Here is an 84,458-nt window from a genome sequence, read left to right on the forward strand (position 1 = left end):
GGCATCAGCGCCTGCCTGCTGGGCGAAAACGTGCGTTTCAACGGCGGGCATAAGCAATCCCTCCTGTGCACCCAGACCCTGGCCGACTACTTCGACTACGTGCCGCTGTGCCCCGAAGTCGCCATCGGCCTGGGCATTCCCCGTGAAACCATTCGCCTGGTCGGCGACCCGGCCAACCCCCAGGCGGTCGGCACCGTGCACCGCGAACTCAACGTGACCCAGCCGCTGGATGAATACGGCCAGCAGATGGCGGCCGAGCACACCGACCTGTGCGGCTACATCTTTATGCAGAAGTCGCCCTCCTGTGGCCTGGAGCGGGTCAAGGTGTACCGTGAGAACGGCGCACCGGTGGATGGCGGCGGGCGCGGTATCTACGCCCAGGCGTTCTGCGCGCGCCACCCCAACCTGCCGGTGGAAGAGGACGGTCGCCTGAATGATCCGGTATTGCGTGAAAACTTCCTCACCCGCGTATTCGTCTACGCCAGCTGGCAACAATTGCTCGCCGAAGGCCTGACGCGTCACCGCCTGCTGGCCTTCCATTCGCGCTACAAATACTTGTTGATGGCCCACAGCCCGGCGCATTACAAAAGCCTCGGCCACCTGCTGGGCAGCATGACCAAGGACACCCACCTGGACGAATTGGCCAGTTGCTACTTCAGCGAACTGATGACCGGCCTGACCAAGTGCGCTACCCGTGGCACCCACACCAATGTGCTGCAACACATCAGCGGCTACCTCAAGCAGGCGATCAGCGCCGATGACAAACAGGAAATGCAAACCGTCATCAGCCAGTACCGCCAAGGCATCGTGCCGCTGGTGGTGCCGCTCACGCTGCTCAAGCATCACTTTCGTCAACACCCGGACCGCTACATTGCGCAGCAGGCCTACCTGCAACCGCACCCGGAAAACCTCAGCCTGCGCAATGCGATCTAGACCATGACAGTTGCCCTGCAAGACGAACCCGGCGAAGACATCGCCCAAGCCCTGCAAAATGGCTGGCTGCCGATCCGCGAGGTGGCGCGCCAGACCGGCGTCAATGCCGTGACCCTGCGCGCATGGGAGCGCCGTTACGGCCTGATCGTGCCCCAGCGCACGCCCAAGGGGCATCGCTTGTTCAGCGCCGACCACGTGCAACGCATCCATGCCATCCTCACCTGGCTCAATCGCGGCGTGCCGGTCAGCCAGGTAAAAGGCTTGATCGACTCCGCCCAAGCCTCCCCCGAACCGATGGAAAACGAATGGCACACCTTGCGCCAAACCTTACTGACGGCCATCGCTGAGCTGGCCGAACGTCGGGTCGACGATGCCTTCAACCAAGCCATGGCGCTCTATCCGCCACGCACCTTGTGCGAGCAATTGATGCTGCCACTGCTCAGCGAACTCGAACAGAAGTGGCAGGGTCAGTTCGGCGCACAGATGGAGCGGGTATTTTTCCTGTCCTGGTTGCGCAGCAAGTTCGGCGCGCGCATTTACCACAACAACCGGCAACTCCACGGCGCCCCGCTGCTGCTGGTCAACCACTCCGACTTGCTCCTGGAGCCGCACCTGTGGCTCAGCGCCTGGCTGGCCAGCAGCGCCGACTGCCCGGTAGAGGTGTTCGATTGGCCGCTGCCCCCCGGCGAATTGGCGCTGGCGGTGGAACACCTGCAACCGCGCGCCGTATTGCTGTATTCCAGCAAGGCGCTGCAGGTCGCGGCACTCACGAAACTGCTGGCGGGCATTGGTTGCCCGATATTGATTGCCGGACCGGCGGTCTGCATCCACCACGCCGAGTTGGCCGTACTAACCCGTGACATCCCCGAGTTGTTCGTCGCCGAAGACCCGTTGGCGGCCCACCAGATATTGATCCAGCGTGGAATCGTCTAAATGCACTTGATCTGGCTGCGCACCGACCTGCGCCTTCACGACAACACCGCCCTGACTGCCGCCAGCCAGCGAGGCCCGGTCGCGGCCATTTACCTGATCACCCCGCAACAATGGCTGGCCCACGATGATGCGCCGTGCAAGGTGGATTTCTGGCTGCGCAACCTGCAAGCGTTAGAGCAAGCGCTCGCAGACGTGAACATCCCGCTGCTGATCCGCCACGCCGACACCTGGGAGCAGGCGCCAGGCGTATTGAGCCAGCTATGCCGGGAGCTCAAGGTCGAGTCGGTGCACGTCAACGAGGAATACGGTATCCACGAGAGCCGTCGCGACAGCGCCGTGGCCCGGGCCCTGGAAGCAGACGGCGTGACCTTCCACAGCTACCTCGACCAGCTGTTCTTCCAGCCGGGCAGTGTGTTGACCAAGTCCGGCACCTACTTTCAAGTGTTCAGCCAGTTCCGCAAGGTCTGCTACACCCGTCTGCACAGCGCCTTGCCGCCTTTGGTGGCAAGCCCCAAGGCCCAGGCCGTGCTGGACCTGCAAAGCGATGCCATCCCCACCCGCGTTGAAGGTTTCGCGCCCCCCAGTGAAAGCTTGCGCGCCCTCTGGCCGGCCGGTGAAAACGAAGCACGCCGGCGCCTCGACGCCTTCGCCGATGAGCAGATCAGTTACTACAAGGACGAGCGCGACTTTCCCGCCAAGCCCGGCACCAGCCAGTTGTCCGCCTACCTTGCCGCCGGGGTCGTGTCGCCGCGCCAGTGTCTGCACGCCGCGCTGCAGTCCAATCAGGGCGAGTTCGAAAGCGGCGACATCGGCACGATCACGTGGATCAACGAACTGCTGTGGCGCGAATTCTACAAACACATCCTCGTGGGCTACCCGCGCGTCTCCCGTCACCGTGCGTTCCGCCCCGAAACCGAGGCGGTGGCCTGGCGCGACGCCCCCGAGGACCTGGCCGCCTGGCAACAGGCGCGCACCGGCTTGCCGATCATCGATGCGGCCATGCGCCAACTGCTGGAAACCGGCTGGATGCACAACCGCCTGCGCATGGTGGTGGCGATGTTCCTGACCAAGAACCTGCTGATCGACTGGCGCGAAGGCGAGCGCTTCTTCATGCGAAACCTGATCGACGGCGACCTGGCGGCCAACAATGGCGGCTGGCAGTGGAGTTCCTCGACGGGTACCGACTCGGCTCCGTATTTCCGGATTTTCAGCCCGCTGAGCCAGTCGGAAAAATTCGACAGCGAAGGGTTGTTCATCAAGCACTGGCTGCCGGAACTGGCCGCGCTGAATAAAAAAGAAGTGCACAACCCCGAAGCGGCCGGCGGGCTGTTCGGTGTGGCCGACTACCCGCGCGCCATCGTCGACCTGAAGAAATCCCGCGAGCGCGCCCTCGCCGCCTTTCGCAGCCTGCCTTCGCGTCAGGAGATAGCCGAGCATGAGTGACTTCCTGCGCCATTTCGGCCACACCTTTGCCACGCTGAACAAGCACAACCTGCACCTGCTCGACAGCCTGTACAGCGACGACATCGTGTTTGCCGACCCGCTGCATGAAGTCCACGGCCTGCCCGAGCTGCATCGCTACTTCGCGCAGCTGTACAGCAACGTCAACCAGTTGGACTTTGATTTCCACGGCTTCGACCAAACGGCCGAAGGCGAAGGCTACCTGCGCTGGACCATGAACTTTCGTCACCCGCGCCTGGACGGCGGCGAGCTGATCAGTGTGCAAGGTTGTTCCCACCTGATGTGGCGCGACAAGGTTTACCGACACCGCGATTATTTCGATGCCGGCGCTCTGCTTTATGAACACCTGCCGGTCCTCGGCGGCGTCATCAGTTGGCTGAAAAGGAGAATGGGATGAGCCTGACACCGCCCCGTCGTTATTGGTTGACCGGCGCCAGCAGTGGCATCGGTGCCGCGCTCGCCGTGGAGTTGCTCAACAGCGGCGCCCATGTGGCGCTCAGCTCGCGCACCAAGGGCCCGCTGGAGGCGCTCGCCCAGCGTTATCCGGGGCAAGTGCTGGTGGTGGCCGGCGACTTGACCAACAGCCAGACCGTACGCGAAATCGGTAAACGGATCAGCGAAGTCTGGGGCTCGCTGGATACGGTGATTCTCAACGCCGGCACCTGTGAATATGTCGACGCCCGGCAGTTCGATGCGTCGATCATCGAACACGTGGTGCGCACCAACCTGCTGGCCAGCAGTTATTGCATCGAAGCGGCACTGCCGTTGTTGCGTGCCGGGCGTACGCCGCACCTGGTGGGCGTGGCCAGCGCCGTGACCTACCTGCCCATGCCCCGCGCTGAAGCCTATGGCGCCTCCAAGGCGGGGCTGCGCTATTTGTTCGAGTCCCTGCGCATCGGCCTGTCGCCGGAGAATATCGACGTTACGGTGATCAGTCCGGGGTTTGTCGACACGCCACTGACCGAACGCAATGATTTCCCCATGCCCCTGAGCTGGCCCGCCGACAAGGCCGCCAGGCATATCTTCGCCAAGCTGGAAAAGCGCCCCCTGGAGATCGCCTTTCCGGCCTTGTTCATCGCTACCCTGTGGCCGTTGTCGAAGCTGCCTAACCGCGCACAGCTGATCATCGGCAAACGCATGTTGCGCAGCCCACCGCCGCACAAGGACGACCTGTGAAGATCGCCATTATCGGCAGCGGCATCGCCGGGCTGACCAGCGCCTACCTGCTCAGCCGTCGTCACGACATCACGCTGTTCGAAGCCGGTGACTGCCTTGGCGGGCATACCCATACCGCCAACGTGACGGTCGACGGCAAAAGCTATGCGGTGGACACCGGTTTCATCGTGTTCAACGACTGGACCTACCCGAACTTTATCCGCCTGCTGGGGCAGATCGGGGTCACGTTCAAACCCACCGAAATGAGTTTTTCGGTGTGCGATGAAAGTACCGGATTCGAATACAACGGCAATAACCTCAACAGCCTGTTTGCCCAGCGCCGCAATATTTTGTCGCCGGGGTTCTGGGGCATGCTGCGCGATATTCTGCGCTTCAACCGCCAGGCGCCGCTGGATCTGCAAGAGCAGCGCATCAACGCCGACATGACCCTTGGCGAGTATCTCGAAGCCGGCGGCTACGGCCCGCGGTTTATCCGCCACTACATCGTGCCGATGGGCGCGGCGATCTGGTCGATGTCCCTGGCCGATATGCTCAAGTTCCCGCTGCAGTTCTTCGTGCGTTTCTTCAAGAACCACGGCCTGCTGTCGGTGAGCAACCGTCCGCAATGGTGCGTGATCGAAGGAGGCTCCAGCCGCTATATAGAGCCCTTGACCCGCAGCTTTCGCGAACAGGTACGCCTCAATTGTCCTGTGCATAAGGTGCAACGCACCCACGACGGCGTGGTTATCCACAGCCCGCTCGGCAGCGAGACATTCGACCGCGTGGTGTTCGCCTGCCACAGCGACCAGGCCCTGGCATTGCTCGCCGACCCGAGCGAGGCCGAACGACAGATCCTCGGCGCCCTGCCCTATGCCGACAACGACGTGGTGCTGCACACCGACACACGACTGCTGCCCGACCGCAAGCTGGCCTGGGCCAGTTGGAATTACCGGCTGGGCGGCAATCAACAGCAGCAGGCCGCCGTCACCTATGACATGAACATCCTGCAAGGCATCAACAGCGCCACCACCTTTTGCGTGAGCCTCAACCAGACATCGGTGATCAACCCGCTGAAGATCCTGGCGCGCTACACCTACGCCCATCCGCAATACAGCCTGGCGGCAGTGGCCGCACAGGCGCGCTGGGAAGAATTGCACGGCGCGCGCAACACGTTCTACTGCGGCGCCTATTGGGCCAATGGTTTCCATGAGGACGGCGTGGTCAGCGCCCTGCGCGTGGCCCAGGCGTTTGGGGAAACCCTGTGAACAGCGCCCTGTACAGCGGCTGGATCGCCCATCGCCGGTTTGCGCCCAAGGCCCATGCCTTTCGCTACCGCATCGGCCTGCTGTACCTGGACCTCAGCGAACAGGACGCCGTGCTCGGGCTCTCGCCCCTGGCAGGCAGCAGCCGCCTGGCGCCCTTCGGCTTTCGCCAGCAGGACTACCTGCGCGCGTTCACTCGCCACGGCATGTCCTTGAGCGATGCGGTGCGCCATGAAGTCGGCAAGGCCCTGGGACGCACGCCACAGGGTGCTATCTGCCTGCTGACCCAGGCCCGCAGCTGGGGCCTGGCGTTCAATCCGGTGAGCTTCTTCTATTGCTTCGAAGCCGACGGGCAACTGGCGGCGATCCTGTGCGAAGTCACCAACACCCCGTGGCGCGAGCGTTATCACTACGTATTGCCGGCCCAGGCGCTGGGCGCCGATGAACACCAGCACTTCGCCGTGGCCAAGGCGTTCCATGTGTCGCCGTTCCTGCCGCGCGACCTGGAATACCGCATGAGCTTCAGCCCGCCCGGCGCCAGGCTCGGCGTGCACATGGCCGATTGGCAGGGCGCGGATAAAGTCTTCGACGCCACCTTGAGCCTGCAAAAAGAAGCCCTGAACCGCGCCAGCCTGCATCGCTATCTATGGCGCTTTCCGTGGATGACCGCCAAGACCTGCCTGGCGATTTACTGGCAGGCCATGCGCCTGTTGCTCAAACGCACACCGATTTTTTCCCACCGGGCCGCCGATGGCGCCTCCAGCACCGCCGTCGGGTATACCAAGGATCGCCGCCATGAAATCCCCTAGCTTATCGGTCAAGACCCATCGCCTGAACGTCAATGGCATGACCGCTGCGCTGCTGCGCAAGGGCGTGTTGCGCCAACTCGGCCAATTGCGCCACGGCCAATTGGTGATCGTCGAGGACGGCGAGCGACACGTGTTCGGCGCACGGGAGGCGCACCTGCTGGGGGAAATCCAGATCCTCGACTCGGCGGTGTGGGGCCTGGTGGCCGCCAACGGTTCGATCGGCGCCGGCGAAGCGTTTATCCACGGCTACTGGAGCAGCCCGGACCTGACCGCCGTGGTGCGTGTGATGGTCAGCAACCTGGAGGTGCTCGATGCCATGGAGGGCGGCCTGGCTCGCCTGGCGCGGCCGTTCACCCAGGGCCTGCACTGGCTCAACCGCAACACACGCAAGGGCTCGCGAAAGAACATCGAAGCCCATTACGACCTGGGCAACGACCTGTTCCAGGAGTTTCTCGACCCGACCATGATGTATTCGGCGGCGCAATTTCTCAGCGCCGACGACACCCTGGAACAGGCGCAACTGAACAAGCTGGAACGCATCTGCCAGAAACTGTCGCTCAAGCCTACCGACCATCTGCTGGAAATCGGCACCGGGTGGGGCAGCATGGCGCTGTATGCGGCGCAGCATTACGGTTGCAAGGTCACCACCACGACCCTGTCCAGGGAACAGTTCGCCTACACCGCGCAGCGCATCGAAGCGGCGGGCCTGCAAGAGCAGGTGACATTGTTGCTGCAGGACTACCGTGACCTGACCGGTAAGTACGACAAGCTGGTGTCCATCGAAATGATCGAAGCGGTGGGCCATCGCTTCCTGCCCACGTATTTCAAACAGTGCGCGCACTTGCTCAAGCCCGACGGCCTGATGCTGCTGCAAGCCATCACCATCCGCGAACAACGTTATGAGCAGGCCAGGAACAGCGTCGACTTTATCCAGCGCTACATCTTTCCCGGCGGCGCCCTGCCCAGCGTGCAGAACATGCTGCAGATCGTCTGCCGCGACACCGACATGAACCTGCTGCACATGGAGGATTTCGGGCTGCACTACGCGCGCACCCTGCGCCTGTGGCATGACAACTTTCGCCGCGCCCATGGGCGCCTGGCGGAGCTTGGCTATGACGAGTACTTCCTGCGTTTGTGGGAGTTCTACCTGTGCTACTGCGAAGGCGGCTTCATGGAGCGTACGATCGGCACCGCGCAGTTGCTGCTGGCCAAGCCCGCAGCCATCAACCCGCCGTTGCTCGGGCGCTTTAATGCTTAAATCCCTGGCCAACGCCGCGCTGTTTCAATGCGGCTGGTTTGCCTGTGTGCTCGGCGGCGACAGCCCGTGGTTGCTGGCAGGGTTGGCGGTACTGCTCATCCATCTGCTGTGGATCAGCTCATTGACCGATGAAGGCGCGCTGATCATCGGCGTGACACTCGCCGGCACGTTGCTCGACACGCTGTTGCGCACCCTCGGGGTTTTCCACTTCAGCGAGCCGGGGCCGCTGATTCCCTTCTGGCTGATGTTGCTGTGGGCCTTGCTGGGCACCACCTTGCGCCATTGCCTGGCCTGGAGCGCCCGCCCCTGGTGGCGCGCCGCGCTGTTGGGCGCAGTGGGCGGACCGCTGTCGTATTACGCCGGCAGCCAACTGGCCGGCGTGCAGTTCGGCTATGGCCTGGGGCCGACAATGGCCGGGCTGGCGGTACTCTGGGCCGTGGTTTTCCCGCTGCTGGCAGCCGCAGCCACAAGCGGCGAACTTCCAACAACGCTTAAAAGATGAAGCCGGTCGGCTTCTGCTTGCAGCTTGCCGCTTAAAGCTTGAAGCTGCCGGCCTATGACCAACATCCCTCACACCCAAATCACTGAACCCGCCGTCACCTGCTCGACGTGCGCAGCCTGCTGCTGCCAGCTGGAAGTGATGCTGATCACCGACACCGGCGTGCCGCCGCGCTATATCGACACCGATGACTGGGGCGGCGAAGTGATGCTGCGCCTGGATGATGGCTGGTGTGCGGCGTTGGACCGGGACACGATGATGTGCACGATCTATGAGCTTCGGCCGTTGATATGCAGGGAATTCGAGATGGGGGCACCGGAGTGCCTTGAAGAGCGTGCAGGCATTGCCACGGTGTATCGCTGATACTCAAATGAGTACAGTAGCTGGCTGGCCAGCTCCAGATCCAAATGTGGGAGGGGGCTTGCCCCCGATAGCGGCAGGTCAGTCAAATTATAGGTGACTGACACAACGCCATCGGGGGCCAGCCCCCTCCCACATTGGTTTTGCAGTGTGCTTTTACAACGGCATGGTGTAGTGCAGCGCGTAGCTCTCTACCCCATCGTTATTGCTGCTGATACCGGCGTTGGAATAGTGCGTGGCACGAATGCCCACTTCATGCCCGCCGGCAAACCGCAGGCCGAAACCCAGGCGGTCTTCGAACTGGAAGGACTGGCCGATGTTGTTGTCTTCCAGTTGGGTGCGCGAGAACAACGCCACCCCGATCCCGGCCTCGATGTAAGGTTTGACCGATTCCCCGGCAAACTCATACACAAACACCGGCGAGAACGACAGGCTGCTGGCGCCTGCGCGGTCATCACCTTCCCAATACGTATAAGCGCCGCTCCAGTAGCCTGTCAGGCGACCGACATTGCTCTGCATCCAGCTTTTGTCCCAATCGGAGGTCAGGCCCAGACGGTACGTCAGCGTTGAATCGCTGGTGCTGCCCAGGCCGAACTCCAGGCCGGCGGCCTGGGTGGTAATAGAGTGTCCCACCATCACAGCCGCAATAGCAGCCATACAGAACAAGCGCTTCATAGAAACTACCTTTGCGAACGAAGTTATTGATTATTTACAGGCCATCTCGCAATAGAAGCCAGCGTAGAGCCAGAAGTTCAGCGAGATTTCACGAAATTTTCACGAGGCGAAGCTTCGCACAACTCCAGGATATTTCCAAAGTGTCGGTAGGATATTTCTGAGGTGACTGACATCACCGCTGGTCCAGAACTGCGCAGGGCGAGGTGCACAGCCGGCCAGCAAGTCCCGCTCACCCAGTAGACGCTTGAGCTGGCGCGCGACGGCGGCGCCGGTGTCGATCAGGATGATGCTTGCGGGCAGCATCTGCGCCAGCAGTGGCTTGAGGAAGGGATAGTGGGTGCAGCCGAGGATGATGGTGTCGCAACCGGCGCTGAGCAGCGGTTCGACGTAGCCCTGCAGTAACTGGCGCAGGGCCGGGCTGTTCAGGTCGCCGGTTTCAATCAGCTCCACCAGGCCCGGACAGGGTTGGGTAATCACCCGCACGTCAGTGGCGAAGCGGTCGAGCAAGGCGGCGAACTTGGCGCTTTGCAGGGTGCCGGTGGTGGCCAGCACGCCGACCACGCCACTGCGCGTCGCGGCAGCCGCCGGTTTTACCGCAGGCTCCATGCCGACCAACGGCCAATCGGGGTAGTCCTGGCGCAAATCGGCAACGGCGGCAACCGTCGCAGTGTTACAGGCAATCACGAACGCCTTGGCGCCGTGCCCGCGAAAAAACTCGGCGACCCGCCGCGAACGCTCGCGGATGAAGGCCGGGGTTTTCTCGCCATAGGGGATATGCCCGCAATCGGCCACGTACAACAGTGACTCATGGGGCAATAACTGTTGGATTTCGTCCAGTACCGACAGGCCGCCGACCCCGGAATCGAACACACCGACGGGCGCGTCCTTAAGCATGGTGCGTCCCGCACACGCTGCAAGCCGGGTCGCGTTTGACACGCAACTCACGAAACCGCGTGGTCAGCGCATCGATCAGCAACAAGCGCCCTACCAGCGGCTCACCAAAGCCGGCCAGCAGCTTCAAGGCTTCCAACGCTTGCAGGCTGCCGACCAGCCCCACCAGCGGGCCGACGACGCCGGCTTCGCTGCAGGTCAGTTCGGTGTCGCTGCCGTGCCCGTACAAGCAGTGGTAGCAGGGGCTTTCGGGGCGCCGTGGGTCGAAGACCGACAACTGCCCTTCAAGGCGAATCGCCGCGCCACTGACCAACGGTTTGCCGGCAATAACACAGGCAGCGTTGACCGCTTCGCGGGTGGAAAAATTGTCGCTGCAATCGAGTACCACATCCACCGCTGCAACGGCCGCGGTCAATGAGTCGGCATCCAGCGCGGCGCGATGGGCGACCAGTGTGACTTCGGGGTTGATGGCGCTCAGCCGACGCAGAGCCGAATCGACCTTGGTCTGCCCGACGCTGTCGGTGTCATGGATGATCTGGCGTTGCAGGTTGGTCAGGTCGACCGTGTCGAAATCCGCCAGATGCAGCTCGCCGACCCCGGCGGCGGCCAGGTACAGCGCGACCGGCGCACCCAGCCCTCCCAGGCCGACGATCAACGCGCGGCTGTTTTTCAGGCGCAACTGGCCGTCGATGTCGACCTGCTGCAACAGAATCTGCCGACTGTAGCGCAACAGCTCGTGGTCGCTCAGCACGGGCGGCGTCCCAGGGTGATGCGTTCATGGCCGCCGAGGTCGATACGGCTGTGCACCTGTTCAAAGCCTTCACTGAGCAACAGGTCACGCACGGCAGCGGCCTGGTCGTAGCCATGCTCCAGCAACAGACGGCCGCCGGCATTCAAGTGGGACGGGGCCTGCTGGATGATCAGGCGCAGGTCGTCCAGCCCATCATGGCCGGCCACCAGCGCGCTGGCCGGCTCGAAGCGCACGTCGCCTGCGGCCAGGTGCGGGTCGTTGGCGGCGATATACGGCGGGTTGCTGATGATCAGGTCATAGGTATGGCCTTGCAGCGCATCGAACCAATGGCTGTTGAGCACCACCGCATTATTGAGGTGCAGCCGCTGGCGGTTGCGCTCGGCCAGGGCCACGGCCTCCAGCACGCGGTCGACCGCCGTGACCTGCCACATTGCACGCTCACTGGCCAGGGCCAGGGCGATGGCACCGCTGCCGGTGCCCAAGTCCAGGACCTTGGCGGGCAGGGCCGGCAATAATTCCAGGGCGGTTTCCACCAGCAGCTCGGTGTCCGGACGCGGGATCAGCGTGTGGGGCGCGACCTCCAGGTCCAGCTTCCAGAAGCCTTGCTGGCCGAGGATATAGGCCACCGGCTCACCGCCGCGACGGCGTTGCAGATAGTCGGCAAACGTCAGGGCGTGCTCGCTGCTGACGATCTTTTCCGGCCAGGTGTGCAAATAGCTGCGGGACTTGCCCAGGGCAGCGGCCAGCAACAGCTCGGCATCCAGGCGCGCGGAGGGCGAGTCGGGCAGGTCGGCGGCGCGCAACAGGCTGGCAATGATGGTCATTTATTCACCTATCGCCGCCAATTGATCGGCCTGGTATTCGGCGAGCAGCGGCTCGATCACCGCATCCACGCCACCGGCCAGGATTTCATCCAGGGAATACAGGGTGAGGTTGACCCGATGGTCGGTGACCCGACCCTGGGCAAAGTTGTAGGTGCGGATGCGTTCGGAGCGATCGCCCGAGCCCACCAGCAGCTTGCGCTCGCTGGCAATCGCGTTGGCGGCGGCGCTGGTCTGCTGGTCATTCAACTTGGCCGACAGCCAGGACATCGCCCGCGCACGGTTCTTGTGCTGGGAACGTTCCTCCTGGCACTCCACCACGATGCCCGACGGCAAGTGGGTGATCCGAATCGCCGAGTCGGTCTTGTTGACGTGCTGGCCGCCCGCGCCCGACGAGCGGTAGGTGTCGACGCGCAAGTCCGCCGGGTTGATCTCGATCGCTTCCTGCTCGTCCGGCTCGGGCAACACCGCCACAGTACAGGCCGACGTGTGGATGCGGCCTTGGGACTCCGTTGCCGGGACGCGCTGCACACGGTGCGCGCCGGACTCGAACTTGAGCTTGCCGTAGACGTTATCGCCTTCAACCCGCGCGATGACTTCTTTATAGCCGCCGTGCTCACCTTCGTTCTCGGACAGGATTTCCACACGCCAGCCGCGACGCTCGGCGTAACGCGAGTACATGCGAAACAGGTCGCCGGAGAAAATCGCCGCCTCGTCGCCGCCGGTGCCGGCGCGGATTTCGAGGTACACGTTGCGTCCATCGTTAGGGTCTTTGGGCAGCAACATCCGTTGCAGGTCGCCTTCCAGTTCGGCGAGTTTTTCCTTGGCCTCGCGCACTTCTTCCACGGCCATTTCGCGCATGTCCGGGTCGTTGTCCTTGAGCAGCGCCTGGGCGCCCTCGAGGTCGGCCTGCACCTTCAGCAGGTCTTTGTAGGTGGTCACGACCGGTTCAACTTCGGCGTATTCCTTGGAATAGGCGCGGAATTTGCTTTGATCGGAGATGACCTCGCCATCGCCGAGCAAGGCGGTCAGTTCTTCGAAACGGTCCTGGAGCACATCCAGTTTATTGAGCAGTGACGCTTTCATTGCGGTTTTTTATCCGAAGAGCTATCTGACGCGCCCTCACCGAGGGCAAAGAGTTCCTGGGCCATGGCCAGCGCATCGAGGCGGCCTTCGGCGGTAAGCTTTTTCAACTGTACGCTGGGCGCGTGGAGCAGCTTGTTGGTCAGGCCACGGGCCAGCTGCATCAGCACCTCCTCGGCGCTGCTGCCATTGGCCAACAGCCGCTGGGCCTTGATCAGTTCCTCATCGCGCAGGCGTTCGCCCTGCTGACGATACGCCTTGAGCACATCCACCGCCGCCAGCTCGCGCAGGCGCACCATGAAATCATCAGCGCCGATGCTGACCATTTCCTCGGCGGCCTGGGCAGCACCCTGGCGACTCTTGAGGTTTTCGGCGACCACTTCGTGCAAATCATCGACGCTATAGAGGTAAACGTCGTCCAACTCGCCGACTTCAGGCTCGATATCCCGGGGAACGGCAATATCCACCATAAAGATCGGCTTGTGCTTGCGCAGCTTCAACGCGCTCTCGACCGCGCCTTTGCCCAGGATCGGCAACTGACTGGCGGTGGAACTGATGACGATGTCGCTGCGCACCAGTTCGGCCGGGATGTCCGACAGCAACACGGCATGGGCGCCGAACTGCTCGGCGAGGATGCTCGCGCGCTCAAGCGTGCGGTTGGCCACCACAATACGCTTCACGCCCAGCTCATGCAGGTGGCGGGCGACCAGGGTAATGGTTTCGCCGGCACCGATCAGCAGCGCCTGGCTGCGCTGCAAGTCGCTGAAAATCTGCTTGGCCAGGCTGACGGCGGCAAACGCCACGGACACCGGGTTCTCGCCGATGGCCGTGTCGGTGCGCACTTGCTTGGCGGAATTGAAGGTGGCCTGGAACAGACGCCCCAGCAGCGGGCCGACGGTGCCGGCCTCGCGGGCCACGGCATAGGCTGACTTCATCTGGCCCAGAATCTGCGGCTCACCCAACACCAGTGAGTCGAGACCGGCCGCCACGCGCATCATGTGACGAACGGCCGCATCCTCTTCATGCACATAAGCGCTGGCGCGCAGGTCGTCGAGGTCCAAATGGTGATAATCGGCCAGCCAGCGCAGCACGACATCCGCCGAGAGATGCTCCTGCTCTATATAAAGCTCGCTGCGATTGCAGGTCGAAAGGATCGCAGCTTCGCGACTGTCGGTGAGCCGGCAGAGCTGCTGCAAGGCCTCAACCAACTGCTCCGGCGTAAACGCCACGCGCTCGCGCACGTCTACTGAGGCAGTCTTGTGGTTAATACCGAGTGCGAGGAAGGCCATTCAATATCGCTGATGATGTCGGGAAGCCGACAATTGTCCTACTTCGAAAGATCCAGAACAACCACCGTCGTCTATTGTCCCTATACCTTATGCCTATCAATGCCACTTTGTAGGAGCGAGCTTGCTCGCGAAAATCGTCAACGATAACGCGGGAAGCCTGGAGCTCAGCGGCGCTCTCAGGTTTTTCGCGAGCAAGCTCGCTCCTACAAAGGAAAGGCAAAAGGCAGCAATAGTCGTATTCCGAGTGCCCCGGTTATGTTTGGCCGAAGGCTTGTGTCATGATGATCCGACCGCAGGTTAGTCGTCCTCTTCCTATATGAATAGATCTTCCGCGTTGCTCCTTGCTTTTGTCTTCCTCAGCGGCTGCCAGGCCATGGCACCCGTGCCGCCGGACGCTGCACAGCCGGTGGAAGACAGCACCCCCGTCCCTGAAAAGCCCAAGGTTTATTCCTCGTTCAGCGAAGAAACGGTCTACAGCCTGCTGACCGCAGAACTGGCCGGCCAGCGTAATCGCTTCGATATTGCGCTGGACAACTACGTCACCCAGGCCATCAATACTCAGGACCCCGGTATCTCGGAGCGCGCGTTTCGCATCGCCGAGTACCTGGGGGCCGACCAGGCCGCGCTGGACGCCTCGTTGATCTGGGCGAAAAACGCCCCGGACGACTTGGAGGCTCAACGTGCAGCCGCCGTGCAGTTGGCACGCGCCGGGCGCTATGACGACTCCATGGTCTACATGGAAAAAGTCTTGCAGGGCAAGGGCGACACGCATTTCGACTTCCTGGCGCTGTCGGCTGCCGATACCGACCCGGACACGCGCAATGGCCTGATGAAGAGTTTCGACCGCCTGCTGCAAAAGCATCCGAAGAACAGCCAGCTGATTTTCGGCAAAGCGCTGTTGCTGCAACAGGACGATGAAGCCGACGCCGCCCTCAAGCTGCTGGAGCAGAACCCGCCGGAAGACGGTGAAATCGCACCGATCCTGCTGCGCGCACGCCTGCTGCAGAACCTCAACCGCGGCAAGGAAGCGATTCCGCTGCTGGAAAAAAGTATCAAGAAGTATCCGGACGACAAGCGCCTGCGCCTGACTTATGCGCGGATGCTGGTAGAGCAGGACCGCATGGAAGACGCCAAAGTGCAGTTCGCCAACCTGGTCCAGCAGTACCCGGACGACGACGAACTGCGCTACTCCCTCGCACTGGTGTGCCTGGAAGCCAAGGCCTGGGACGAGGCCAAGGGCTACTTGGAGGAGCTGGTCGCACGCGAAAGCCATGTCGATTCGGCGCACCTGAACCTGGGCCGCATCGCTGAAGAGCGCAACGACCCGCAAGCGGCTCTGCTTGAGTACGCCCAGGTCGGCCCGGGCAATGACTACCTGCCGGCCCAGTTGCGCCAGGCCGATATCCTGATCAGCAACGGCCGTACGGACGAAGCGGAGAAACGCCTGGCTGCCGCCCGCGATGCCGAACCGGACTACGCGATCCAGCTGTACCTGATCCAGGCCGAAACCTTGTCGGCCAACAAACAGGGCGAACGCGCCTGGAAATTGCTGCAACAGGCGTTGCTGCAATACCCCGACGACCTGAACCTGCTCTACACCCGCGCCATGCAGGCGGAAAAACGCAATGACCTGGCGCAGATGGAAAAAGACCTGCGCCTGATCATCAAGCGCGACCCGGACAACGCCATGGCCCTCAACGCCCTGGGGTACACCTTGTCCGACCGCACCACGCGCTACGCCGAAGCCAAGGTGCTGATCGAACAGGCCCACAAGCTCAACCCGGAAGACCCGGCCGTGCTCGACAGCCTGGGCTGGGTCAATTATCGCCTGGGCAACCTCGACGAGGCCGAGCGCTTGCTGCGCCAGGCCCTGGAGCGCTTCCCCGACCATGAAGTCGCCGCTCACCTGGGCGAAGTGTTGTGGGCCAACGGCAAGCAACGCGAAGCGCGACAGATCTGGGCAAAATTCCTCAAGGAACAACCCGAAAGCCCTATCCTGCGCAGCACCATCAAGCGCCTGACCGGATCCGAGACCCTATAAGCTTATGTTTTTGCGCCACGTTATCGTTTTCAGTTTCATCGCCCTGCTCGCCGGTTGCGCGGGTTTTGGTTCCCGCGAATCCGTTGAAGGCCAGGGCAACCCGGCACAATGGCAACAGCACAAGGACCAGCTCAGCAGCATCGACGGCTGGCAGATCGAAGGCAAGGTCGGGGTGCGCGCGCCAAAGGATTCCGGCAGCGGCACCTTGTTCTGGCTGCAGCGCCAGGATTACTACGATATTCGCCTCTCCGGCCCGCTGGGTCGCGGTGCGGCCCGCTTGACCGGGCGCCCCGGGCAAGTGAGCCTTGAAGTGGCCAACCAGGGCCGCTACGAAGCGACCTCCCCGGAAGAACTGCTGGAGCAGCAGATCGGCTGGAAACTGCCGGTCTCGCACCTGGTGTGGTGGGTGCGCGGACTCCCGGCGCCGGACAGCAAAAGCCGCTTGAGCCTCAATGGCGACAGTCGCCTGGCCTCCCTGGAACAGGATGGCTGGCAGGTCGAGTACCTGAGCTACGTGCAACAGAACGGTTACTGGCTGCCCGAGCGCATCAAACTGCACGGCACCGACCTTGACGTCACGCTGGTGATCAAGGACTGGCAACCGCGCAAGCTGGGGCAATAACGTGACAGTCGCAAAACTCACGCTGCCCTCCCCCGCCAAACTCAATCTGATGCTGCACATCCTTGGTCGCCGTGAAGACGGCTACCACGAGTTGCAGACGCTGTTTCAATTTCTCGACTACGGCGATGAACTGACGTTCGCCGTGCGTGACGATGGCGTGATCAAGCTGCACACCGAATTTGCAGGCGTGCCCCACGACAGCAACCTGATCGTGAAAGCGGCGAAAAATCTTCAGCAGCAATCGGGCTGCTCACTCGGCATTGATATCTGGATCGATAAAATCCTGCCCATGGGCGGCGGCATCGGCGGCGGCAGCTCAAATGCCGCCACGACATTGCTCGGGCTCAACCACGTGTGGCAGCTGGGCTGGGACCAGGATCGCCTGGCCGCGCTGGGCCTGACGCTCGGTGCCGACGTCCCGGTTTTCGTGCGTGGGCATGCCGCATTTGCCGAGGGTGTGGGGGAGAAACTGACCCCTGTAGACCCCGAAGAGCCGTGGTATCTCGTGCTTGTGCCGCAAGTATCTGTAAGTACAGCAGAAATTTTTTCAGATCCGTTGTTGACACGTAACTCTTCTCCCATTAAAGTGCGCCCCGTTCCCAAGGGAAACAGTCGAAATGACTGCTTACCGGTTGTAGCAAGGCGTTATCCAGAGGTACGTAACGCTTTGAATTTGTTAGGTAAATTTACCGAAGCAAAATTAACCGGAACTGGAAGTTGTGTGTTTGGGGGCTTCCCAAGCAAAGCTGAAGCTGATAAAGTCTCGGCCCTTCTTACAGAGACCCTTACAGGGTTTGTAGCAAAGGGAAGCAACGTTTCGATGTTGCATCGCAAGCTGCAAAATCTGCTCTAAAAGGAATCGAGTGTTAGGCACTCGTTGCAACAGATACAGGGGCGTCGCCAAGCGGTAAGGCAGCAGGTTTTGATCCTGCCATGCGTTGGTTCGAATCCAGCCGCCCCTGCCATTTTCTAATACTCATCCAGGTTACCCTCAGCCTCTAGGTACTGCGCGTGTCCAAGATGATGGTCTTTACGGGGAATGCCAACCCCGATCTGGCTCGACGTGTCGTACGTCAGCTGCATATCCCTCTCGGTGACATCTCTGTCGGTAAATTCTCCGACGGCGAAATTACAGCCGAGATCAATGAAAATGTCCGCGGTAAAGACGTCTTCATTATCCAGCCGACCTGCGCTCCGACCAACGATAACCTGATGGAACTCGTCGTGATGGCTGATGCCTTCCGCCGCTCCTCAGCGACTCGAATCACAGCTGTAATCCCTTACTTTGGTTATGCCCGTCAGGATCGCCGTCCGCGTTCCGCACGTGTGGCCATCAGCGCGAAAGTCGTTGCTGACATGCTGACCGTGGTAGGTATCGACCGTGTGCTCACGGTTGACCTGCACGCTGACCAGATCCAGGGATTCTTCGATATTCCAGTAGATAACATCTACGGCTCCCCCGTTCTGGTGGATGACATCGAAGACCAGCGCTTTGAAAACCTGATGATCGTGTCCCCGGACATTGGTGGCGTCGTGCGTGCACGAGCAGTTGCCAAATCCCTGGGCGTGGACCTCGGTATCATCGACAAACGCCGTGAGAAAGCCAATCACTCTGAAGTGATGCATATCATCGGTGATGTCGAAGGGCGTACCTGTATTCTGGTTGATGACATGGTCGACACCGCCGGCACCCTGTGCCACGCGGCGAAAGCCTTGAAAGAGCACGGTGCCGCAAAAGTCTTCGCCTACTGCACACACCCTGTGCTGTCGGGCCGAGCGATCGAAAACATCGAGAACTCCATGCTGGACGAACTGGTGGTGACTAACACCATCCCGTTGTCCGCTGCAGCTCAAGCCTGTTCGCGTATCCGTCAACTGGATATCGCACCGGTAGTTGCCGAAGCGGTTCGCCGCATCAGTAACGAAGAATCGATCAGCGCGATGTTCCGCTAAGGGTCAGACCTGCGGACCATCCACTGACGAAAAGCGCCCCGCCCCAGCATTCCGCTGGGGCGGGGCTTTTTTGCCCATATCGAGTTCGGCGCTGGTCGCAAACGCCCCTCGATGATGGCTATTTTGGAGATACAACATGAACGATTTTACTCTGAACGCCCAAGCGCGTACTGACCTGGGGAAAGGTGCGAGCCGCCGCCTGCGTCACGCCGCCAACATCCCAGCCGTTGTCTACGGTGGTAACAAGCCTGCTGAATCCGTGACCATTCTGGCCAAGGAAATCGCCAAGCTGTTCGAAAACGAAGCGGCCTACAGCCACGTTATCGAACTGAACGTCGATGGCGCCAAGCAGAACGTGATCGTTAAAGCGATGCAGCGTCACCCTTCCAAGCAGTTCATCATGCACGCTGACTTCGTTCGCGTTGTAGCTGGCCAGAAACTGACCGCTATCGTGCCTGTGCACTTTGTGGGTGAAGAAGCTCCGGTCAAGAAAGGCGGTGTTGTTTCCCACACCACCACCGAGATCGAAGTCAGCTGCCTGCCGAAAGATCTGCCTGAGTTCATCGAAGTCGACCTGTCGAACGCTGAAATCGGCACCATCATTCACCTCTCCGACCTCAAGGCGCCTAAAGGCGTTGAGTTCGTTGCACTGGCTCACAACGACGACAAGGCTGTTGCCAACGTCCACGCGCCACGTGTTGTAGCTGAAGATGAAGCTGAAGAACCCGCTGCAGAGTAATACGCTCTGTAACGAAGGAGCTTGAGGAAACATCGCGGACCGAAACGTAGCGAGAAAGCGGGCGATAACGCGGCGTTTACTCTTGAGTAAATGATGTAATGTTGTCCACTTTCGCCGCACGCTGGTCTGGCGATGTTATCCACAACTCCAAAGGAAGGGCCCCTGTCGTGACTGCCATTAAACTGATCGTTGGCCTGGGAAATCCAGGCGCCGAATACGAACAGACCCGGCATAACGCGGGGGCCCTTTTTGTTGAGCGTATCGCCCACGCCCAAGGCATCAATCTTGTGGCCGATCGCAAATATTTTGGCCTGACCGGGCGCTTTTCGCACCAGGGTCAGGATGTTCGTCTGCTGATTCCCACCACGTACATGAACCGCAGCGGCCAGGCCGTCGCGGCACTTGCGGGATTTTTCCGGATCAAGCCTGAGGAAATCCTGGTGGCCCATGACGAACTGGACCTGCCACCCGGCGTTGCCAAGCTCAAGTTGGGCGGCGGGCATGGCGGGCACAATGGTCTGCGCGACATCATCGCGCAGCTGGGTAATCAGAATAATTTCTACCGTCTGCGGCTCGGCATCGGCCACCCAGGCGTTGCCAGTATGGTTTCAAATTTCGTCCTGGGTCGTGCGCCACGCGCCGAACAGGAAAAACTCGATGCCAGCATCGATTTTGCCCTCGGCGTGCTGCCGGATATCTTCGCCGGTGAATGGAACCGTGCGATGAAAAACCTGCACAGCCAGAAGGCCTGACTTTTACCGAGGGGAAACACCATGGGATTCAATTGCGGCATCGTCGGCCTGCCCAACGTCGGCAAATCCACCCTGTTCAACGCCCTGACCAAGTCCGGTATTGCGGCGGAAAACTTTCCCTTCTGCACCATCGAGCCCAACAGCGGTATCGTGCCGATGCCGGACCCACGCCTGGACGCGCTGGCAGCGATCGTCAACCCAAAGCGCATCCTGCCGACCACCATGGAATTCGTCGACATCGCCGGCCTGGTCGCCGGCGCGTCTAAAGGTGAAGGCCTGGGCAACAAGTTTTTGGCCAACATTCGCGAAACCGATGCCATCGCCCATGTGGTCCGCTGCTTTGAAGACGAGAACGTGATTCACGTTTCCAACAGCGTCGACCCGAAACGCGACATCGAAATCATCGACCTGGAACTGATCTTCGCCGACCTCGACAGCTGCGAGAAGCAACTGCAGAAAGTTGCGCGCAACGCCAAGGGCGGCGACAAGGATGCAGTGGTTCAGAAAGGCCTGCTGGAACAGCTGATCGCTCACTTCACCGAAGGCAAGCCTGCGCGCAGCCTGATGAAGAGCATGGGCACCGACGAGAAGGCCGTGATCAAGGGTTTCCACCTGCTGACCACCAAACCTGTGATGTACATCGCCAACGTCGCTGAAGACGGCTTCGAGAACAACCCGCTGCTCGACGTGGTCAAGGCCATCGCCGACGAAGAAGGTGCCATCGTGGTCCCGGTGTGCAACAAGATCGAAGCGGAAATCGCCGAACTCGATGACGGCGAAGAAAAGGACATGTTCCTTGAGGCCCTGGGCCTGGAAGAGCCTGGCCTGAACCGCGTGATCCGTGCCGGCTACGAGATGCTCAATCTGCAGACCTACTTCACTGCCGGTGTTGAAGAAGTCCGCGCCTGGACCGTCAAGGTCGGTGCCACGGCGCCACAGGCCGCCGGCGTGATTCACACCGACTTTGAGAAAGGCTTTATCCGTGCTGAAGTGATCGCTTACAACGACTTCATCCAGTACAAGGGCGAAGCAGGCGCCAAGGAAGCGGGTAAGTGGCGCTTGGAAGGCAAGGAATACATCGTTAAAGATGGCGATGTGATGCATTTCCGCTTCAACGTGTAAAGGTTACCTGCGGTTTATACCGCACCTACAGCCGATGCATTGCATCGGCTTTTTTGTGGGCGACTGAATTTCGCTAACGATAAGATTAAAAATTCCATGAATGAGAAATTTGCTCATAAATTTTAAAAATCCAATTGAAACTATCCGATCACAAATCTTAGTGCAAAAACGCTTCTTTAAAATAATTCCCTGCAACGTTAAGCCTCGCCCTACACTTAAAGCGGCCAAACTCGCCCAGTAAGACTTGAACTTTTTTTTATTACCTGCAACGTAGATCCCGCGCGCTATTCAACGTCCTAACTAGCTCATGACACTCCAAAAAAATCCTGTTTAACTGAGTTCATATGGAAAGAGCCCTCATTCTGCGGCCACCGCGTTGGAGAAAATCAATATGTCGACGCTCAATCAGAATAGTCTTATAGCAGACATCAACTTCTCTGATTACCCGAGCATCGAAACGACTGTAAGCAACACAGCCGCTCTCGATATAGATATTCTGCTGCTGGGAGAAACAGGGACTGGTAAAGATACGCTGGCGCAACATATTCATCACTTGTCCCATCGTAAGGGGAACTTCATTGCCGTTAACTGCGCCGCCATTCCGGAAAGCCTTGCCGAAAGCCAGTTGTTCGGCGTAAACAGCGGCGCTTATACGGGGGCCATGCAATCCCGGGCTGGATTCGTTGAAGCGGCCCATCTGGGCACCTTGTATCTCGATGAAATCGACAGCATGCCGCTGACGCTGCAAGCCAAGCTGTTACGCGTGTTGGAATCTCGTGGAGTCGAGCGTTTGGGCTCGACCCGGTTCATCCCAGTGGATATGCGCGTCATAGCATCTGCCCAACGCGCCCTGCATGAGATGGTCGAGCAAGGCACCTTTAGGCGCGACCTCTACTTTCGCTTGAATGTCGTCAGCATCCACCTCCCGTCCTTACGGGATCGGCGAGAGAGAATCATCCCTATGTTCCTCGACATGATTGAGCAAGAAGCTGATCACTTCAAACTCGTCTACCCTCCCTCTCCCAGCAGCCACTTGTTACAACAGTTGCTGTGTCACCCCTGGAACGGCAATGTCCGCGAGCTGCGATCTACGGCGAAGCGTTTTGTATTGGGCCTGCCGCCACTCTCAACGAACGTGACCAGCCGGCAGACAATAGAAATGAGCCTGAAAGCCCGCCTGCACCAGATGGAGAAGTCGCTGATCGAGCAGTCCCTTCGTCAAAACAGCCATTGTGTCGACAGTGTGGCGACAGAGTTGGGGGTGGCGAAAAGAACGCTCTATCACCGGATGAAACATTTGGGTGTATCGCTGAGCTGAGAGCACCCGTCGTGCGCCCGGTATAAAAAAGTTACATATTAAAAATCCACCGCTAAATGTGCATGGAACGTATAAATTTTTTGAACCACATAAATTATGGAACGGCTTTGGCGGGGTTCCGGACTACCCAGGCATCGCCGAGTTCAGTGAAACTAACGTTATGTACGGAGAAAAATATGACTTCCCCAATTAACCCCTATGGTTCCTCCTCGTTCGGCGGCTACGGCGGCGGACTATCTGACGCGGACGCACAAGCGGCCTTTAAGCAAATTGACGCTAAAAAGCGGAGGGATGGCATAGAAACCGCGATGGAAAAAGCAGAAGCGGAAAAGACCAACGGTAAAAAAGGCGTCACCGATACTATCCGACTGTCATAAAGTAATGCCTATACACTGTCCCGGCGCGCAGCATCGGGACAGTCACTTCAAACGCAATAACGTCATTGCCAACGACGAATAAGTTTACTCATAGCTTGGAGTAAGGGGAGTTGTATGATCGTAGAAAGCATACGCGACAAGGGTCTCGGTACACTTCAAACGACGCATGACACGCCCGACTTAAGCTCGGATGTAGATTTTTTTAACTCAATGATGCTCCCCTCACCAGTGGCGAGTACTCCCAGCCCTGCACATTCACAGAACCTGTTATCCGAGGCAACAGACACGCTGAACTCCTTGACCCATCGCATGAGCAGGAGCCTGCGCGCATTGGCTAGCAAAGATAAATCTATAGAGGCTCGAAAATACCCGCACCAACTTTCCAATGCAGTGCTGCTTCAGCATATGTTGACGAAGTGCGTTGGTAAAACCGCTCAGAGCATCGATAAAATCAGTAACCTCCAGTAGGTAAACATGAATCGCACGTTGCTTACTGTCTTAACACTGTCTTTCGCACTTCTACTGAGCGCCTGCAGCGACCGTGTCGAGCTTCACCGCCAATTAACGGAACAAGAGGCCAATGAAGTTATAGCGGAGCTGGCCGACAAACATATTCGTGCCACGAAGGTTCCCGCAAAAGATGGCGTTATCGTGGTCGTCAATGTCACCGATATTGCGCGCGCCGTACGAACGCTGGAGGCCGTGGGGCTCCCTCGAACAGCACGCGCTACGTTGGGCGACACCTTTCGTAAAGAAGGCGTGATCTCCACGCCGCTGGAAGAAAGAGCACGCTATATCTATGCCTTGTCCCAAGAACTGGAAACCACTTTATCGAACATTGATGGCGTTATCGTGGCCCGAGTACATGTAGTTCTACCCGAACGCGTTGCTCCAGGAGAACCTGTGCAACCCGCCTCCGCGTCGGTGTTCATCAAACATGATCCGCGGCTCGACCCCGACAACATCAGGGCACGTGTTCGCAGGATGGTTGCCAGTAGCATTCCGGGTATGGCCACGGCGGTCGATAACCCGCAAAAAATAACAGTTGTGTTCGTACCTGCGACAGCCTACCTGGAGCAACAACGTTTGGTTTACTTCGGGCCGTTTCTGGTTCCGGGGGATGACCTGGGTTTTTGGCAAACCAGTGTGACTGTCTCGTTGCTCGCTCTGGTATTCATAGTGTCGGCAGGCATGTTCTGGCAGAGGCGAAAGCAACGTATGACGCCGGCTCGTACACATGGGCCATCCCTTGACGCGTCTGTTCACTCAAGCAATGAGTAATCTCGCATGGACCCAGTGGTGGGCGGCCCCTTGGTTATATGCACATGACGACTGGAAAAGCACAGATATATATACAACGCTTGTAGAACTTCATCGCAGCGGGCTGGTAGTCACAGGCACGCATTACGGTGTCGCTCCCTGCCTGCCCCCCATGCCCGACCCAGCCTTACTTCAACTCGTAATTGCTCCAGCAGCCCAGCTGGACCTGGGGCTGGCACTGGTTGATGGGATCTGCCGTCCTGCCAGTGCAACGGCGTTGGATGAGCACCATCTCCTGTGGTGTAAAAGCCTGTCCAAGGCTCTGCCCCTGGATATCATGCAGGCTGATAATGACCCACTGCGGTTGCTACGCACATGGATAACCGCTGCTACCTGGCAACGGATCAGACTGCGTTTCCCTCGCCAGCGTGTGCTTTTTTTGGAAGAAAAGCCCCTGATGCTCAATGGCTCGCGTAGCCGTCTCGATACCCTCTGGCATGCAGTGGTCTGGCGAATAGGTGCGCCAAGCCACAGCGACGGCGCTTACGAATCATGGACGCAAGGAGATTAACAATGTTATGTCGGCGCACAATCAACTCACCTGGCGGAGCGCCCCCCTTGGCGGGAAGCCTGATCTCCCGCGAAGCCCTGGCAAGTTATACCCAGGCCGGCGACGTGATAGAGCAGGCAAAGGCTGGGGCCAAACAATTGCTGAGAGAGGCACACGAACAACGCAAAAACCTGCTTGAAAAGGCGGGGCTTGAAATATGGCAGCGTGCCGATGCCCAGCTCAAGCGCTGGGAAGCCGAGCGCAAGGCCTTGTGTGACAACCTCGAACACTACGCCACTTCAATTGCCAACCAGACTATTCAGCTCTTGCTTGAAGAAACGCCCCACATACAACGGATTGGAGCCCTGATCAAGCAACTGCTGGCCTGCCATATTCCTGCGATTAAGGCGACACTGGTTTGTCATCCACATGAACTTGAGACAGTGAGGCAATACCTCGACAGCGGCGGTAATGTTCACTGGACGCTACGCGCGGATAATACGATCAAGCCTCAAACGCTGATATTGAATACCGACGAGGGGGATTTTCGTATTGACTGGATATCCATGGTCAACGCCGTCATGAAAAACGATGAAAGCCTCCCGGTAGAAAGCGGCAGGGACACATTTCATGACATATATATAGCTACAAATGGAACCATTTCGAAATAAAAGCCATAAAGGAGTACACACCCACAAAGGCATTTCACATGAACTTTTTCGATGGCCTTAAAGACAAGCTTGTTAGAGACGCAAAATTCGTTGACAGGGAAGTAAACTATGCAGCCGAAAACTTTTCAGGTTCAGAAGAAGACACCGCTTTTTTTTACGAACTTATCGCAAAACAGCGTAAAGCCGAATATCTCGTCAATGAGCAAACCCGCGTAAATTTCATGTTACTTAAGTCCGGCCTGGACAGCGCACAGTAAGTGAAAAAATCACTTGCCGAGTATTTGAAGAGTGGCTCCGGGGAACTCAGTTTATTCGAGAGCGATGACGAAATTATCTTACGTCACTGTTCCGACGCCATACTGCTAAGTGCTCAACTGACCCATCAAGCGCCGAATAAATCAACGCTGGCAACTTGGATGCGACAGGGAGCGATCAGCCTGGCTCACTATCAGGGTGCGCTCGCTCAATGCCCAGCCAGTGGTGAACTCTGGTTGATTCATTGCTTGTATAAGCCCTGCGACGAGCAGGATTTGCAGCGCAGTATCGAATCTCTGCTCAACCAACGCGATACCTGGCGTGCCACCTTTGCACGCCTGAACAAGCCGGCCCAGCCACTCAGACCTACTTCGCTACGTTCGTTGTTGCGTAATCAGGGAAACACCTATGTATAACAACATTTACAAGCACACCAGCTTGGGCCCCAACCTGTCTGAAACTTCATCCAGACGTCCGCAACTGGCATGCCTGCTCGCGCTCGCCTGCTTGCTCGCCCCGGTACAAAGTGCCTTTGCCGCCATCCCCGCCGAATGGAAAAACACCGCCTACGCCTACGAGGCCGAACACAAACCTCTGCGCGAGGTACTCGAAGACTTCGCCCAGACCTTTGGCGCGCAACTGCAGATCGAGGGCCTGCTGGAGGGGGACGTCAACGGCAAGATCCGCGCTAACACCCCGCAATCCATGCTGGACAGGCTGGGCGTCGAGCACCGTTTTCAATGGTACCTCTACAACAACACCCTTTACATCAGCACCCTGGATCAACAGGAGTCCGCACGCCTGGAGGTCTCGTCAGAGACGATTTCAGATCTCAAGCAGGCGCTGACCGATATCGGCCTGCTCGATAGCCGTTTCGGCTGGGGAGAGCTGCCGGAGGACGGAGTGGTGCTGGTTTCCGGCCCCAAACGCTATATCGAACAGATCAAGCAGTTCAGCAGCCAACGCCGCTCGCCGGATGAAAAGCAGAGCGTGCTGAATTATCCGTTGAAGTTTGCCAATGCGGCGGACCGTCATGTGGATTACCGCGGCGAGAAGCTCATCGTCCCCGGGGTTGCCACGATTTTGCGGCAGCTATTGGAACCCCGGTCCACCTCGTCGCTCTCTGGACCGAGCCAACGCCCTACGTCCCAACCAACCCCTCTCACACCCAACGTACCTCGGTTGGCCAATCCGCTGCTGGGGCAAATGTTCGGCGCCAATGGCAATCCAGGGCAGTTGGACCCGGGGCCGACGTTGACCCCGCGCGCCCCGGTGTCCAACAGCCGTATACGCGTCGAAGCCGATGTACGTAATAACGCCGTGTTGATCTATGACTCGCCGGAACGCCAGGGCATGTACCGTGAGCTGATCACTCAGCTTGACGTTGCGCGCAAGCTGATCGAGATCGATGCAATCATTCTCGATATCGAGCGCACGCAATTGCGCGAATTCGGCGTGAACTGGGGCTTCCAGAACAGCCGCTTTCGGGGCGGCGTGAACATGGCGCCGGGCAGCTCGTCGCAGCTGTCGATCGGAAACCGTGACCGTTTCTACGCTGATATCCGCGCACTGGAAGCCAAGGGGCTGGCGACCATGGTTTCGAACCCTTCGGTGCTGACGCTGGAAAACCAACCGGCGGTGATCGACTTCAACCGCACCCAATACCTCACCCCCGGCAGAGATTACGTAACCATCTTGCCCGTTACCGTGGGCACCAGTCTTCAGGTCGTGCCCAGGGTCACCACCAGCCGCGGCGTCAACCAGCTCCATCTGGCGGTGGATATAGAAGACGGTAATTTCGACGAGAGCAACCCTGACCGCAACCCTGACCACCTTGACGTACGCCGAGGCAAGGTCAGCACCCAGGCCGTGATACAGGAAAAGCGTTCGCTGGTTGTCGGCGGTTTCCATGTCACCGAGAGTGCCGACAAACAAAACAAGATCCCTGTGCTGGGGGATATTCCGCTGTTGGGCAAGGCGCTGTTTTCGTCGACCGAACGCAAGAACAACCGGCGTGAACGCTTGTTTATCCTCACACCGCGGGTCATCGGCGACCAGGACGACCCGTCGCGCTATCTGCCGCAGGCCGACCAGGCCGAATTGCAAGCCGCACTCACGCCACTGGCTAGGCGCTATTCCCCCCATGAGCCGGTGATCAAGCGCAGTGACATCATCAGTACCCTGGCACGCCTGGTCAGCGGGGAAGTGCCCAAGGCCTTCAAAGCAGCGCCGATGCCGCTGGGGCTCAACACCTTGTGCAGCACCCGTGACCTGCTGGCACTCAATACCGAACGCAGCCAGTGGTTCGCCGGCCCGGAGTACAACGTGGCGGTCGTGGTGCTGCGCAATCAGTTCAAACGCAATGTACGTATCGACGAAAAGGAATGCAGCAACTCGCAGACCCTGGCGGTCACCGTGTGGCCGCACGCCTGGCTCAAGCCGGGTGAAGAGGCCGAAGTCTTTATCGCCATGCGTCCCGTGGTGAAGGACGAACACCTCAGTGTGCCGCGCCCTTCCTTGATTACTCCTGCCCAGAAGGCTACGCCATGAAACTCAGACTCTTGTACATGACCCTGATCGGCGCAGCGATGCTCATCACCGGCTGCGTTCCCACCTGCAAAGGTGATTCATGCTCGCGCCCGCAATCGACCAAGGACAAGATGGTGATCTGGTGGCCACCGCAGATGCGTGTCGAGCCCGGCCCCGCCGGCGAGCGGTCGGATTACCAGACGGTATCGCTGGAACGCTGAGGCCTCAACCCATGCCCGACGATCAACGCCAGGTATTCCTGGACTCTCTGGTGAGCGGCAATGCCGCTCACTTGCCACTGGCGCCCGGGATCAAGGTCTGCGCGCTGCAGGTAGGAACGCGGCCGGGGCTGGCCCTGCAGGTGGCTTGCGAAGCCGTGCAGGCCGGGCAACTGCAGCGTGTGTTGGAGCGGCGTTTTGAGCAGGCACTGGCGTTCAATGGCTGTTTTGTCTACCTCGACGCTCAGGACGCCCTGGTAATCTGGCACGCGCTGCCCGCAACAAACAGCGCGCTCGACAGTATCCTCAGCCGGATGCTGTCACTGGCCAATCTGCAAGCCCTGGACAGGGTCTCAAACCGCTGATCAACGCCGCTCAAGCTCCGGCAACTCAAGGGTTTCACGCTTGGCGTCATCATCCAGCTCGCGCAGAGTACGGTAGATGAGTGCCACCGCCTGCAAGGTTTCGCGGGGGATGCTGGCCCCCAGCTTTTTCGTGTAAAGCGTGCGGGCCAGCCATACGCACTGGATCACCGGAACGTCGGCTGCCTTGGCGCGCAGGATCAGCTTGCGGGCTTCGGTATCCGTGCCCTTGCTGACCAGCAAGGGCAGCGGGGTTTTACCCGGGCGGTAATACAGGGCGACAGCGAAGTGTGTCGGGTTGACCACCAGCATGTCGGACTCCTCCAGCTTGGGCAGCTTGACCTTCGGCTCCTCCTGCGCCAGTTGATAAGCCAGCGAACGCCGCTGGCCCTTGACGTGAGGGTCGCCCTCCATGTCCTTGTACTCTTTTACGACCTCCACCTGGGTCATACGCATACGCTTGGCAAAAAAGTGCTTCACCAGCACCAGGTCGATGAGCGCCAGCACCAGCAACATGCCGAGGCACACATGCAGCAGGTGGCGGAATAACGCAATCAACGCCAGGATGTAACTCTGCAGATCACTGTTGGCCAGGTTGATCAACGTACCCAATGAAGGGCGGATCACCACATACAGGATCAGCGAAATGAAGCAGGCCTTGGCGACACTCATCAACAGGTTCATCAACTGCTGGGCAGAGAACATCTGCTTGACCTGGCTGAGCGGATTGAGTCGATTGAAATCCAACTTCAAGGCCTCGGGCGCAAACAGCATGCCGAACTGCATCCAACTGCTGACCAGCTTCGTGGTAATCGCAACGCCGATCATCAACAGGGCGAATGAGAAAAACACCACCAGGCCTTCGAACAGGACTTCTTCCAACGTTCGCGTAAAGGGCTGAGACAGGCGCGACATCGGCAGCAGGATCAATTGCTGGAAACGTTGCAGGCTGGTCTCGGCGGTGAATAGAGCAATCTCGCTGATGGCCGTCAGCACCAGCAACTTTGCAATATCCTGACTTTGCGCGACCTGGCCTTTCTTGCGTTGGTCGCGCAGCTTCTTGGCTGACGCCGGGTGTTTTTTTTCGCCCGAGTCGCTCATGACAACGGCACCTTGAACAAAAATCCGAGCGAGTGTTTAAGGTCGCCCAGCAGGCCCATGCGTCCGACGATCAGGTCCTGCAGCAGCGCAAAGTAGAGCAGCAGAACACCGACGCCTGCCAGGCATTTGACCGGTGGCGCCAACGTACTGACTTGCAGCTGCTGACTGTAGACCCCCAAAAGCGCGATGCCGAATTCCAGCAACAGCAACACCGCGATAAAGGGGGCGGCATAGAGCATCATGTGCGTGAAGGTGTCGCCCAGCAGGTCGACAAACAGGCTCATGCCATTCGCCGCTGGCAGCGGGAACCACACGGTGGGAGGCCAGATAAGGTAGCTGTCCCAGATCAACTGGGTCAACGCGCCCAACCCCAGGGTAGTCATCAGCAGGAAGATCGCCAGTTGCTTGAATAAATGCCCCATCGGCGTGGCATCCGGCCCCAGCGAAGGGTTGAGTTGGCCACCGGCCAAAGCGCCACGCTGGTTGTCCAGCAACGCTCCCACCGCCTCGAACAACCAGAACGGCATGGACAGCAGCACCCCCAGCAACAATCCCAGGGCAACTTCCTTGAGCACCAGCCCGCCCAATACCAACGCCGAGTAATCCCGCCCTTCCAACGCCGCATGGATACCCGGCGCCGGCATCAGCGCCATGACCATCACAATGGTGGCCCGAAGCCTGCCGCGTATATGTTGAAAACAGAACGCGGCCACAAAGAGGGCGCAGGGATAAATACGCGCCATCCCGATGAGCAGGCTGGGCAGGTACTCAAGATACAACAGCACTGGCGATACCTCAGTTCAGGGCCGAGCGGCCGATCATGTCGAAGGTCAGATTAATCAGCTGGATCAGCTCCACGCCAATCCAGCGCCCGGTCATGATCAGCGTGATTCCCACCGCCACTAGCTTGATACCAAAAGGCAACGTCTGGTCCTGGATCTGCATCAGCGCCTGTACGAGCGACGTCATGACACCCACCACCACCGCCACAATCAATGGCGGCGCAGACAACACCACGACCAGCAACATGCCTTGCTTGAACAGTACGATCGGTTCCATAAGCCGCTCAGAGATAGGAAAGAAACAGGCTGTCCAGCAGGCGCGACCAACCGGACACCATAACGAACAACAGCAGTTTGAGCGGCAGTGAGATGGTCATCGGCGAGACCATTTGCATGCCAAGCGCGAGCAGCAGGTTGGAGACAATCAGGTCGATGACGATGAAGGGAATATAGATCAGGAAGCCGATCTCGAACCCCGCCTGCAGTTGCGACAGCACAAATGCCGGGATCACCAGGATCAGGTCTTCGCGCTGTACCTCTTGCGCCATTTTTGGAGGCCACAGGCGCGCCGTATTTTCCAGCAGATGCGTCAGCACGTCGGGGTCCACGTTACGCAGCATGAATGCGCGCAACGGCTGGATGGCCTCATGCCCTGTCTGTAGAAACATCGTCAAGCTGCTCGTGTCCAGAGGGGTGACCTTGACGGTCTCGGCGATGTCGAAACCGACCGGCGCCATGATGAACAGCGTGGCCGCCAGCGCGATGCCGTTGACGGCCATGCTCGGCGGCACCTGCTGAACGCCGATGGCATTGCGGGTGATCATCAACACAATGACGATCTTCAAGAACGATGTGCAGATGATCAACAGCATGGGCATCAGCGACAACGCGGCGACGAATACAGCCAGGACGAGGGGATCTATCCCCTGAAATGTCATCGCCCGAACATCACACGGGACAGCTGCAAACCCAGGCGCCCGTCGACTTCCACCAACTGGCCCTGGCCAATCGGCCGATCACCGTAATAGAGACCCGCCATCCCCGGCGCATAACCGGCAATGCCCAGCACCGCACCGGGCGCGAGGTTGCGCAACTCGCCCAGGGTCAGGTTCAGCGTGCCGCAGCGCACGTTCAGTGCCATGCTCAGCTCATCGAACGGTTCGTGGCCGAACACATCCACCACGGGCTCGCCCTCCTCGTCCCCAGGATAGTGGGGGGTTATGAATTCTTCGTCCACAGACGCGTCCTCGATTGAAGTAAGGGTCAGGCACAACGGCCCGCTGTTATCGTCGATGCATCCATGCAAACGCTGAGTACCCACCTGTAGGTAGCCATCTCCCTGGGCACGAAAAAACGTCTGCTCAAGCAGCACCACATCACCGGCCCCCAGGCTGCGGGCTTGCTCAATGGGCAACTGCAAACGCCCGAGGGTCACCGCAATGACCAATGGAAACGCCGGCGGCAGCGGCCCGGCCGTGGTACGCCACGGCCCGGCGTCGCACAGCGCCAGGAAGCTTTCGGGGAGCAGCCACACATAGCCCTCGACCCGGGCCGCCCCCAGCGCCACAGTGAGTCGGCAGCCAAATGCCTTGGGCCGCGGGGCCTCCAGCAACCGCACATAACCCAGCAGCGCTCTTATCTGAGGACTCAGGTGATGCTGGAACAGCGCCCAGAACCAGGAGTCCGGATCATTGCCGGACGGGGCCAATGTCACCGGGCATTCACCCAACAGGCTGAGCAACGGCGCCGCTTCAGCGAGCGCCAGCACACCACACGAGGTTTCAAAGCACATGACCTCACCCGTCACGGGAGCACGGCCCGGTTCGAGTCTTAATTGCCCCCGTTGCCCGCCCACCTGAAACGGCAGGCAGAGGCCACGGCCCAGTTGATGACGCGCCGCCACCGTGTCGCTCTTGACCGAACGCAAACTCAGCGGCCGCATTATCATGCGCAGCCGACAGTGGACAGGTGCAGGCTGACCGGTTGCCCCAGCGCCGCTGCGAGCTGATCTTCACAGGGTTTGCGCACGCCGCTGAGCCAACGCGCCGTCGCATCCTCCTGCGCCTCCAGGTCGATACTCCAGGCGCCCTGTTCGCGGCGCACGCGGGCGTTGATTCGTCCCAGACGAGGCAAATACAACGTGGCTTGAAGCGGCCACTGCGAGACGGCTTGCATACGAGGCACCAGTTGTTCGGTGAGCGCCTCGATCATGGCCGCACTGCCTGAACTCTGCGGCGCCGACAGTGAGGCCTTCGCACCAGAACCCTCACCGTCACCTGCATCAGTCCACAGCTGAGCAAACAACCGCGTCAACTCCGCAGGCGCCACGCCTACGGTTCCCGACTCACGATCCTCTCGTGTTTCACGCAGGCGTGGACGTTCAGCGGGTTTATCAGAAACCTGGGTCATGTCGGCTCCTGCGCCAGTAAAAGGGATAATTCCTGGAGCTTTTCAACCTGCCGCAGGCATTCAGTGACCTGTTTCTGGGCACTGCCGACGCTGGCTTGCTTTTCTTCGCGCTGCCCCCTCAATGCCTCTAGCTGCCCCATTTCGCGCTGGGTATTGGCAGACAATGAACGCTCCTGTCTTCCCCAGGATTTCAGGGCCTGCAAGGTAATAACCTGCCCCTGGTGCTGGTTGAGCAATTGAGCACTCTGCTGCGCCTCCTCCTGCCGGGTTCGCTCAAGCGCATCCTGAGCCTGCTGGATATGCGCAAGTAGAGCCAGCTGGGCCCGCTTCGCTTCACGCAGCGCCCGCTCGGCCCGGTCAGCCCGGTGTCGGCGCAGGCGACGCAGCGTCTCGACTTCACCGAGCAGCACGTCAGAATGGGACATCGGCGGTCAGCTCCTTGAGGTGTCTCAGCGTGGTTTCCATCGGTGCGGGCTCACGCAAGTCCTGGCGCAAAAAACCATCGACAGCCTGGCGACTGTCCACGGCGAGGTCAGTCAGCGCATCGCTGCCAGGCTGGTATTCGCCCAGCTTGAGCATCAGTTCGATCTGCTGATAGGCCGACAGCAACCGTCGCAACGCCGTACCTGCCTGGATATCCGCAGGCTCGGCGACGTTGCTCAGGATTCGCGAAAGGCTGGCCAGTACATCCACCGCCGGATAGTGCCCACGCTCGGCCAACTTACGGGACAGTACGATATGCCCGTCGAGGAGCGAGCGAACTTCGTCGGCTACCGGATCGTTCATGGAGTCCTGCTCGATCAGTACGGTATAAATCGCAGTGATCACACCCTCGCGGGTCAACCCGGCGCGCTCTACAAGGCGCGGCAACAGACTGTACACCGACGGCGGCAGGCCGCCGCGCCCGAGGGGTTCGCCGGCGGCCAGGCCGATTTCACGCTGGGCGCGGGCGAAACGGGTCAGGGAGTCAATCAGCAGTAATACCCGTTTGCCCTTGCGCCGAAAACCTTCAGCCAACGCGGTGGCCGTAAAGGCTGCACGTGCCCGCTCCATGCTGGAACGATCGGACGTTGCACACACCAGTACCGCTTTGGCGCGCAGTTGCTCGTCGAGTTCATGATCGAGGAATTCACGCAGCTCCCGGCCCCGCTCGCCAATCAGGCCGAACACGATGACATCGCAATCAACGTTACGGGCGATCTCGGCCAATAGTGTGGTCTTGCCGCAGCCTGCCCCGGCGAACAGGCCTACTCGCTGGCCTTCGCCCAGCGTCAGCAAGCCGTCGATCGAACGCACCCCGGTGGCGAGCGCGCGGTTGATGCGTGGTCGCTCGGTGGGCAACGGTGCCTCGCACAACACTGCGCTTGAGTCAGACACGTGCGTCTGGACAAACGCACTGACACCTTCTCCCGTGATCGGCCGGCCGAAACCATCCAGCACCTGTCCCAGCAATGCCGCGCTGACCTGCACCCGATGCGAGACCCCAAGACGCTCCACGCCGGCCCCCACCTGCACGCCTTCAAGGTTGCCCAAGGCACTGAGCACGGCGTCCTGTTGATCGAACCCGATGATCTCCGCCAGCATGTAGTCGCCTGGGTTCTTTTCCACCTGACACAAATCACCGATGCGCGCCTGAGGCAGCCGGCATTGCAGCAACATGCCGTTTACGCGCTGGATTCGGCCCCGCATTGTTACAGGCGAGAAACTGGCCAACGAGCGCGCCTGGCGTTCCTGCCAGGCGTCGAGGCGCGCTTGCAACTGCGCGTTCACCAGCGCACCTCATAACGCTGTACGCCATCGAAGACCACCTTGCTGTTGTCGATCAGCACCAGGCGCAAGCCGTCCACTTCATCACCGACAAAAAGTCGGCTGCCCTCCTCCAGAACCACGTGACCATTGGGCCCGCCCACGATCTGCACGATTTTGAAGGGCAGGGCTCCATCCCGCACGCGCACACGACTGATCACCGGTACTGCGCTATCGAACTGCTCGCCAAAACGGCTGAGCATGCGCGCGACCAGATCCACATCGTCCTGTGAAACGTCCCCACTGAGCGCAACTTGCCCATTGATCACTTGCAAAGTGATCCGCTGGCTTAATTCCCGATCGTTGAGCATCTTCAACAACTGCTGGCGCACCTCGAACGGCGAGGCCAGTTCAGGCTTTTGAATCACTGGCGGCATCAGCGATGCCTGAGCATTGCGCTCTCCACTGAAAATAATGCCGACCGCCGCCATGAGCACGGCAAACGCGAGGGCCAGGCTGAGCAAACGCTTTTGTTGGGACGATGGAATCGATGACAGTTTCAACGCCAGCGGGGCCTGCCCCCCAGGCTCGGAAGACGGCGGTACAGCCACGGGCGCCGGAGGCCAGGGCTGATCGGCAAGGCTGACACACAAGCGAACGGAGCCGATCAAGAAGACCGTGTTCAGCGCCAGCTCGCCGATCTGCGCCAACACCTGCCCATCGCTGTCTTTGATGAGTCCGGCTTCGGCCTGCACCGACCAACGATCATTGGCCAAGCGCAAACGTGCGTGATGCTCGACGACCTCGGGATCGCTCAACAACAGATCAGCGTCCGGGTTGGCGCCCAGGCTCCACTGCTCGCCAAATAACGGCAGCGCGGCGCCCTGGTGCAAGCCATCCAGCACTCGCAGCTCGAACATCATGGGGCGACCCTCGGCGGGCATATCAATAAAGGGTTCATGCCACGGCCCCGCGCAGCAGCTCGTCCTGACCCAGGTCGAATCGGCCCAGGACCTTTACCTTGGAATTGCTCCCCAGCTCGGCGAATGACATCACCGGCACATGGTTGAATTCATCCAACAACAGCGCGCGCAAGGGACTGCGCAGGTCCTGGGCCACGAGCAGCACACTTTTGGTTTTCGGCCGCAGTGCAAACGCCTGGTTGAGCAGGCCGACCAGGGCAGCACTGCTGTCGTTATCGAGGGCGAAAAACACGCCGCTCTGGGTTTGACGCAAGGCTTCGCGCAGGATGTTCTCGGTGTGCGGCGACAGCAGCCACGCGTGCAGGCCATCGGCTTCGCTGTACTGGTGAAATATCTGCGACTTGAGCGCGATACGGGCGTAATCGGCCAGGGCATCCGGCTCGCGCTCATGCTGGCCGTACTCGATCAGCGATTCGACGATCAACCGTACGGCACGCAATGGCACGCCCTCGGCCGCCAGGCGCTGCAGCACTGAAGAGAAACGTGAAAGCGGCATGATGCGTTGCAGTTCCTGCACCAGTTCCGGCTGGTTGTGTTCAAGCCAGCTGAGGATCGACTTGCTTTCCTGGATGCCAAGAAACCGTGGCCCGCTGAGCAACATCGCCCGCTTCATGCGTTCGATGACCAGACTGTGGGCACTGAAACGCTCGACCTGCGGATCGTCGAGCAACGGATCATCAGGGCTGAGCCACAGCCAATCGGCCTCGTCCCGTTCAGGCAGCCCCCTTTCGCCCCGGTCCGGAGGCTGCGCGAGGGCGGCGTACTCGACCGCGACACGGTCACTGAAAGTGGCCGTCACGACCGGGACTTCATGCACGCAAAAGCGCATCTCATCGACAGCCAGTGACTCACTGAACTCGGCTTCGAACGGCGGCAGCGTCAAGCCGATATTGGCAACCAGCGCATTTCGGGCCTGCCGAATTTTTTGCACGATGTCGATGACCTCCGGGGCCCCGAACATCTGACTGTTGAATTGCAGCAGATACGGCCGTGACGGGTCGAAGCCACGCAAGTCTTCACTGCCGTTCTCTTCCGGACGCACCGCTTTCTCGTCCGACGCCGCAGGGGCCTCCTCGCGCTGACGTTGGCGCATGAGGTAGTAGCCCAGGGCACCGGTGATCATCGAAATCAGAATGAACACCACGGTGGGCATGCCGGGGAGCGTGGCAAAGGCCAGCATGCCCACCGACGCGATCATCCAGCTCTTGGGCTCGCTGGTCATTTGCCGGGCAATTTCGGCGCCCATGTTGCTGACGCCCTTGCGCCCGTCCGGCGCCACGCGGGTGATGATCATGCCGGCCGTGAGGGAGATCAGCAGTGCGGGAATCTGCGCGATCAGGCCGTCACCGATGGTCAGCACCGAATACAGCGCGATCGACTCGCCTGCGCTCATGCCGTGCTGGAACATCCCGGTCGAGAAGCCCCCGAGCAGGTTGATGACCACGATGATCAAACCAGCAATGGCGTCGCCCTTGACGAACTTCATGGCGCCGTCCATGGCCCCGAACAACTGGCTTTCGCGCGATAGCTGCTCACGTTTGTCCCGCGCCTGTGCACCGTCGATCAGCCCGGCGCGCAGGTCACTGTCGATCGACATCTGCTTGCCCGGCATCGCATCCAGACTGAAGCGGGCGGCCACTTCAGCGACCCGCTCCGACCCCTTGGTGATCACCAGGAAGTTGACGATGGTCAGGATCATGAAGATCACCAGGCCCACCGCCAGATTGCCGCCCACCACGAAATTACCGAACGCTTCCACAATGTCACCCGCGTCCTGCTCCAGCAGGATCAAACGCGTGGTGGCAATCGACAACGCCAGGCGAAACATGGTGGTCAGCAGCAGGATCGATGGGAACGACGAGAACGCCAACGGCCCCGGCAGGTAGAGCGCCAGTACGATCAACAGGCAGGAAATACAGATATTCAACGCGATCAGGATGTCCACCAGCCAGGTGGGCAACGGCACAATGAAGATAAACACGATGGCCATGACCACCACCGCGCCGAGCACTTCGGCGCGCCGCGCCACCTTGAGCAGCACGCCATTGATCGATGACAGCAGTGTCACCCGTACGTCCTCGTCTCGCCGGGGAATTTCAGGGGACCGCGTTCTTCGCGGGCCCACTCAAGCATCACGTCCTTGAAGGCTTTCACGGCGCTGGCCTGGGATTGAGCATCAAGCCACCAGGCCAGGGGCAGGGCCTTTATCTCCCTGGACAATTCGTTGAGCGAACGCAGCCGGGCGGCAAGCAGCGTGCCGCCAAATTCACTGGCCAGCCTTTGCACCTCGGCCGAATCGATGCCGGTACTGGCGTAGCCCAGAAAACGCTGCAACAGATCCACCGCATTCTGTTCAACGTTAAGGCGCTGGATCAACGCCTCGCAGTTGCCCAGCACCGAGCGCAACTCGCGACACTCGCCCAACCCTTTGAGCAGGAGGCGCAATTTTTCCGTGGGCACAGACTGTGTGTGGGCTGCGATATCACCGTTCAGCGCCTGAGTCATCAGGCCGACGCCCCTGGAAAACTCCGTCGGGCCGTACATTTTCAACAGCGTTTGCAGCATCAACGCCAAGGATTGGCGCACGACCACAGAGGCGTAATAGAGCGCACGCACGTCCTGACGCTCCTGCGGGTCGGCGCTGGCTTGTTTCAACGCCAGGGCGATATTCAGACCTGCCTGGATCGGGCCGCCGAAATCACGCTTGAGCTCTCTGAGCGCGCCGCGTGCCAAGTCCTCTTCGATCCTCAATCCATTGGTCTTCGCTTCGCTGGCGATAAGCCCAAGCACCACGAAGGCACGAGCGGGATCACTGCCGGCAAGGCTGACCAGTTTTTCGACCGTGGGCTTGCGCAGCAACTCGAACCGAAGCCGGCGAACAATGGTTTCCAGCGTGGTTTGGCCAGGGTGACCCAGTTGCTCATACAGATGCACGAACTCCGCCACAGGCGAAACTTTCGCGCCAATGGATCGCAGGCCCAGGGCTTGCGCATTAAGTGTCACTTCTTCGGCGAAAATCTGCGCAATGTCATCCAGGGCCAGCGAACGGCTTGGCGCTTCGACAGTGCTGACACTGGGCTTGTCCAGGGGTTGGATCTGCTGCACATCGTTGAAGGATTCGACTTTCATGGGCGGGCCAGAATGGGAAGTTTGTGTCCCTATGTGGCAAGCCGCTGCGGTCCAGTTCCATCAAAACGTTTCAAGCCAATGGGCATGAAAATACTTGCACATCCACATCGAACCTTTTGCAAGTTACGGCACAAACAGCTGTACGAGCAAGAATATATATTTATATAAATCAACTAGTTATGCGTTTTTCCCGTTTGGCACAGCCAGTGCAAAAGGGGTTCCTATCGAAACCATTTCGATCGAGCCTTTCCGGAGGAAAAACAACATGAAAATACCTATTGGTGATCTCGCTCACCTCGTCGGCAGTTCGCCTCAGTTCATGGTTCAACTGACGGACGACCAGCAAAAGAAACTGCGACGCTTCATTCATAAACGCGTGCTCAACCCCGAAGATGCGGACGACCTGCTGCAACTGACCTATCTGGAAGCATGGCGCAACCGAGAACGTTTCAGCGGCCAGGCCACGCTCAGCACCTGGATGTGCGGGATCGCTCAGAATTTGATCCGCAACCACTTCAGGCGCATGTATGCCAAACCCGTGCATTGCGAGTTCGATGAATCGTTGTGGCATGGTCAGGAGGAACGCAACAGCCTGGATTGGGAATTTGAAGTCAACCGACGCCTGGAAAAAACCCTGAACGCCATCGACCACCTGCCGGTGGAAATGCGCAAGACGCTATACGCCTCGCTCGAGACCGATGGCAGCTATCAGGACACCGCCGATGCGCTGGACATTCCCATCGGCACCGTACGCTCACGCTTGTCACGGGCGCGCGAACAACTTAAACGCGTGACCCACAACCCGCCGCAGCCGTAAGCCCCCGCTATAAAAAAACGTTGGGCGAAAAGGATATCTGCCCAACTCGACCGACGCTTTACGTAAGCGGCGGCAAAAGACCGCAGCCTGAAAAGCCCCCCGCCATTCACCCCGCCACTCGTCGCCATTTAGCCTGTTTTTCGTTAAACAGTTGAAAGCGTAGAAAAAAACTTAACAAAAGCCCTTGACGCATTCCCGTTCTACGCGAATAATGCGCGCCACTTGGCTACATAGCTCAGTTGGTTAGAGCATAGCATTCATAATGCTGGGGTCCGGGGTTCAAGTCCCTGTGTAGCCACCAAGTACCGGTTTACAGATGTCTACGTGAGTCTCTAAACCACCTCAAGAAGCCCGCCTAGTGCGGGCTTTCTTGTTTCTGGCTATATCTCCTTGTATCCCTCCATACCTTCCCTCCGTGTATCCTCGACAAATAATTGAACCGAGGGGATGCAAGTCAAAATGGAGCTATCTGAGATAAAACGCCGCCCCCTTTCCGATACCGCATTGGCCGGCCTAGAGCCTGATGCCAACGAGTATCGCGAGCTGGACGGGAGCGGCCTTTATTTCCGCGTGAAGCCTGAGGGCCAAGAGTCCTGGCAGCTTCGCTACAAGAAGCCTGACGGCAAGTGGTCATGGCTTGGGCTTGGCGGTTATCCCGAGGTGAGCGGATCATTCGCCAGGCAGAAGCCTGCCGAATTGCGTACCGACGCCGCCGACGGCAAAAAAACCGATCGTTACCAAACAAGCCCGCAAGAAAGCAGAGAGGGATATCGCTGGCGAGACATTCGAGCCACTAGCACGAGAGTGGTACGCCTCACGTCTCACCAACTGGGATGCGGGCACCGCGAAGCGAATCATCTCCCACCTGGCGCGGCCTGTCTTCCCGGTGTTCGGAAAGCGTCCCTGGAAAAGGTTGAAGCATGACCTCCATAGAGAAGTGGCTAGATAGACTGAGGAACAAACAAGTACCTGCTTCCTCATGGTCTGAACATCGACGCAACGAAGCCTTGGAACTACTCAAAAATGCCAGGGGTAAAGATACCTGGGTAGAACTCAGCACCCACTACAACGGTTTCATTCGAGAAGTCGCAGTCAGGGAATTGTGCAGCCACCCTTCTCCAGAGGTGTTAGTGGCTTTGATAGATCGGCTGAATGATTGGGTTCAGCAGATTCGCGATTTGGCGTTGGTAGGCATGAATCACTATCTGTCGACCTCTCAGACTCAAGCGTTGTTATTTGCGCTGGAGCCTCTTATGGCACTGGCTGCACGGCAGAGAGCCGATCATGGACCCACGTTAAAATCCGTACGCGATGTACTACAGTCGCCCGAAATCCAAGATGAGGTCTACGCAAATTTCCTTACTCGAAAAGGAAAAGCTGCGCGCTATCTGTTTGCGCTTTTGCTGGAAAAAAATACCGCCCCACAAGCCCTTATCCGTAGCGCCCTTGCTCATCGTGAGCTGACCGTTAGGCTAACAGCCGTATCTGCATGCCAGGAGCTGCCAGTTGCGCAAGCTTCGCCATTGCTGCTTGAAGCGCTGTCACAGCCAGGAGCCAAAGTGCGAGTCTGCGTACTACGTGCGCTGCTCCCATTGCTCGACAATCCAAGGCCGCTTTTACGTAAGGCCTTGCTGGATGCATCGCCCTCGATCCGTAGCCTGGCGCGCTTTGAGGCACCACGTAATAACGTCGACACACTGGCGGTGCTATCAGAACGGGTGAACCAAGACGTGCCCACAGGGAAACGTGATTGGCTCGGTGTTCTTGGCCTGGCAGCAGAGCTTAACGCTGAACTCGAAGATCGATGGCTGACAGAAGCGATACGCTCTGGTTATTCCACCGTACGGCATGCGGCTGTGCGCTTGCTCGGGGATGATCAATTGCCCGAACTGTTTGAGGCGCTTGATGATCCGTCGGACAAAGTGTTTCGCGCGGCGGTGACGGCGCTAGACAAACAACCATGGAACTCCGTGAGCACGGGTATGGGCGCAAAGTTAGATCGAGACTGGCATGAACTATCGACAGCCCGCCGCCAAGCGATACTTCAATTAAAACCGGGATGGCAGCAAGTGGCATATCTGCTGGACCGACTGGATACAGAACCCGTTGTGAAGGCTTTCTGGCTTCGTCAAGTTGAGCTGTGGTGCGATCGCCAATATCAAATTGTCGACCCGGTAACGTCGAAGATTGAGCGAGAAGCGCTGGTGAAAAAGCTTCAGGACTTGGCCGCGGCAGGTCTCATCCGTAGCGATATTGTTGCCCGCATTGTTAGGTGACTGGGGTGTAAACGGTGTATTACCGTTCAACTCGTGACTCGATACACATCTGGTTACCATCTATCACAGTGATCTCCGTCACGGAGTCGCCTGCCGCGCGCCAACCTTGACAATTGTTAACAGGGTTGCAGGCTGGCCAACCTCTCACCGGACTAACTTTTGCTAACAGGTGGCGAGCTTTGCCACCTGTTCCAGGCCCGCGCGATGTCAACATCGACCCAGGCTTGCTCACTTGATCCGATGTAAGGTTTTGTCAGGTTCTGGTCCGCCCTCGATGACAGGTTTTGACAGGTTCTTGCCCTGAAAAAAGGTTAAGTTTTGTTAAGTCGCTGGCGATGACCCGATCGGGCGGCATCCACACCAGACAAATGGCAAAAAATCGTCTTTCTCTTTCGGGCATACGGTAGGTAGACGAGCGTTAAATAAAGTCCTGCTGTACCTTTCGCAGCACTTCGGACACCTGACGGATTACGTGACCGCAAAGCTGTACGAACGCATCGTCCACTTCGACAAGTGTCGCTACCTCAGAAACGTCACCTTCAAAGAAAAACGCTTCATCTGGGAGTTTCATCCGGAATGGTAGGCACTGCGCTTTGGCAACAAGCGCGTCATAACTGCGACCTCTTCCGTGCTTAAGCACATTGATGGCTGCGACTAGGTCCTGAAAACGATCCTTCAGTTCAGCTTCCCCTTGCTGGTCCAATATGGCTTTCGCTTCACGGAATCCATCCCTGCAATTCAGACGGTCTTGTAAGCTGGCCTCAAAGATTGAGAACATCCCAACCGAAAAGATCACTTTCTGCAGCTGTATCATCTGGAGAGCTTTCACGAGAGGGGTAGCCGCACTCGTTTGTAGAGCTTCAACCGTTCTTTCGTTTGCGCTCCGCAACGCCTCCAGAGTAAAGGCTGCGCAACGGTCGGCAAGCTCATCAAAACTATGCATAGGTCTGCTCTCGTATGAGCTAGCTTGTTCTTACGATCGGAATTGGCCGGCCTGACTGGAAGGCGTGCCATCCAGACAACGCTAGTATTTCCTCTGAGTCAAGCAGACCTACTGAAACGCTGCTATCGACCAAAAACAATTGGTTGGGTCACCCGCTTCCGGTACAACGCAGATGTTCTAAAGAAAACTCTGCGAGTTTACGCTCATTTTTCAGCGCCCCCTGTCTACACATGGATATCAGATTCGTGCAGATTCACATTATTTATACTCGGACAGAAGTGTTGCTTTCAAAGCATCCGTACCGATCATGGATGGATATTCAAAATGACTACCATGACTACATGACCTCGTTGGGCCCTTGGGATGAAGAATCGGTTATCGAATATCTATCAGATGGGCATCCCGACCTTTTCCCGAATTCAAAGGAGCAAGTTATTGCTTTTATAGCGGGCACTGACGAGACGACTATCCTTTCCTCTGCTGCATCAAATGTTCCCTAGCGGCTGCCCGCAAATATTCGCAAGAGATCCCCACTTCTAGTCGAAAGCTGCCAGTATCCCCAGGTATCCAGGAATTGACGCTGATCCAAGATGGATACACCCGCGGTGACCAGGCGCGGTGACCACCATCAGAGACCACTACTTGGCTGGTCAACTGCTCGTCCAGCTCCTCTCGGAGAAACACACCATGGAGGCCAGCCAAATGCTGACCAAGCCACGCGGTATAGCATTCCCGCCTGCTATATTGCCGGCCGCCTGACTAGACTAACCCAGTACAAGGAATGTGAATGTGAAGCTCGCCCCTGTCTTAATGCTCGTCCTACTGACGTCTGGTTGTGCTACCGGCCCCGCCGTCGAATGGGTGACTGTTCGCAACACTGACAAATTCACTGATAAATCCAGCTGCGCAATCACGGTGGGCACCTATTACACAAGGGGCGGGATATACACCGTCAGCAATCAATACTACCCATACATTGAGGTGGTAAATGGTGACCTACGAGTGGGCGTAAAAAGCGGCGGCCGTTTCCTGATCCCGGTCGGCGACGTCCAGCTCAGAGTCGATCAGAACAAGGCATGGACGATCAGCACCAGCGAAACCCCGCTGGACTATGTGCCCGAGGGCCAGCTCAAAGCTATGCAAGCCTACGCACCGAAAGATCCCCAGCAGCAACAAATAGTGGAAAATGCCTACAAGACGGCGATGGATGCTACAGCACGGTCCATGTCGCCGTTTACCGCGTCAACAGGCGAGAAGGCTCAGTCAATTCTCAAAGAGATGCGATCCGGCAAGACGCTTATCTATCGCACTGTTGGCCTGAATCAAGCGGCGTCTACGACCGGGGAATATGTACTGGACCAGTCGCTGGAGGTCGCATTGCGCCAATGCGGTATTCAATAACCGCAGACATAAGTAACCTTCGCCCAGTAATTCGCGCACTCCCGTCGCGCACCTGGTCAATGCGCGAAGCCCTCCCCAGGCAAGGTTTCACGCACCCTTCGCGCAGCATATTCACGCACGGGGCCGCGTGGTGCCCTGCCGGTATGTAACCGGTTTGGCCTCAGCGACGGCTCCCCCCGAAATACGCAGTACCTGCGCAAATTACGCACGGAAATTACGCAGTTCAGTACGCACGGTCGGCACGCATTCGGGTGCGTACTGGCAGCAGGTTCGCAACCCCCAAGGCGCGAACCGCGAACCAGCCTGCCAATAATGAAGCGCTCCCAGATCATTCGTCTATTCACGATTCGCTCGCAACGCTTAGTAAGACCTATCATCGAAGCGCCGCTCGAACGGCGGACTGATCTCACGAACAACAGGGCTAACTGCAAGCCGGCGCGCGAAGTAGTAGCCACTCGCGCGCGCGATGGCGGCTTGGTTGATTACTACAACTTGATCATGGGTCAGAGTTAGATCCGGAAGATCAGCTACGATCGCGATCTTGGGGGAGATTGGAACTATCATCATATCGTCGAAGCAATCAGGGACGATGAACTCGTCAGAGCAAGATCGAGCAATACCCCATCGCATTGACTTGTTATCGTGGATAAATCGATCTTGATATCCAAACACGTGGACGCTTGCCAGTAGCCTCCCCCTCATGACCCCATCAACGGCGTACATCACGTGATTCCGTTCCAAGATCTCCTGCTCATCCTTGGTAAGAGAGTCACCATTGATGCCATTGAGGCGGACGTCCCCCAGACCTTGAAGCTTAAATTTCTGGCGCGTTCGCCATAGCGAAAAAAACTCCTCAATGATGCGTTTCTCGAAAACCCCAATGGTGGTCACTGTGCCCTTTTCTATCGCACAGGCCAACGCTTGAAAACGATCCTCAATGTGCTTCCCAATCCCCGCCTCAGTTTTCTGATCCCAAACCCGCCTGGCGCAGAAGATCGAATTGTTTGGTTTCAGTTTCAGTACACGGTTCAACTTCTTAACGAAAATTTCAATGCTGCCTCCTGGGTTCGTGAAGCGCTGGATGCTCGCTTTCGGGAAGACATGCTGGTCTATCGTCAGACGGTGAGGATTACCAGGTTGGGTAGGCTCAAACTTCACAATTCGTCCGCCTAAGTCGTTTTCTTGTAAACATTGAGCTTCGCACCTTTAGTCCGAACCCTACAACGCGAACTAGCGCGAACCTCGCCATGGCTACCACGGAAGGTTACCAATGCGAACGGTTGCCAGGCGCAGGTTTCCACTATGGTTTCCACTAAGAGAAGGCGTTTTGACTGGCAGCCTTGTGAAATATGGGCACATTATCTGGAAACCCCTACCGGCAAGGGTTGTCCCCCAATTAGGGAAACACGATGTAAATGATCACGCCCGGTCTATTCAGCTACATTCCTTCTCATCATGGGAAGGGAGAAGGCTATGCCATCAATGGAAGTAGCTCTTGTGGGCGGAGAGCGTGCTGCGCCAGCGCCAGGCCTTAAAGGCGAGTGTCCGTTGTGCGGAAAACCCGCTCAGGCGAAATGCGGGCCAATCATTCGTTGGCACTGGGCACACGCTGGCCGAAGGCACTGCGACCCATGGATGGAGAACGAAGGTCCCTGGCATCGCGCCTGGAAAGCTCTGTTTCCGTTCGAGTGGCAAGAGGTTGTGGCCTATGACCATGCTGGCGAGAAGCATATCGCTGATGTAAAGCGCCCAGACGGCACAGTGATTGAGCTCCAAAACTCTCCGATGAGCATTGAGGAGATGAACAGCCGCGAGGCGTTCTACGGGGAGCGCATGATATGGATCGTAAACGGGGAGAAGTTCAAGAACCACATCCGGATCAGTGATTCGTTGCCTGATCCACATCATGAGCGGATGCGTGATTTTAAACTGGGGATGCCGACCTATACAAAATGGTCCAAGCACGTAAGGGAACCATGTCACGACGGCAGCGCCTTTGGATACTTTCTTAAGAGCGATATCGCCGCAGACCCGTCGCGCGGTGCAATGTATGAATTGCATCACGGCAAGGCGTTCGAAAGTGTCGTAGCTAATTCGTACCGAGGCCAACATGCGTGGTCTTGGAAGAATCCCCGGGAAGGGTGGCTTTTGTCCCGGCGCACTGTTGTCTTTGATTTGGGCCAGGGAGAGATGTGGGCGCTAGCTAAGTACGGAGACGATGGGGATCTATGCCTTCAGCGCGTGTCGATCAAAGCGCTTATGGATTCTCTGCTATCGGGCGCTGTACCGGATCTTAGCTATGCTGTGAGGCCTGCCCGGGATCTGATCGATCTTCCCGCACTTTGACCACGCTTTGACGGAATGCGAGACAGGCATCAGACCAAAACCACGCCGGGTGGGCGTCTTAGGCTTATCGCGTGGCCAGCCCGTCAAACAAGCGCACCGTGGCCTCTGATACCCCTGACAGACCCCAGACGAACGCCGCCCTTTCGCCTCTCCTGCTTTTACCTGGCCTTTACCAAATCGCTGGCGAATGTGAGACAGGCATGAGATGGATTCGGCGAGCGTGGCCGCCTGAGAACCGTGGCGCCCCCCCCTGCGGGCGGGGCTCACGCATTAGATGCGGGGAAGACCGGTATCACATCGCCAGGACACTTTGCCGCCGGCAGACGCAAACTACGTAAAGGTAATTCCGGGCATTCAGGGCGCCGGTGCTACGCTCTCTCGAAACCAGCAGAGAGTTCGCACTGAGGCTCGCCTCCCCAAAGAGCGGACCTAGGCAGCCCCCTGCCTTCAAAAATCATGGTCGCCAAATGCCTGCTTTTTCATAGAACGCCACTGCTCTATAGCCAATACAGATAGCTTCCTGACCGAAGTAGAATGGTAGCGGGGATGAAGGCAACATGACCGTTTCCGTTATCTAAAAAGTGGCAACTATGCTTGAGCAAATTCAAAGCTTTTCCAATAGCAGTTCTGCAATCATTACAGCACTTGCAGGAGTCGTCGTAATTTTGATAACTGCCTTGGTCAAGGCCCTGGAATTTTACGATAGCCACTTCGTACATAAGCGATACAAGCGTTTGAAAGAACTACGTAGTGATCGTGTAGCGGAGAGCCCATTTACTACGTATCTCGATGACGCAATCCAGCTTGAAGGGTTTCACATCGCTTCGGGTATTCGTGCCAGCTCAGTGAAGGCAGCTGCGTTGCTGAAGCTCACCCAGTTGGGGCTTTGGGATAGGAAGCAGATCCGCCAAGTCGCCAAATACTTGGTCATTACTCCAGAGAACCCCACACCTTTTGTCAGAATCCGGCGCTCAGACGTAATTGGCGCTTGGGTCGGAATGCTCGCAGCTATGATATTCATGGCTGTTGGAGCTATCCTGGGCATCGCTGTCATGTTGAAAGCGGGGCCGCCTTACGGATTGTTCATTGGGCTTTGTCTTGTCTTTACGTTTACCTGCGGTAGCGCTTTATTCGCCACCGGATACAACGAATACAAGAATGCAAAACGTTTTGAACAGTATCTGAGCGCCCATCCTGAAACGTTCCTCCCGCCGCAAAATCGAGAATCAACAGTAGAGTAATAGGATCTTCCAAATAACTCTGAGTGACCATAGGTGCCACAGCATGGTCATGTGGTTTGTACCATGGAGGCCTGCGGCACTTTGACGGAATGTGAGAGAGGCATGAGACGAAACCCGCCCTGGGTGGCCATCTAAGGCTTGCCCCGTGCGGAGGCCGTCAACGTTAAGGGCCTTTTCCGTCTCATACCCCTGACAGCCCCCTGACGGATTCTGGACAGGCTCTGGACGGCTGGAGAGGCCTCAGCTCATACGACTCGCCCCGCGGGCCAAAGCCAGCCCGGGTTGGTAGCAGATAGTTTAGGTGGGCGTATAGCTACCTCGTCCAAAACAGAAAGTGGACACGACGGTAACTTACTGGACAAGTGGCCCACGGCCGAGCCCAGGAAACGCAGTCATTATCCTTGACGGGCCTTGACGAAATTCTAGACAGGTTTTGACGGATTTATCCGGCGCCATCAGCGGTTTGATCGCTGAAAGCCGCGCAGGCCAAGCCTTTGCGGGCATTCGCGCAGCTTGGCAAGCACCAGCCTCGTCAAGAATTCAAGAGGTGGCCGTCAAGGGAACTGCCCGATCAATATCCAGGCCCACGCTGGTGGGATGAGGCGGCGAAATACCGGGCAGACAAATCCTTAGCGCGCCAGGCAATACTAGACAGGTCCTAGACGGATTTTCGCCGACAGACCGCGGGCAAACTGCTCGCAACCCCAAGCAGCGCCCCGCCCTCCGGCTAGATAATATCGGCACGAACCCAAGACGCTATTCCTTCCAGTGACGCCGAGCTTGCTAGGTATTCGCATCACAGTGGCAGTCGCAGGGTGCGCGCAGATCGCGAGGCCCTTCGAGACTTCACACGCAGATGCCCAGATACCCAGATACCCAGCGAAGAGACTGCCAGAAAGCAAGAGGATGGCGATTTGACATGAAAACCGACTAGCTACACTATCGAGGCACCAGGGAGCGAGGGATAGCTCGATGCTGTATGGATATCCAGTAAAAAGCTTTATCATGCCAGCTCTATCCAACGGAACCGCCAGGCTGCTTGAGGCCGGCGCTGGAAGGGCTAAACATGCTTAGTATTCTCATGAAATTCGCATTGGTACTGACGACAATCGCGCCAATCGGCTTCACACTTTCATTCTTGCTCTATCAGAGTAATGACCAAATATTATGGGCATTTTTTGTATTATTTTGCTCCCTTTCACTCTGTGCGATCTGCCACCAGATAATTATAACGTCAGCCGCCAAACTGAATAAAACCACCATCACTGCAGTGTCGATCAAGCCTGCTGACAAAGAGATATCAGGCTACTTCGTTGCTTATATGTTGCCCGTGCTCGGCGGCGGAAAATATTTCCTTGACCCCATGACTTTTACTTTCTTCGCCTTGATGTTTTTCGTTTTCATTTGGGTCTCGAAGTCTTTCTATGCCAATCCAGTTCTAGCAATTTGCGGCTATAAATTTTATGAAGTCCAATTAAACAATGGCGGAAATCTTTTGCTCATATCCAAAGGAGTGATCAATAAGCCGGCAGATATCGGAAAGGTAAACTACATAACAACTCACACCGTGCTTGAAACATCATAGGAGAAATTAGATGGATCTTTTTGTTTTGCTTGGTACAACGCCACGCATTCTCAGAGTTGTCACTAGCGGAGAGCTTCAGGAAGACCTCGAGACGGAGCTTCGCCGTCAAGCAATCACTTTCACAAACCAAAAAAATGATGTCCCTTTTGATGCTCGCTACAGGCCCGATGAAGACGAATTACTTCTGATAGATGGTTTTGATGACCTAGACGGCCTCATTGCTGCTGTGCGTGAACCAGAGAACGCCAACATTTGGCAGCCTACGGAGGATGGTCTGGGGACAATTAAAGGGCTTTTCGGAGGCTTCACTGAAAACGGTTCGACTACCGTCGTAATTCAGGCATTTGACAAACGTCAAGCTATAGCTACAGGAAAATTTTCACTTTTCTATGATAAAAACACTTTTCGCCGTCTTGACGGTATCGGCATTGCACTGGATCACAAACCTACAGCGATATTGACTCAGGGCACTGCTGAAAACTCGCCAAGCCAACTTAGATTTGTAAGCCTTCATAACACTCGGCGCCTTTTTGACATGGACGCTTACTATCATGAAAGCACAAAAGACGAAGTAGAAAGCTTTTTCAACGTTGAGAAGTTTCACGGCTTTAATCCTGACTGGCTTGGCGCAAACATTGATAATTGGATACGAAAAAAAGTCACCTTCATAAATCAAGAAGGCATTCTCGACTCTTGTACTCCTCAGGAACTGAGGACTGCGGCAGCAGGCTTCGATATAGAGATTGGCGTTCATGATGAGGGTGGACAAATGAAGTTAATCTTCCCAGATGATAAAAAAGGACTAAAGGCACTGCTGCGTTTCCTAGATGAGGATATCTATCAATCTCCAATCTCTGGCAACCGTTTTCAGACCAACTCAAAGCGGAAGATTGCTGCGCAAGCGTAGTGAAGAAACAAAGTTTCACTTGGCCTTTAATGAGGAGGCCGATGAGAGAAGGAATCCGCGAAGAATGGTGGTCATTGACCACCTATTCGAAAAAGATCGTCTGGGGAGCGAAAGCAGACCTTCCCCGGTCCGAGCTGCTCTGATATTAGGCTTGGCAAAAACGGGTGAGCCACACGCAAACCCTAATATGCAGGCCTGCCACTTGTCGGGTGGCGACAGAAATACTCAACCACGACTGTTTGGTTTAGCGCTGGTGCTTGAGCTTGATCTAAACCAAACGACATTGGTTTCGCGGGCGATTTAAGCAGATTCGATTTGAGTATTCCTTGCAGTCTCGACAATGGCGATTAACCCAATTACGGTGCGATAAAACTAGAGGAGTAATAACGAATGGCCATTGAGATGGACGACGTGACCCAAGCCGCAGTCGCGGCCCTGAAATTTGTGAATAGCCCTACCTCTTTTCTTCTGAGCGCGTTCGAACAGACAGTGAGAGAGAGGCCTGACTCGGACAAAGTCGAAGTTTTGCGGGAGGAGACGGTAAAACGTGAGCTGGAGATGCGAATGGCTGAAGCAGAAGCCAGAGTCGCTCAAGAGCTCGCTATTGCGCGGCGCATCGAAACCGCGGATGAGGTCGAGATGACAGAGTTCTTTGAGTATGCGGGTGAAGGGCACGCCGGTATGAAGGTTAGTGAAAGCAGCGTCAGCGTTGGAGTAAGCGGATCAGGACGACGCATCAACAAGCGCAAATTCGTCTTCAAGGGTGGCGCCATCAACTACGAGACTACCTCCAATCCGGACCGATAAGCACCTCCAGAGCCCTTTCCGCTAGTGGGAGTGAAGACAGTGTGACGTCTCTTTCGGCTCTAGTGCTTGTTGAAATTGAAGGGCCATCGCACTGGAGCAAACTAGCCAGATGGTGGGCAATCATCAGATTATCAAGCGCCGGTCTCATCCACTGAGCATCAACACATAAAGGGCCGCACCATATCCGTTATCGACTGCGGCTACCTCCGCAAACCGCAGCCTTTCCAGTCCCTCCCGAGCTAGCGCCACAGATCATCTGGAAAGCCCGCATATTGCTGTGACATTCGAGCAATAGGCGCTTTACCAGCTCACCAATGATGTCCGGCGCGCCATTCCGCGGGGAGCTGAACCAAGGCGAGTCAGGGAAATGCGTTTGTAGGTGAGGAAGGGAACTGCCTGGCCTCGGTAGTTTTTCCTGTACGTGCCATACCGGAATGGAAGCCCAGGCCGAGGTTTCAAAAGCCGACGGTACCGCCCTCTATCCCCCCAACAACTAAATAAGGCTTGCTCAGATGGTGAAAGGCACAAATACCAATGACTTGGTGAAGGCCATACTCAGCTCAAATCGCGAGGCAACCAGGAAGCTAATTTTTGAAATAGACGACAGACAAGGTGAGTGGGACTACTTCATCACTAGGCTTTTGGACGGAGTGCCGGTGACAGATGAAGCAAAAAATCAATTCCACTCAGTGTGGATTGAGCTCGGTCGGCGAATTCGGGACCAGGTTGGTGATGACAAGATTCTTGCTCTGATACTGGGGTCGCTTCTACCGAAATATCGGGGCGAAACCATCCGGCTTTACAGAGGTGAAAACTCCGAACGCTATGAAGCTGGCAGGATCGGTTTTTGTTGGACACCTCGTATTGATAAAGCCCAAATATTTGGAAGCGGCCTGAATGCATATCATGGTAAAGGGGGAATCCTGCTCACGACTATTGCCGATCCACCCTCAATACTCGCAGGTCCAAATGAACACAGTATTCATCTCGGAGAGCATGAGCATACGGTTGATCCGTTCTCGCTCCGTGACATTGAAATCTTGAGCACCTATCCGCTCCGACCATCCGATCGGTAATCACGGTATTTGCAAAACCACACAATGAATGGCCACTACCCCGATCCGGGGTTGGTGCTGGCGACTAGAATGGCGAGAAATCCTCAGTGTGGTTTACATGCCGCACGGCGCCAGTACCATCACCGCAACAGTGTGGCGATGGCTCCTCAAAAGTGAGGAACGAGATAATCGGGCCACTTTCGGTCTGATCCATCAAAGCAGTGGTGGTGACCATACCTTTGCATTGGAGGCTTTTTCACGATGACGATACCGTTCGTCGGGGGAGGAGCAACGAACCTCGACGGCTTTTTAAGTCAGCGTGAAACGGGCCAGAAACACCTCAGCAGACAGCACCGTGTATCCCCTGATGTATCCCTTTAAAACTTGATTCAACAAATAATCAATAAAAGCAGCAACTTACATATCCAGTTCAAATGACTGTGTACCACCAAGTACTAAAAACGGCTTACCGAAAGGTAGGCCGTTTTTTTATGCCCGCAGGAAAGTCTCGCCAAGGTGCTTACACTCAAAAATACTTCCCATCTGTATTTTGACGCCCCCAGGAGCCGCTGTTAGTGTCCAACTCCCCCACCACGGAGCGCTCCCGATGCAACTGGACATCTACCAAGTCGACGCCTTCAGCCAGCACGCCTTCGGCGGCAATCCCGCAGCGGTATGCCCGCTCACCGAGTGGCTGACGGACGAGCAACTGCAACACATCGCCGCTGAAAACAATCTGTCGGAAACCGCGTTCTTCGTGCCCCGTGGTGACCTTTATGAACTGCGCTGGTTTACCCCGGAAGTCGAAGTGGACCTGTGTGGTCACGCCACCCTGGCAGCGGCGTGGGTGCTGATTCACAAGTTGCCGGACGCGCCCGCCGTGTTGCGCTTCGCCACGCGCAGCGGCGAGCTGCGGGTGACGCGCAACGGCGATGAACTGGCCATGGACTTCCCGGCCAGGCAACCGGAACGCTGCGAGCCGCCAAGCGGAATGCTAAGTGCATTGGGGATCGAAAACGCCGAGGTGTTCGGCACCGATGACTATATCGTGCTGGTGGAAGATGAAGCACAAGTGGCCGCACTCGCGCCGGATTTCGCAAGGCTCAAGGGCCTGCCCAAACGCGGGATTGCCGTCACTGCCAGGAGCACGCGCTTTGACTTTGTTTCGCGCTGGTTCGGCCCGAATGTGGGGGTCAATGAAGACCCGGTCACAGGCTCCGCGCATACGTCGCTGGCACCGTTCTGGGCCGAGCGCCTGGGCAAATCGCAATTGACCGCCGAGCAAGGCGGCACGCGCAAAGGTCAATTGCGCTGCGAGCTGCAGGGTGACCGGGTCATCATCTCCGGTAAAGCCGTGCTGTACATGCAGGGTGTGATTTATCTGTGAACGAGGCGGCTTGCCTTACGTCAAGCCGCTTTCATCCTGGCAGCCTTCAGGCCACCACATTCGGCGTTCTTATACGCTGGTCCGCCAAGTCGATGGTCAGGTCGTGGCGTGGCAGGGGGCTCAACGTATCGTTGAGGTTCATGCGCAACGGTTTGTCCGCATTGGCTCCGTATTCAAAGTCGACGTTGACGTGCTTTTGCGTGTGACTGAGCGACGCGCTGCTGAAAAAACTGAGCGTGGTCAGGGCCGGTAATGACATGCCATGGGTCTGGGTCGCGGTGTAGTTCATGCTCATGCTTTTCACACGCAGGTTGTTGGGATCTTTCAGCGCTCGCTTGATCAACGGCTCGGTGCTTTCGCCCGCCAGGTGACGGCGCTCGATCGTGCGCAGAACCTGCGGTTTGAGTTCCATGCCGAGCGTCACAGAGGTGCCTTCACCCTGCTGCAGCTGTTGGATGATCCGCGCGAACTGCGGGTCCTCCCCGAGCCACTGCACGATGGCGGCCTTGTTGCCCGGCGCGACATCGTCCAGCCAGGCAAATCGCCCGTTGTCCTGCAGCCCCACCCTTGTCACGCTGGATTCGACCGACGCCAGCTGACGCAAACCGGCTTTCATCAGGGTGTGCTGGGTCATGCATTTTTCCAGCGACTGGCCGATGGCGTGGTAGTCATCCAGCTTTGTCGCTGAAGGAGGATGCGCCGCCATGAAGCGCTGCAACATTGCCAACTGCTCCTGCGGGTCAGCCGACGGTGCCATGACGGCCAGGTCCTGCCTGAACTGCGGTGAGTACTGCGACAGACGCTTGTGGATATCCTCGATCTGAGCCTGCGTTACCGGTTGCGCAGGCTTGAAGGACAAATCGACGGCCCGGGATTGCCCACGGTCGAATTTCACCCTGGCCGACACTTCCGGCAAGGCAAAGGCGATAGCCGTCGGCCCGCCCGCTTCACCTCTGCCCAGCGCCAGCGCGTTGACCGGTGCGAAGTTGGCCCCTGCTTCAGCCTCCCTCAGCCATTGCGCGTTGCGCCCTTCGTGACGGTGGGTGTCCGTCGCTGAACGTACGCCGGACCGGCTCGCATCCGCGTGTACCAGGTTGAGGTGGCCCACCCCGCCGATACCGGCGCGTATCACCGAGTCGAACTCGGCAATATTTTCCTGGGGGCTGTACATCAGCCGCAGTTGGGCAAGCCCATCCAGACTCAGATCAGCGCTGACCTTGGAACCTTCTCCAGACGCGTGTTCCTTGCCCAACGCCAACAAGTCCTGGAACCCTCCGGACTGCCCCGTCAGGATCGACATCATCTTGCCGAAGTCAGCCTCCCTCACGTCGAAACCAATGCTCGTCTCCCTGCTTTTCTCAACGCTCGCCAACAACTCACCCGCCACCCTCAGACCAGGCCCCACGGCGCCACCGCCCTGGCCTAACGTCACCCCCAGCCCCACGGAGCCGGTCATGCGCCGCTTGTCGTCGGTGCTGATCTCAACGTGTGCACCCTGGTCGGTACGACTGATGCTCACACCATGGGTATGGGACTTCGAGGCCTCCAGGAAAAACTCCAACGGCGCCACCGGTTTTACGCCGGTCACTATCACACCCAGCGCCTGGCCCTGGGTTCGACTGGGGCTGAGGGTCTGACCACTTTGCAGTTGCCGCACTTGCTGCGTCATGGCGTCCTGTATGGACGCATCGGCGGGCAATCCCAGCAGCCCCGACAGGTGCCAATGCAAGGCAGACCCTGGAGTGCCAAGATCCTTGGCCAGCAGTTTGAAGTTGTCATACAGCGATTCGGCCTGGTCGTAGCTGACAATCTGCTGGCTGGACAATTTGTGCACCGGGCCCTCTTCAAAGCCTTTAATCACCGCCTGAAGCGACGCCTCGATTCTTTTCAAGGCGCTCGGGCTATGGCCGGACGTGCTGCTCAGTGCCTCAACCATCCCGGCCAACTGTTCAAGTGTGCGGGCATGGTGAATCAAATCACCCTCGACGAGCGCCGAAGGATGACTGAGATCTCGCTGACGCTCCGGCTTCCACTCGGGCAACCTCAAGCCCTGCCCTTCGAAGTTGGCCAGCAGCGCGGCGGTGGGCTTTTGTGATGAAGGTTCGACCCGCTTGAACGCTTCAAACAAGCGGTGCAGCGTCGACTCGGCGCTCACCACCGTGCGGCTGAGCCTGGGCTGTGAGTCAACTGTCAGCCCATGCAGGTCGCCTAACAGGCGGGCGCACGCCTGGCTGCTTTTTTCGACCTTGAGCAGCGCCTGGCTGAGCTGCCCGGCCAGTGCCTGTCGCGGCCCGGGCTCGCTCAGGGCCGCAAGGCGAGTGCTCAGGCCGGCGCCAACCGGCTTGCTCCTGGAGAGCGACTCGAGCTGTTGGTGCAGGCGCTTGTCGTCGGCGTATACGCTCTCCAATCCCCGGCGACCCTGCATGTGATGCGCAATGGACCGGCCTTTCTCACCCAGCGCCTGCAAAGGATGGAAGTGCGCCTTGATCCCCTGGAAAAAATGGCGCTTGGTGGGTATCCCTTCGCGTGTTTGCCCAAGCACATTACTGCTGGCCGTCAGCGCGCCCCCTGACACAGGCGTGCGCATCTGGCCGGCCGCTAACGTATCGGCCAATGAAGCCTCCGGCACCGCCGCTTGCACTGGCCCCCATGTCATTGCGCCTAGGTCTGCGTTATCCAGTCGATGAAACTGCTTGTCCCAACCGCCAATCAAGTGTTTGTCAGCCCCCATCCGCAGGGACTCCAAAGACTGACCCTGCGGCAGTTCAACCTTGCTCCAGCGCGGCGCGGCCCCCTCGCGGCTTTGCCAGGCGTGGCGATCGAGCTTGAATAATTCGCCCCCCTGAGTGTGTGCATAAAGATTCGCTTCATGATCCAGCGCCAGTGTTTTGATGGCGAGCGCCGGTGAAGGCCGCAACGGGCCGACCGCCCCGTCCACACAGGCCTGGAGCTGATGATCTTTATCGACGCTTACAAAGTTGCGGCCGTCGGCTACCGCGAAGCCTGTGAGCGGACGCTGAATATCGCCCGCAAGCACTTCCTCAAGTGACACCTGGGGGCGAGGCTTGGGCAGTGCGCTCAATTCATGACTGGCGCCCTCGAAGACCGGGTCACGCACCTTTGTGACATTCACCGCTTTGAGTTGCCCTGCTTGCAGCACATAGGCGCGTCCATCCAGGCCCCGCTCCAAATGGGCCGCGCCCTCTTGTGCGCATTTGTCCCAACGTTGCGCTGCCGCATCCCAGCTCAGCAATGTGCCTGAATCAAACGCCACCTTGCCGCGCAGCCCTAGATCGACGGCTGTGGTCAGTGCCTGCTGGCTGGGCAACGGCAGGCCTTTCTCGATGCCCTTGACCAGCACGTCGCTGAGGTTCCACGCCGGGCGCAGTCCGCCAGCCCTCTCCAAAGGCACGCTGTGCAATTGCTGCCGGGCATCACGAGCCTGGGCATTGAGCTGCCCGGCGTCATCATGGAAGAACCCCTCGACGCGCACCGCGCCCTTCAGCGCCTGCTCCAACGGTACGAGCGATTGCGCAACCATCGGCAACGTGCCGTCCCGCGCCAGCCGCAGGTCCGCGCGCAGCAGTTCACCGTCAGCCGTGGCGCCGTACAGCGTACTGCCAGACAAGCCGATTCGGCTGAGTTGCACAGGCGCGCCGCGCTCATCGAGCGGACGTACAACCGCCCCGTCGGCACCTTGAATCTGCACCACCGATACGCCCTGAACCTGGCTCAACACCGCCGAGGTCCGCCCCTGCGCGCTGCTGTCCAGCGCGTCCCGAGGGGTCTTCAACAGTTGCCCCTCACGGGTCAGCCCGATACGGCTGTAGGTCCGGTTATCGGCGTCGGGTAGCCAGGACAGGGCAAGGGGTTCGAAGCGATACAGGCGTCCCTGGTCGAGCCGAAATTGCTTGCCGTCGGCGCTCGTCTGTACACCGCTGACGCTTCCCAAGTGCCCGCGACCGGCGCTCAATGGCGATACGCAACCTGCGCCGCCATCGGTTTCGGGCAGGCTGCTTCTGAAGACCGCCGCAACAGCGGGGGTGGGCTGAATATGAAACAGGTAATCTCGCTCATCCCTGAAACGCAAGGTGCCGGCAACCGAGGCGCCATCGGCCACATAATGCTTGTCTGGCGCATTGAGATGGCGGGCGATATCACGTCCCGCGAGGGTCGTATCAGGTTCCAGCCGCCCGCCTTTGAGGCGGATATCGAACAGCATTGAAGCGGGGTTCAACGATTGATAAGAGGGCAGCGGCGGGACAGGCGCGGTGGCCGGGCTGGAAGATGCATTATCGGCGCGAGCATGCTCGATACCGTCATGTTTTGCGTGAGGCAGACCATCTAATCTTCTGTGCATAGCAGGCTCCAGAAATAGATAAATACCAATTACCGAGTGAGCGTTTGCCTCGTTTTGGTTCCAGCGTGGCGCCATAAACCCAGCCCGGTCCCCGTCTCTTCTGCGCTAAAGTCTGCTGACAGGAAGACCAGATCATTCTCAAAATGAACGGAGTTCAACGCGTGCTTTTTATTTCCCGCCGTCAACTATCAACCGTTGCCATCACGCTCGCCCTGGCCGGCTGCCACACCACGATCAATGAACACCCCCCCGCACCGGAGCTGGGTTCGGGCTATCGCACCGATCTCGTCACGCGTCACGCCGCGCGTCATATGGCTGCCGCCGCCAACCCGCTCGCCGCCGAAGCCGGACGCGACATGTTGCGCCAGGGCGGTTCGGCCATTGACGCCGCGATCGCCATGCAAGCGGTGCTGACGCTGGTGGAACCGCAATCGTCAGGCATCGGCGGCGGCGCATTCATCATGCTGTGGGATGGCGAAAAAGTGCACGCCTATGACGGCCGTGAAACCGCCCCGGCCGGCGCGACGGAACGGTTGTTTCTGAACGCCGACGGTACGCCCATGGCGTTCACCGATGCGCAGATTGGCGGGCGTTCGGTGGGCACGCCAGGGGTGTTGCGGGCACTGGAAATGGCGCATAAAAAGAGCGGCCACCTGCCGTGGGCCCAGCTGTTCGAGCCGGCAATTCAGTTGTCCGAACAGGGTTTCGCGATCTCCCCACGCCTGCACAGTTTGATTGCCGCCGACCGCTTTATCGCGCAATCGCCGGACATGGCCGCGTATTTTCTGAATGCCGACGGGTCGCCAAAAGCTACCGGTACATTGTTGAAGAACCCGGCACTGGCGAAGGTGTTCAAACGTATCGCCAAGGAGGGCCCCGACGCGCTGTATCACGGCCCGATTGCCGATGAAATCGCCCTCAAGGTGCAGGGCAATCGCAATGCCGGCAGCCTGACCCAGGCGGACCTTCAAGGCTACGCCGCCAAGGAGCGCACGCCGTTGTGCACCGACTACAAACAATGGAAGGTGTGCGGCATGCCGCCGCCTTCGTCGGGCGGGATCGCTGTTGCGCAAATCCTCGGCACATTGCAGGCGCTGCAAACGCGCGATCCGCGCCTGGCCATCGCGCCGATGACGCCGCTCAAGAGCCCCTCGCCCGCCGGGCTTGAACCCACGCCCGAGGCCGTGCATCTGATCGCCGAAGCCGGGCGCCTGGCGTTCGCCGACCGCGCGCTGTACGTGGCTGATGCGGACTTCACCCCGGTGCCGGTTGCCGGCCTCGTTGCGCCAGACTACCTGGCCCGGCGCGCCGCACTGATCGGTGAGCGCAGCATGGGCATCGCCACGCCGGGTCAACCGGCAGGCCTCCAGGTGGCCTACGCGCCGGACCGTTCGCCCCTGCGCATTTCCACCTCGCAAGTGGTGGCCGTGGATGACCAGGGCGGCGCCGTGTCGATGACCACCACGGTCGAGGCGGCGTTCGGCTCCCACGTCATGGTCCAGGGCTTTTTACTCAATAATCAGATGACCGACTTCTCGTTCATCCCCGAAGAAAACGGCCAACCCGTCGCCAACCGCGTGCAACCCGGCAAACGCCCGCGTTCGGCCATGGCGCCGACCCTGGTATTCGACCGTCAGAGCGGTGAGTTGCTGGCCACCGTCGGTTCGCCGGGCGGCTCGCAGATCATCGAGTACGTGAGCAAAACACTGGTCGCGATGCTGGACTGGAAACTCGACCCACAGGCCGCTATCAGCCTGCCGAACTTCGGCAGCCGCAATGGCGCAACCGAGCTGGAGGCCGGGCTGTTCAGCCCGGGCGTGAAGCAGGCCTTGAAGAGCAAAGGTCATGAGCTGAGCGAAATTGACATGACCAGCGGCGTCCAGGCGATCGTTCGCACGCGTGACGCCCAGGGTCAGGTGTCATTGAGCGGTGGTGCGGACCCGCGGCGTGAAGGCGAAGCGCTGGGCGACTGATTCAACCTGGGTGGCGAGGGCGCTTGCTCCCTCACCCCCCATTTAAGCCCCGTAACGGACGGTCAGCGATTCGCGATCAGATGTGAACCGAACAGGACGTAGCATCCCCCGGCAAAACGATCGAGCCATTTACGCGAACGGCTGTAAAGAGTGGCCATGCGCTCGCTGGAAAACAGCAGTGCCACACTGGAGTACCAACTGAACGACAAGGTCGCCATGACGATCACCGCAAACGTCAGCAACACCGGCGACGGCGACGGCGGCATGGTGGATGCGAAGATAGTGGCGACGAACAGCGCCGCCTTGGGGTTGGACAGGTTACCCAACAGCCCCAGACGCCAGGCGGAAAACAGCGAGCGCCGCGCCGCGTCCGGCAACGGGCTCTGGCCCATGCTGGTTGCCGAGCGCTTGAACAGTTTCAGCCCCAGATAAATCAAATAGCAGCCACCGATGATCTTGAACGCCAGGTACAACATAGGCGCGGCCGTAAACAGCGACTTGATCCCCAGCCCACCCGCCAACCCCCACAGGATCGTACCGGTGGCCACGCCCGCCGAAGCCACTACACCATGTCGGCGCGAACAGCTGGCGGCCAATTGGGCGGTGTTGAAGAAGTTGGGCCCGGGCGTGACCACGGCCACCGTCCACAGCAGGGCCAACGAGACCAGCGGCGCCACATACGCGGGGTTGAACAGTTCCATCGCGGCCAGCTCCTTCAAGGCAATACGCAGCCTGGATCATAGGCCTGGCCGAACAACTGCACAATCGTACAAGACCCCGGCAGACAAGGGGCGCAGACTCGGCTAACGTGTTTCCACCTCCTTTTGTGACAGTCACCATGGGCAACCCTACCCACACGCTGGACTGGCTGCACCGCGCGCCGCATGCCAGTGGCCTGGACCGTATCGAAGCCTACTTTGCCGGCTTCGCATTCGACCCTCATCGCCATGACACCTACGCCATCGGGCGCACGTTGTTCGGTGTGCAGAGTTTTCATTATCGCGGCGGCATGACCCACAGTTTGCCCGGCACCACCATGGTGATTCACCCCGATGAAGTCCATGACGGCCGCGCGGGCAGCGATGAGGGTTTCAAGTACCGGATGATCTACGTGGAACCGGCGCTGATCCAGCAGATCCTCGGCGGCAAGCCGCTGCCCTTCATACCCGGCGGCGTGTCCACCGACCCGCGGCTGCACCGCGCCAGCGAGGTATTGCTGCAAAGCCTGGATTGCCCGATCGACCCGATGCAGGAGCAGGACGCCATGTTCGACCTGGCCCATACGCTCAGCGCTGCGTCCGGCGTCATCACCCACCGCAAATCCTTTGATTACATCGCCGCCGAGCGCGCCCGGGAATTTATCCACAGCGCCCTGGGCCGCAGCATCACCCTGGATGAAATCGCTGATCACGCGGGGCGCGACCGCTGGGCGTTGTCGCGGGATTTTCGCTTGCTGTTCGGCACCAGCCCCTACCGCTACCTGACCATGCGCCGGCTGGACCTGGTGCGCCAATTGCTGGCCCAGGGCGTGTCCCTGGTGGATGCCGCGATGAGCGCCGGCTTCACCGACCAGAGCCACATGACCCGGCAGTTTCGCAGCACCTACGGCATGCCACCGTCGCGCTGGGTAAAGATGCTCGGACGCTGACTCAAGACCTGATGCTTTTTGTAGGAGCGAGCTTGCTCGCGAAAAACGCCAACGATAACGCGTGCTTCCTGAATGAACGCGGTGCCTGTGAGTTTTTCGCGAGCAAGCTCGCTCCTACAGACGGCATCAGGGCCTGCCCCTCCCACAGCTCAGATAAGGCGGCGTTGCTGGCATTTGGTCATGGTTTGTAAAGGGCCAGCAAGCCGTGTCCCTTTAAATTGCAGGACGTTTCCGAGACAATCCCCGCCGCCTTGTGCCTGTTGGAATCGATGGCTAGTCTTCGGTCCGTCACTGAATTTCAGTGATCGGGTTTAGCAGCCTGAGTTCAATAGGCACACGTTCACACTGCATTATGGCGGCTGTACGTGGGGCACCTTCGGGTGCGCTGGTTTTCCTATTGACCGGTCTGCTAACCCGCGTACAGCTGCCACCTCACGTTTAGCAGCGTTGGTGGTCGCTCCCTTGTTCAATAGGAGTTACACCATGACCAAAGCACTCCCCGATCCACCCATGGATTGCCTCGTCGTCAATGAAGAACTCAGCTTCGAAGACGCCCAACTTTATATCTCCCATCTGATCCACAGCGCATCGGCCACGGTGTGGGACTGTTGCGATCACCTGCAACCCCACGACCGCGCAAGAATCCATGCCGCATGGCATCTGCTGGAAATGGCCAAAACGGTAATAAACCGCACCATCGAATGCATGCCACGCACCTGAAAACACTACAAAACCAATGTGGGAGGGGGCTTGCCCCCGATAGCGGTGTATCAGCGACAGACAGGCTGGCTGACACACCGCTATCGGGGGCACGCCCCCTCCCACATGAATCACGATCATCGTCCTGACCTGAGTCTTAGCCAACCAGGGTATGTCGCTTGCCGAACACCGCCACACTCGCCACGCCCACCGCCCCCATCACCACGCAATACCCCACGCAAATCCACGGACTGGTGGGCATTAGCGCAATCAGCAGCAGCGGTGTGGTACTCGCCCATAGCGCGTAGGCAATGTTGTAGGTGAAGGAAATCCCCGACACCCGCACCTGCGCCGGAAACAGCCCGACCATCACCGACGGCACCGCGCCCACCACCCCGCAGCTCAAGCCGGCCACGGCATAGGCGGCGCCCAGCCAGACCCCGCCGCTGATCAGGCTGGCATACAGGATAAACACCCCCACCGGCAGCAGCAGGCTGTAGACCAGCACCGCGCGCCAGGCGCCGATGCGGTCCACCAGCAGGCCGGCCAATACGCAGCCGATGTTGAGAAACACAATCCCCAACGCGCTCAAGGCGAAGGTGTGGCTGGGGCTCATGCCGAAGGTTTTCTGCATCATGGTCGGAGTGATGACCACCAGCACCACCACCGCCGACGTCAGCACGCACGTGAGGATCATCGCCGGCAGCAACACGGCGCGGTGGTCGCGCAACACGGTGCGCAGTGGCAGTTCGGCGGCAGCCTGGCGGCGGGCCTGCATTTCGAGGAATACCGGCGTTTCGTTGAGCCAGCGGCGCAGCCATACGCCGATCACGCCAAACACGCCGCCGAGCAGGAAGGGGAAACGCCAGGCATAGTCGAGAATCTCGGCCGGGGTGAAGACCTGTGCAAGCAACGTGGCCGTGAGCGCGCCGAGCAAGTAACCGAACGTCAGCCCGGCCTGCAGGAACCCCAAGGCATACCCACGATGACTGCGCGGGGCATGTTCAGCGACGAAGGTCCAGGCGCTGGGCACTTCACCGCCCACGGCGGCGCCCTGCAATACGCGCAGCACCAGCAGGATCAGCGGTGCGAAATAGCCGATTTGCGCGTAGGTCGGCATGACTCCGATCAGCAGGCAGGGCAAGGCCATCATCAGGATGCTCAAGCTGAACACGCGCTTGCGTCCCAGGTGATCGGCAAAGTGCGCCATCAGGATGCCGCCCAGCGGGCGCGCGAGGTAGCCGGTGACGAAGATGCCAAAACTTTGCAACAGGCGCAGCCACTCGGGCATTTGCGGGGGGAAAAACAGTTGGCTGAGGGTCAGCGCGAAGAACACGAAGATAATGAAGTCATAGATCTCCAGGGCGCCACCGAGGGCGGCCAGGCCCAGGGTTTTGTAGTCGGAGCGGGAGAAACGCTGCGCCTGTGAAGAAGCGGTGGCAGTCATGTGCATGCTCGGCAGACAAACAAAATGGCGTGCAGATTATGAGCTGAACCGGATGATGGCAATCGCGGTGGATATATTTGTTTTACTCATTGATCGATGAAGATAACTACATTCCCAAATCAATGAACGTAGCGGAACATGCCGCAAAACTGCCCACCCCATAATAAATACAAGAGGAAAGACTCGTGGCCGATGCTATCGAAGAAAGCCGCTATGCCCGATTTGCCCTGCGCTGCTCCAACTTCGCCGAGCGCTGGTTCCCGGACTCGTGGGTGTTCGCCGCCCTCGCCGTGATCATTGTCGCCGTGGCCACCCTGGGCATGGGCGCCGCGCCCACCGAAGCCGCCAAGGCGTTTGGCGATGGGTTCTGGAGCCTAATTCCCTTCACCATGCAGATGGCCTTTGTGGTGATCGGTGGTTATGTGGTGGCCAGTTCGCCGCCTGCGGTAAAGCTGATTGACCGCCTAGCGCGCATCCCGAAGAACGGCCGGTCGGCCGTGGCCTGGGTCGCGTTGATTTCCATGGTGGCCTCCCTGCTCAACTGGGGCCTTTCCCTGGTATTCGGCGGTTTGCTGGTGCGTGCACTGGCGCGTCGCACGGACCTGCGCATGGACTACCGTGCCGCCGGCGCCGCGGCCTATCTGGGCCTGGGCGCCGTGTGGGCACTGGGCTTGTCGTCATCGGCCGCACAGTTGCAGGCCAATCCGGCCAGTTTGCCGCCGTCGATCCTGGCGATCACTGGAATGATCCCGTTTACCGAGACCATCTTCCTGTGGCAATCGGGCGTGATGTTGCTGGCCCTGATCATCGTCTCGCTGATCATCGCCTACGCCACCGCGCCGGGCCCGAACAGCGCGCGTGATGCCAAGGCTTGCGGCGTCGACCCCGCGTTCAACCTGCCCAAGCCGCAGGCGCCGACCCGACCCGGCGAATGGCTGGAGCACAGCCCGCTGCTGACGATTGCGCTGGCGCTGCTGGCGGCCGGCTGGTTGTTCCACGAGTTCTCGAGCAAACCGGCAATCAGCGCCATCTCGGGGCTCAACACCTATAACTTCCTGTTCATCATGGTCGGCGCGCTGCTGCACTGGCGCCCGCGCAGCTTCCTCGACGCCGTGGCCCGCGCCGTGCCGACCACCACGGGCGTATTGATCCAATTCCCGCTTTACGGCTCGATTGCAGCGCTGATGACCGTGGTCAAAGGCGGCGACGGCCAGACCCTGGCGCACCATATCTCGCTGTTCTTCACCTCCATCGCATCCCACGACACCTACGCCCTGCTGATGGGCGTGTACTCGGCGGTGCTGGGCTTCTTCATCCCGTCCGGCGGCGGTAAGTGGATCATCGAAGCGCCCTACGTGATGCAGGTGGCCAATGACCTGCAATACCACCTGGGCTGGGCGGTGCAGATCTACAACGCGGCCGAGGCGCTGCCGAACCTGATCAACCCGTTCTATATGCTGCCGTTGCTCGGGGTGCTGGGGTTGAAGGCGCGAGATCTGATCGGGTTTTCGTTTGTGCAATTGCTTGTGCACACGCCGTTGGTGTTGTTCTTGCTATGGGCGTTGGGGACGACATTGACGTATTTGCCGCCGGTGATGCCTTAGGAGCAGCCGCAAGCTGCAAGTTTTCAGCTTCAAGCTTCAAGCTTGCATCTTGTAACTGCCTTAATCCCGTCACATTGCATTGCTACCGTCCTGCGAAACATCTTGCAACACCTCGCCAAGGACTCCCGCGCAATGAGTGACGAGCACGTAGATCGCCCTTCCACAGATTCCGTAGGCCAGGCGCCGGTTGACAGCAGTCGCCGGCGATTCCTGGGGGGCGCTGCGGTGCTGGGGGTGGGCGCAACCTTGAGTGGCTGTGGAAATGCCGGCCAGGCACCGGAAAAACCGGCGGCGCGCCCACTCACAGCGCCGGAGTTGGACAAGGCCCTGCGCGACCAGGTGAAGACCGTCGTAGTGATCTACGCCGAGAACCGCAGCTTCAACAATCTGTTTGCCGATTTCCCAGGGCTGGAGAAACCCCTCTCGGCGCTGTCCGCCGCTGATTACCAACAACGCGACCGCGATGGCAGCGTATTGCCGGCCCTCCCCCAGACCTGGGGCGGCGTCCTGCAGGCGGGCCCGCAGAGCGTAGATGGGGTGACCTACCCGAGCGCCGTGCAATTCCAGGAAAACCTACCCAACGCACCGTTCGCCCTCAAGGGCCCGAATGCCGAGGACTTGCCGCTGAGCCTGGTGACCCGTGACTTGTGGCACGTGTTTTATCAGAACCAGATGCAGATCAACGGCGGCAAGAATGACGGCTTCGTGGCCTGGGGCGATTCCGGCGGCCTGGTGATGGGCCATTACGCCCAGAGCCGTTACTCTCTGCGCTTGTGGGACGTGGCCCGGGAGTTCGTGCTGTGCGATAACTTCTTCCAGGGCGCGTTCGGCGGCTCGTTCCTCAACCATCAATACCTGATCAGCGCCACCGCACCGACCTATCCCAATGCGGCTCAGTCGGTAGCCAAGGCGCAGATCGCCACGCTGCAAAGCGACGACCCCGGCGACCCGCGCCTCAAACCCCTGGACACCTCGCCGGCCAGTGCCATGGCCGGCCCGCCGCAGTTCGGCCCCAGCGCCCTGACCCCGGACGGTTACGCGGTCAACACACTGGCGCCGCCCTACTGGCCGACCTGGATCCGCGACCCGCAAAACCCCGATTACTCCAAACCGGACCTGCCCAACGTGCTGGTGCCGCAAACCCATGAACACATTGGCGACAAGCTCTCGAAAAAGAACATCGACTGGGCCTGGTACGCGGGCGCGTGGCAAGCCACCCTCGATCAATTCAAGGACTCGGGCGGTATTCCCAAGATTCCGAACTTCCAGTATCACCATCAGCCGTTCAACTACTTCAAGCAGCAGGGCCCCGAGCACCGCGCGGAACGTGACAAACGCCTGCGCGACGGCGGCCTGGGCGATGAGGCGAGCACCAACACATTCTTCGCCGATGCCCAGGCGGGCAAACTTCCCGCTGTGACGTTCTACAAGCCCCAGGGCAACCTGAACATGCACGCCGGCTATGCCGATGTGGCCTCGGGCGACCGTCATATCGTGCGTGCCCTGAAGGTGCTGCAGGAAAGCCCGCAGTGGAACAACATGGTGGTGGTGGTGACCGTCGATGAAAACGGCGGCTGGTGGGACCACGTGGCACCGCCCAAGGGCGACCGCTGGGGCCCGGGCACGCGGGTTCCGGCGCTGGTGGTGTCGCCGTTCGCGCGCAAAGGCACGGTTGACCATACGGTGTATGACACCGCCTCGATCCTGCGCTTGATCACCCGCGTGTTTGAGCTGGAAACCCTGGACGGCCTCAAGCAAAGGGACGACGCAATGCGCGCTCGCGGCCAGAAACCCATGGGGGATTTGAGCAACGCCTTGCAGTTCAGCGTTTAGGTTCACGTATCCAATCGCGACACGCGCAGCGATTTAGCACGCGGTTTTCCTGGTCAGCCGCTACTGTGTGAAGGTGGGCTTTCATCCCGCGCAGACGGGCTTTCGCTGACAAGGAACCAACCATGTTCAAATCGACCAGACTGGCCTTGACCCTGGCCGCACTGCTGGCCAGTGCGGTCGTACAGGCCGACATCGAAGTACCGTTGGGCAGCACGCAACGTGTCACCCGATTATTTGCGTTTCCCAATAACTGCAACGTGATCTGCTTTCGGCCCTGGACGCTGGAGCAGACCGCCGAGCATTATTTGAACCAGAGCCTGCAACGTGACGGCTACAGCCGGGCGAAGGTCAGCGTCAAGGTCCATGACGGCCAGGTCGCAGCAACCTTCAGCGGCGTGCCGGACGGCTACGGCAAGCCCCTGACCACCTTGCTCGATACGGCTGACCTGGCGTACCACGGCGCCAGCCGGCTCAACAGCGACGGCAAGTGGGCCTACAACTGGTACCTGTTCCTGCCGTTGGGCATGGCCTTGGAAAACCGCAAAAGCATCGAGCTGCTGCACTTCCCGCCGGACTACTCGCTGACCCAGGCCCAGGACTATCTGGAATCGGCCACCACCGACCGCTGGGCAACCTTGCTCACCAGCAACGGCATTGCTGCCGGCGACACCCCGGCCTATCAGACCATTATCGATATCGCGCCCATCGCCGCCCCGTCCAATGCCGGTAAAGACCTGGAAGCGGTCTACAGCTATTTCACCGACTACCAGACGCGCATGGTCAAGGAGTTGAGCCTGCGCCCGGACGGTGCGTTGCCAATGGTGGCCTTCGGCGCGCCGGTGCGCAGTTGGATCAAGCAACAATACGGGCAGACCGTGGCGGTGCTGGGGCTGGTGCAGATCAGCCCGGAACCGGGCAAGCCGGTTTCGGTGCTCGGTGCCAACCACCCGAGCTACATCTGGTATGCCGCCAGCCCGGACACCTATGACGGCAATGAGCAAAAGGCCGATGAGGCCGGCCTGAAAGTGATGGGCCAGGACCTCAGCGCGGCCTGCTGGCAAGCTGGCATGGGCCAGAAACCGGCCAGCGACGCGAATGTGTTGCTCAAGGCATGCATGAATACCTGGCAGGTCACGCGTAAAGAGCAGACCTGCGAGTTGTTCTACACCTCGGTGCGCAGCCTGACGGCGGAGCAGGCCAACGCCAAATGCGCCACGCCCACCCTCAAGGAACAGTTGAAACAGCTGCGCAGTCCCGCGCCGCTCCCCTCTCTCGCGCCACCCGCGCTGTAAGCCGTGGCAACGATTTCTACTGTCAGATTTGACAGTAGAAATCGGCGGCGACTTGGGCGAGTCTTGGGCGGCACCCGTTTACTGCAAGAGATTGGCCGTCAGTTAACGCCCGCAGTTCCATGCAGCCCTAGGAGGAGAGAGATGAAAACTCGCGCCAGGGATAAGGCTGAAGCGGCTGTGTATGACAGCCTTTACCCGTTCAAGACGCTGGGTGTCGACGAGGGTTACCCCTCGAGCGAACACTTCCAGCTCGTGCAAGGCACTCAGGGGACGCCCGCCGTCATCAAGGCCCGCGTCGCCTTCGGCAAAGGCGTGCGCATCGCCAGGATTTGCGGGTATGCCGTCAGCGAGCGCCGCCGGCATACGCTGCAGCTATCGCCACGCATTCACTTGTACGACGCCTGGTTCTGCGGCCTGTTGCAGCACTCGTGCAGCCCAAACGTGTTCCTGGACACCACTTACCTGGAACTGTGGACTGCACAGCCCGTCCCCGTCGGTACCGCGTTGACGGTTGATTACGCCGCAACCGAAGACGCGCTGTTCCGGCAGTTCGGCTGCCATTGCGGCGAGCCGAACTGCCGGGGCTGGATCACCGGCAGCAAGGAGCCGTTGAACGCCGAAGGCCAGGCCTACATGGCCTGGTGGCGCGAGCATCAACGGTCTTAGGCTTCGCCCAGCGGCCGCAGACGGTACTGCGGCGGCAGCTGCTCGAAGCCACTGATGGTGGTGTTCAAGCTCTTCCAGCGGCCATCCTTGATGCCGTAGATGCAGCCATGAATCGACAGGCTCTGCCCGCGGTGCCAGGCGTTTTGCACAATGCTGGTATGGCCGACGTTCGCCACCTGCTGAATCACGTTCAGCTCGCACATGCGGTCTACGCGCTCTTCTTCGGTGGGCAACTGGGCCAGCACGTCGCGATTTTCGTAGTAGAGATCACGAATGGTGCGCAGCCAGCCGTCGATCAGGCCGAACTGGCGGTCCTGCATCGAGGCACGCACGCCGCCACAGCCATAGTGGCCGGTGACGAGGATGTGTTTGACCTTGAGCACATCGACGGCGTACTGGATCACCGACAGGCAGTTGAGGTCAGTGTGCAGCACCACGTTGGCCACGTTGCGGTGCACGAACAGGTCACCGGGCAACATGCCGACGATTTCATTGGCCGGTACACGCGCATCGGAGCAACCGATCCACAGGTATTCCGGGGTTTGCTGGCGGGCGAGCTTGGCGAAGAATTCGGGATCTTCCTGTTTGATCGCATCCGCCCAGCGTTCGTTGTTATCTAGCAGGTCTTGTAGTTCGTTCATCAGGGAAGCCTCAGGAATGATGCGCAGTTTTGTGACTGACAAGCCCTCGTCCGGGTCACGCGTGGCGCAAATTAGCTTGAATCTTTGGGGGACACAGCCTGTCCACTCACTATAAGCCCCACAGTATGAGGATTGGCCATGACTGAATCACGACGTCCCTACGGCGCTGCGCAGCCCGAACCGATTGACGATAACGAAGACCGCATGGGTTCGATGCGCGAGCTCGATTTTGATGAAGAAGACCAGACGGCCCAGATCGGCGATGAAATCCCCAGTGACGAGCGCGAGCACCTGATGCCCGACGAGCGGGTGCGCGAAGCGGGCATGACCGGTGCTTCGACGGATGATCATGAGTCGACCGATGACGATATGAGCCCGGAAACCCTGATCCATGAAGATGGCGCGCGGGATGCGCGGGAAGCCGGTGAAGACAGCGCGGCTGACTACGATCTGAGCGTTGTGGGTGAAGAAGATATCGGCGGCGGAAATGGCCTGGACGAGGCCGAATTGGCCAACCTGGACCCGCTCGACGGCAAGCGCTGACACGGCGCAGTTCAACATGTGGGAGGGGGCTTGCCCCCGATAGCGGTGCGTCAGGCGCTTATTTGTCACTGATACACCGCCATCGGGGGCAAGCCCCCTCCCACATGGATTTCGGTGTTCAGTCGACTAACGTGCAGACCATGACGACCGCATATTCACAGCCGGGTAATAATCCCGCCGGCGCCCCATCTGGCCCGCTCAACGGCAAGCGCTGACACAACGCAGTTCAACATGTGGGAGGGGGCTTGCCCCCGATAGCGGTGTGTCAGGCGCTTATTTGTCACTGATACACCGCCATCGGGGGCAAGCCCCCTCCCACATGGATTTCGGTGTTCAGTCGACTAACGTACAGACCATGACGACCGCATATTCACCGCCGGGTAATAATCCCGCTGGCGCCCCACCTGGCCCGCTCACCGGCAAGCGCTGACAAAACGCCGTCAAATGTGGGAGGGGGCTTGCCCCCGATAGCGGTGTGTCAGGCGCTTATCTGTCACTGATACACCGTTATCGGGGCAAGCCCCCTCCCACATGGATTTCGGTGTTCAGTCGACTAACGTACAGGCCATGACGACCGCGTCTTCGCGGCCGCCCACGGCAGGGTAGTAATCCCGGCGACGACCGATTTCATTGAAGCCATAGCGCTCATACAGGCGAAACGCGCCGGTATTGCTGTCACGCACTTCCAGGAAGCATTCGCGCGCGTTGGCCGCGTAGGCGCGGGACATCAGATGTTCCAGCAGCGCCAACCCCAACCCTCGGCCCTGGTTCTCCGGCTTGACGGTGATATTCAACAGGTGCGCCTCATCGAGGATGATTTGCACCACGCCATGCCCCACTTGCTGCTCGCCTTCGAACATCAGCCAGATCTGGTATTTGCCCAGGCCGTCGAGAAAGATGCCACGGGTCCAGGGGTGGCTGAACGCTGCGTATTCGATCTTCAGCACGGCGTCGAGGTCGGCCTCGGTCATCGGGCGAAAGGATAAAGCCTCACTCATCGGTTGTTTTCCAGCGCGCCATCAGCCGGCGCATGGCTTGCCAGACATCAGCCTTACGCTGTGGCTCTTCCATTAATAATTCCAGGCCCGGCAGCGCCCAGACCGAACCCAGGCCCTCGACCTGCAGTTCGCGGTACCAGGCTTCGGCATTGGCTTGACCGGCAAAGCGCACGGCGGGCAGGCCGATCAGCCACAGGCATACGCAAGGTTCGTCTTCCAGGCGTGCCGAGACAAAACTCTGTACAAAATCCCGCGCGGCTTCCGGGCCCTGGTCCATGGTGCCGCGCACCAACAGCGGCCAGCGCACCGGGTCGCCGACAATTTGCGGGCTGTCGGGCAGGCCGGCGGCGCGCAGCATATCCTTGAGCAGCAGGTAAGCGGGGTCGCGCGACTGGAAACGTTCGCCGGTGGGTAATTCCACCAGCAGCAGGCAACGGCCCGCGCGCAGCAGTTGCAGGGCAAAGCGTGGCGGCGGCACCACCGGGGCCTTGACCACCGGGGCCGCCTCCTCGGCAACCACCGCCTTGACCACCGGTGACGGGCGCGGCACCTCGATTTTCGTGCGTTCCACCGTCGCCCGCACGTCGGGCACAGGCTTGACCACCGCAACCGGCGCGGCGGCTTCCTCGCCTGAAGGCTCGAACGCCTCATAGGGCTCAGGCACCTGCAACAGCTCGGGCCGCGAGGGCGCGGCAAACGGCAGTTCGGTGCGGGGCAGCCAGTTGACCACCTGCATGGCGCTCAAGTAAGCGCGACGTCGGGACTCGATAAGCACAGCTCGGCCACTTGTGGATAACTAAAGAGCGGGGATTCTACCGCTGTTCGGCAACAATCGCCCACTGCACACTGACCGGCTGTGGATAAATCCCGCGCCCGATGCAGTACAATCGCGACTTTTAATCGCCAACCAGCCGGCCATTCCCATGATCGAACCCAAGCGCGTCCTGCGCGCCCTCGCCGAACACTGGGCCTTACTTGAGCCACTGTGCGAACACTTCGACCAAGGCACCCTGAGCCTGAGCGAACTGCGCGCGCAACTGGCCGCCCAACAACTGGACAGCACGCCCCAGGACATCACCAGCCTGCTGGACGTGTGGATTCGCCTGGATATCCTGGTGCCTGTCGCCAAGAGCCCGAACCGTTTCGAGCTCAATGCGCAGATCCACGACTTCCTGGCTTATCTGCGCAAGGAGCACCGGCTTGGCCTGTGCCTGGAAATCGAAGCCTACCTGCGCCACCTCGAGCGCCTGGCCGGTTATATCCAGGACGCCTTCGACATCCGCGATGGCCACGACCTGGCCCGCCAACTGCGCCTGCTGGATATGCGCGTGCGCGATGTGCTGAAAAAACTCGCCAACGACGAACAGGCCCTCGCGGCCGTGGCCGACCGCGCCAAGACCAGCGACCGCCAGATCCCGTTGCGCCAGCGTTACGCCGAGGTGCTGGCAACCTGGGACGAATACGTCGAACCGATGATCCAGCTGGTGAACGCCGACGGCGCGTTCGAGCAAGGCGTGCGCAAGGTCGAGAATGTGCTGCTGCGCATGCTCACCGAGCAGCAGCGCCTGGGCCAGTTGGTGGACGACGACATGCTGCTGCGCACCCATGCGCGCATCCTCGAGATGCAGACCAGCGCCCAGTTGACCTTGCGCCATGCGCGCGAGCTGCTGTTGCCGCTACGCGAAGAGGCCCGCCGACACAATGCCGTGACCCGTGGCGCGGCGCTGGCCCTGTCGGCGATCCGCCGCAAAGGCCTGGACGCGGTGCCGCAGGCCGCCATGCCGCTGTTCACCCGCCCGCAAAGCACCTTCCTGGGTAGCGCGAGCCAGGTGGAAGCCTATGTGTATGCCCTGGCCAATTTCGAGCCGAAACCGGCGCGCTTCCCCAAGGCGCACAAAACCCACAAGGGCGAAGCCCAGCGCGCGCCGCGAACGGTCAAGGAAATGCTCGAGCGCTGCGAAGACGCCCTGCCGATGCCGGACCTGATGACCTGGCTGCTGGAACAGGAACCGGACGGTGCCACCGACGAGTTGCTGTACTGGTTCTCGCGGCTCTCGCGGGAAAAACGTTTCAAGCGCGAACGCCTGGAGCGCCGCGACTATCACACACACGAGCACCAGGTCAGCCTGCGCTCCTTCGCCCTGCTCCCGGCCGGCGTTGACGCCACCGAGAATTCTGCGAGCACGCCTTATGCATCTTGATCTATCCGAACTGTCCCAGCTGGCACCGATCTTTCGCGAGCTGTTCAAGGGTTACCATGTCAGCCGTCGTGACCCGGAGCTGTACGCGCAGCTGTCGAACTTCCAGGACCAGTACCGCACGCTGTTCAAGGCCCTGGGTTTCGAGCTGGTCTGCGATACCCGTGGCTTCTATTATTTCGTGCCGGATTCGGCCATCGCCAGCGCGCAGGTGAACAAGACTGCGCAGCGTCTGGCCCTGTTCACCTTCATCCTCGTCGAGCACCTGGCCGACCAGGGCCGCGACCCGGTCGCCGTGCTCGATGGCGGCAGCCTGGGCCGCGACGAGCTGCCGTCGTTGCTGGAAAAGTACCGCGACCTGTTTATCCAGGCCGAAGTACAGACCCAGGAAGAACTCGAAGAAAAAATCATGCGGCGCATGACTCAGCTGGGCTTTGCCGGCGAAGACAATGGCATCTATCGCTTCCTGCCACCGATGCATCGATTCCTCGATGTGTGCCTGTCGGTGCAGCAGGACCGCGATCTCGCCGCCAGCGTGCACAGCGTGTTGCCGTTGCCGGTGCCGGTGATCATCGACGCAGACAGCGATGAAAAACTGCTGGAGACCGACGACCCGCTGGACCTGAGCGACTTCGCTGAGGAAAGCGAAGAAGACGCCCTCGCCCGCGCCATTGCCGAAGAACAGGAGACCGACGCATGAGTAAGGAACGCTACGGCATACGCCGCTTCGCCCTGTTGAACACCGCCGGCTACAGCCTGGGCTTGTTCCCGCTGGAAGAGCCGCTGTCGGTGTATGGCGCGAACAACCTGGGTAAATCCGCGTCGATCAACGCCTTGCAGTTCCCGATCCTGGCGCGCATGTCGGACATGAGCTTCGGCAAGTACACCCTGGAGCAATCGCGGCGCTTCTACTTTGCCACCGACACCAGCTACATCCTGGTAGAAGTCTCACTGCCCCACGGCCCGCACGTGATTGGCGTGGTCGGGCGCGGTCCGGGCGGTGGCTTCGGCCACCAGTTCTTCGCCTACGCCGGCAAGCTGGACCTGGCCCACTATCAGAAAAACGACACCTGCCTGCGCCAGAAAGAACTGTTCACCAACCTTGAGCGCGAAGGCCTGAAAGCCTATGAACTCAAACCCGATGAACTGCGTCGCTTGCTGGTAGGCGGCCATACGTCGATTCCGCTGGACCTGACGCTGATTCCGCTGCGTTCCACCAGCGAACAAAGCCTGAAAACGTTCCGCGCGCTGTTTATCAACCTGCTGCACATGCGCGAAATCACCGCGGCCAAGCTCAAGCAATTGTTCCTCGATGCGTTCGAACACAGCTTGCGTTCCGGCAGCGTCGATTACATCGCCGCGTGCGAAGAAGCCTTCCGCGATGTGCGGCGCATGGAGCAGGACTACCACTCGCTGGTGGCCGCCGGGCCGTTGGTCGAAGCGCTCGCCAATGGCGTGAAACAGCGCGATATTTTGCGCGGCAAATTGCATCGTCTGTCGCCGTTGCTGGATTCGCTGCTGGGCACCTGGTCGGACTACGCCAGTGCGCGCAAGGAAGAGCTGACGATCCAGGCCGAGCACTATCGCAACGAGCAGGATGCGCTGCAGCACGACCAGCGCGGCGGCACCCAGGAGCTGATGCGCCTGGAGCGTGAGATCAGTGGCATCCAGCGTTGGTTGGGCGAGCTGTCGGTGCTCAAGCATCGCTTTGCGCTGGTCGATGATGTGAGGGTGCTGGAGCAGCAGTTGCTCGCGGCCAAGGATGCTCACGACGAGTTGGCGGGCGCCCTGGCGCAGTCCCGGCAATTCAGCGCCGAGGACTTGGACGAGCGCCTGCGCGACCTGGAAAAACGCTTGAAGTCGGTCAAGCAGCAGCTGGACCACGCGGACAACAACAGCTACGCCAAGCTGCGCGAAGAATTCTCGCAGCAGGACGTCGAGCGCCTGATGCGCCTGTTCAACAGCTCCTTGTTCAGCCTGCCGCTGGGCGAGCACGGCATCACGCTGGACGAGGACGGCCAGTGGGTCAAATCCCTGGAGCAGATCCTCGATGGCTTCAAGGGCGAGCGTTTCGAAGTGCCGGGGCTGTCCATCGACATCTCGCACATTGAACCACCGGCGTTGCAGGCGCTGGCCGATCGCGCGGCACTGCGCGATCAGAAAGAGCGTCTGGAAAAAGAGCTCAAGCAACTCAAGACTCAGCAAGCCGTAGCCTCCGATCGCGCCGCGAGCAAGACCCAGACCGAAGCGCTGTACCAGCAGGTGCTCGACGCGCAGAAGGCGCTGGAGGATTTCCGCCGTGCGCAAACCCTGAGTGCGGAAGAAGGCGAGAAGCTGGAACACCTGGCGCAGATGGAAGCGGCCCAGGACGAACTGAAGCGCTCCAGTGATGCGTTCACCGAACGCGTCCAGCAGTTGTCGGCCAAGCTGCAACTGGTCGGTCGCCAGATCGGTGATATGGAAGCCAAGCAACGTACGCTGGACGACGCCTTGCGCCGTCGCCAGCTGTTGCCGGCGGACCTGCCCTTCGGCACGCCGTTCATGGATCCGGTCGACGACTCCATGGACAACCTGCTGCCGCTGCTCAACGATTATCAGGACAGCTGGCAAGGCCTGCTGCGCGCCGATGGCCAGATCGAAGCGCTGTATGCGCAGGTGCGCCTCAAGGGCGTGGCCAAGTTCGACAGCGAGGATGACATGGAGCGTCGCCTGCAATTGCTGATTAACGCCTATGCGCACCGTACCGACGAAGCCCTGACACTCGGTAAGGCACGCCGCGCAGCGGTCACGGATATCGCCCGGACCTTGCGCAATATCCGCAGCGACTACGACAGCCTGGAACACCAGCTGGCGTTGTTCAACCGCGAGATCAACAAGCGCCAGGTCTCCAACCTGCAGAGCTTTCGCATCGTGCTGGCGCCGAACAAGGAAGCTCTCAAGCACATCGACCAGATCATCCACAGCGCCGGTCAGTATGAAGAAGGCGAGACGTTGTCGGTGTTCGATCTCAGCCAGAGTGCCGAGCAGGACAACAAGAACGAAGAAGCCAAGGAATACCTGGCCCGCCTGGTGGCGGCCAACCATAACCAGCTGGGCCTCAAGGATTTGTTCGAACTGGCGTTCGAGATCACCAAGGTCAACGGCCAGCCGGTGATTCATACCGATATCGATGGAGCCGCGTCCAACGGCACCACCATGACCATCAAGGCGCTGACCAACATGTACTTGTTGCTGCACTTGATGGACCGCGAGCAGGCCGGACGCGTGCGCCTGCCGTACTACCTCGATGAGGCGGCGGATATCGATGAGAAGAACCAGGCCGCGTTGCTGGAAACCAGCCTGCAGCTGGGTTTCGTGCCGATCCTGGCCAGTGTGAAGCCGCAGGTGTCCGCCCAGGTGGCGATCGACCTGGAAGGCGGCAGCGGGCCGAACGGGATCTACATTGATGAGGCGGACTGGAAGTATATTCGTCGACATGATGCGGTGAAGGCGACGATTAACGTGCAGGCCGATGAGCCGGAGTTGGATGAAGTCTGACGTGTAGCGTTGAAAGGCAAAAAGGCCGCGATCTTTTGGATCGCGGCCTTTTTTGTGGGCTGGGGTTTTGTGTTGGATTTGAGGGCCTCATCGGGGGCAAGCCCCCTCCCACATTCTGATGTGTGAATACATTCAAAGTGTGGGAGGGGGCTTGCCCCCGATGGCCGCGCCTCGATCTACTTACCCAGTGGAATCTTGGGCGCCCAGGTCAGCCACTCATCCTCGAACTTGTCGAACAGCGCAAAGGTCTGCTGCGGCCGCGCCGGGTTGCCCATGCGTTCGCCATCAGGGGTGGCAAAGGCAATACCGCCGGCAACCAGCGTCTCCAGGGACTCGGTACGCACCGTCGCGCCCTTGAACAAGCCGAAGTCGAGCCCGAAGCCGCTGGTGTTCCAGAAGCGGCTGCCACTGCGGACCAAGGGTGCGTACTTGGGCTCGATGAGGATATGCACCAGGACACGGTCGGCGGTCTGCCCCAACTCATAGCCGGTGACTTTGCCCACGGTGACTTCACGGTAGGTGACGGGCACGCCTTCCTTGAGCGAACCACGGCGCGCGGCGCTGAGCGTCAGTTTCAGGCCAGCCTCCTGATGTGCGGCCTCAGGCGGTTGCGCAAGGGCGACAAAACTCTTCTGCGGGCCGGCGTTTTTCGCCGCCGGTTGCACTTCGATGTACTGCCCGGTGACCAGGGTCTGCAGGTTCGCCGTCTTCATCAGGCCCAATTCAGGTTTGACCACCCAGAACTGACTGCCCACCCGTGCAATGCGGTCGGCCACTTGAGTGATACGCGCGCTGAGCAGCACCGATTGCATATCGGCACTCAGGTCCACACTTTCGATCTTGCCCACGTCCAGGCCTTTGAAGCGTACGGGCGTGCCAGGGCTCAAGCCGTCGGCGCGATCAACCTTGATGGTGACCAGCGTGCCGTGCCGATTGGCAGCGTCGCGATCGGCAAACAGGCGGAAACGCGGGATGTGCCTTTTCAGCGGCACGTTCGGTTCCGGCGTTTCAAAAGCAATACCACCGGCCATCAGGCTGGCCAGGGATTCACTTTTCACCTGGATACCGCTGGTCAGCCCGCCGGTGAGGGTGACACCGCTGGCATTCCAGAAACGGGTCGAACCGTTGACCAGGCTTTCATACTCTTTCTCGATGTGAACACCGATCACCAATTGCTTTTTCTTGCGTGAGAACTGGTAGCTCTGTACCGAACCGACCTTGACCTGCTTGTACAGAATCGGGCTGCCGACATCCAGCGAGCCCAGGTTGTCGGTGAGCAACACCATGTGCAGGCCCGGCGAGCGCAGGTCCAACGGTGGCGCCTTGGCGCGAGCCACGTATTCACGTTGTGGCGCGGTGCCCTTGTCACCGGGGCGGATGGCGATGTAGTTGCCTTTGACCAAGGCCTCCAGGCCGGTGATGCCGGCCAGGGAGATGGACGGTTTGACCACCCAGAATTGCGTGTCCTGCACCAGATAGTCTTCGGCCAGGGGATCGAGGGTCAATTCAGCGCTGGCACTGGACAGGTCCGGGTCGATCTTCAGGGTTTTCAGGCTGCCGACCTCGATACCCTTGTACATCACGGGCGTACGTCCAGCCTGCAGGCCTTCGAAATCGGTGAGCTTGACCTTGACCTTGATGCCCGCGGCGGCGGCGTCGAAATCCTCGTACAAGCGGAACGGCAGGCTCGGGTCGGTTGGCGGGCTGTCCTTGCGATTTTCCGGCGTGGCAAAGGCGATACCGCCGGCAACGATGCTGGAAAGCGATTCGCTGCGGACCTTCACACCCGACAGATTGGCGTCGATGCTGATGCCGCTGGCGTTCCAGAAACGCGTGTGTTTGCGCACCAGGTTGGCATAGGTCGGTTCGATATAGACCTTGATCTCGACGGTACTGTGGTCCTCGGACAACAAGTAGCTTTTGACCTGCCCCACCTGGATCTGCTTGTAGAACACCGGGCTGCCACGGTTCAGCGAACCCAGGCGATCAGCCTTGAGCGTCAGGTGCAGACCAGGCTTGGCATCGGATAACGGCGGCTCCTCGGAGAGCGCCTTGAACTTGCGGGTCGGCTCACCATCCCCCGGGCTTGCGGCGATGTAGTTACCCGACACGAGGGTTTCCAAACCAGTGATACCGGCGAGGCTGACGCTGGGCTTGACCAGCCAGAAGCGAGTATTGGTCCTGAGGTATTGCTCGACATCCTTGTTCATCTCGATGGTGGCAATCACCCCGCGATTGTTGCCTTCGTCATCCAGCGCCAAGGCTTTGACCTTACCCACCGTCATGCCTTTGTAGACCACCTCGGTCTTGTTGACTTGAATGCCTTCGCCGCTTTCAAAGCGGACCTGGATCTCGAGACCTTGCTGGGAGTAGGCACGCCAACCCAGCCAGCCACCAATGATCAGGGCAATCAGCGGCAGCACCCAGATGGCCGACCAATTGGATGCAGGGCGGGTTTTAGCTTTAGGCAAATCACTCATGGTCGTCATCCGACTCCGTGTTATCCCAAATCAGTCGGGGATCGAAGGTTACTGCGGCAAGCATCGTCAAGATCACCACACTGGCGAACGCTGCAGCGCCGAGATTGGCCTCGACACTGGCAAGTCGCCCAAAGTTTACGACCGCCACCAGGATGGCGATCACGAAGATATCCAGCATGGACCAGCGACCGATGAATTCGATAAAGCGGTACATGATAATGCGTTGTTGCGCGGACAGCGGCTGACGGCGCTGTACCGAAAACAGCAGCAGGCCGATGCCCACCAGCTTGAACGTGGGCACCAGGATACTGGCGATGAACACCACGGCGGCGATAGGGAACATGCCGTGCTGTACCAGCTGGATCACGCCGGACATGATGGTGCTGGGGTCGCCCTGGCCGAGTGAGTTGACAGTCATGATGGGCAGCAGGTTGGCGGGGATATACAGGATCGCCGCCGTAATCAGCAATGCCCAGGTACGTATGAGGCTATTGGGGCGACGTGCGTGGATCAGCGCACCGCAACGGCTGCAGAGTTGCTCATCGGCGTCCGCGTCCTGCTTGTTCAACTCATGGCATTCCGTACAAACCAGAATGCCTGCATCAATCGCCCGCATGGTCATCCTCTCCCGACAACGCCTGCCAGATCTGATGAGGTGACATCACCACCTCGAGCAGGACCTGGACCATTAAAAGACTGACAAAGCACGCCAGACCCAGGCCGAGCGTAATGGAGGCCATGTCCGCAAGCTTCACAAGCGCCACCAGGACGCCCATCAAGTAGACCTCCAGCATCCCCCAGTCTTTCATATGGTGGTAGATGCGGTAGAACAACAGTCCGTAACTGCGACCGATGTTCCAGCGGATGCTGAGCAACACGGCCAACTGGCACAGCAATTTGAGCAGGGGAATACCCATGCTGCAAAGGAAAACCACGATGGCAACCCCTTGCATACCGGTGTTGAACAGGCCGACCACGCCGGTCCACACGGTGTCCTCTGAGGACTGCCCGAGTAGATTGAGCTGCATGATGGGTAAAAAGTTCGCGGGTATGTACAGCAATAATGCTGCCAGCACCAAGGCAAGGCTTCGCTCAACGACATTGTGACGGTGCGCGTATAGCTCGTAGCCACAACGTGGGCATTGAGCTTTTTCACCGAGGGCGAGCACGGGCTTGCGCATCAGCAGGTCGCACTCATGGCATGCCACCAAGTCATCCAGCGGTAAGTCCGACACCTGGAGGGCATCAACCGGATCGGGCATAAATAGGGCTCTGGCTCTAAAAAAGGTTAGGTACCTATTCTAGTGGTCTGGTTCAGAAATAACTGTGCAAATTTGTCGGCGAGGAATGCTTTTCGAGCGCCCAAAACAAAACCCCTGTTTGCGTTAGCAAACAGGGGTTCTGGAATTTAATCTTGACGATGACCTACTCTCACATGGGGAAACCCCACACTACCATCGGCGATGCATCGTTTCACTGCTGAGTTCGGGATGGGATCAGGTGGTTCCAATGCTCTATGGTCGTCAAGAAATTCGGGTACTGAGTCGTGACCAGATGGCCTCGCTTCAGCAAATTGGGTATGTGATAGCAATCGGTGTTTTGTGAGCGTCGAACTTTCGGTTCATCTCGTCTTCACACACCGCAATCTGATGCTCGTTAGAGTAGTCAAATTGCTTGGGTGTTATATGGTCAAGCCTCACGGGCAATTAGTATTGGTTAGCTCAACGCCTCACAGCGCTTACACACCCAACCTATCAACGTCGTAGTCTTCGACGGCCCTTCAGGGAACTCAAGGTTCCAGTGAGATCTCATCTTGAGGCTAGTTTCCCGCTTAGATGCTTTCAGCGGTTATCTATTCCGAACATAGCTACCCGGCAATGCCACTGGCGTGACAACCGGAACACCAGAGGTTCGTCCACTCCGGTCCTCTCGTACTAGGAGCAGCCCCTCTCAAATCTCAAACGTCCACGGCAGATAGGGACCGAACTGTCTCACGACGTTCTAAACCCAGCTCGCGTACCACTTTAAATGGCGAACAGCCATACCCTTGGGACCGGCTTCAGCCCCAGGATGTGATGAGCCGACATCGAGGTGCCAAACACCGCCGTCGATATGAACTCTTGGGCGGTATCAGCCTGTTATCCCCGGAGTACCTTTTATCCGTTGAGCGATGGCCCTTCCATACAGAACCACCGGATCACTAAGACCTACTTTCGTACCTGCTCGACGTGTCTGTCTCGCAGTCAAGCGCGCTTTTGCCTTTATACTCTACGACCGATTTCCGACCGGTCTGAGCGCACCTTCGTACTCCTCCGTTACTCTTTAGGAGGAGACCGCCCCAGTCAAACTACCCACCATACACTGTCCTCGATCCGGATAACGGACCTGAGTTAGAACCTCAAAGTTGCCAGGGTGGTATTTCAAGGTTGGCTCCACGCAGACTGGCGTCCACGCTTCAAAGCCTCCCACCTATCCTACACAAGCAAATTCAAAGTCCAGTGCAAAGCTATAGTAAAGGTTCACGGGGTCTTTCCGTCTAGCCGCGGATACACTGCATCTTCACAGCGATTTCAATTTCACTGAGTCTCGGGTGGAGACAGCGCCGCCATCGTTACGCCATTCGTGCAGGTCGGAACTTACCCGACAAGGAATTTCGCTACCTTAGGACCGTTATAGTTACGGCCGCCGTTTACCGGGGCTTCGATCAAGAGCTTCGCGTTAGCTAACCCCATCAATTAACCTTCCGGCACCGGGCAGGCGTCACACCCTATACGTCCACTTTCGTGTTTGCAGAGTGCTGTGTTTTTAATAAACAGTCGCAGCGGCCTGGTATCTTCGACCGGCATGAGCTTACGGAGCAAGTCCTTCACCCTCACCGGCGCACCTTCTCCCGAAGTTACGGTGCCATTTTGCCTAGTTCCTTCACCCGAGTTCTCTCAAGCGCCTTGGTATTCTCTACCCAACCACCTGTGTCGGTTTGGGGTACGGTTCCTGGTTACCTGAAGCTTAGAAGCTTTTCTTGGAAGCATGGCATCAACCACTTCGTCGTCTAAAAGACGACTCGTCATCAGCTCTCGGCCTTAGAATCCCGGATTTACCTAAGATTCCAGCCTACCACCTTAAACTTGGACAACCAACGCCAAGCTGGCCTAGCCTTCTCCGTCCCTCCATCGCAATAACCAGAAGTACAGGAATATTAACCTGTTTTCCATCGACTACGCTTTTCAGCCTCGCCTTAGGGACCGACTAACCCTGCGTCGATTAACGTTGCGCAGGAAACCTTGGTCTTTCGGCGTGGGTGTTTTTCACACCCATTGTCGTTACTCATGTCAGCATTCGCACTTCTGATACCTCCAGCAAGCTTCTCAACTCACCTTCACAGGCTTACAGAACGCTCCTCTACCGCATCACTTACGTGATACCCGTAGCTTCGGTGTATGGTTTGAGCCCCGTTACATCTTCCGCGCAGGCCGACTCGACTAGTGAGCTATTACGCTTTCTTTAAAGGGTGGCTGCTTCTAAGCCAACCTCCTAGCTGTCTAAGCCTTCCCACATCGTTTCCCACTTAACCATAACTTTGGGACCTTAGCTGACGGTCTGGGTTGTTTCCCTTTTCACGACGGACGTTAGCACCCGCCGTGTGTCTCCCATGCTCGGCACTTGTAGGTATTCGGAGTTTGCATCGGTTTGGTAAGTCGGGATGACCCCCTAGCCGAAACAGTGCTCTACCCCCTACAGTGATACATGAGGCGCTACCTAAATAGCTTTCGAGGAGAACCAGCTATCTCCGAGCTTGATTAGCCTTTCACTCCGATCCACAGGTCATCCGCTAACTTTTCAACGGTAGTCGGTTCGGTCCTCCAGTTAGTGTTACCCAACCTTCAACCTGCCCATGGATAGATCGCCCGGTTTCGGGTCTATTCCCAGCGACTAGACGCCCTATTAAGACTCGCTTTCGCTACGCCTCCCCTATTCGGTTAAGCTCGCCACTGAAAATAAGTCGCTGACCCATTATACAAAAGGTACGCAGTCACCCAACAAAGTGGGCTCCCACTGCTTGTACGCATACGGTTTCAGGATCTATTTCACTCCCCTCTCCGGGGTTCTTTTCGCCTTTCCCTCACGGTACTAGTTCACTATCGGTCAGTCAGTAGTATTTAGCCTTGGAGGATGGTCCCCCCATATTCAGACAAAGTTTCTCGTGCTCCGTCCTACTCGATTTCATGACTAAGAGATTTTCGCGTACAGGGCTATCACCCACTATGGCCGCACTTTCCAGAGCGTTCCGCTAATCTCAAAGCCACTTAAGGGCTAGTCCCCGTTCGCTCGCCACTACTAAGGGAATCTCGGTTGATTTCTTTTCCTCAGGGTACTTAGATGTTTCAGTTCCCCTGGTTCGCCTCTTACGCCTATGTATTCAGCGTAAGATAACCATCTTATGATGGCTGGGTTCCCCCATTCAGACATCTCCGGATCAAAGTCTGTTTGCCGACTCCCCGAAGCTTTTCGCAGGCTACCACGTCTTTCATCGCCTCTGACTGCCAAGGCATCCACCGTATGCGCTTCTTCACTTGACCATATAACCCCAAGCAATCTGGTTATACTGTGAAGACAACATTCGCCGAAAATTCGAATTTCTCAATTAAGAGAACTCACAAATTTTACCTTAGCCTGA

General features: G+C 58.9%; 76 protein-coding genes, 2 tRNA genes, 2 rRNA genes and 1 pseudogene (1 of these 81 running past the window's edge). 51 read left to right on the forward strand and 30 right to left on the reverse strand.

The features are described 5' to 3' along the window. The 10 genes in view from BFP96_RS04755 to BFP96_RS04800 are tightly spaced (at most 54 nt apart) and all read left to right on the forward strand, a layout consistent with a single transcriptional unit that may run on beyond the window. On the forward strand, nt 1-933 hold the 3' portion of the coding sequence (locus BFP96_RS04755) for a YbgA family protein (protein WP_065891707.1). The gene continues 27 nt to the left of window position 1, outside the view; 933 of the gene's 960 nt are visible here — the last part of the coding sequence; its start codon lies off the left edge, out of view; it ends in the stop codon at nt 931-933. Between the two features lie 3 nt (nt 934-936). Next, a complete protein-coding gene (locus tag BFP96_RS04760; RefSeq protein WP_065891708.1) occupies nt 937-1,866 on the forward strand; it encodes a MerR family transcriptional regulator in 930 nt (309 codons plus the stop codon). Beyond that, nucleotides 1,867-3,309 (forward strand): deoxyribodipyrimidine photo-lyase, encoded by a 1,443-nt coding sequence (phrB, locus tag BFP96_RS04765; protein WP_065935729.1) that lies wholly within the window; start codon nt 1,867-1,869, stop codon nt 3,307-3,309. It begins immediately after the preceding gene. Continuing rightward, complete coding sequence (locus tag BFP96_RS04770; protein ID WP_065935730.1) at nt 3,302-3,724, forward strand: nuclear transport factor 2 family protein; 423 nt, start codon at nt 3,302-3,304, stop codon at nt 3,722-3,724. Before phrB ends, BFP96_RS04770 begins: the two co-directional genes overlap by 8 nt. Next, the gene (locus BFP96_RS04775) at nt 3,721-4,503 is read left to right on the forward strand and encodes an SDR family NAD(P)-dependent oxidoreductase (RefSeq protein ID WP_065935731.1); all 783 of its coding nucleotides are present in this window, start codon (nt 3,721-3,723) and stop codon (nt 4,501-4,503) included. Before BFP96_RS04770 ends, BFP96_RS04775 begins: the two co-directional genes overlap by 4 nt. Next, on the forward strand, nt 4,500-5,747 hold the full coding sequence (locus tag BFP96_RS04780; protein WP_065935732.1) for an NAD(P)/FAD-dependent oxidoreductase: 1,248 nt from the start codon (nt 4,500-4,502) through the stop codon (nt 5,745-5,747). The genes BFP96_RS04775 and BFP96_RS04780 overlap by 4 nt, the downstream gene beginning before the upstream one ends. Continuing rightward, nucleotides 5,744-6,553, forward strand: coding sequence for a DUF1365 domain-containing protein (locus tag BFP96_RS04785; RefSeq protein ID WP_065896516.1), 810 nt, complete (start codon nt 5,744-5,746; stop codon nt 6,551-6,553). Before BFP96_RS04780 ends, BFP96_RS04785 begins: the two co-directional genes overlap by 4 nt. Then, nucleotides 6,540-7,811 carry an SAM-dependent methyltransferase gene (locus BFP96_RS04790; RefSeq protein ID WP_065935733.1) on the forward strand — a complete coding sequence of 424 codons (1,272 nt, stop codon included), beginning with the start codon at nt 6,540-6,542 and terminating at the stop codon, nt 7,809-7,811. The genes BFP96_RS04785 and BFP96_RS04790 overlap by 14 nt, the downstream gene beginning before the upstream one ends. Beyond that, nucleotides 7,804-8,313 carry a DUF2878 domain-containing protein gene (locus tag BFP96_RS04795; RefSeq protein ID WP_065891715.1) on the forward strand — a complete coding sequence of 170 codons (510 nt, stop codon included), beginning with the start codon at nt 7,804-7,806 and terminating at the stop codon, nt 8,311-8,313. Before BFP96_RS04790 ends, BFP96_RS04795 begins: the two co-directional genes overlap by 8 nt. Before the next feature lie 54 nt (nt 8,314-8,367). Beyond that, entirely contained in the window at nt 8,368-8,673 is a 306-nt protein-coding gene (locus tag BFP96_RS04800; RefSeq protein WP_065891716.1) for a YkgJ family cysteine cluster protein, read from the forward strand. Nucleotides 8,674-8,826: 153 nt separating this feature from the next. On the opposite strand, the gene BFP96_RS04805 is transcribed toward BFP96_RS04800, so the two are convergent. The 6 genes from BFP96_RS04805 to hemA all read right to left on the reverse strand — a co-directional run bounded on the left by BFP96_RS04805 (nt 8,827) and on the right by hemA (nt 14,180). After that, entirely contained in the window at nt 8,827-9,345 is a 519-nt protein-coding gene (locus tag BFP96_RS04805; protein WP_065891717.1) for an acyloxyacyl hydrolase, read from the reverse strand. A gap of 99 nt (nt 9,346-9,444) precedes the next feature. After that, a complete protein-coding gene (gene murI, locus BFP96_RS04810) occupies nt 9,445-10,239 on the reverse strand; it encodes a glutamate racemase (protein WP_065935734.1) in 795 nt (264 codons plus the stop codon). Continuing rightward, nucleotides 10,232-10,987, reverse strand: a complete 756-nt coding sequence (locus tag BFP96_RS04815) for a molybdopterin-synthase adenylyltransferase MoeB (protein WP_065896520.1) — start codon at nt 10,985-10,987, stop codon at nt 10,232-10,234. The genes murI and BFP96_RS04815 overlap by 8 nt, the downstream gene beginning before the upstream one ends. Continuing rightward, a complete protein-coding gene (gene prmC, locus BFP96_RS04820; RefSeq protein WP_065935735.1) occupies nt 10,981-11,811 on the reverse strand; it encodes a peptide chain release factor N(5)-glutamine methyltransferase in 831 nt (276 codons plus the stop codon). Before prmC ends, BFP96_RS04815 begins: the two co-directional genes overlap by 7 nt. Beyond that, nucleotides 11,812-12,894 carry a peptide chain release factor 1 gene (gene prfA, locus BFP96_RS04825; protein ID WP_065891721.1) on the reverse strand — a complete coding sequence of 361 codons (1,083 nt, stop codon included), beginning with the start codon at nt 12,892-12,894 and terminating at the stop codon, nt 11,812-11,814. Beyond that, on the reverse strand, nt 12,891-14,180 hold the full coding sequence (gene hemA / locus BFP96_RS04830) for a glutamyl-tRNA reductase (protein WP_065888037.1): 1,290 nt from the start codon (nt 14,178-14,180) through the stop codon (nt 12,891-12,893). The genes prfA and hemA overlap by 4 nt, the downstream gene beginning before the upstream one ends. 316 nt (nt 14,181-14,496) lie before the next feature. Between hemA and BFP96_RS04835 the strand changes: the two genes are divergently transcribed. The 18 genes from BFP96_RS04835 (at nt 14,497) to BFP96_RS04920 (ending at nt 28,952) form a co-directional block, all read left to right on the forward strand. Continuing rightward, complete coding sequence (locus BFP96_RS04835) at nt 14,497-16,221, forward strand: tetratricopeptide repeat protein (protein ID WP_065891722.1); 1,725 nt, start codon at nt 14,497-14,499, stop codon at nt 16,219-16,221. A gap of 4 nt (nt 16,222-16,225) precedes the next feature. Beyond that, complete coding sequence (gene lolB / locus BFP96_RS04840; RefSeq protein ID WP_065891723.1) at nt 16,226-16,843, forward strand: lipoprotein insertase outer membrane protein LolB; 618 nt, start codon at nt 16,226-16,228, stop codon at nt 16,841-16,843. Between the two features lie 49 nt (nt 16,844-16,892). Then, complete coding sequence (ispE, locus tag BFP96_RS04845; RefSeq protein ID WP_256548792.1) at nt 16,893-17,696, forward strand: 4-(cytidine 5'-diphospho)-2-C-methyl-D-erythritol kinase; 804 nt, start codon at nt 16,893-16,895, stop codon at nt 17,694-17,696. A 37-nt stretch (nt 17,697-17,733) separates the two neighbouring features. After that, nucleotides 17,734-17,808, forward strand: a tRNA-Gln gene (locus tag BFP96_RS04850). Between the two features lie 46 nt (nt 17,809-17,854). Beyond that, on the forward strand, nt 17,855-18,796 hold the full coding sequence (locus BFP96_RS04855; protein WP_003208392.1) for a ribose-phosphate pyrophosphokinase: 942 nt from the start codon (nt 17,855-17,857) through the stop codon (nt 18,794-18,796). Nucleotides 18,797-18,932: 136 nt separating this feature from the next. Then, nucleotides 18,933-19,535 carry a 50S ribosomal protein L25/general stress protein Ctc gene (locus BFP96_RS04860; RefSeq protein ID WP_065888041.1) on the forward strand — a complete coding sequence of 201 codons (603 nt, stop codon included), beginning with the start codon at nt 18,933-18,935 and terminating at the stop codon, nt 19,533-19,535. Nucleotides 19,536-19,702: 167 nt separating this feature from the next. Continuing rightward, nucleotides 19,703-20,287 (forward strand): aminoacyl-tRNA hydrolase, encoded by a 585-nt coding sequence (gene pth / locus BFP96_RS04865; RefSeq protein ID WP_003188350.1) that lies wholly within the window; start codon nt 19,703-19,705, stop codon nt 20,285-20,287. A gap of 21 nt (nt 20,288-20,308) precedes the next feature. Continuing rightward, nucleotides 20,309-21,409 carry a redox-regulated ATPase YchF gene (gene ychF / locus BFP96_RS04870; RefSeq protein ID WP_065891725.1) on the forward strand — a complete coding sequence of 367 codons (1,101 nt, stop codon included), beginning with the start codon at nt 20,309-20,311 and terminating at the stop codon, nt 21,407-21,409. 391 nt (nt 21,410-21,800) lie between these two features. Continuing rightward, nucleotides 21,801-22,727 (forward strand): sigma 54-interacting transcriptional regulator, encoded by a 927-nt coding sequence (locus BFP96_RS04875; RefSeq protein ID WP_065891726.1) that lies wholly within the window; start codon nt 21,801-21,803, stop codon nt 22,725-22,727. A 176-nt stretch (nt 22,728-22,903) separates the two neighbouring features. Beyond that, on the forward strand, nt 22,904-23,104 hold the full coding sequence (locus BFP96_RS04880; protein ID WP_065888045.1) for a hypothetical protein: 201 nt from the start codon (nt 22,904-22,906) through the stop codon (nt 23,102-23,104). Between the two features lie 114 nt (nt 23,105-23,218). Further along, nucleotides 23,219-23,572: an EscI/YscI/HrpB family type III secretion system inner rod protein gene (locus BFP96_RS31695; protein WP_122462764.1), complete on the forward strand. Its 354-nt coding sequence runs from the start codon at nt 23,219-23,221 to the stop codon at nt 23,570-23,572. 6 nt (nt 23,573-23,578) lie between these two features. Next, nucleotides 23,579-24,385: a type III secretion system inner membrane ring lipoprotein SctJ gene (sctJ, locus tag BFP96_RS04890; RefSeq protein ID WP_065891728.1), complete on the forward strand. Its 807-nt coding sequence runs from the start codon at nt 23,579-23,581 to the stop codon at nt 24,383-24,385. 552 nt (nt 24,386-24,937) lie between these two features. Continuing rightward, nucleotides 24,938-25,585 carry a type III secretion system stator protein SctL gene (sctL, locus tag BFP96_RS04900; RefSeq protein ID WP_065935738.1) on the forward strand — a complete coding sequence of 216 codons (648 nt, stop codon included), beginning with the start codon at nt 24,938-24,940 and terminating at the stop codon, nt 25,583-25,585. Nucleotides 25,586-25,623: 38 nt separating this feature from the next. Further along, on the forward strand, nt 25,624-25,842 hold the full coding sequence (locus tag BFP96_RS04905) for a hypothetical protein (protein ID WP_065891731.1): 219 nt from the start codon (nt 25,624-25,626) through the stop codon (nt 25,840-25,842). After that, nucleotides 25,843-26,256, forward strand: coding sequence for a hypothetical protein (locus BFP96_RS28825; protein WP_083203197.1), 414 nt, complete (start codon nt 25,843-25,845; stop codon nt 26,254-26,256). Continuing rightward, nucleotides 26,249-28,390 carry a type III secretion system outer membrane ring subunit SctC gene (gene sctC / locus BFP96_RS04910; RefSeq protein WP_065935739.1) on the forward strand — a complete coding sequence of 714 codons (2,142 nt, stop codon included), beginning with the start codon at nt 26,249-26,251 and terminating at the stop codon, nt 28,388-28,390. The genes BFP96_RS28825 and sctC overlap by 8 nt, the downstream gene beginning before the upstream one ends. Continuing rightward, nucleotides 28,387-28,590, forward strand: coding sequence for an HrpT family type III secretion system protein (gene hrpT / locus BFP96_RS04915; protein WP_065888051.1), 204 nt, complete (start codon nt 28,387-28,389; stop codon nt 28,588-28,590). The genes sctC and hrpT overlap by 4 nt, the downstream gene beginning before the upstream one ends. 11 nt (nt 28,591-28,601) lie before the next feature. After that, entirely contained in the window at nt 28,602-28,952 is a 351-nt protein-coding gene (locus tag BFP96_RS04920; RefSeq protein ID WP_065891733.1) for a transcriptional regulator, read from the forward strand. Here the strand turns inward: BFP96_RS04920 and sctU are convergent, their stop codons facing one another. From sctU to BFP96_RS04975, 11 genes are read right to left on the reverse strand one after another with little or no spacing between them, the layout of a single operon-like run. Next, nucleotides 28,953-30,050, reverse strand: a complete 1,098-nt coding sequence (sctU, locus tag BFP96_RS04925; RefSeq protein ID WP_065891734.1) for a type III secretion system export apparatus subunit SctU — start codon at nt 30,048-30,050, stop codon at nt 28,953-28,955. Beyond that, nucleotides 30,047-30,835, reverse strand: a complete 789-nt coding sequence (gene sctT, locus BFP96_RS04930; protein WP_065935740.1) for a type III secretion system export apparatus subunit SctT — start codon at nt 30,833-30,835, stop codon at nt 30,047-30,049. The genes sctU and sctT overlap by 4 nt, the downstream gene beginning before the upstream one ends. A gap of 10 nt (nt 30,836-30,845) precedes the next feature. Beyond that, the gene (sctS, locus tag BFP96_RS04935) at nt 30,846-31,109 is read right to left on the reverse strand and encodes a type III secretion system export apparatus subunit SctS (RefSeq protein WP_065891736.1); all 264 of its coding nucleotides are present in this window, start codon (nt 31,107-31,109) and stop codon (nt 30,846-30,848) included. 7 nt (nt 31,110-31,116) lie between these two features. Then, complete coding sequence (gene sctR / locus BFP96_RS04940; RefSeq protein ID WP_065888056.1) at nt 31,117-31,770, reverse strand: type III secretion system export apparatus subunit SctR; 654 nt, start codon at nt 31,768-31,770, stop codon at nt 31,117-31,119. Beyond that, nucleotides 31,767-32,780 carry a FliM/FliN family flagellar motor switch protein gene (locus tag BFP96_RS04945; RefSeq protein WP_065935741.1) on the reverse strand — a complete coding sequence of 338 codons (1,014 nt, stop codon included), beginning with the start codon at nt 32,778-32,780 and terminating at the stop codon, nt 31,767-31,769. The genes sctR and BFP96_RS04945 overlap by 4 nt, the downstream gene beginning before the upstream one ends. Beyond that, nucleotides 32,777-33,241 carry a type III secretion system HrpP C-terminal domain-containing protein gene (locus BFP96_RS04950; protein ID WP_065935742.1) on the reverse strand — a complete coding sequence of 155 codons (465 nt, stop codon included), beginning with the start codon at nt 33,239-33,241 and terminating at the stop codon, nt 32,777-32,779. Before BFP96_RS04950 ends, BFP96_RS04945 begins: the two co-directional genes overlap by 4 nt. Next, nucleotides 33,238-33,666, reverse strand: a complete 429-nt coding sequence (locus BFP96_RS04955) for a type III secretion system stalk subunit SctO (protein ID WP_065935743.1) — start codon at nt 33,664-33,666, stop codon at nt 33,238-33,240. Before BFP96_RS04955 ends, BFP96_RS04950 begins: the two co-directional genes overlap by 4 nt. Beyond that, on the reverse strand, nt 33,653-35,011 hold the full coding sequence (locus BFP96_RS04960) for a FliI/YscN family ATPase (protein ID WP_065935744.1): 1,359 nt from the start codon (nt 35,009-35,011) through the stop codon (nt 33,653-33,655). The genes BFP96_RS04955 and BFP96_RS04960 overlap by 14 nt, the downstream gene beginning before the upstream one ends. After that, the gene (locus BFP96_RS04965) at nt 35,008-35,907 is read right to left on the reverse strand and encodes an FHA domain-containing protein (RefSeq protein ID WP_170827525.1); all 900 of its coding nucleotides are present in this window, start codon (nt 35,905-35,907) and stop codon (nt 35,008-35,010) included. The genes BFP96_RS04960 and BFP96_RS04965 overlap by 4 nt, the downstream gene beginning before the upstream one ends. 37 nt (nt 35,908-35,944) lie before the next feature. Beyond that, nucleotides 35,945-38,038, reverse strand: a complete 2,094-nt coding sequence (sctV, locus tag BFP96_RS04970) for a type III secretion system export apparatus subunit SctV (RefSeq protein WP_065935745.1) — start codon at nt 38,036-38,038, stop codon at nt 35,945-35,947. Then, nucleotides 38,035-39,099 (reverse strand): HrpJ domain-containing protein, encoded by a 1,065-nt coding sequence (locus BFP96_RS04975; RefSeq protein WP_065935746.1) that lies wholly within the window; start codon nt 39,097-39,099, stop codon nt 38,035-38,037. Before BFP96_RS04975 ends, sctV begins: the two co-directional genes overlap by 4 nt. A 265-nt stretch (nt 39,100-39,364) precedes the next feature. Here BFP96_RS04975 and BFP96_RS04980 point away from each other — a divergent pair, with 265 nt between their 5' ends. From BFP96_RS04980 to BFP96_RS04995, 4 genes and pseudogenes are all read left to right on the forward strand, one after another. After that, complete coding sequence (locus BFP96_RS04980; RefSeq protein ID WP_065888063.1) at nt 39,365-39,916, forward strand: RNA polymerase sigma factor; 552 nt, start codon at nt 39,365-39,367, stop codon at nt 39,914-39,916. A gap of 224 nt (nt 39,917-40,140) precedes the next feature. Continuing rightward, nucleotides 40,141-40,217 (forward strand) — tRNA-Met (locus BFP96_RS04985). A 158-nt stretch (nt 40,218-40,375) separates the two neighbouring features. Then, nucleotides 40,376-40,832, forward strand: a pseudogene (locus tag BFP96_RS04990) (integrase arm-type DNA-binding domain-containing protein); the annotation flags it as partial. A 4-nt stretch (nt 40,833-40,836) separates the two neighbouring features. Further along, a complete protein-coding gene (locus BFP96_RS04995) occupies nt 40,837-42,192 on the forward strand; it encodes a PBS lyase (RefSeq protein WP_065935747.1) in 1,356 nt (451 codons plus the stop codon). Between the two features lie 418 nt (nt 42,193-42,610). On the opposite strand, the gene BFP96_RS05000 is transcribed toward BFP96_RS04995, so the two are convergent. Continuing rightward, nucleotides 42,611-43,135 carry a hypothetical protein gene (locus tag BFP96_RS05000; RefSeq protein WP_065935748.1) on the reverse strand — a complete coding sequence of 175 codons (525 nt, stop codon included), beginning with the start codon at nt 43,133-43,135 and terminating at the stop codon, nt 42,611-42,613. Between the two features lie 789 nt (nt 43,136-43,924). Here BFP96_RS05000 and BFP96_RS05005 point away from each other — a divergent pair. Further along, nucleotides 43,925-44,536, forward strand: a complete 612-nt coding sequence (locus BFP96_RS05005; protein ID WP_065935749.1) for a hypothetical protein — start codon at nt 43,925-43,927, stop codon at nt 44,534-44,536. 360 nt (nt 44,537-44,896) lie between these two features. Here the strand turns inward: BFP96_RS05005 and BFP96_RS05010 are convergent, their stop codons facing one another. Beyond that, entirely contained in the window at nt 44,897-45,694 is a 798-nt protein-coding gene (locus BFP96_RS05010) for a hypothetical protein (protein ID WP_065935750.1), read from the reverse strand. A gap of 324 nt (nt 45,695-46,018) precedes the next feature. On the opposite strand from BFP96_RS05010, the gene BFP96_RS05015 reads away from it, so the two are divergent. From BFP96_RS05015 to BFP96_RS05045, 7 genes are all read left to right on the forward strand, one after another. Further along, nucleotides 46,019-46,882: a competence protein CoiA gene (locus BFP96_RS05015; protein ID WP_139113345.1), complete on the forward strand. Its 864-nt coding sequence runs from the start codon at nt 46,019-46,021 to the stop codon at nt 46,880-46,882. A gap of 590 nt (nt 46,883-47,472) precedes the next feature. Then, nucleotides 47,473-48,123 carry a hypothetical protein gene (locus BFP96_RS05020; protein ID WP_065935752.1) on the forward strand — a complete coding sequence of 217 codons (651 nt, stop codon included), beginning with the start codon at nt 47,473-47,475 and terminating at the stop codon, nt 48,121-48,123. 1,066 nt (nt 48,124-49,189) lie between these two features. Further along, nucleotides 49,190-49,708 (forward strand): hypothetical protein, encoded by a 519-nt coding sequence (locus BFP96_RS05025; protein WP_065935753.1) that lies wholly within the window; start codon nt 49,190-49,192, stop codon nt 49,706-49,708. Between the two features lie 10 nt (nt 49,709-49,718). Further along, nucleotides 49,719-50,615: a hypothetical protein gene (locus BFP96_RS05030; RefSeq protein ID WP_065935754.1), complete on the forward strand. Its 897-nt coding sequence runs from the start codon at nt 49,719-49,721 to the stop codon at nt 50,613-50,615. Between the two features lie 390 nt (nt 50,616-51,005). Further along, the gene (locus BFP96_RS05035; RefSeq protein ID WP_065935755.1) at nt 51,006-51,422 is read left to right on the forward strand and encodes a hypothetical protein; all 417 of its coding nucleotides are present in this window, start codon (nt 51,006-51,008) and stop codon (nt 51,420-51,422) included. A 512-nt stretch (nt 51,423-51,934) separates the two neighbouring features. Then, nucleotides 51,935-52,498, forward strand: a complete 564-nt coding sequence (locus tag BFP96_RS05040) for a hypothetical protein (RefSeq protein ID WP_065935756.1) — start codon at nt 51,935-51,937, stop codon at nt 52,496-52,498. 586 nt (nt 52,499-53,084) lie between these two features. Beyond that, nucleotides 53,085-53,864, forward strand: coding sequence for a PhzF family phenazine biosynthesis protein (locus BFP96_RS05045; RefSeq protein WP_065896600.1), 780 nt, complete (start codon nt 53,085-53,087; stop codon nt 53,862-53,864). 46 nt (nt 53,865-53,910) lie between these two features. Here the strand turns inward: BFP96_RS05045 and BFP96_RS05050 are convergent, their stop codons facing one another. Next, the gene (locus BFP96_RS05050) at nt 53,911-58,224 is read right to left on the reverse strand and encodes an AvrE-family type 3 secretion system effector (protein ID WP_065935757.1); all 4,314 of its coding nucleotides are present in this window, start codon (nt 58,222-58,224) and stop codon (nt 53,911-53,913) included. Between the two features lie 143 nt (nt 58,225-58,367). On the opposite strand from BFP96_RS05050, the gene ggt reads away from it, so the two are divergent. Next, complete coding sequence (gene ggt / locus BFP96_RS05055) at nt 58,368-60,197, forward strand: gamma-glutamyltransferase (RefSeq protein ID WP_065935758.1); 1,830 nt, start codon at nt 58,368-58,370, stop codon at nt 60,195-60,197. A gap of 62 nt (nt 60,198-60,259) precedes the next feature. Here the strand turns inward: ggt and BFP96_RS05060 are convergent, their stop codons facing one another. After that, the gene (locus BFP96_RS05060) at nt 60,260-60,898 is read right to left on the reverse strand and encodes a LysE family translocator (RefSeq protein ID WP_065891749.1); all 639 of its coding nucleotides are present in this window, start codon (nt 60,896-60,898) and stop codon (nt 60,260-60,262) included. A 137-nt stretch (nt 60,899-61,035) separates the two neighbouring features. Between BFP96_RS05060 and BFP96_RS05065 the strand changes: the two genes are divergently transcribed. Then, nucleotides 61,036-61,845 carry an AraC family transcriptional regulator gene (locus tag BFP96_RS05065; protein ID WP_065891750.1) on the forward strand — a complete coding sequence of 270 codons (810 nt, stop codon included), beginning with the start codon at nt 61,036-61,038 and terminating at the stop codon, nt 61,843-61,845. A 483-nt stretch (nt 61,846-62,328) separates the two neighbouring features. Next, on the forward strand, nt 62,329-62,565 hold the full coding sequence (locus BFP96_RS05070; protein ID WP_057725915.1) for a hypothetical protein: 237 nt from the start codon (nt 62,329-62,331) through the stop codon (nt 62,563-62,565). 136 nt (nt 62,566-62,701) lie between these two features. Here the strand turns inward: BFP96_RS05070 and BFP96_RS05075 are convergent, their stop codons facing one another. After that, a complete protein-coding gene (locus tag BFP96_RS05075) occupies nt 62,702-63,991 on the reverse strand; it encodes an MFS transporter (RefSeq protein ID WP_065896596.1) in 1,290 nt (429 codons plus the stop codon). Between the two features lie 185 nt (nt 63,992-64,176). On the opposite strand from BFP96_RS05075, the gene BFP96_RS05080 reads away from it, so the two are divergent. From BFP96_RS05080 to BFP96_RS05095, 4 genes are all read left to right on the forward strand, one after another. Continuing rightward, nucleotides 64,177-65,595: a short-chain fatty acid transporter gene (locus tag BFP96_RS05080; RefSeq protein WP_065896595.1), complete on the forward strand. Its 1,419-nt coding sequence runs from the start codon at nt 64,177-64,179 to the stop codon at nt 65,593-65,595. Between the two features lie 132 nt (nt 65,596-65,727). Continuing rightward, nucleotides 65,728-67,428 (forward strand): acid phosphatase, encoded by a 1,701-nt coding sequence (acpA, locus tag BFP96_RS05085; RefSeq protein WP_065935759.1) that lies wholly within the window; start codon nt 65,728-65,730, stop codon nt 67,426-67,428. Between the two features lie 122 nt (nt 67,429-67,550). After that, nucleotides 67,551-68,720 carry a hypothetical protein gene (locus BFP96_RS05090; RefSeq protein WP_065935760.1) on the forward strand — a complete coding sequence of 390 codons (1,170 nt, stop codon included), beginning with the start codon at nt 67,551-67,553 and terminating at the stop codon, nt 68,718-68,720. A gap of 141 nt (nt 68,721-68,861) precedes the next feature. Further along, a complete protein-coding gene (locus tag BFP96_RS05095) occupies nt 68,862-69,386 on the forward strand; it encodes an SET domain-containing protein-lysine N-methyltransferase (RefSeq protein ID WP_065895808.1) in 525 nt (174 codons plus the stop codon). Here BFP96_RS05095 and can read toward each other — a convergent pair. Continuing rightward, nucleotides 69,383-70,027: a carbonate dehydratase gene (gene can, locus BFP96_RS05100; protein ID WP_003188288.1), complete on the reverse strand. Its 645-nt coding sequence runs from the start codon at nt 70,025-70,027 to the stop codon at nt 69,383-69,385. The two genes, BFP96_RS05095 and can, sit on opposite strands and share 4 nt — an antisense overlap. 138 nt (nt 70,028-70,165) lie before the next feature. On the opposite strand from can, the gene BFP96_RS05105 reads away from it, so the two are divergent. After that, entirely contained in the window at nt 70,166-70,570 is a 405-nt protein-coding gene (locus BFP96_RS05105) for a serine kinase/phosphatase (RefSeq protein ID WP_065895809.1), read from the forward strand. 545 nt (nt 70,571-71,115) lie between these two features. Here BFP96_RS05105 and rimI read toward each other — a convergent pair. Both rimI and BFP96_RS05115 read right to left on the reverse strand, forming a co-directional pair. Continuing rightward, the gene (gene rimI, locus BFP96_RS05110; protein WP_003188286.1) at nt 71,116-71,568 is read right to left on the reverse strand and encodes a ribosomal protein S18-alanine N-acetyltransferase; all 453 of its coding nucleotides are present in this window, start codon (nt 71,566-71,568) and stop codon (nt 71,116-71,118) included. Beyond that, the gene (locus BFP96_RS05115) at nt 71,561-72,304 is read right to left on the reverse strand and encodes an energy transducer TonB (protein WP_065895810.1); all 744 of its coding nucleotides are present in this window, start codon (nt 72,302-72,304) and stop codon (nt 71,561-71,563) included. The genes rimI and BFP96_RS05115 overlap by 8 nt, the downstream gene beginning before the upstream one ends. A gap of 187 nt (nt 72,305-72,491) precedes the next feature. Between BFP96_RS05115 and mksB the strand changes: the two genes are divergently transcribed. Genes mksB through mksF form a run of 3 tightly spaced genes read left to right on the forward strand, consistent with a single transcriptional unit; the run spans nt 72,492 to nt 77,303 of the window. Beyond that, a complete protein-coding gene (mksB, locus tag BFP96_RS05120) occupies nt 72,492-73,769 on the forward strand; it encodes an Mks condensin complex protein MksB (RefSeq protein WP_057725923.1) in 1,278 nt (425 codons plus the stop codon). Beyond that, on the forward strand, nt 73,759-74,466 hold the full coding sequence (gene mksE / locus BFP96_RS05125; protein WP_065891759.1) for an Mks condensin complex protein MksE: 708 nt from the start codon (nt 73,759-73,761) through the stop codon (nt 74,464-74,466). Before mksB ends, mksE begins: the two co-directional genes overlap by 11 nt. After that, a complete protein-coding gene (mksF, locus tag BFP96_RS05130) occupies nt 74,463-77,303 on the forward strand; it encodes an Mks condensin complex protein MksF (protein ID WP_065895811.1) in 2,841 nt (946 codons plus the stop codon). The genes mksE and mksF overlap by 4 nt, the downstream gene beginning before the upstream one ends. A gap of 176 nt (nt 77,304-77,479) precedes the next feature. On the opposite strand, the gene BFP96_RS05135 is transcribed toward mksF, so the two are convergent. The 5 genes from BFP96_RS05135 to BFP96_RS05155 all read right to left on the reverse strand — a co-directional run bounded on the left by BFP96_RS05135 (nt 77,480) and on the right by BFP96_RS05155 (nt 84,360). Further along, the gene (locus BFP96_RS05135) at nt 77,480-79,783 is read right to left on the reverse strand and encodes a PqiB family protein (RefSeq protein ID WP_065891763.1); all 2,304 of its coding nucleotides are present in this window, start codon (nt 79,781-79,783) and stop codon (nt 77,480-77,482) included. After that, nucleotides 79,776-80,399 (reverse strand): paraquat-inducible protein A, encoded by a 624-nt coding sequence (locus BFP96_RS05140; RefSeq protein ID WP_065888081.1) that lies wholly within the window; start codon nt 80,397-80,399, stop codon nt 79,776-79,778. The genes BFP96_RS05135 and BFP96_RS05140 overlap by 8 nt, the downstream gene beginning before the upstream one ends. Then, complete coding sequence (locus tag BFP96_RS05145; RefSeq protein WP_065888082.1) at nt 80,386-81,045, reverse strand: paraquat-inducible protein A; 660 nt, start codon at nt 81,043-81,045, stop codon at nt 80,386-80,388. Before BFP96_RS05145 ends, BFP96_RS05140 begins: the two co-directional genes overlap by 14 nt. A gap of 150 nt (nt 81,046-81,195) precedes the next feature. Further along, nucleotides 81,196-81,311, reverse strand: a 5S ribosomal RNA gene (gene rrf, locus BFP96_RS05150). 157 nt (nt 81,312-81,468) lie between these two features. Continuing rightward, nucleotides 81,469-84,360: ribosomal RNA gene (locus BFP96_RS05155) — 23S ribosomal RNA — on the reverse strand. Between the last annotated feature and the right edge of the window lie 98 nt (nt 84,361-84,458).

The organism is Pseudomonas sp. 34 E 7 (genome assembly GCF_900005715.1).
Taxonomy (GTDB): Bacteria; Pseudomonadota; Gammaproteobacteria; order Pseudomonadales; family Pseudomonadaceae; genus Aquipseudomonas; species Aquipseudomonas orientalis_A.

What these genes read in the sequence shown, in the direction of transcription:
- BFP96_RS04760 (WP_065891708.1), top strand. Translation starts at nt 937, where the DNA reads ATGACAGTTGCCCTGCAAGACGAACCCGGCGAAGACATCGCCCAAGCC.
- phrB (WP_065935729.1), top strand. Translation starts at nt 1,867, where the DNA reads ATGCACTTGATCTGGCTGCGCACCGACCTGCGCCTTCACGACAACACC.
- BFP96_RS04770 (WP_065935730.1), top strand. Translation starts at nt 3,302, where the DNA reads ATGAGTGACTTCCTGCGCCATTTCGGCCACACCTTTGCCACGCTGAAC.
- BFP96_RS04775 (WP_065935731.1), top strand. Translation starts at nt 3,721, where the DNA reads ATGAGCCTGACACCGCCCCGTCGTTATTGGTTGACCGGCGCCAGCAGT.
- BFP96_RS04790 (WP_065935733.1), top strand. Translation starts at nt 6,540, where the DNA reads ATGAAATCCCCTAGCTTATCGGTCAAGACCCATCGCCTGAACGTCAAT.
- BFP96_RS04795 (WP_065891715.1), top strand. Translation starts at nt 7,804, where the DNA reads ATGCTTAAATCCCTGGCCAACGCCGCGCTGTTTCAATGCGGCTGGTTT.
- BFP96_RS04800 (WP_065891716.1), top strand. Translation starts at nt 8,368, where the DNA reads ATGACCAACATCCCTCACACCCAAATCACTGAACCCGCCGTCACCTGC.
- BFP96_RS04805 (WP_065891717.1), bottom strand. Translation starts at nt 9,345, where the DNA reads ATGAAGCGCTTGTTCTGTATGGCTGCTATTGCGGCTGTGATGGTGGGA.
- murI (WP_065935734.1), bottom strand. Translation starts at nt 10,239, where the DNA reads ATGCTTAAGGACGCGCCCGTCGGTGTGTTCGATTCCGGGGTCGGCGGC.
- prmC (WP_065935735.1), bottom strand. Translation starts at nt 11,811, where the DNA reads ATGACCATCATTGCCAGCCTGTTGCGCGCCGCCGACCTGCCCGACTCG.
- prfA (WP_065891721.1), bottom strand. Translation starts at nt 12,894, where the DNA reads ATGAAAGCGTCACTGCTCAATAAACTGGATGTGCTCCAGGACCGTTTC.
- hemA (WP_065888037.1), bottom strand. Translation starts at nt 14,180, where the DNA reads ATGGCCTTCCTCGCACTCGGTATTAACCACAAGACTGCCTCAGTAGAC.
- BFP96_RS04835 (WP_065891722.1), top strand. Translation starts at nt 14,497, where the DNA reads ATGAATAGATCTTCCGCGTTGCTCCTTGCTTTTGTCTTCCTCAGCGGC.
- lolB (WP_065891723.1), top strand. Translation starts at nt 16,226, where the DNA reads ATGTTTTTGCGCCACGTTATCGTTTTCAGTTTCATCGCCCTGCTCGCC.
- ispE (WP_256548792.1), top strand. Translation starts at nt 16,893, where the DNA reads ATGCTGCACATCCTTGGTCGCCGTGAAGACGGCTACCACGAGTTGCAG.
- BFP96_RS04860 (WP_065888041.1), top strand. Translation starts at nt 18,933, where the DNA reads ATGAACGATTTTACTCTGAACGCCCAAGCGCGTACTGACCTGGGGAAA.
- ychF (WP_065891725.1), top strand. Translation starts at nt 20,309, where the DNA reads ATGGGATTCAATTGCGGCATCGTCGGCCTGCCCAACGTCGGCAAATCC.
- BFP96_RS04875 (WP_065891726.1), top strand. Translation starts at nt 21,801, where the DNA reads ATGTCGACGCTCAATCAGAATAGTCTTATAGCAGACATCAACTTCTCT.
- BFP96_RS04880 (WP_065888045.1), top strand. Translation starts at nt 22,904, where the DNA reads ATGACTTCCCCAATTAACCCCTATGGTTCCTCCTCGTTCGGCGGCTAC.
- BFP96_RS31695 (WP_122462764.1), top strand. Translation starts at nt 23,219, where the DNA reads ATGATCGTAGAAAGCATACGCGACAAGGGTCTCGGTACACTTCAAACG.
- sctJ (WP_065891728.1), top strand. Translation starts at nt 23,579, where the DNA reads ATGAATCGCACGTTGCTTACTGTCTTAACACTGTCTTTCGCACTTCTA.
- sctL (WP_065935738.1), top strand. Translation starts at nt 24,938, where the DNA reads ATGTTATGTCGGCGCACAATCAACTCACCTGGCGGAGCGCCCCCCTTG.
- BFP96_RS04905 (WP_065891731.1), top strand. Translation starts at nt 25,624, where the DNA reads ATGAACTTTTTCGATGGCCTTAAAGACAAGCTTGTTAGAGACGCAAAA.
- sctC (WP_065935739.1), top strand. Translation starts at nt 26,249, where the DNA reads ATGTATAACAACATTTACAAGCACACCAGCTTGGGCCCCAACCTGTCT.
- hrpT (WP_065888051.1), top strand. Translation starts at nt 28,387, where the DNA reads ATGAAACTCAGACTCTTGTACATGACCCTGATCGGCGCAGCGATGCTC.
- BFP96_RS04920 (WP_065891733.1), top strand. Translation starts at nt 28,602, where the DNA reads ATGCCCGACGATCAACGCCAGGTATTCCTGGACTCTCTGGTGAGCGGC.
- sctU (WP_065891734.1), bottom strand. Translation starts at nt 30,050, where the DNA reads ATGAGCGACTCGGGCGAAAAAAAACACCCGGCGTCAGCCAAGAAGCTG.
- sctS (WP_065891736.1), bottom strand. Translation starts at nt 31,109, where the DNA reads ATGGAACCGATCGTACTGTTCAAGCAAGGCATGTTGCTGGTCGTGGTG.
- sctR (WP_065888056.1), bottom strand. Translation starts at nt 31,770, where the DNA reads ATGACATTTCAGGGGATAGATCCCCTCGTCCTGGCTGTATTCGTCGCC.
- BFP96_RS04945 (WP_065935741.1), bottom strand. Translation starts at nt 32,780, where the DNA reads ATGATAATGCGGCCGCTGAGTTTGCGTTCGGTCAAGAGCGACACGGTG.
- BFP96_RS04950 (WP_065935742.1), bottom strand. Translation starts at nt 33,241, where the DNA reads ATGACCCAGGTTTCTGATAAACCCGCTGAACGTCCACGCCTGCGTGAA.
- BFP96_RS04955 (WP_065935743.1), bottom strand. Translation starts at nt 33,666, where the DNA reads ATGTCCCATTCTGACGTGCTGCTCGGTGAAGTCGAGACGCTGCGTCGC.
- BFP96_RS04965 (WP_170827525.1), bottom strand. Translation starts at nt 35,907, where the DNA reads ATGTTCGAGCTGCGAGTGCTGGATGGCTTGCACCAGGGCGCCGCGCTG.
- BFP96_RS04975 (WP_065935746.1), bottom strand. Translation starts at nt 39,099, where the DNA reads ATGAAAGTCGAATCCTTCAACGATGTGCAGCAGATCCAACCCCTGGAC.
- BFP96_RS04980 (WP_065888063.1), top strand. Translation starts at nt 39,365, where the DNA reads ATGAAAATACCTATTGGTGATCTCGCTCACCTCGTCGGCAGTTCGCCT.
- BFP96_RS04995 (WP_065935747.1), top strand. Translation starts at nt 40,837, where the DNA reads ATGACCTCCATAGAGAAGTGGCTAGATAGACTGAGGAACAAACAAGTA.
- BFP96_RS05000 (WP_065935748.1), bottom strand. Translation starts at nt 43,135, where the DNA reads ATGCATAGTTTTGATGAGCTTGCCGACCGTTGCGCAGCCTTTACTCTG.
- BFP96_RS05015 (WP_139113345.1), top strand. Translation starts at nt 46,019, where the DNA reads ATGGAAGTAGCTCTTGTGGGCGGAGAGCGTGCTGCGCCAGCGCCAGGC.
- BFP96_RS05020 (WP_065935752.1), top strand. Translation starts at nt 47,473, where the DNA reads ATGCTTGAGCAAATTCAAAGCTTTTCCAATAGCAGTTCTGCAATCATT.
- BFP96_RS05025 (WP_065935753.1), top strand. Translation starts at nt 49,190, where the DNA reads ATGCTTAGTATTCTCATGAAATTCGCATTGGTACTGACGACAATCGCG.
- BFP96_RS05030 (WP_065935754.1), top strand. Translation starts at nt 49,719, where the DNA reads ATGGATCTTTTTGTTTTGCTTGGTACAACGCCACGCATTCTCAGAGTT.
- BFP96_RS05035 (WP_065935755.1), top strand. Translation starts at nt 51,006, where the DNA reads ATGGCCATTGAGATGGACGACGTGACCCAAGCCGCAGTCGCGGCCCTG.
- BFP96_RS05040 (WP_065935756.1), top strand. Translation starts at nt 51,935, where the DNA reads ATGGTGAAAGGCACAAATACCAATGACTTGGTGAAGGCCATACTCAGC.
- BFP96_RS05045 (WP_065896600.1), top strand. Translation starts at nt 53,085, where the DNA reads ATGCAACTGGACATCTACCAAGTCGACGCCTTCAGCCAGCACGCCTTC.
- BFP96_RS05050 (WP_065935757.1), bottom strand. Translation starts at nt 58,224, where the DNA reads ATGCACAGAAGATTAGATGGTCTGCCTCACGCAAAACATGACGGTATC.
- ggt (WP_065935758.1), top strand. Translation starts at nt 58,368, where the DNA reads ATGAACGGAGTTCAACGCGTGCTTTTTATTTCCCGCCGTCAACTATCA.
- BFP96_RS05060 (WP_065891749.1), bottom strand. Translation starts at nt 60,898, where the DNA reads ATGGAACTGTTCAACCCCGCGTATGTGGCGCCGCTGGTCTCGTTGGCC.
- BFP96_RS05065 (WP_065891750.1), top strand. Translation starts at nt 61,036, where the DNA reads ATGGGCAACCCTACCCACACGCTGGACTGGCTGCACCGCGCGCCGCAT.
- BFP96_RS05070 (WP_057725915.1), top strand. Translation starts at nt 62,329, where the DNA reads ATGACCAAAGCACTCCCCGATCCACCCATGGATTGCCTCGTCGTCAAT.
- BFP96_RS05075 (WP_065896596.1), bottom strand. Translation starts at nt 63,991, where the DNA reads ATGACTGCCACCGCTTCTTCACAGGCGCAGCGTTTCTCCCGCTCCGAC.
- acpA (WP_065935759.1), top strand. Translation starts at nt 65,728, where the DNA reads ATGAGTGACGAGCACGTAGATCGCCCTTCCACAGATTCCGTAGGCCAG.
- BFP96_RS05090 (WP_065935760.1), top strand. Translation starts at nt 67,551, where the DNA reads ATGTTCAAATCGACCAGACTGGCCTTGACCCTGGCCGCACTGCTGGCC.
- BFP96_RS05095 (WP_065895808.1), top strand. Translation starts at nt 68,862, where the DNA reads ATGAAAACTCGCGCCAGGGATAAGGCTGAAGCGGCTGTGTATGACAGC.
- can (WP_003188288.1), bottom strand. Translation starts at nt 70,027, where the DNA reads ATGAACGAACTACAAGACCTGCTAGATAACAACGAACGCTGGGCGGAT.
- BFP96_RS05105 (WP_065895809.1), top strand. Translation starts at nt 70,166, where the DNA reads ATGACTGAATCACGACGTCCCTACGGCGCTGCGCAGCCCGAACCGATT.
- rimI (WP_003188286.1), bottom strand. Translation starts at nt 71,568, where the DNA reads ATGAGTGAGGCTTTATCCTTTCGCCCGATGACCGAGGCCGACCTCGAC.
- BFP96_RS05115 (WP_065895810.1), bottom strand. Translation starts at nt 72,304, where the DNA reads ATGCAGGTGGTCAACTGGCTGCCCCGCACCGAACTGCCGTTTGCCGCG.
- mksB (WP_057725923.1), top strand. Translation starts at nt 72,492, where the DNA reads ATGATCGAACCCAAGCGCGTCCTGCGCGCCCTCGCCGAACACTGGGCC.
- mksE (WP_065891759.1), top strand. Translation starts at nt 73,759, where the DNA reads ATGCATCTTGATCTATCCGAACTGTCCCAGCTGGCACCGATCTTTCGC.
- mksF (WP_065895811.1), top strand. Translation starts at nt 74,463, where the DNA reads ATGAGTAAGGAACGCTACGGCATACGCCGCTTCGCCCTGTTGAACACC.
- BFP96_RS05135 (WP_065891763.1), bottom strand. Translation starts at nt 79,783, where the DNA reads ATGAGTGATTTGCCTAAAGCTAAAACCCGCCCTGCATCCAATTGGTCG.
- BFP96_RS05140 (WP_065888081.1), bottom strand. Translation starts at nt 80,399, where the DNA reads ATGCGGGCGATTGATGCAGGCATTCTGGTTTGTACGGAATGCCATGAG.
- BFP96_RS05145 (WP_065888082.1), bottom strand. Translation starts at nt 81,045, where the DNA reads ATGCCCGATCCGGTTGATGCCCTCCAGGTGTCGGACTTACCGCTGGAT.